107 protein-coding genes, 1 tRNA gene, 1 other RNA gene and 1 riboswitch (1 of these 110 running past the window's edge) are annotated in these 115,343 nt (G+C 53.6%); of the genes, 58 read left to right on the top strand and 51 right to left on the bottom strand.

Annotated features, from left to right (window positions below):
• Both M0P74_05955 and truA read left to right on the top strand, forming a co-directional pair.
• Positions 1-922 carry the 3' portion of an SH3 domain-containing protein gene (locus M0P74_05955; GenBank protein ID MCK9363127.1) on the top strand. The gene continues 485 nt to the left of window position 1, outside the view, so only the last 922 of its 1,407 coding nucleotides appear in the window; its start codon lies off the left edge, out of view; its stop codon occupies positions 920-922.
• A gap of 54 nt (positions 923-976) precedes the next feature.
• On the top strand, positions 977-1,816 hold the full coding sequence (gene truA / locus M0P74_05950) for a tRNA pseudouridine(38-40) synthase TruA (protein MCK9363126.1): 840 nt from the start codon (positions 977-979) through the stop codon (positions 1,814-1,816).
• 72 nt (positions 1,817-1,888) lie between these two features.
• On the opposite strand, the gene M0P74_05945 is transcribed toward truA, so the two are convergent.
• Complete coding sequence (locus tag M0P74_05945) at positions 1,889-2,743, bottom strand: ribonuclease D (protein MCK9363125.1); 855 nt, start codon at positions 2,741-2,743, stop codon at positions 1,889-1,891.
• 237 nt (positions 2,744-2,980) lie between these two features.
• Here M0P74_05945 and M0P74_05940 point away from each other — a divergent pair, with 237 nt between their 5' ends.
• On the top strand, positions 2,981-4,285 hold the full coding sequence (locus tag M0P74_05940) for a pyridoxal phosphate-dependent aminotransferase (GenBank protein ID MCK9363124.1): 1,305 nt from the start codon (positions 2,981-2,983) through the stop codon (positions 4,283-4,285).
• A 57-nt stretch (positions 4,286-4,342) separates the two neighbouring features.
• Here the strand turns inward: M0P74_05940 and M0P74_05935 are convergent, their stop codons facing one another.
• The 4 genes from M0P74_05935 to larA all read right to left on the bottom strand — a co-directional run bounded on the left by M0P74_05935 (position 4,343) and on the right by larA (position 8,062).
• Positions 4,343-4,807: a universal stress protein gene (locus M0P74_05935; GenBank protein ID MCK9363123.1), complete on the bottom strand. Its 465-nt coding sequence runs from the start codon at positions 4,805-4,807 to the stop codon at positions 4,343-4,345.
• A 122-nt stretch (positions 4,808-4,929) separates the two neighbouring features.
• Positions 4,930-5,715 carry an ABC transporter permease gene (locus M0P74_05930; protein ID MCK9363122.1) on the bottom strand — a complete coding sequence of 262 codons (786 nt, stop codon included), beginning with the start codon at positions 5,713-5,715 and terminating at the stop codon, positions 4,930-4,932.
• Positions 5,712-6,623 carry an ATP-binding cassette domain-containing protein gene (locus M0P74_05925; GenBank protein ID MCK9363121.1) on the bottom strand — a complete coding sequence of 304 codons (912 nt, stop codon included), beginning with the start codon at positions 6,621-6,623 and terminating at the stop codon, positions 5,712-5,714. Before M0P74_05925 ends, M0P74_05930 begins: the two co-directional genes overlap by 4 nt.
• Entirely contained in the window at positions 6,620-8,062 is a 1,443-nt protein-coding gene (larA, locus tag M0P74_05920; protein ID MCK9363120.1) for a nickel-dependent lactate racemase, read from the bottom strand. Before larA ends, M0P74_05925 begins: the two co-directional genes overlap by 4 nt.
• A gap of 201 nt (positions 8,063-8,263) precedes the next feature.
• Here larA and M0P74_05915 point away from each other — a divergent pair, with 201 nt between their 5' ends.
• From M0P74_05915 to lptE, 15 genes are all read left to right on the top strand, one after another.
• Positions 8,264-8,794 (top strand): DUF177 domain-containing protein, encoded by a 531-nt coding sequence (locus M0P74_05915; GenBank protein MCK9363119.1) that lies wholly within the window; start codon positions 8,264-8,266, stop codon positions 8,792-8,794.
• 20 nt (positions 8,795-8,814) lie between these two features.
• Positions 8,815-9,000, top strand: coding sequence for a 50S ribosomal protein L32 (gene rpmF / locus M0P74_05910; protein MCK9363118.1), 186 nt, complete (start codon positions 8,815-8,817; stop codon positions 8,998-9,000).
• Between the two features lie 23 nt (positions 9,001-9,023).
• Positions 9,024-9,974, top strand: coding sequence for an ACP S-malonyltransferase (gene fabD, locus M0P74_05905; protein ID MCK9363117.1), 951 nt, complete (start codon positions 9,024-9,026; stop codon positions 9,972-9,974).
• A gap of 88 nt (positions 9,975-10,062) precedes the next feature.
• Positions 10,063-10,308, top strand: a complete 246-nt coding sequence (acpP, locus tag M0P74_05900; GenBank protein MCK9363116.1) for an acyl carrier protein — start codon at positions 10,063-10,065, stop codon at positions 10,306-10,308.
• Between the two features lie 44 nt (positions 10,309-10,352).
• A complete protein-coding gene (fabF, locus tag M0P74_05895; GenBank protein ID MCK9363115.1) occupies positions 10,353-11,594 on the top strand; it encodes a beta-ketoacyl-ACP synthase II in 1,242 nt (413 codons plus the stop codon).
• Positions 11,595-11,596: 2 nt separating this feature from the next.
• A complete protein-coding gene (gene rpiB / locus M0P74_05890) occupies positions 11,597-12,055 on the top strand; it encodes a ribose 5-phosphate isomerase B (protein ID MCK9363114.1) in 459 nt (152 codons plus the stop codon).
• Between the two features lie 75 nt (positions 12,056-12,130).
• The gene (locus M0P74_05885; protein MCK9363113.1) at positions 12,131-13,387 is read left to right on the top strand and encodes a serine hydroxymethyltransferase; all 1,257 of its coding nucleotides are present in this window, start codon (positions 12,131-12,133) and stop codon (positions 13,385-13,387) included.
• Positions 13,388-13,431: 44 nt separating this feature from the next.
• Complete coding sequence (locus M0P74_05880) at positions 13,432-13,890, top strand: cytidine/deoxycytidylate deaminase family protein (GenBank protein MCK9363112.1); 459 nt, start codon at positions 13,432-13,434, stop codon at positions 13,888-13,890.
• Positions 13,887-14,411 carry a transcriptional regulator NrdR gene (nrdR, locus tag M0P74_05875; GenBank protein MCK9363111.1) on the top strand — a complete coding sequence of 175 codons (525 nt, stop codon included), beginning with the start codon at positions 13,887-13,889 and terminating at the stop codon, positions 14,409-14,411. Before M0P74_05880 ends, nrdR begins: the two co-directional genes overlap by 4 nt.
• On the top strand, positions 14,411-15,091 hold the full coding sequence (locus tag M0P74_05870) for a riboflavin synthase (protein MCK9363110.1): 681 nt from the start codon (positions 14,411-14,413) through the stop codon (positions 15,089-15,091). Before nrdR ends, M0P74_05870 begins: the two co-directional genes overlap by 1 nt.
• Positions 15,092-15,167: 76 nt before the next feature.
• The gene (locus tag M0P74_05865; GenBank protein ID MCK9363109.1) at positions 15,168-16,370 is read left to right on the top strand and encodes a bifunctional 3,4-dihydroxy-2-butanone-4-phosphate synthase/GTP cyclohydrolase II; all 1,203 of its coding nucleotides are present in this window, start codon (positions 15,168-15,170) and stop codon (positions 16,368-16,370) included.
• Positions 16,371-16,403: 33 nt separating this feature from the next.
• Complete coding sequence (ribE, locus tag M0P74_05860; GenBank protein MCK9363108.1) at positions 16,404-16,874, top strand: 6,7-dimethyl-8-ribityllumazine synthase; 471 nt, start codon at positions 16,404-16,406, stop codon at positions 16,872-16,874.
• Between the two features lie 49 nt (positions 16,875-16,923).
• The gene (gene nusB / locus M0P74_05855) at positions 16,924-17,379 is read left to right on the top strand and encodes a transcription antitermination factor NusB (GenBank protein ID MCK9363107.1); all 456 of its coding nucleotides are present in this window, start codon (positions 16,924-16,926) and stop codon (positions 17,377-17,379) included.
• Positions 17,380-17,400: 21 nt separating this feature from the next.
• Entirely contained in the window at positions 17,401-19,986 is a 2,586-nt protein-coding gene (gene leuS, locus M0P74_05850; protein ID MCK9363106.1) for a leucine--tRNA ligase, read from the top strand.
• A 12-nt stretch (positions 19,987-19,998) separates the two neighbouring features.
• The gene (lptE, locus tag M0P74_05845; GenBank protein MCK9363105.1) at positions 19,999-20,544 is read left to right on the top strand and encodes an LPS assembly lipoprotein LptE; all 546 of its coding nucleotides are present in this window, start codon (positions 19,999-20,001) and stop codon (positions 20,542-20,544) included.
• A 3-nt stretch (positions 20,545-20,547) separates the two neighbouring features.
• On the opposite strand, the gene rpsT is transcribed toward lptE, so the two are convergent.
• A complete protein-coding gene (gene rpsT / locus M0P74_05840; GenBank protein MCK9363104.1) occupies positions 20,548-20,814 on the bottom strand; it encodes a 30S ribosomal protein S20 in 267 nt (88 codons plus the stop codon).
• Positions 20,815-20,908: 94 nt separating this feature from the next.
• A complete protein-coding gene (locus tag M0P74_05835) occupies positions 20,909-22,252 on the bottom strand; it encodes an SLC13 family permease (protein MCK9363103.1) in 1,344 nt (447 codons plus the stop codon).
• Positions 22,253-22,602: 350 nt separating this feature from the next.
• Here M0P74_05835 and M0P74_05830 point away from each other — a divergent pair.
• The 13 genes from M0P74_05830 (at position 22,603) to thiE (ending at position 33,001) form a co-directional block, all read left to right on the top strand.
• Positions 22,603-22,696 (top strand) — tRNA-Ser (locus M0P74_05830).
• Positions 22,697-22,738: 42 nt separating this feature from the next.
• An RNA gene (gene ffs, locus M0P74_05825) (signal recognition particle sRNA small type) lies at positions 22,739-22,837 on the top strand.
• Between the two features lie 31 nt (positions 22,838-22,868).
• On the top strand, positions 22,869-24,680 hold the full coding sequence (gene dnaX, locus M0P74_05820; protein MCK9363102.1) for a DNA polymerase III subunit gamma/tau: 1,812 nt from the start codon (positions 22,869-22,871) through the stop codon (positions 24,678-24,680).
• A gap of 112 nt (positions 24,681-24,792) precedes the next feature.
• On the top strand, positions 24,793-25,083 hold the full coding sequence (locus tag M0P74_05815; GenBank protein ID MCK9363101.1) for a YbaB/EbfC family nucleoid-associated protein: 291 nt from the start codon (positions 24,793-24,795) through the stop codon (positions 25,081-25,083).
• A gap of 8 nt (positions 25,084-25,091) precedes the next feature.
• Positions 25,092-25,691: a recombination mediator RecR gene (gene recR / locus M0P74_05810; GenBank protein ID MCK9363100.1), complete on the top strand. Its 600-nt coding sequence runs from the start codon at positions 25,092-25,094 to the stop codon at positions 25,689-25,691.
• Positions 25,692-25,774: 83 nt separating this feature from the next.
• Complete coding sequence (locus M0P74_05805) at positions 25,775-26,329, top strand: 2-oxoacid:acceptor oxidoreductase family protein (protein MCK9363099.1); 555 nt, start codon at positions 25,775-25,777, stop codon at positions 26,327-26,329.
• Between the two features lie 22 nt (positions 26,330-26,351).
• The gene (locus M0P74_05800; protein ID MCK9363098.1) at positions 26,352-26,645 is read left to right on the top strand and encodes a 4Fe-4S binding protein; all 294 of its coding nucleotides are present in this window, start codon (positions 26,352-26,354) and stop codon (positions 26,643-26,645) included.
• A gap of 3 nt (positions 26,646-26,648) precedes the next feature.
• The gene (gene porA / locus M0P74_05795) at positions 26,649-27,815 is read left to right on the top strand and encodes a pyruvate ferredoxin oxidoreductase (protein ID MCK9363097.1); all 1,167 of its coding nucleotides are present in this window, start codon (positions 26,649-26,651) and stop codon (positions 27,813-27,815) included.
• The gene (gene porB, locus M0P74_05790; GenBank protein MCK9363096.1) at positions 27,815-28,810 is read left to right on the top strand and encodes a pyruvate synthase subunit PorB; all 996 of its coding nucleotides are present in this window, start codon (positions 27,815-27,817) and stop codon (positions 28,808-28,810) included. The genes porA and porB overlap by 1 nt, the downstream gene beginning before the upstream one ends.
• Before the next feature lie 123 nt (positions 28,811-28,933).
• On the top strand, positions 28,934-29,392 hold the full coding sequence (nuoE, locus tag M0P74_05785; GenBank protein ID MCK9363095.1) for an NADH-quinone oxidoreductase subunit NuoE: 459 nt from the start codon (positions 28,934-28,936) through the stop codon (positions 29,390-29,392).
• A gap of 5 nt (positions 29,393-29,397) precedes the next feature.
• Positions 29,398-31,251, top strand: a complete 1,854-nt coding sequence (locus M0P74_05780) for an NADH-quinone oxidoreductase subunit NuoF (GenBank protein MCK9363094.1) — start codon at positions 29,398-29,400, stop codon at positions 31,249-31,251.
• 11 nt (positions 31,252-31,262) lie between these two features.
• Positions 31,263-31,982 (top strand): 2Fe-2S iron-sulfur cluster-binding protein, encoded by a 720-nt coding sequence (locus M0P74_05775; GenBank protein ID MCK9363093.1) that lies wholly within the window; start codon positions 31,263-31,265, stop codon positions 31,980-31,982.
• A gap of 61 nt (positions 31,983-32,043) precedes the next feature.
• Positions 32,044-32,145: riboswitch (TPP riboswitch) on the top strand.
• 190 nt (positions 32,146-32,335) lie between these two features.
• Entirely contained in the window at positions 32,336-33,001 is a 666-nt protein-coding gene (gene thiE, locus M0P74_05770; GenBank protein ID MCK9363092.1) for a thiamine phosphate synthase, read from the top strand.
• Here thiE and M0P74_05765 read toward each other — a convergent pair.
• A complete protein-coding gene (locus tag M0P74_05765; GenBank protein MCK9363091.1) occupies positions 32,963-33,706 on the bottom strand; it encodes an FCD domain-containing protein in 744 nt (247 codons plus the stop codon). The genes thiE and M0P74_05765 overlap by 39 nt on opposite strands.
• Positions 33,707-34,165: 459 nt before the next feature.
• On the opposite strand from M0P74_05765, the gene M0P74_05760 reads away from it, so the two are divergent.
• Entirely contained in the window at positions 34,166-35,323 is a 1,158-nt protein-coding gene (locus M0P74_05760) for a hypothetical protein (GenBank protein MCK9363090.1), read from the top strand.
• Between the two features lie 137 nt (positions 35,324-35,460).
• On the opposite strand, the gene M0P74_05755 is transcribed toward M0P74_05760, so the two are convergent.
• From M0P74_05755 to M0P74_05720, 8 genes are all read right to left on the bottom strand, one after another.
• Complete coding sequence (locus M0P74_05755) at positions 35,461-37,155, bottom strand: FAD-binding protein (GenBank protein ID MCK9363089.1); 1,695 nt, start codon at positions 37,153-37,155, stop codon at positions 35,461-35,463.
• A 77-nt stretch (positions 37,156-37,232) separates the two neighbouring features.
• A complete protein-coding gene (locus M0P74_05750; GenBank protein ID MCK9363088.1) occupies positions 37,233-37,442 on the bottom strand; it encodes a ferredoxin family protein in 210 nt (69 codons plus the stop codon).
• Positions 37,443-37,555: 113 nt separating this feature from the next.
• On the bottom strand, positions 37,556-39,346 hold the full coding sequence (locus M0P74_05745; GenBank protein ID MCK9363087.1) for an FAD-dependent oxidoreductase: 1,791 nt from the start codon (positions 39,344-39,346) through the stop codon (positions 37,556-37,558).
• Positions 39,347-39,638: 292 nt separating this feature from the next.
• A complete protein-coding gene (locus tag M0P74_05740; protein ID MCK9363086.1) occupies positions 39,639-39,914 on the bottom strand; it encodes a ferredoxin family protein in 276 nt (91 codons plus the stop codon).
• A gap of 66 nt (positions 39,915-39,980) precedes the next feature.
• Positions 39,981-40,751, bottom strand: a complete 771-nt coding sequence (locus M0P74_05735) for a class II aldolase/adducin family protein (GenBank protein MCK9363085.1) — start codon at positions 40,749-40,751, stop codon at positions 39,981-39,983.
• A gap of 56 nt (positions 40,752-40,807) precedes the next feature.
• Positions 40,808-41,800 (bottom strand): hypothetical protein, encoded by a 993-nt coding sequence (locus M0P74_05730; protein ID MCK9363084.1) that lies wholly within the window; start codon positions 41,798-41,800, stop codon positions 40,808-40,810.
• Positions 41,801-41,897: 97 nt separating this feature from the next.
• Positions 41,898-43,937 carry a tripartite tricarboxylate transporter permease gene (locus M0P74_05725; protein ID MCK9363083.1) on the bottom strand — a complete coding sequence of 680 codons (2,040 nt, stop codon included), beginning with the start codon at positions 43,935-43,937 and terminating at the stop codon, positions 41,898-41,900.
• Positions 43,938-44,112: 175 nt separating this feature from the next.
• On the bottom strand, positions 44,113-45,135 hold the full coding sequence (locus M0P74_05720) for a tripartite tricarboxylate transporter substrate-binding protein (GenBank protein ID MCK9363082.1): 1,023 nt from the start codon (positions 45,133-45,135) through the stop codon (positions 44,113-44,115).
• Between the two features lie 721 nt (positions 45,136-45,856).
• Here M0P74_05720 and M0P74_05715 point away from each other — a divergent pair.
• The 4 genes from M0P74_05715 (at position 45,857) to M0P74_05700 (ending at position 50,217) form a co-directional block, all read left to right on the top strand.
• Entirely contained in the window at positions 45,857-47,104 is a 1,248-nt protein-coding gene (locus tag M0P74_05715) for a hypothetical protein (protein MCK9363081.1), read from the top strand.
• A 177-nt stretch (positions 47,105-47,281) separates the two neighbouring features.
• Entirely contained in the window at positions 47,282-48,277 is a 996-nt protein-coding gene (dctP, locus tag M0P74_05710) for a TRAP transporter substrate-binding protein DctP (protein ID MCK9363080.1), read from the top strand.
• Between the two features lie 60 nt (positions 48,278-48,337).
• Entirely contained in the window at positions 48,338-48,907 is a 570-nt protein-coding gene (locus M0P74_05705; protein MCK9363079.1) for a TRAP transporter small permease, read from the top strand.
• 2 nt (positions 48,908-48,909) lie between these two features.
• Positions 48,910-50,217: a TRAP transporter large permease subunit gene (locus M0P74_05700; protein ID MCK9363078.1), complete on the top strand. Its 1,308-nt coding sequence runs from the start codon at positions 48,910-48,912 to the stop codon at positions 50,215-50,217.
• A gap of 146 nt (positions 50,218-50,363) precedes the next feature.
• On the opposite strand, the gene M0P74_05695 is transcribed toward M0P74_05700, so the two are convergent.
• Positions 50,364-51,575 (bottom strand): NADP-dependent isocitrate dehydrogenase, encoded by a 1,212-nt coding sequence (locus M0P74_05695; protein MCK9363077.1) that lies wholly within the window; start codon positions 51,573-51,575, stop codon positions 50,364-50,366.
• Positions 51,576-51,834: 259 nt separating this feature from the next.
• Here M0P74_05695 and M0P74_05690 point away from each other — a divergent pair, with 259 nt between their 5' ends.
• Both M0P74_05690 and M0P74_05685 read left to right on the top strand, forming a co-directional pair.
• A complete protein-coding gene (locus M0P74_05690) occupies positions 51,835-52,614 on the top strand; it encodes an SDR family oxidoreductase (protein ID MCK9363076.1) in 780 nt (259 codons plus the stop codon).
• Positions 52,615-52,652: 38 nt separating this feature from the next.
• Positions 52,653-54,254, top strand: coding sequence for an NAD(P)H-hydrate dehydratase (locus M0P74_05685; GenBank protein MCK9363075.1), 1,602 nt, complete (start codon positions 52,653-52,655; stop codon positions 54,252-54,254).
• Between the two features lie 176 nt (positions 54,255-54,430).
• Here M0P74_05685 and M0P74_05680 read toward each other — a convergent pair whose 3' ends face one another.
• From M0P74_05680 to M0P74_05655, 6 genes are all read right to left on the bottom strand, one after another.
• Positions 54,431-55,402, bottom strand: coding sequence for a hypothetical protein (locus tag M0P74_05680; GenBank protein MCK9363074.1), 972 nt, complete (start codon positions 55,400-55,402; stop codon positions 54,431-54,433).
• 128 nt (positions 55,403-55,530) lie between these two features.
• Positions 55,531-56,694, bottom strand: coding sequence for an RtcB family protein (locus tag M0P74_05675; protein ID MCK9363073.1), 1,164 nt, complete (start codon positions 56,692-56,694; stop codon positions 55,531-55,533).
• A 48-nt stretch (positions 56,695-56,742) separates the two neighbouring features.
• The gene (locus M0P74_05670; protein MCK9363072.1) at positions 56,743-57,240 is read right to left on the bottom strand and encodes a flavodoxin family protein; all 498 of its coding nucleotides are present in this window, start codon (positions 57,238-57,240) and stop codon (positions 56,743-56,745) included.
• Positions 57,241-57,292: 52 nt separating this feature from the next.
• Entirely contained in the window at positions 57,293-57,742 is a 450-nt protein-coding gene (locus M0P74_05665) for a universal stress protein (protein ID MCK9363071.1), read from the bottom strand.
• Positions 57,743-57,884: 142 nt separating this feature from the next.
• A complete protein-coding gene (locus M0P74_05660) occupies positions 57,885-60,740 on the bottom strand; it encodes a cation-translocating P-type ATPase (GenBank protein ID MCK9363070.1) in 2,856 nt (951 codons plus the stop codon).
• A 212-nt stretch (positions 60,741-60,952) separates the two neighbouring features.
• Positions 60,953-61,234 (bottom strand): hypothetical protein, encoded by a 282-nt coding sequence (locus tag M0P74_05655; protein MCK9363069.1) that lies wholly within the window; start codon positions 61,232-61,234, stop codon positions 60,953-60,955.
• A 170-nt stretch (positions 61,235-61,404) separates the two neighbouring features.
• Between M0P74_05655 and M0P74_05650 the strand changes: the two genes are divergently transcribed.
• Complete coding sequence (locus M0P74_05650; protein ID MCK9363068.1) at positions 61,405-63,429, top strand: hydantoinase/oxoprolinase family protein; 2,025 nt, start codon at positions 61,405-61,407, stop codon at positions 63,427-63,429.
• Between the two features lie 164 nt (positions 63,430-63,593).
• Here M0P74_05650 and M0P74_05645 read toward each other — a convergent pair whose 3' ends face one another.
• The 16 genes from M0P74_05645 to M0P74_05570 form a co-directional block, all read right to left on the bottom strand.
• Positions 63,594-64,361 carry an undecaprenyl-diphosphate phosphatase gene (locus tag M0P74_05645; protein MCK9363067.1) on the bottom strand — a complete coding sequence of 256 codons (768 nt, stop codon included), beginning with the start codon at positions 64,359-64,361 and terminating at the stop codon, positions 63,594-63,596.
• A gap of 106 nt (positions 64,362-64,467) precedes the next feature.
• Positions 64,468-65,502 carry a 6-phosphofructokinase gene (locus M0P74_05640; GenBank protein MCK9363066.1) on the bottom strand — a complete coding sequence of 345 codons (1,035 nt, stop codon included), beginning with the start codon at positions 65,500-65,502 and terminating at the stop codon, positions 64,468-64,470.
• A 200-nt stretch (positions 65,503-65,702) separates the two neighbouring features.
• A complete protein-coding gene (locus tag M0P74_05635) occupies positions 65,703-66,110 on the bottom strand; it encodes a phosphate-starvation-inducible PsiE family protein (GenBank protein ID MCK9363065.1) in 408 nt (135 codons plus the stop codon).
• Entirely contained in the window at positions 66,107-66,547 is a 441-nt protein-coding gene (locus M0P74_05630) for an arsenate reductase ArsC (GenBank protein ID MCK9363064.1), read from the bottom strand. The genes M0P74_05635 and M0P74_05630 overlap by 4 nt, the downstream gene beginning before the upstream one ends.
• A gap of 35 nt (positions 66,548-66,582) precedes the next feature.
• Positions 66,583-67,254 carry a phosphate signaling complex protein PhoU gene (phoU, locus tag M0P74_05625; GenBank protein MCK9363063.1) on the bottom strand — a complete coding sequence of 224 codons (672 nt, stop codon included), beginning with the start codon at positions 67,252-67,254 and terminating at the stop codon, positions 66,583-66,585.
• A complete protein-coding gene (gene pstB / locus M0P74_05620) occupies positions 67,254-68,015 on the bottom strand; it encodes a phosphate ABC transporter ATP-binding protein PstB (GenBank protein MCK9363062.1) in 762 nt (253 codons plus the stop codon). The genes phoU and pstB overlap by 1 nt, the downstream gene beginning before the upstream one ends.
• The gene (gene pstA, locus M0P74_05615; protein ID MCK9363061.1) at positions 68,015-68,854 is read right to left on the bottom strand and encodes a phosphate ABC transporter permease PstA; all 840 of its coding nucleotides are present in this window, start codon (positions 68,852-68,854) and stop codon (positions 68,015-68,017) included. Before pstA ends, pstB begins: the two co-directional genes overlap by 1 nt.
• On the bottom strand, positions 68,851-69,792 hold the full coding sequence (gene pstC / locus M0P74_05610; GenBank protein ID MCK9363060.1) for a phosphate ABC transporter permease subunit PstC: 942 nt from the start codon (positions 69,790-69,792) through the stop codon (positions 68,851-68,853). Before pstC ends, pstA begins: the two co-directional genes overlap by 4 nt.
• A gap of 105 nt (positions 69,793-69,897) precedes the next feature.
• Positions 69,898-70,908, bottom strand: coding sequence for a phosphate ABC transporter substrate-binding protein PstS (gene pstS / locus M0P74_05605; protein ID MCK9363059.1), 1,011 nt, complete (start codon positions 70,906-70,908; stop codon positions 69,898-69,900).
• A gap of 148 nt (positions 70,909-71,056) precedes the next feature.
• Positions 71,057-72,907: a GGDEF domain-containing protein gene (locus M0P74_05600; GenBank protein ID MCK9363058.1), complete on the bottom strand. Its 1,851-nt coding sequence runs from the start codon at positions 72,905-72,907 to the stop codon at positions 71,057-71,059.
• 627 nt (positions 72,908-73,534) lie between these two features.
• Positions 73,535-74,302 carry an undecaprenyl-diphosphate phosphatase gene (locus M0P74_05595; protein MCK9363057.1) on the bottom strand — a complete coding sequence of 256 codons (768 nt, stop codon included), beginning with the start codon at positions 74,300-74,302 and terminating at the stop codon, positions 73,535-73,537.
• Between the two features lie 75 nt (positions 74,303-74,377).
• Positions 74,378-75,595 carry an aminopeptidase gene (locus M0P74_05590; protein MCK9363056.1) on the bottom strand — a complete coding sequence of 406 codons (1,218 nt, stop codon included), beginning with the start codon at positions 75,593-75,595 and terminating at the stop codon, positions 74,378-74,380.
• Complete coding sequence (locus tag M0P74_05585) at positions 75,592-76,302, bottom strand: DsbC family protein (GenBank protein MCK9363055.1); 711 nt, start codon at positions 76,300-76,302, stop codon at positions 75,592-75,594. The genes M0P74_05590 and M0P74_05585 overlap by 4 nt, the downstream gene beginning before the upstream one ends.
• A 232-nt stretch (positions 76,303-76,534) precedes the next feature.
• Entirely contained in the window at positions 76,535-77,503 is a 969-nt protein-coding gene (locus M0P74_05580; protein ID MCK9363054.1) for a polyprenyl synthetase family protein, read from the bottom strand.
• 225 nt (positions 77,504-77,728) lie between these two features.
• Entirely contained in the window at positions 77,729-78,103 is a 375-nt protein-coding gene (locus M0P74_05575; GenBank protein MCK9363053.1) for a helix-turn-helix transcriptional regulator, read from the bottom strand.
• On the bottom strand, positions 78,100-78,372 hold the full coding sequence (locus M0P74_05570) for a type II toxin-antitoxin system RelE/ParE family toxin (GenBank protein ID MCK9363052.1): 273 nt from the start codon (positions 78,370-78,372) through the stop codon (positions 78,100-78,102). Before M0P74_05570 ends, M0P74_05575 begins: the two co-directional genes overlap by 4 nt.
• A gap of 327 nt (positions 78,373-78,699) precedes the next feature.
• On the opposite strand from M0P74_05570, the gene M0P74_05565 reads away from it, so the two are divergent.
• The 18 genes from M0P74_05565 (at position 78,700) to M0P74_05480 (ending at position 101,153) form a co-directional block, all read left to right on the top strand.
• The gene (locus M0P74_05565) at positions 78,700-79,464 is read left to right on the top strand and encodes a HesA/MoeB/ThiF family protein (protein MCK9363051.1); all 765 of its coding nucleotides are present in this window, start codon (positions 78,700-78,702) and stop codon (positions 79,462-79,464) included.
• Positions 79,461-79,727 (top strand): MoaD/ThiS family protein, encoded by a 267-nt coding sequence (locus M0P74_05560; GenBank protein ID MCK9363050.1) that lies wholly within the window; start codon positions 79,461-79,463, stop codon positions 79,725-79,727. Before M0P74_05565 ends, M0P74_05560 begins: the two co-directional genes overlap by 4 nt.
• A 235-nt stretch (positions 79,728-79,962) precedes the next feature.
• Positions 79,963-80,649 carry a GntR family transcriptional regulator gene (locus tag M0P74_05555; protein MCK9363049.1) on the top strand — a complete coding sequence of 229 codons (687 nt, stop codon included), beginning with the start codon at positions 79,963-79,965 and terminating at the stop codon, positions 80,647-80,649.
• Between the two features lie 209 nt (positions 80,650-80,858).
• Complete coding sequence (locus tag M0P74_05550) at positions 80,859-82,025, top strand: aminotransferase class V-fold PLP-dependent enzyme (GenBank protein ID MCK9363048.1); 1,167 nt, start codon at positions 80,859-80,861, stop codon at positions 82,023-82,025.
• A 56-nt stretch (positions 82,026-82,081) separates the two neighbouring features.
• On the top strand, positions 82,082-83,101 hold the full coding sequence (locus M0P74_05545) for a tripartite tricarboxylate transporter substrate binding protein (GenBank protein ID MCK9363047.1): 1,020 nt from the start codon (positions 82,082-82,084) through the stop codon (positions 83,099-83,101).
• Between the two features lie 85 nt (positions 83,102-83,186).
• Positions 83,187-83,699, top strand: coding sequence for a tripartite tricarboxylate transporter TctB family protein (locus M0P74_05540; protein MCK9363046.1), 513 nt, complete (start codon positions 83,187-83,189; stop codon positions 83,697-83,699).
• Between the two features lie 40 nt (positions 83,700-83,739).
• Positions 83,740-85,236: a tripartite tricarboxylate transporter permease gene (locus tag M0P74_05535; protein MCK9363045.1), complete on the top strand. Its 1,497-nt coding sequence runs from the start codon at positions 83,740-83,742 to the stop codon at positions 85,234-85,236.
• Positions 85,237-85,423: 187 nt separating this feature from the next.
• Positions 85,424-86,197 (top strand): molybdate ABC transporter substrate-binding protein, encoded by a 774-nt coding sequence (gene modA / locus M0P74_05530; protein MCK9363044.1) that lies wholly within the window; start codon positions 85,424-85,426, stop codon positions 86,195-86,197.
• A gap of 565 nt (positions 86,198-86,762) precedes the next feature.
• Positions 86,763-88,535 carry a formate--tetrahydrofolate ligase gene (locus tag M0P74_05525; GenBank protein MCK9363043.1) on the top strand — a complete coding sequence of 591 codons (1,773 nt, stop codon included), beginning with the start codon at positions 86,763-86,765 and terminating at the stop codon, positions 88,533-88,535.
• A gap of 63 nt (positions 88,536-88,598) precedes the next feature.
• On the top strand, positions 88,599-90,581 hold the full coding sequence (locus tag M0P74_05520) for an ASKHA domain-containing protein (GenBank protein ID MCK9363042.1): 1,983 nt from the start codon (positions 88,599-88,601) through the stop codon (positions 90,579-90,581).
• A 4-nt stretch (positions 90,582-90,585) separates the two neighbouring features.
• Positions 90,586-91,332: an AAA family ATPase gene (locus tag M0P74_05515; protein MCK9363041.1), complete on the top strand. Its 747-nt coding sequence runs from the start codon at positions 90,586-90,588 to the stop codon at positions 91,330-91,332.
• Positions 91,333-91,528: 196 nt separating this feature from the next.
• Positions 91,529-91,690: a hypothetical protein gene (locus tag M0P74_05510; protein ID MCK9363040.1), complete on the top strand. Its 162-nt coding sequence runs from the start codon at positions 91,529-91,531 to the stop codon at positions 91,688-91,690.
• A gap of 92 nt (positions 91,691-91,782) precedes the next feature.
• Positions 91,783-92,721 carry an acetyl-CoA decarbonylase/synthase complex subunit delta gene (locus M0P74_05505; protein ID MCK9363039.1) on the top strand — a complete coding sequence of 313 codons (939 nt, stop codon included), beginning with the start codon at positions 91,783-91,785 and terminating at the stop codon, positions 92,719-92,721.
• A 43-nt stretch (positions 92,722-92,764) separates the two neighbouring features.
• The gene (cooS, locus tag M0P74_05500; GenBank protein ID MCK9363038.1) at positions 92,765-94,720 is read left to right on the top strand and encodes an anaerobic carbon-monoxide dehydrogenase catalytic subunit; all 1,956 of its coding nucleotides are present in this window, start codon (positions 92,765-92,767) and stop codon (positions 94,718-94,720) included.
• A 129-nt stretch (positions 94,721-94,849) separates the two neighbouring features.
• Entirely contained in the window at positions 94,850-97,063 is a 2,214-nt protein-coding gene (gene acsB / locus M0P74_05495; GenBank protein ID MCK9363037.1) for an acetyl-CoA decarbonylase/synthase complex subunit alpha/beta, read from the top strand.
• Between the two features lie 111 nt (positions 97,064-97,174).
• Entirely contained in the window at positions 97,175-98,527 is a 1,353-nt protein-coding gene (gene acsC, locus M0P74_05490) for an acetyl-CoA decarbonylase/synthase complex subunit gamma (protein MCK9363036.1), read from the top strand.
• Positions 98,528-98,580: 53 nt separating this feature from the next.
• On the top strand, positions 98,581-99,483 hold the full coding sequence (locus M0P74_05485) for a dihydropteroate synthase (GenBank protein ID MCK9363035.1): 903 nt from the start codon (positions 98,581-98,583) through the stop codon (positions 99,481-99,483).
• A gap of 110 nt (positions 99,484-99,593) precedes the next feature.
• On the top strand, positions 99,594-101,153 hold the full coding sequence (locus M0P74_05480; protein ID MCK9363034.1) for a methylenetetrahydrofolate reductase C-terminal domain-containing protein: 1,560 nt from the start codon (positions 99,594-99,596) through the stop codon (positions 101,151-101,153).
• Positions 101,154-101,336: 183 nt separating this feature from the next.
• On the opposite strand, the gene M0P74_05475 is transcribed toward M0P74_05480, so the two are convergent.
• From M0P74_05475 to M0P74_05420, 12 genes are all read right to left on the bottom strand, one after another.
• Complete coding sequence (locus M0P74_05475) at positions 101,337-101,921, bottom strand: hypothetical protein (protein MCK9363033.1); 585 nt, start codon at positions 101,919-101,921, stop codon at positions 101,337-101,339.
• Between the two features lie 85 nt (positions 101,922-102,006).
• Complete coding sequence (gene murJ, locus M0P74_05470) at positions 102,007-103,596, bottom strand: murein biosynthesis integral membrane protein MurJ (GenBank protein ID MCK9363032.1); 1,590 nt, start codon at positions 103,594-103,596, stop codon at positions 102,007-102,009.
• Between the two features lie 97 nt (positions 103,597-103,693).
• Positions 103,694-104,002, bottom strand: a complete 309-nt coding sequence (locus tag M0P74_05465) for a DUF167 domain-containing protein (protein ID MCK9363031.1) — start codon at positions 104,000-104,002, stop codon at positions 103,694-103,696.
• Between the two features lie 11 nt (positions 104,003-104,013).
• The gene (locus M0P74_05460) at positions 104,014-104,313 is read right to left on the bottom strand and encodes a YggT family protein (GenBank protein ID MCK9363030.1); all 300 of its coding nucleotides are present in this window, start codon (positions 104,311-104,313) and stop codon (positions 104,014-104,016) included.
• 22 nt (positions 104,314-104,335) lie between these two features.
• Positions 104,336-105,130 carry an alpha/beta hydrolase gene (locus M0P74_05455; protein MCK9363029.1) on the bottom strand — a complete coding sequence of 265 codons (795 nt, stop codon included), beginning with the start codon at positions 105,128-105,130 and terminating at the stop codon, positions 104,336-104,338.
• 23 nt (positions 105,131-105,153) lie between these two features.
• Positions 105,154-106,017, bottom strand: a complete 864-nt coding sequence (gene proC, locus M0P74_05450) for a pyrroline-5-carboxylate reductase (protein ID MCK9363028.1) — start codon at positions 106,015-106,017, stop codon at positions 105,154-105,156.
• Between the two features lie 12 nt (positions 106,018-106,029).
• Complete coding sequence (locus M0P74_05445; GenBank protein ID MCK9363027.1) at positions 106,030-108,096, bottom strand: Rne/Rng family ribonuclease; 2,067 nt, start codon at positions 108,094-108,096, stop codon at positions 106,030-106,032.
• A gap of 84 nt (positions 108,097-108,180) precedes the next feature.
• The gene (locus M0P74_05440; protein ID MCK9363026.1) at positions 108,181-108,792 is read right to left on the bottom strand and encodes an L-threonylcarbamoyladenylate synthase; all 612 of its coding nucleotides are present in this window, start codon (positions 108,790-108,792) and stop codon (positions 108,181-108,183) included.
• A 726-nt stretch (positions 108,793-109,518) separates the two neighbouring features.
• The gene (locus M0P74_05435) at positions 109,519-112,341 is read right to left on the bottom strand and encodes a hypothetical protein (protein MCK9363025.1); all 2,823 of its coding nucleotides are present in this window, start codon (positions 112,339-112,341) and stop codon (positions 109,519-109,521) included.
• A gap of 102 nt (positions 112,342-112,443) precedes the next feature.
• Entirely contained in the window at positions 112,444-112,614 is a 171-nt protein-coding gene (locus M0P74_05430) for a hypothetical protein (GenBank protein ID MCK9363024.1), read from the bottom strand.
• 607 nt (positions 112,615-113,221) lie between these two features.
• Positions 113,222-113,584, bottom strand: coding sequence for a type II toxin-antitoxin system RelE/ParE family toxin (locus tag M0P74_05425; protein ID MCK9363023.1), 363 nt, complete (start codon positions 113,582-113,584; stop codon positions 113,222-113,224).
• 293 nt (positions 113,585-113,877) lie between these two features.
• Positions 113,878-114,576: a site-specific integrase gene (locus tag M0P74_05420; GenBank protein ID MCK9363022.1), complete on the bottom strand. Its 699-nt coding sequence runs from the start codon at positions 114,574-114,576 to the stop codon at positions 113,878-113,880.
• 361 nt (positions 114,577-114,937) lie between these two features.
• Between M0P74_05420 and M0P74_05415 the strand changes: the two genes are divergently transcribed.
• Positions 114,938-115,343, top strand: a 406-nt coding sequence (locus tag M0P74_05415) for a transposase (protein ID MCK9363021.1), incomplete at its 3' end; no start/stop codon positions are given.

Genomic DNA, 115,343 nt, shown 5'->3' with positions numbered 1-115,343 from the left:
TTATTCGACGCCGGGGATAAAAAACTCATTCGACAACTTTCAGCAGTCCTATATCCCGGCGGGGACTCCTGTTTTTATCACGTTAATCAGCCGGGATAAAAAATGGTTTCTTGCGGAGACCGACCACCTTGTCGGCTGGGTTCAGGCCGATGCGATCGCTCCCGTGACGCCCGCTTTTATGACGTCCTGGGAAAATGGAACCTATGTAACCATCGTGCGGGACAAGACGCCGGTTTCAGTCGGCGGGCGCACCCTGTTTTTCGCGCCGCTGGGGGCCGTTTTCCCCAAAGTCGGGGGCAATGGCGAAAACATGCGCATCGGAATTCCGCAAAGAGGCGCCGATGGCATGGCCTCGTTATCCGAAGGAAGCATCCCGGCCGGCGCGGCGACCGAAAAGCCGCTTCCTTTCACCGCCCGTAATGTCGCGCGCCTTGCCGGCGAACTCGTCGGCGGAAAATACGGCTGGGGGGGATTCCAGGGCAGGCGGGACTGTTCCGCAACAACCAGGGACCTGTTCGCCCCTTTCGGCATCCTGCTGCCGCGCAACTCTATTGACCAGGCCGGCGCCGGGAGGTTCGTGTCGCTTCTTGGGCTTGCTCCTGAAAAAAAAGAGGCGCTCATCACCCAGCAAGGCGTCCCTTGGCGGACGTTGCTCTGGACGCCGGGGCATATCATGCTGTATATTGGAACGTACCGGGGAAAACCTATGATATTCCACAATTTCTGGAAAGTAGGAACAAAAGGGGCCAATGGCGTAAAGGGCCGGATTATCGTGGGAAAAACGGTCATTACGACGCTTCACCCCGGCAGGGAACTTCCCGACCGGGACCTGCCCGACGCCGACATCCTGTTTGGCCTGCAGGGGATGATCTTTCTCGGGGAGAAGAATCAGCAACTGTTGCCGGTGCCGCCGCTGAAATAAAAAACACCAGATCAGGCAATGGTTGGCGAACAATTAAGGAAGATGAGGGACAACATGAAAGAGAAAAATGCGTCGCCGCGCCCGAAAAGAACGGGCCAGTCTTTTTGCTGCAAGTACAAGCTTACCCTGGAGTATGACGGAACCGGCTACCGCGGCTGGCAAACGCAGAAAAACGCCCGGAGCGTGCAGGGAACCCTGATCGAGGCAGCGTCGCAACTTTTCGGCCAGGGGGTGGAGATTCAGGGGGCCGGACGCACCGATGCCGGTGTGCACGCGCTGGCCCAGGTTGCCCACCTTGAAGCCCCGCGCCGGATTCCGCCGCAAAAGATGCTTTTCGAACTGAACGAACTGCTCCCCGCCTCGATCAACATTCTCAAGGTCGAGGAGGTCGCGGACAAATTTCACGCCCGGCACACGGCGCAGGCCAGAAGTTATATCTACCTGCTGTCCGGTCGTCGCACCGCCTTTATGAAGCGTTATGTCTGGTGGGTAAAAGATGTGCTGGATATGGGAAAAGTGCAGGCGACAATGGAAAAATTCCACGGATTCCACGATTTTTCCTCATTCGCCGATAAAAGGATCGATAAAAATCTCTCGACGGAGGTGCAGATTGAGCGGCTGGAGTTGAACAGTTGGGGGGACATGATCGTCTTTCGCATCGTAGGTTCCCATTTTTTGTGGAAAATGGTGCGGAGAGTCGTCGGGATTATGGTCGAGGCGGGGCGGGGAAATATCTCCCCCGCTGAAGTGGAGAAGTTGCTGAATAGCCATTCCGATCTCCCGGCGCACTACACAGCGCCGCCCTCCGGTCTTTTCCTGGAAAAGGTGATCTATCCGGGAGACGTGCTTGCGCCTCTGGCGCTGCCTTCTCTTCTGTCCTCTGAAAGCCGGTAGCGCCGCAGCGCACGCTTTGCCAACAGCCGGAGAGGCCGGATGCTATTCCAGGCAGATCTGGCAGAGGTATTTTTACTGAATCAGGATATCAATTATCTCCGAACCGAAGCGTTGCGCACCCGCTGACGAGAGCAGCCCCGGCCCGACTATTTTCGCCGCCGAGACTTCGTCAACGCGGGCCAGGGAGACAAGCTGCTGATCCGACAAAAGCATGAAGCAGGCGCGATCGGTCTTTTGCGCCTTGTCGAAGCGCCAACTGTACAATAACCGGAGCCTCTCCTTCTGGGCGGGGGTAAGCTGCCGATAGCCGGGGAGCTTGCGGTGACCGCTCTGATCGATATCCCTTGGCCTCCAGACGACTTCAGTTACCCCGGCAAAAACCCGTTCCGCCTCTCTTTCCAGCCCTTTTTCGCCCAGTTCCGCCTTCAGTTTGAGATAAAGGGGAGGCAGATAAACCGTATCGAGCGCGGCGTAATTCAATTGATCAATACTCAAGGGCCGTAGATCCCACCGGGAGCGTTGCATTTTTTTTTCAAGAGTAACGCCCAGATAGCTCTCCAGCAGACGGGAAAGGGCAAGCTGACGCACCCCCAGCAGGGAGGCGGCGCGATGGGTGTCAAAAATGTTGCGGAAGGAGAATGAGTAATCGCGTTTGAGAATTCGGATATCGTTATCCCCGGCGTGAAAGATCTTCAAAACGTCCGGATTGTCCAAAACTTTTCCCAGAAATGCCATATCGAGACCGGCCATCTGGTCGATGAGCCAGGTTTCTGCGCCGGTCTGAACCTGAAGCAGGCATAATTTGTCGAAAAAATAGCGGAAGGAGTCATACTCCGTATCGACGGCGACAATGTCGGCGGCAGTAATTTTTTTTTCGGCGATTTTAAGGTTTGCCGGGTTATCTACAAAAGTCCATCTGTTTTCCATTTATTCTTCTTTCTTTTTTCGTATATTTTCAAAGAAGTTGTTCCCGATTTTAACACGGGAGATAAAAAATATTGCGTTCCGGTTAACTCATACTGCTATCAGCACAGATTTTCAACCCTTAATGTCCACAACAAGCAGGAGAAGTAAAACTGCGCTTAAAAAAATTATAGACAGAAACTGTCAATTGTATTAATGAAACGCAAAATCTAACTTACGGGAAGTTAACATGAGGGGATTATGAGATTCGATATTGCCCGGAGCGGGAATGGGCTTGTTTATGAAATCCGCAACATTGTCAATGTAGCCAATCGGCTGAAGCAATCGGGGGTGGAGGTTGTCTGGGAAAATATCGGCGATCCGATCCAGAAGGGGGAAAAGATCCCCGAATGGATGAAGGATGTGCTGACGGATTTGCTGCATGAAGACGCCACTTACGGCTATTCCCCGACTAAAGGGATGGAAGCGACCCGGGAGTTCCTCGCCCAAAGGGTAAACAGCCGCGGCAAGGCGCAGATCACCGCGGACAGCATACTTTTCTTCAATGGTCTGGGGGATGCAATTGCCCGCGCCTACGGGGCCATCCGTGTTGATGCCCGCATCATCATGCCGGAGCCGACCTATTCCACCCATCTGCTGGCCGAGGTGCTGCACGCCTCTTTTCCTCCGAACACCTACCGGATGAACCCTTATTGCGACTGGTCGCCTGATCTCAATGAGCTGGAAAGAAAGGTAAAGAGCCACAGGTCGATTGTCGGCATCCTCGTCATCAATCCCGACAACCCCACCGGCTACGTATATCCGGAGGAGGCCCTTAGGCGCATCGTGGAGATCGCCCGCACCTACGATCTCTTTCTGATCTTCGACGAGACGTACCAGAACATAGTTTACAACGGGAAAAAGACGGCGCCTTTATCGGATATTATCGGCGACGTCCCCGGCATTTCTATGAAGGGAATATCAAAGGAATTTCCGTGGCCCGGCTCACGTTGCGGATGGATGGAATTCTACAATGCCGACAAGGATGAAACCTTCGCCCGCTATATTGACGCAATCCTTACCCAGAAGATGTCGGAGGTCTGCTCGACAACGCTGCCGCAACTGGCTATCCCCAGGGTTATGACCCACCCGGAGTATCAGCCATACCTGAAGGAAAGGGTTGCCAATTATGAAAAGCTCTCCAACATCGCCTATGGAATTCTGAAGGATCTGCCTTATGTAATGGTAAACAGGACCTGCGGCGCCTTTTACATGACGGTTGTTTTCAACGAGGCGATCCTCAACAATAACCAGCGGCTGGCGATCGCCCAGCCAGACGTCCGCACCTACATAGAGGAGCTTGTTGCCGAACCGATCGAGCAGGACAAGCGCTTCGTCTATTATCTGTTGGGGGCGACCGGCATCTGCGTCATTCCGCTCACCTCGTTCTTTACCGATCTGCCGGGATTTCGCATGACGCTCTTGGATCGAGACGAACAGAAGTTCGAGCATGTTGTCAAAACGATTGGAGAAAAGATTGTAGAGTATGTGGAATCGGCCCGCTGAAACTCGCGCGGGCCGATTTTGTGAAAATTATGAGTTACGCCCCTCAGGTTTAGACCCCTATTTTTTACCGGGGACGACGAGGACCGGAACAGGCGACTGCCGGACGATTTTTTCAGCCACGCTTCCCAGAACCGCATGTTTTAGCCCAGTTCTGCCGTGTGTGCCTACAACAACGATGTCAATGCCTTCTTTTTTAGCGAAATCAAGCACTTCCTCATCTTCGCGGCCGATCTTGATCACGGCGTGCACATGCTCCTTGTCTTTTATCTTGCTAAGATACAGATCTTCAAAATTTTGCTCGATTGCCTTCTGGTGGGCATCCTCTACCTTCCTCCACTCCTTGGCGCTCAAATAACCCTCTACATAGTGCGGATAATTATTCGGGTATGTCATCACATGCAGAATGTACAAATCACTCCCATCCCGCCGCGATATTCCGAACGCGTAACTGAATGCCTGGTCTGAATTTTCGGAAAAGTCCGTACAGAAAAGCACCTTTTCGTATCTTGGATATTCAACCATTTTTTGTTCCTCCTCTCATCAGTGAAAAGGGTTTAAACTTCTTTACATAATGGCTATCCCTGCCCAGTATGATAAATCAAAGCATGGACGACAGTCAATGAAAATTTGTGGCGGCGCCCCAATCATTTAATGAGACGGCGCCGCATCAAATAGAGGGCTGTAGGCAGGGTTGCCATGCAGAAAACCGTCAGATAGGCGATTCCAATCAGGGTAGAGGCGTTAAAGGTGCCGGTTGCAAACGAACGGGAAAGGTTGACCAGATGGGTCAGCGGGAGAAAAACAGCCGTTGTCTGCGCCCAGCCCGGCAGATTTGCCAATGGGAAAAAGGTCCCGCCGAAGAGAAACATCGGTGTTATGAACAGAAAAATCGGTAGATTGAACAGTTCAATATTCGGAACCAGGGCCGTGCAGATCATCCCCGCCCCGCCGAAGGCCAGTCCGCCCAGCAGGGCCAGCGGCAGCAGAAGCAGGCCCCCGGGATAGCTGATCAACCCAAAGGCGCTGATCACCGCCATCATGATCGCCGTCACGATAACCGCCTTTGTCGCTCCCCACAGTATCTCGCCGGCGATGATCTCCTGCACGGTAAGCGGCGTTGTCATCATCGCATCAAAGGTTTTCTGATAGTACATCCGGACGAAGGATGCATAACTGGTCTCGAAAAAGGCGTTGTTCATCACCGCAATGGCGATCAGCGCCGGGGCGATAAAACGGGGGTACGAGATGGTCGCTCCATCGTAGGCAACGTTGCTGATAAGTGCGCCCAGACCTGCCCCAAAGGCGGCAAGATAGAAGATTGGTTCGAGGAGCGGCGGCAGGGACCTGACCCTCCAGCTCTGCATATAGACGAGCAGGTTTCTCCGCCAAACCCGCAACAGACGGGAAGAAAGCTTTGTCTTAATGCTCATTCCCTCAGTTCCCTTCCGGTGAGGCGAAGAAAGACATCCTCCAGCGTCGCCATGCGCATGATGCACTCTACCTCGCCGAAACGTTTGCGGATCTTCAGGCAGAGGTCCTCTCCGTCATCTATGCTGACGATGATGCGGTGGCCGAGGTTTTCAAACGACGCCCCCTGTTCCCGCAAAAACGTCTCAATCCCGCCCGCCGGTTCGACGACCTCCAGAACATGGCGGCCAACATGTTGTTGGATCAATTCGGCCGGTTTGCCTTCAACCAGAAGTCGCCCTTTGTCCACGATCAGAAGCCGGTCGCAGAGACGGGCGGCTTCATCCATATAGTGCGTTGTCAGCAGAATGGTAAGTCCTTCCCGCTTGAGATTTTCCAGACGCTCCCACAACTGGTGGCGGGTCTGGGGATCGAGCCCGGTTGTCGGTTCGTCGAGGATAAGCAGTTCCGGACGGTTGAGGAGGGCCCGGGCGATCACGAGGCGTCGGAGCATTCCGCCGGACAGTTCGCCGGGTTTTGATTTCTCCCGGGTTTCCAGCGCCATGAATTTGAGAAGCTCCCGCGACCTCTTTCTGGCCTCCACTGCGGGAATATTGAAATAACTGGCAAAGACCTCAAGATTCTGCAGCACGGTAAGGTCGGGATCGACGGCGTTTTCCTGCTGGCAGACGCCAATTCGGGCCTTCACTTGCCGCGCCTGCCTTGTTATGTCCATGCCAAGCACCGCAAGGGTCCCGCCGCTTGGCGGGGAAAAGGCGTAGATCATCCGGATGGTCGAGGTCTTTCCCGCTCCGTTTGGCCCCAGAATCCCGAAACATTCCCCGGCGGCAACGGTAAAGGAGAGATCATCGATCGCGACGAGATTGCCGAAGGCCTTGCGGAGGTTTCTTGCTTCAATGACCGTTCTCACCGGTTTTCCGCTTGCCCCACCGCCAGGCGGGGGATTGTGTAAGGACCCTCCCGGATCACCGCCACGCTTGGAGTTACACCCTTTCTTTGATAGTCGGCTACGGCGAACCGCAGGGCATTTTCTACCAGCTCCTGCAGGGAAGCCGCCGGCTCTGCTCCGAGCGCGTTTTCCATCAGGTCAAAACAGGAGTTCCCGGGAATGATCGAGTACTGCTCGCGCGGTATCGTATGGGTCAGGTAAAAGAACCGCTTGGCGTCGATCTTGCGAAACACCTTTCCCCACATCTCCGGCTCCCACTGATCCTTGGTAAAGTTCCACCCCGGCGCCTCGATCATCCGGAGGTAATGCTCGGCCCCCTGCATCTTCAGCAGATGGAGGAGACTCCGATATTCCAGCCCGCCGATCGGCTGCGCGTCGCGGTTGTCGGTCGCCATGATCAGGATTCCGCCCTTCCGGACCGCCGGCAGGGCGTTGTACGCGGCTTTCACCGCCTGGTAGTGGTCGCGTCCGACATAGCCGCCGTGGGTAAGAACGATATCGTACTCGTGTTCCAGCGGGACTGATACGTAATGCCGCACCATGCTTGTCGCTGCCTCGTGCGCCGCTTCCAGGTGGCCGGCAAAAACGCCGGTCAGCCGCATGTCCCGGTCAAGCGTCGTATTGACAATGAAATCGATGCCAACCTTGCGGGCGACAGCCAGCGCCTCTTCGTGGCAGGGATTGCCCTGAAGGATCATGTTGTCAGCCAAGGGCGATTCGAGGAAGCCCGGGCCGTGAAATTTCTGGATGGTCCGCTTGTCAACGAGGCCGGGACAAACCCCTTTGCGCCCTCCGGAAAAGCCCACCATGAAGTGACTCTCCACAAGGCCCGTGACGATTTTGATATCCGCCTGGTAGAAAGCGCTGTTGACAAAAACGTCCCCGCCGGTTGCACTTTCGCCGATAAACGACAGCAGGGCTTCATTTTCGCAGTCATGATCCAGTATCCGGTAATGGGCGACGACCTCCTCGCCGTACATTTCAACCCGTTCCCCGGGGCTGCTGGGCCGGTGCATGCCGTTGCCGATCACCAGCACGATGTTCTTCCGGGCTACCCCTTCGGCCTCCAGAAGGGATAGCAGCGGCAACAGGAGGCCGGTTTCCCCCTTGTAGGGAACCGGCCGGGTAATATCGGAAACGGCTATGGCTGCCGTGAGCTGCGCGGGCAGCTTGTCCTTCGCCCTGATTATCTCTCCGAGCGTTGGGCTGCCGAGCGGATGCAAAAGCGCCTCACGGTAGGCGGCCACGGGATCGGCGACAACCGGGATCGGCTTCATGCTGATGAGCTCGCACTCCGGGGGAACGCGGACGGAGAGCTGGTAGCGCCCATACTCCAGCGGTATCTCTTTCCAACTCCCCATATCAACTTCACGGGAACATTCGAGCATCTCGTTTTGCATTCCAGCCTCCTGTCAAGCGCGTTATGTCTAAACGGAAAGAACGGTGTGGACTCTATCCGGAAGATGCCAGCCTGTCAAGAACGAACCGTCCTGATGAAATTATTCTTGACAATTCAAGCTGTTTATAATCTACTTCAGCACTTTATCGGGCGCCCCGAAAAAGGGGAAGGCAGTCTCCGATAGGTAAGAAGGGTGAGTTTTTTGAAGATCAATGTCAACACCATCCCCGAAGAGGGGCTGAACCTGAATTTTGACAGGAACGGCGAATGGTTCCGCCAATTTTTGGCGAAAGATGACGCGGGCGGTTTTTTACTGCAGCGGCTCGACTTTTCCTGTATGGTGCGCAAGATTGGCGAGAATGTCTATGTCGAGGGGACCATCAAGGTGCAAGCGGAGATCCCCTGCGGTCGCTGCCTCGAAATGACGGAGCTGTCGCTGCAGGCGCCCTTCAACTACACCTTTTCCCCGGCGCTGCCTGCACTGGGTGAGGAGGCGGAGCTGAACGTCGCGGATCTCGATTTTCAGTATTATCAGGGGGAGATCATCGATCTCGATGAGATTATTTTTGAGCAGGTCATGCTGCTGATACCCATGAAGCCGCTCTGCATGGAAACATGCCGGGGTTTGTGCCCCCATTGCGGCGCCAATCTCAACAACACAACCTGCGACTGCCGGAGCGAGGCAATCGACGAAAGGCTCGCTGTTTTAAAAAATATTAAGTTGGAACATTAAATTAAAGAGGAGTAATAAAGATGGCAAATCCAGTTAAAAGGCATTCCAAATCAAGAAAAAACATGAGAAGGGCGCACGATTTTTTAAAAACGCCTTCATTATCGACATGTTCGCAGTGTCATGAGCCCAAGCTGCCGCACCATGTCTGTCCGACCTGCGGCTCCTACAAAGGCAGGGAAGTTGTGCCGCTGGAAAAGGCCTCCTGAGTTAACTGAGCGGGTGTTTTCTTATGGGCAGATTTGCGCTTGTTTTTCCGGGACAGGGTTCTCAATATCCTGGAATGGGGGAGGAGCTCTACCGTGAATATCCGGCAGTCCGGGACCTTTTCGCTGAGGCATCGGATGTTTTCGGCACGGATATGGCGCAGCTTTGTTTCAAGGGCCCCCAGGAACTGCTTGATCTTACCGTTAATACTCAGACATCCATTCTTACGGTGGAGATTGCCGCCTGGCGGGTTTTTTCCGGCATGGTTGAGGAAAAGCCTGTTGTTCTGGCAGGCCATAGCCTGGGTGAATATTCGGCGTTGCATGCGGCCGGGGCGGTGGATTTGCGGAGCTGTCTAATGCTTGTCAAGAAACGGGCGCAGCTTCATCAGGAGGCCGTTCCCGTTGGCGAAGGGGCAATGGCGGCAATTATGGGGCTGGAACGGAACGATGTGGAAGAGATATGCCGCGTTACTACCAGCGAAGGCAGTGGCATTGTTGAGGTTTCCATAGAAAACTCCCCCGGGCAGATAGTCATCTCCGGTCATACTGCCGCGATTGCAGCGGCGGTAGCCGCCGCCGGGCAGAAGGAAGGCGCGCGTGCTGTCATTCTGCCGATAAGCGTCCCCTGCCATTGCAGTCTGCTTGCCGGGGCAGCCGAAAAGTTTGCCTCCGCCCTGGCCGAAGTGGAATTCCGGGATTGTTCGCCCCCGGTTATTCCGAATTGCGATCCTTCCGCCTTCCACACCGCCGGGCAGACCGGGGGGCTTCTGGCAAGGCAGATAAGAACCCCCGTTCTCTGGCGGGATACGGTGTTAAAAATGGCCGCAATGGATGTCGATACTATCGTTGAACTGGGGCCCAAAAGGATTCTTTCAGGGCTGATCAGGCGGATCGACAGGCGGTTTCGCCTCCTCAACGGGGAGGACCGGAACTCGCTGGAAGAAACAGCGGCAGCGCTGAACAACAGTCTGTAGTCTTAAGGCTGAACAGCCTAAACAACCTGAAATGGCAGCTGAAATAAGTCCCGGAAGGGAAAAACCTGATTGAAGAAGGAGAATTCCAATGACACTGGATGAGAAAATTATCGATCTTATTGCCGAGCAGTTGAATGTTACAAGGGAGGAGTGCGTTCCCGAGGCGTCTTTCATTGATGATTTGGGGGCAGACTCACTTGATCTGGTCGAACTGATCATGGAAATGGAGGAGACCTTCAACATTCAGATTGCCGACAACGAACTCGAAAAGATCCGTTCCATCAAGGATGTTACGGAATTTCTCCATAGCAAAAACGTTGTCTGGAACGGGTAACCCCGAATTTTTGCAGATCTCAGGACAGTAGAAAAGGGGGACTTTTGAAAAGAAGGATAGTCATTACCGGGATGGGCGCAGTGACGCCGCTGGGCAATAACCTGGCGGAGACATGGCAGGGAATTTGTCAGGGGAAATCCGGCATCGACCGGATAACGATCTTCGATGTCAAGCATGTAGAGACAAAGATTGCCGGCGAACTGAAGGGGTTTAACCCTCTGGAGTATCTCAACAGAAAAGAGGTGCGGCGTTTAGACGGCTTTATAATCTACGCGATCGCCGCCGCAACTATGGCCATGGCCGATTCAGGGCTGATCATTGCGGAAGACAACGCCGAGCGCACCGGGGTCGTTATTGGCTCGGCGATCGGGGGGCTGGCAACGATAGAAAAGGCCAAAGAGGGGATGCTGCTGGGACCGCTCCACAGGCTATCGCCTTTCACCATTCCGGCTGTCCTGTCCAACCTTGCCGCCGGTCATGTTTCGATAAGATTCGGGGCCAAGGGTCCGATCAACTGTCCCGTTGCCGCCTGCTCCGCCGGCACCTGCGCCATCGGCGACGCCGCCCGTCTTATTGCCGACGGATATGCCGACGCGATGATTGCCGGCGGAGCGGAAGCGGCGGTCACCGAGCTTTGCATCGCCGGCTTCAACGCAATGCAGGCGATTTCCACCAGGAACGAAGAACCGCAAAAGGCAAGCCGTCCCTTCGATGTTGATCGGGATGGTTTTGTTGTCAGCGAGGGTTCCGGGGTGGTCGTTCTGGAGGAGCTTTCCCATGCGCTGAAAAGGGGTGCGCGGATTCATGGAGAGCTCGTCGGCTATGGACTGACCAGCGACGCCTACCACATGGCTGCCCCGCCCCCGGGCCACGAAGGCGCGGCCCGCTGCATGAGGGCAGCCCTGGCGGATGCGCAAAGCGACGGCGCGAAAATTGATTACATAAACGCCCACGGAACCTCCACGAATCTGAATGACTCTTATGAGACAGAGGCGATAAAAACCGTCTTTGGCGAGTACGCAAAAGAGATTCCGGTCAGCTCGACAAAATCGATGACCGGCCATATGCTCGGCGCGACCGGCGCTGTGGAGGCGATTCTCTGCCTGAAGGCAATCAACGAGGGGCTTGTCCCGCCGACGATCAACCTCGACAACCCGGACCCCCTCTGTGATCTGGACTATGTCCCCGGCGTGGCGAGAAAAATAAACATTAAAACCGCCATGTCCAACACCTTCGGCTTCGGCGGGGTAAATGCGGTGCTTGTCTTAAGAAAATTCGAGGGGTAGTTATGGCGGCTGACAAGATCATAATTGGAGCGGATCATGCGGGCTTTGTGCTGAAGGAGGCGCTCAAGCCGGTTCTGGAAGGCCGCGGGTTTTCCGTGACCGATGTCGGCACAGACAGTGAAGCAGCGGTGGATTACCCTGATTTCGGTAAAAAGGTTGCAGAGGCTGTTTCAACGGGGCTTTTTACCCGGGGAATTATGATCTGCGGCTCCGGGATCGGGATGTCGATTGTCGCCAACCGCTTTCCCGGCGTCCGGGGCGCGCTTTGTCTTGATCCGGAAACGGCCCGTCTGAGCCGCCTGCACAACGATTCCAACATCCTTGTGCTCGCCGGGAGAAAGACCGATCCGGAGACTGCCGCAAAAATTCTTCAGACATGGCTCGAGACGCCCTTTGAGGGGGGGCGTCATAAACGGCGTTTAGACAAGATAACCCAAGGGGAGCAGAAAACGACTGGTTGATGGTCGTAAATGGGAAAACGGTTCTTGTAACGGGAAAACGTCGTATATTCATTATCGCGGGAGGAAAGAAGACAGATGTCCTATTTGATGCAGGCCGACCCGGAAGTCGCTGACGCTATCAGCCGGGAAACGAGAAGACAGGCCGGGAAGCTGGAGATGATCGCCTCGGAGAATTTTGTCAGCGAGGCGGTGCTGGAGGCCCAGGGAAGCGTTATGACAAACAAGTACGCCGAGGGATATCCAGGGCATCGGTATTACGGCGGGTGCGAATTTGTCGATATCGTGGAGCAGCTTGCGATTGACCGGAGCAAAAAACTCTTCGGCGCCGAACACGCGAATGTCCAGCCGCATGCCGGCGTTCAGGCCAACATGGCCGTCTATTGTACGGTTCTGAAGCCCGGAGATACGATTCTGGGCATGGACCTCTCCCACGGCGGGCATCTGTCGCATGGAAGCCCGGTGAGTTTTTCCGGGAAATTATACAGGAGCTTTTTCTACGGGGTGGACCGGGAAACGGAAACCATCGATTTCGATCAGGTTGCCGCCCTGAACCGGCAGCATCAGCCCAAGATCATCGTGGTCGGCGCCAGCGCCTATCCCCGGATTATCGATTACGAAAAATTCCGGAAGATCGCCGATGAGACCGGGGCGCTGCTTTTGGCCGATATCGCCCACATCGGCGGTCTGGTTGCCGCCGGCCTTCATCCTTCCCCGGTGCCGTGCTGCGAGTTCGTGACCATGACCACCCACAAGACCCTCCGCGGACCCCGCGGTGGTCTTATCCTCTGCAAAAAGCAATACGCGAAGAAATTGGACGAAAGCATCTTCCCCGGCATGCAGGGAGGTCCGCTGATGCATATTATCGCGGCCAAGGCGGTAGCCATGAAAGAGGCCCTGACCGAGGAGTTTCGCCTCTACCAGGGACAGATCTTGAAAAATGCCAAAACCCTTGCCGACGAACTGCTTGCGGATGGCTTTCGCTTAGTGACAGGCGGAACCGATAACCATTTGATGCTTGTAGATTTAACGAGTGTCGGCATCTCAGGAAGCGAGGCGCAGGAAGCCCTTGACCGGGCCGGCATCACCATCAATAAAAACCGCATCCCCTACGACACCAGGGGGGCGCAAACAACAAGCGGAATCCGTATCGGAACCCCCGCCCTGACAACGCGGGGAATGAAAGAAGCGGAGATGAAGCAGATTGCCGGGTTCTTCACCTCCGTGCTGAAGAATATCCACGACGAAAAACGGCTTGCCGAGGTGCGTCAGGAGGTAAGCGTTCTGTGCGAACGCTTCCCCCTCTATCCACAAAGGATAAGGGATAATCGCTGATTGGAATCCCCGTTGATTTCCAATAGACAGGGCAGTGGCCACAGATGGAAAGAGAGCAGCAAAACATACGTCCCCCTTGGGATGATTACTTCCTGGAAACCGCCGGAGTTGTTGCCAAACGCTCGACTTGTCTGCGCCGCCATGTAGGCGCCGTGCTTGTCCGCGACCGGTTTATCCTTTCCACAGGATACAACGGCGCTCCCACAGGGATCCGGCACTGCGGCGAGGTTGGGTGTCTGCGGGAGCAGTGTCAGGTTCCTTCCGGTGAGCGTCATGAACTCTGCCGGGGGCTGCACGCTGAACAAAACGCCGTTATTCAAGCCGCCCTGCATGGGGCCGGCACGAAGGGCGCCACCCTGTACTGCACTAACTACCCGTGCAGCATCTGTGCAAAAATGCTGATTAACGCCGGGGTTGTGCGCGTTGTAGTCAGCAATGACTACCATGATCCTCTGGCGAAAGAGATGTTGGCAGAAGCGGGGATTGAGGTGTCGCTGCGATGAAGTGCCCTTTTTGCGGCTATTATGAAGACCGGGTTACAGACTCCAGAATCAGCCGGGACGGAAACGAAATAAGACGCAGACGGGAGTGTCTCGGTTGCGGCAAGCGTTTTACAACCCACGAATTTGTTGAGGAAATGCTGCCGGTTGTCGTTAAAAAAGATGGCCGCCGGGAGCCCTTCGACCCGCTGAAGATAAGCTCCGGGATTAAAAAGGCCTGTGAGAAACGTCCGATAAGCACGGATTCCATCGAGGCTGTGGTGGAAAATGTCAAGCATGTCTGCCAGGAATTTCCGGGCAAGGAGATTCCCTCTCAGGTGATCGGCGAAACGATCATGCAGGAGCTCCAGCAGCTCGACGGCGTCGCCTATGTCCGTTTCGCCTCGGTTTACCGGGAATTTCGCGATGTAAGCGATTTTTTTGACGAATTGAAGGATATTCTGCGCAAGAAAAAAGCGACGCTTAATGTCCATAAAGCGCAGCTTGGTGTTCATAAAAAGGAGAAGAAGAACAATCCGGGGTGATGATATTGTTCACGGGAATAACTGAGGCGATGGGTTCAGTCCGGCGGATGGCGAGCCGGGGAGAGGACGCCCTGCTGGAAATAGAAACCGCGTTGCCGCTTGACGATGTAAAGGCGGGGGACAGCATTTCTGTAAACGGCGCCTGCCTGACGGTCACCGCCATTTCCGGACGGGCATTCACGGTGGACGTTTCCGCGGAAACGCTGGCCAAAACAACCCTCCGCAATCTGCAACCGGGACGACAGGTAAATCTCGAAAAGGCGCTGCGGTTAAGCGACCGTCTGGGAGGGCACATTGTCCTTGGCCATGTCGATGGGACAGGAAAAATAATCGAGAAAACGCCCCGTTCCGGGTCTCTGCTCTTCGGGTTTGCAATTAGTCCCGAACTGGCCCGGTATGTCGTGGTTAAAGGGTCGATCACCGTGGACGGCATCAGCCTTACCGTCAATCGCTGTGAAAAAGACAGATTTTATGTTAACGTCATCCCGCATACAGCCGCCGGGACAACGCTCGGGATAAAAAAGGGAGGGGATGACGTCAACATTGAAACCGACATCATCGCCAGATACATAGAGAAGCTTGCAAGCGGCAGCAACCGGGGCGATGCGGTTCCGCCGGAAGAGGGAGCAAAAGAGGGAATCAGCCTGGAAATGCTGTCCCGTTCCGGGTTTATAAAATAAAGGGAATGACAGGCAAATCAAGCTTCCGGCCTGATAATTTAACGGGCGGGGCTGAGATAATTTCAGAGGAGATATCATGGGTGTAAGCAGCATCAAAGAGGCAATGGTTGATATCCGCAGCGGCAAGATGGTTATCCTGGTGGATGACGAGGATCGTGAAAACGAGGGCGATCTGTTCATGGCGGCGGAATTTGTCACGGCGGAGGCGATCAACTTCATGGCCCGCTACGGCAGGGGGTTGATCTGTCTGACCCTTACCGAGGAAGCGGCCGATAACCTGCGCCTGCCGGCGATGGTCAGGGATAACCGTTCCCGTTTCAATACCGCCTTTACCGTCTCCATCGAGGCCAAACAGGGGGTGACAACGGGCATCTCGGCGGCGGATCGCGCGACGACAATCCTGGCCGCGGTTGCCGACAATGCGAAGTCGGACGACCTTGTCAGTCCCGGGCATATTTTCCCGATCCGCGCCCGCAAGGGAGGGGTGCTGGTTCGCACCGGCCAGACAGAAGGTTCCGTTGATCTGGCCCGGCTTGCCGGCCTGAAGCCGGCCGGAGTTATTTGCGAGATTATGAAGGATGACGGCACGATGGCAAGGATGCCGGATCTGGAGAACTTTGCCAGGGAGTTCAGCCTCAAGATTGTCACGATCAAGGATCTGATCGACTTCCGGATGCAGCACGAATCCCTTATCCGCCGGGCGGCGACGGCCACGGTTCCGACACGGTACGGAGGTATTTTCAAAGTTATCGTTTATGAGAATGATGTTGACGACATACAGCACGTGGCGCTGGTGAAAGGGGAGATAAAACCCGAGGATGAGGTGCTCGTGCGGGTGCATTCGGAGTGTCTGACCGGCGATGTCTTCGGTTCCGAGCGGTGTGATTGCGGCGACCAACTGCACCGGGCAATGCAGATGATCGATGATGCCGGCAAAGGGGTGATTGTCTATATGCACCAGGAGGGCCGGGGAATTGGCCTGGTCAATAAAATGAAGGCGTACAACCTTCAGGACCAGGGTCTCGACACGGTGGAGGCCAATATCAGCCTTGGCTTTAAAGAGGATCTGCGGGATTATGGAATCGGCGCCCAGATCCTCGCCGATCTGGGGGTGAGGAAGATGCGCCTGATGACCAATAACCCCAAAAAGATCGTCGGTCTTGATGGATACGGACTCACCGTCACCGAACGGGTGCCGATCGAGATAAAGCCGAATGACAATAATATTAAATATCTTCAGACCAAAAAAAACAAGATGGGACATATTCTGGAGTTGTAGAAAGAAACCTTTCCTATGCAAAGGAGAAGAAAGATGCCGGAAATTATTGAGGGAAAGATAGTTGCAAAGGGAATGCGATTTGGAATCGCGGCCAGTCGGTTCAACGATTTTATCAGCGCTCGCCTGATTGATGGGGCGATAGACGCAATTACAAGAGCGGGCGGGGAGGAAAAGGATATAAGGATCGTACGGGTGCCCGGCGCCTTTGAATTGCCGCTTGCCGCAAAAAAGATGGCAAAAAGCGGCAAATACGACGCCGTTATCTGTCTGGGCGCCGTCATCCGGGGCGCCACCCCCCATTTTGAGTACATAAGTTCCGAGGTTGCCAAAGGAATCGCCATGGTCGGTCTGGAGACGGAAGTGCCGATTTCCTTTGGAGTTCTGACCACGGACACCATCGAGCAGGCCATTGAACGAGCCGGCGCCAAGATGGGAAACAAGGGCTGGGATGCAGCCATGTCTGCCATAGAAATGGTTGATCTGTTCAGAAACCTGTCCGTCTGAACCAGTTATACAGATTTCTCGGACCAGACCAGCTAAGTTAGAGGAACGAATGCACAAAAGGCGGAAGTCAAGGGAGATAGCGCTTCAAATTCTTTATGGTTTAGACACCCATGAGGGCGAGCTGGGCGATGCGATTGCCCTTTTTTGGGCCAATTTTGACAATGCCTCCGGAGAAATGTCGGAAGAAATAAGAAGATTTTCCAATGAGCTTGTCGAAGGCGCCTGGAAAAACCGGCTGGAAATCGACAGGCTGATCAGCGGCAATTCCGAGAATTGGTCAATTGGCCGGATGTCGCGCGTCGATAAGAGCATCCTGCGGATGGCCATTTATGAACTGCTGTTTTGCCCCGAGGTCCCGCCGAAGGTGGCGTTGAACGAGGCCATTGATCTCGGCAAGATCTATGGCTCGGAAAATTCGGGGTCGTTCATTAATGGCATTCTGGACGCCCTCTACGAAAAATTGCCCGGCAAAAACGAAGCGGGCGGCAGCGAAGGCGGGAATTGACATATTTATCGGAGCGATTTGATGGAAATAAAATACAATCCCAAGGAAATAGAAGAGAAGTGGCAAAAAAGCTGGGAGGATGAGCAGCTCTTCAAGGTAACGGAAGATCCTGATAAAAAGAAGTACTATCTGCTCGAGATGTTTCCCTATCCCTCCGGGCGGATCCATATCGGCCATGTGCGCAACTACACAATCGGCGATGTCGTGGCCCGGTACAAGCGGATGCGGGGCTACAACGTTCTCCATCCGATGGGGTGGGACGCCTTCGGCCTTCCGGCGGAGAACGCCGCCATCGAACGCAACATCCACCCTTCCGTCTGGACGCACGACAATATAAAAAACATGAAGCGGGAACTGAAGCGAATGGGTTTCAGCTATGATTGGGACCGGGAGCTGGCGACCTGCGAGCCGGAATACTACAAATGGGAGCAGCTCTTCTTCTTGTGGATGTACGAAAAAGGACTTGCCTACCAGAAGGACTCCACCGTGAACTGGTGCCCGCAATGTCAGACGGTGCTTGCCAATGAACAGGTCGAGTCCGGGTGCTGCTGGCGCTGCGGCTCCGAGGTTAATGAGCGGTATCTGAAACAGTGGTTTTTCCGGATTACCAATTATATCGAGGAGCTGCTTGATTACTGCGACAAGCTTCCCGGCTGGCCGGAGCGGGTGATGGCGATGCAGAAAAACTGGATCGGCAAAAGCTACGGTTGCGAGGCCTCTTTCCCGATGGCCGAAGGCGACGGCGAGATCAAGATATTTACTACCCGCCAGGATACCATTTACGGCGCCACGTTCATGCTTGTCGCGGCGGAGAATCCACTGGTTCTTGAGCTGGCCCACGGCAAGCCGAATGAAGCGGCGGTGCTCGCTTTTGTTGAGAAAATAAAGAAGCAGGACAAGAAGATGCGCACCTCTGACTACTACGAAAAAGAGGGCGTTTTTTTGGACAGCCACTGCCTGAACCCCGTCACAGGACGAAAGATGCCGATCTATGCGGCAAACTTTGTTCTGGCCGATTACGGCACCGGCTGCGTTATGGCCGTTCCTACCCACGATCAGCGCGACTTCGAATTTGCCCGAAAATATGACCTGCCGCTGATCGTTGTCATCCAGCCCCCGGATCGCACACTGAACGTTCAAACAATGACGGAGGCCTACGACGGGGACGGCGTGCTGGTGAACTCCGGCCATTTTGACGGAATGGGGAACCGCTCGGCTCTTGAGGCGATTGCCGCTCATCTGGAGGGGCTCGGCCGGGGCAAAAAGACGATCCAGTACCGCCTGCGGGACTGGGGAATCTCCCGCCAGCGTTACTGGGGCGCCCCGATCCCAATGATCAACTGTGCAGATTGCGGGGTTGTGCCGGTGCCAGAGGAGGAGCTACCGGTGGTGCTGCCGATGGATGTGGAATTCAGCGGCGAGGGAGGCTCTCCCCTTGCCAAGCACCAGTCTTTTGTCGAAACGACCTGTCCCCGCTGCGGCAAACCGGCCCGGCGCGAAACCGATACGATGGACACCTTTGTCGAGTCATCCTGGTATTTTGAGCGGTTCTGCAGCGCCGATCATGACGTCAAACCGGGGCTGGACAGAAAAAAAATAGACTACTGGATGCCGGTTGATCAGTACATAGGTGGGATAGAGCACGCGATCCTGCACCTGCTCTACTCACGCTTCTATACGAAGATGCTGAGGGATTTCGGCGTAGTGGGCGTTGACGAACCGTTCACCAACATGCTGACCCAGGGAATGGTCTGCAAGGAGACAATGCGCTGCCCGACGCACGGCTATCTTTTCCCCGAAGAGGTCAAGGAAGGAAAATGCACCCATTGCGGCCAGGATGTGGCAATCGGCAAGACGGAAAAGATGTCGAAGTCGCTGAAGAACGTCGTCGATCCCGATTACCTGATCAACACCTACGGCGCCGATACGGTACGGGTCTTTTGCCTTTTTGCGTCGCCCCCGGAGAAGGATCTCGAATGGAGCGACCAGGGGGTGGAGGGAGGTTTCCGTTTCCTCAACAGGATATGGAGAATCATCGGCGATTATCTCGATGATATCAAGGATGTCAAGCCGTTCGACGGGAAACAGCCGCTTGCAGGGGAGCTCAAGGCGCTGCGCCGCAAGACCCATCAGACGATCCGCAAGGTGACCGCCGATATTGAAGAGCGATTCCATTTCAACACCGCGATCAGCTCCGTAATGGAACTGGTCAATGCCCTGTATCAATTGCCGCGGCCTCCCAAAGATGATCAAACGGGCTTTGCCGTTGTCCGGGAGACGGTGGAGGCGGTCATTACCCTCCTTGCCCCGATTGTCCCCCATGTCACGGAAGAGCTCTGGGCCATGATCGGGGGAAAGGGGCCGCTTTTAGACGCAGCCTGGCCTGAGTTCGATCATGGGGTCGCCTCCGAGGAAAAAATCACGATCGTGCTTCAGATCAACGGCAAGGTGCGCAGCCGGATAACCGTGGCCGCCGATGAGGAGGAAGATGCAATCAAATCGCTTTCCCTTGCCGAGGAGCGGATTGTCGGCCTTACCAGCGGCAAGAAAATCGTCAAGGTGGTTTATGTGCCGAAGAAGTTGGTAAACATCGTAGTCGCAGGGTAGAAAACAGCCGCCATGAGGTTCGCAACAGTGAATATTTTCCCCCGGATTGTTAGAAACAGCTTCCTGATATTCCTGGCCTTGTTGATTTTGGCCGGTTGCGGATACCATTTTCCGGGTGGAGAGGAAGTGAACCTCCCGCATCTGCGGACCTTTTTTGTGGAGGGATTTGTCAATAAAACGAGCGAGGCCTATGCCGGAAACATCGTTCGCAGCGCGTTTATCAATCGCTTTGTGCAGGAGGGCCGTTTTCAACTGACTGAAAGCAGGGACAAAGCAGATGTTATCTGCCGAGGGAGCGTCAACAGCATTCAGATCTCGCCCCTTTCCTACAAGTCATCAAACCTTGCGGCGGAAGAACGGATGACTGTCGGGATGTCAGTTATCTTTGAAGAACGGGCCAGCGGCCGCCTCATCTGGGAAAACCGGGCGGTAACTGGGACAGGCGATTACCTTGTCGCCAACATGGCCTTGACGGAAAAAAACAGAAAAAACGCCCTTCTCAAACTGGCGGGGGACTCAGCCGAGAGGGCGTATCAGATGATGATGTCAAATTTCTAAAAATCAGGCTTTAACGGCGTTTGCGAGTTTGGTCAGGCGGGAAATCTTGCGGGCGGCGTTGTTTTTGTGAATCGTCCCCCGGGCCGCCGCTTTGGCGATAACGGGAATGACTTTTGCCAAAGAAGCCGCAGCCTTTTCGCCGTTACCCGCGCCGATGTTTTCCCTCGCGGCCTTGATCGCGGTTTTAACGCTCGCTTTAACCGCCCTGTTGCGTTCAAGACGTTTAACGTCCTGCCTGTCTCTTTTTTCAGCAGATTTATGTGTAGCCAAAAAAACTTCCTCCTTCATATATTTTGGGATGCAACATCTATATCAGTTGTCTCCTCCTGTCAAGATCAAAATACTATAAAACTTTTCAGAAAGACTATTTGGCAAACGGCAGCACCCAGACGAGCATTGCGGGCACGTAACAGGAAAGGAGGGAAATCAGCACATAAGGCGTAGAGATGCTCAAAAACTCCTTCAAAGTGCTCCGGCGCTGGTCTTCTTTGTCGGCGAGATTTTTTGCGACGAACAAGGCGGGGGCGCCGGCTATCGTCAGGTTGCTTCCCAGCGTGCCCGCCCAAAGCAGCATCCAGTAAAGAGGCCAGGGATTTATCCCCTCGGCGCCGAGGTCGCGAATGACATAAAGCATCGTCAGGATGTAGGCGTCGTGCTCGACCAAACCCACGATGGGCGCCGTGACCCAGTAAACGACAGAGCTGCCTACTACCAGACTCTCTTTGATCATCGGGGTAATCGCCGCCGCGATAACCTTGATCACGCCGGCGTGATCAAGGCCGCCGACCAGCGCAAACAGTGAGACATAAAAGAAAATGGCGCGCCAGTCGAGTTCCTTGAGGATTTCCTCAACATCGGGGATTTCCACTGTGAAGCGATCCTTGAAAATCGTGAAAAACAGGATGCTGGCCAGAGCGCCCCACATGGCGATGAACCCCAGGTGAAAACCAAATTTCTCCCGGAAGGCCATGGCCAGGATGGTCAGAATAAAAATTCCGCAGGAGATTATCGCGAAGGGCTTATCCTTGATGTAATCAAGGGGGTTCTCATTTTCCATGGAAGAGATATCCATTTTGATCGCGGAGAAGTCCTTCTTGAATTTCCAGTAGAAGAAGGCGCAGGTGATGATATAGGCAATCAGCAGGATGAAAAAGGAAGAGGGCCTTCCCATGAACCAGATAAAACCCGAGAACTCAATCTTGGCAACACTGTGGAGCATCTGCGGGGGCAGATCTCCCAGAAGCATCGCTGTTCCCATGAAATTCGCGCAGAGTCCCATGAAAAGAACTGGCCCGAAGGCGGGAAGCTTGAAGCGCCGGCAGGCATGGAAGATGACAGGGGCGAACATCAGGACGACCACAACATTATCAATGAGCATCGAAACGAGGCCTGCCAGGGCGCCGACGCTGACTACAAACAGTGGAACATTACCGCGGGACAGCTTCAACACGACGGCTGACAGGTACGCGGGAACGCCTGATCTTCCGAAAAATCCGGAGATGGTCCAGATGGCAAGCAGGATGGCGATCACGTTCCAATCGACAAACTTGAAGGCGTCGATGTCCGTCATGACCCCGAAACAGATCATGGCCACGACTCCCAGGAGAGCCGCGATCACGCTGTCGAACCAACCCGTGATAACTACTGTAATTGTTGCCAGAAAGATGATTATTGCAATAATTTCCACAGCGCTCATTTGTAATCCCATGCTAATTCTCCCGTCATGTTTTTTAAGGTTTGTTTACCACCATGCCTAACAGGTTCAACGAACGATCAAAACGGATAACGCATATATGCATCTACATCATTTAGATGTGCTTAAAAATATTGTTGTTATTCAGCTTATTTTATATCCAGCAACAATTGTCGGCGGGGGAATATGCCACAAAAGGACAAAAAAGCAAAACCTTTTTTCGGTAAATTGTAAATTGGGGTCAGAGTAATATTTATTCTCACTATGACTACAATTTACAGCACGGCTGCCCGGCAGCGACAAATTTCTTGACAGACAGATTGTTAAGCTCATATAAGGGCAAAATTATTGGCCGGGAAAAACATGGAGAGATGTCCGAGCGGCTGAAGGAGCACGACTGGAAATCGTGTGTGCGCCCACAAAGGTGTACCGCGGGTTCGAATCCCGCTCTCTCCGCCATGATAATCAAGGGGCTTCCAGGCCCCTTCTTGCCAGAAAGATAGCCGGGTCCCGTGCGACGGCGGCCTGTTAACCCCGTCAGGTCCGGAAGGAAGCAGCGGCAGCAGTCACCGGCGTGTGCTGCGGATAAACCCGGCTATCCCTATTCATCCGTTTTTTTACAGGAGCGTTTGTGCAGGAATACCGCGTTCTGGCACGAAAGTGCCGCCCCCAGAAATTTGAAGAGGTAACAGGGCAGGAGCACGTCGTCAGGACGCTGCAAAATGCGGTTTCCCAAAATCGCATTGCCCACGCCTTTCTCTTCAGCGGGCCACGCGGGGTAGGCAAGACGTCGGTTGCCCGGATACTCGCGAAGGCCCTTAACTGCGAAACCGGGCCGACCCCGACGCCCTGCAACGAATGCGTCCATTGCCGGGAAATCACGAACGGAAACGCCATCGATGTCCGGGAAATAGACGGCGCCTCCAACCGGGGGATAGACGAAATTCGCGAACTGCGGGAAAATGTCAAATTCGCCGCCGCTTCCGGCCGCTACAAGATTTACATCATCGACGAGGTGCACATGCTCACCAGGGAGGCGTTTAACGCGCTGCTTAAAACCCTGGAGGAGCCTCCTGCTCATGTTATTTTTATCTTCGCGACCACAGAGACGAACAAGGTGCCGGCCACGATCCGCTCCCGCTGTCAGTGTTTCGACTTCCGAAGGATTTCCCAGAAGCAGATCAAAGAAAATCTCCGATGGATAGCGGCCACGGAAACTATCGACGTCAGCGACAGCGCCCTTGCCTGGATTGCCGAGGCGGGCGATGGCAGTCTGCGCGATTCCCAGAGCATCTTCGATCAGGTTATTTCATACGCGGGCAGCGCGATCAAAGATGAGGCGGTAGAGGAAATTATCGGCCGTTCCGATCGCCGCTTTCTGCTGGCTTTATCCGAGGCGGTGCTGGCCAGGGATGCCGGCCGCTGTCTGAAAATCATCGACGAGGCCTACTATTACGGCCTCGATATGCGTTATTTTTATCAAACCCTGCTGAACCATTTCCGCAACCTGCTGCTCGTGAAAATTGTAAACGACAACGACGCCCTGATCGACATCCCCATGGAAGAGACGGCTCGCCTGCGACAGCAGACCGAGGGGCAGGAAGCGGGAACCCTGCAGCGCCTCCTGGAGCTGCTGATGGCCGAGGAGGAGAATGTGCGCCGGAGTCAGAACCCCCGCCTGAATCTGGAGGCGGTGCTCTGCCGGATGGCATATCTGGAAAAGATCATCCCGCTGGAAGCGCTCATTGAGAGGATGGAAGGGCTGGAAATTCGCCTGGGCGGAGGAACAGAAAAGATTGGCGCCGTTTCTTCCCCGCGCAGGGAGGCCCGCGGGGGAGCCCTTGCAGAAAGATATGGTTCACCCTCGGCGCCGGCCGCAAGGGAGGAGCGCCCTGCCTATGGCGTTGGTGTTGCGGGTGATGAAAGAGAAGGAATTATGCCAAGCCCGAACGCCGGGCAGGCAGGTGGAGGTCTGAATGTGGGGAAGGGATGGGAAGGCTTCAGGGAGTTCCTTAAAGAGCATGAACCTGCCCTTTCCGCAAAGCTCCAGCAGGGTCAATGCCTTTGCTGCGAAGAGGGGATTCTCCGGATCGGTTTTGAAAAAGGGTACCTTTTCTACAACGATGTTGTTAAGCGCAAGGATAAACTGGCCGGTTACTGCCGGCAGTTTTGGCAAAGGGAAACAAAGCTGGAGATAGAAACTGTCATATCGGCAAACGGGGGAAACGCGCCCAAGGGAAATAACCTGGCGGAAAAAAATAATCACAACAGGGAAATCCGGCGTGAGGCGCTCTCTCATCCGCTGGTTCGGAAGATTCTCGATGTCTTTCCCGGCGCGGAGGTAAAGGAAGTGAAAGTGCGCGATAAAGAGGTTGCCGCAGCCCTTTCCGAGATGCCGCCGTTGGATGAGGACCTGGATCAGGATGACCGCTCCGAGCGCTGAAAAGGCGCCCGCTCGAAAAAGAAAACTTGGTCGCTTTGGTGGGGGCTGGTATTTTGAAGAACTTATTTCAGGAGGCAAGGAGGTAAAATCGGTGCAGAATTTTGGGAACATAATGAAACAGGCCAAGAAGATGCAGGAAAACGTCATGAAACTGCAGGAGGAGCTGGCTGAACGGACCGTGGACGCAACAGCGGGCGGCGGGATGGTTTCGGTCACCGTCAACGGCAGGTTCATGATTCTTTCGCTGAAGATCGAAAAAGAGGTCGTAAATCCAGAAGATGTCGAGATGCTTCAGGATTTGATAGTTGCGGCGGTAAACGAAGGGGTTCGCAAGGCGCAGGAGCTCGCTGCAACTGAGATGGGCAAGATAACCGGCGGTCTTCAGATCCCGGGTCTGGCATAGGGTGCTCCATGTCAGGCTATGCACTTCCCATACAGAACCTTATCAAAGAGTTTGCCAAATTTCCCGGAATAGGCGAGAAGACAGCGGCGCGTCTGGCTAACCATGTGCTGCGCTCCTCGGAGGAGGAGGTCCGCTTCTTTGCCGAGAGTCTGCTCGATGTCAAGCGCAAGATCCGTTTCTGCTCCGCCTGTTTCAATCTGGCGGAAGGGGAACTCTGCGGTATCTGCGCCGATCAGCGGCGCGATCAGTCGCTCATCTGCGTTGTTGAGGATCCGGATTCGCTGATTGCGCTGGAGGGGAGCGGCGAGTATCATGGGGTTTATCATGTCCTCCACGGCGCGATCTCTCCGCTTGACGGGATAGGGCCGGACAAGCTGCGCATCGCGGAACTGCTGGAGCGCGTTTCCCGGCAGCCGATCAAAGAGGTTATCCTGGCAACCAATCCCGATACATCCGGAGAGGCGACCGCTCTGCTGATTTCCCGGCTGCTGAGAGACCGGGATATTAAGGTAAGCCGGATAGCCTTTGGCATTCCCATGGGGGGGGACCTTCGCTACACGGACAAGATGACGCTTGCCAAGAGCCTCGAATTCAGGCGAAATACATGAATCGGCTGTTGACAGATTTTGCCAAGTATTATATGGGACAGCCCGATATTTTAAAAAGCCAATTAACACGGGAGATTTGACGAATGTTAGAAATCAGATGGCATGGGAGAGGCGGTCAGGGAGCGGTAACGTCGGTGGAACTGCTGGCGCTGTCGGCCATTGGCGAGGGAAGATTCGCCCAGGGGTTCCCCAGTTTCGGTCCGGAGAGACGCGGGGCGCCGGTCGCCGCCTTTAACCGGGTGGATGAGAAGCAGATAAAAATCCGTTCGGGAATCTACAACCCGGATGTTGTCGTGGTGCTTGACGAAAGCCTGATTGCGATGGTGGATGTCGCGGAAGGGCTGAAGCGATCGGGCGTGTTGATTATCAACACGACCAAAAGTCTTGAAGAACTCCGGGCCAATATCAAATTCGAAGGTAAAATCGCTGTTTGCGATGCCATCGGGATCGCGCGGGAGGAACTGGGCGTTCCCATTACCAATACGACTATGCTTGGCGCCGTAGTCAAAATTACCGGAGTGGTGAAGATGTCCGCGCTCGAAGAGCCCATCAAGAAAAGATTCGGCAGAATAGCGGTAAAAAACCAGACCGCCGCGAAGCGCGCCTACGAAGAGGTCAGGGTTATCAACGAAGGATAAAAATAATTCTTGAGGTATCACGATGTCAGACAAAAAATGGCCTGAAACATGGCAGGAGATCAACCCAGGCTGCATGGTTTTCCGCCCGGGGAGCGCCTCGGAGTATCATACTGGAAGCTGGCGGGCGAAACGCCCGCTTTGGGATAAGGTTAAATGCATAAAGTGTGGTCTTTGTTACATATACTGTCCTGAAGGTTGCATAACCGAAGATGCCGACGGGTTTTTTGAGGCCAATCTGGACTACTGCAAAGGGTGCGGCATCTGTGCGAAAGAGTGCTGGACAGGCGCCATTGCAATGGCGGATGAGGAGGGGTAAGGAATGGGAAAAAGAATAGGAATTGAAGTCGCAATTGCAGCGGCGGAGGCGGCCGCCCTGTGCCGATTTGAGGTGGCAGCCGTATATCCCATCACGCCTCAGTCCCACGTTGCCGAGCATCTTTCCGATATCGTCAACGATGGACGGGTAGATGCCTCTTTTATCACTGTGGAAGGCGAGCATTCCGCCCTCAGCGCCGCTATCGGCGCCTCGGGGACCGGCGCGCGCGTGATCACGGCAACCAGTTCCCAAGGGCTCCTCTACATGAGCGAAATTATGCCGATTGCCTCGGGGATGAGGCTGCCGATCGTCATGATCGTGGCAAACCGGGCAGTTTCCTCCCCTATCAATATCTGGAACGATCACAGCGATATCATGCCGATGCGGGATACCGGCTGGATCACCTTCTTTTCGGAAAACGGCCAGGAAGCGGTGGACATGGTTATTCAGGCCTACAAGGTTGCCGAACACCGCGACGTGATGTTGCCTGTTGATGTAATGATGGACGGCTTTCAGCTCACCCACATGGTCGAGCCGCTCTTTATGCCCGATCAGGAGGAGGTGGATCGTTTTTTGCCGCCTTATGTCCCCTATGCGACCCTGCACCCGGACAAGCCTGTTTCGATGGGAACCCTCGCGATGCCGGAGATCTTCGCGGAAGCGCAGAAGTCAAAGGACGCGGCCCTGGTCAACTCGCTCACGGTTATCAAGGAGGTATGGAAGGAATGGGAAGAGCTGTTCGGCCGCAAATATGAGCCGGTGCAGACTTACCGGACCGAAGATGCCGACGTGGCCATGGTAACGATGGGATCGATGGGGGAAACCGCGGAGGTTGCGGTTGACGAGCTGCGCCAGCAGGGAATAAAGGCTGGTCTTGTAAAGATCAAACTGTGGCGCCCCTTTCCTTTTGAAGACCTTAAAAAGGCGGTAAAGGGAATTCGGGTGGTTGCCGTTATGGACAGGGCGGTATCTTTCGGCGGGCCGGGAGGGCCGGTTTTTTCCGAAATCCGCTCCGCTCTTTATGATGAGCCTGCTCGCCCCGCTGTAGTGAATTTCATCATCGGGCTGGGCGGCCGGGATATACAGGTTATTGATTTTGTTGATATGGTAAAGAGGGCGGCCGCGGGGAAGCTTTCCGAACCTTATGAATTTTATGGAGTGAGGGGATAATGAATAAAGCAGCGAACAGCCCTTTGATTATAGAAAACTTTGATCTCTATGCCCCGAAGCTGGTAAGCAAGGAGGAGTTCTTCAGTGCCGGTCATCGCGCCTGTCAAGGCTGCGCCGAGGCGCTGGCTATTCGCCTGATGTGCAAGGCTTTGGGCAGGGATACCGTCATCACCAATGCGACCGGTTGCATGGAGGTTATCTCCAGCCTCTATCCCACGACAGCCTGGCGGCTCCCCTGGATACACGTGGCGTTTCCGTGCGCCGCGGCGGTTGGCTCCGGCGTGGAGGCAGGCTTGACGGCTCTGCGCCGCAAGGGAAAGATTCCGGACAAAAGGGTAAAATCCGTTGCGATCGGCGGCGACGGCGGGACGATGGACATCGGTTTTCAGGCGTTGTCCGGGGCGATGGAGCGGGGTCACGATATGCTCTATGTCTGCTTCGACAACGAGGCGTATATGAATACGGGCATCCAGCGTTCCAGCGGGACGCCGTTTATGGCCTCGACAACGACATCGCCGGCGGGCAAGAAAATCCCCGGCAATCAGGTCTGGAAGAAAAACGTCACGGAAATCATGGTGGCGCACAATATTCCCTATGTGGCGACGGCTTCGCCGGCCTACCCGATCGATTTCATGAACAAGGTAAAAAAAGCCCGTGAGGTTAAGGGTCCCGCGTACATCCACTGTCTGGTTACCTGCCCGACAGGATGGCGCTCGCCGTCGGAAACGAGCATCCAACTTGGCCGCCTTGCCTATGAGACAGGGGTTTTTCCCATTTACGAGGTTGAGGACGGAAAGTACCGTTTCACCATGCCGGTGCCGGAAAAACGGCGGCCGGTGGCGGATTACATGAAGACTCAGGGACGATTCCGACATGTAACCCCGGATCAGATAAAGGTCATTCAGGAAAGAATCGATATCGAGTGGGAGATGCTCAAGATCAAGATAGAGAGCTCCAAGTCCCACGCTGAGATCAGGGAACAGGTGAAATCGTAGATTAATGTTCATAAAGCGTAGCTTAATGTTCATAAAAATAGCGGCCGCGGGGAGGGGACTTCTTCCCGAAGCCCGCAGCAAGCGGAACGTGTCTTCGGAAATAATAGACGAGGTAGAAGGATAATGGAAGAAAAGGTAAAGGAGATCGTGCAAGGTTACGGCGGGGACCGAAGTTACCTGGTTCCCATCATGCAGGACGTCCAGAAGGAATTCGGTTATCTTGCCAAGGATGCCCTGCTGGCAATTAGCGCTAATCTTGGCGTTCCGGTAAGCCGGGTGTACGAAGTCGCGACGTTTTACAAGGCTTTCAGCCTGAAGCCGAAGGGCCGCCATCATATCAGTCTCTGCATGGGCACCGCCTGTCATGTGCGCGGCGCCGAGTTTATCGCCAGCAACATCACCACCCTGCTGGGGATCAAGGATGGCGAAACGACCGAGGACCAAGAGTTCTCTTTCGAGACGGTTGGTTGTCTCGGGGCTTGCGCCCTGGGGCCGATTGTTGTGGTGGATGGCGAGTATCACGGGGAAATGAACATCGCCAAATCGACAAAGCTCCTCAAGAAAATAGGGAAGAAGGTATAAATACAATGACGAGCAAAATTAAATCCTTCGGTGAATTGAAAGAGTTACAGGAGAAAATCAAAGCCGCCCGTGATTCCCAACAGCAGCGCATTACGATCTGTGTGGGCACGGGATGTCTTGCTCATGGGGCAATGAGCGTGGCCGATGCCTTTCGCGAGGAGCTTGACCGCCGCGGGCTCTCCGTAAAAATCGACTTTCGGAAGACCGGCTGCCACGGCTTCTGCGAGCGGGGGCCGATGGTGATACTTGCCCCGGAGAATATTTTCTACCAGCACGTGGGCGTTAGCGACGTGGGCGATATCATTGAAAAAACGCTCCTGAAGGGGGAGATAATTGATAATCTGCTGTATGCCAATCCCCAGACCGGCGAGAAGTATGTCCACGAGGATGAGGTCCCGTTCTACAAGCGGCAGACCAGAACTGTCTTCGGCATGAACAGCAAGGTCGATCCGAAAAAAATGGAGGATTATCTTGCTGTTGACGGTTACAGCGCCCTTGCCAAGGCACTTAAGATGAAGCCCGGGGAGATCATCCGGGAGGTCGTAACGGCGAACCTGCGAGGGCGGGGCGGCGGAGGATTCCCGGCAGGCCGAAAATGGGAAGAGACCAGCAAGGCGGCAGGGACTCCCAAGTATGTGATCTGCAACGCCGATGAAGGAGACCCCGGCGCCTATATGGATCGCAGCCTGCTCGAAGGCAACCCCCACCTTGTTCTGGAAGGGATGATCATCGGCGCCTATGCGATCGGGTCGAACGAGGGATATGTCTACGTCCGCAACGAATATCCGCTCGCCGTTGAGAATATCAATATTGCGATCAAGCAGGCGCGGGAGGCTGGCCTCCTCGGCGAGAACATTCTGGGCAGTGGTTTTTCCTTCGACCTGAAGGTGAATCGCGGCGGCGGCGCTTTTGTCTGCGGCGAGTCGTCGGCGTTGTTTGCCTCTTTGGAGGGCAGGGCGGGCGAGCCGCGCGCCAAGTATGTCCACGCCACCGAAAAGGGGCTCTACGACAAGCCGACAAACCTCAACAACGTGGAAACATGGGCGAATGTCCCGTTTATCATCAACAACGGCGGCGACTGGTACGCCGGGATCGGCACCGACCACAGCAAGGGGACGAAGATATTCTCGCTGGTTGGCAAGATCAACAATACCGGCCTCGTCGAGGTGCCGATGGGAACGAAGCTGCGCGAGATAGTCTTCGATATTGGCGGCGGTATTCTCAATAACCGGAAATTCAAGGCGATTCAGACCGGCGGGCCATCCGGCGGCTGCATCCCAGAGGCTTATCTCGATATGCCGGTTGACTATGACGAACTTACCAAAGTCGGTTCCATGATGGGCTCCGGCGGCATGATCGTCATGGATGAAGGCACCTGTATGGTTGATCTGGCCCGCTACTTTACGAACTTTCTGGCCAATGAATCCTGCGGCAAGTGCGTTCCCTGCCGGGAAGGCGTGCAGCGGATGAAAGAAATCCTGGTGGATATCACCGAAGGGAAGGGCAGGGAAGGCGATATCGAGCTGCTCGAGTCGCTTGCGGCCAGCATCAAGGACGGCGCCCTGTGCGCCCTCGGCACCAGCGCCCCGAACCCGGTACTCAGCACGATCCGTTACTTCCGTGACGAGTACGAGGCGCATATCAAGGAAAAACGCTGTCCCGCGGGTGTCTGCAAGTCGCTCATCACGTACAGCGTTGACCCAAAAAAGTGTACCGGCTGCACCCTGTGCGCGAAGGTATGTCCCGTGGGGGCCGCGACCGGCGAAAAGAAGCAGGCCCACAAAATCGATCCTGATAAATGCACGAGATGCGGCGCCTGCAAGGAAAGCTGCCAATTTGATGCGATCATCGTGAGGTAAAGGTAGAAAAAATGGTTAATCTGACGATAGACAACAAAAAGATTCAAGCGGAGGAAGGGCAGACCCTTTTGGATGTTGCCCGACAAAATGGCATAGTTATCCCGACATTGTGCCACCATGAATCTCTGGAGCCGTCGGGGGCGTGCCGTCTTTGCAGCGTGGAAATAGGGGAGGGGAGCAGAACGAAGGTTGTCACCTCCTGCCTCTACCCGGTTGCCGAGGGACTGGTTGTCAACACTGCAAGCGAGCGGGTGATGAATGTTCGGCGCACGGTGATCCAGCTCCTTCTTGCCCGCGCCCCGGAATCGGAGCAGCTTGCAAAGATGGCGGAGAATATGGGGATCAGCCCCGAGCCGCGGTTTAAAGCGAGCGAGGACGGAAATAAATGCGTGCTCTGCCGCTTATGCGTCCGGACATGCGAGAAGATCGTCGGAGTGAGCGCGATCGGGTTTTCCTCCCGCGGCCCGCAAAAGAATGTCTGCACGCCGTTTCACGAGCCTTCCAATGTCTGCATCGGCTGCGGCGCCTGCTCCTATGTCTGCCCGACGGGGGAAATAGAGATGCTTACCTCCCCTGCCGGGGATGTCCGCACGATCTGGGGGCGGGACTTCAAGATGGCGGTCTGCAAGGTCTGCGGCCGTTACTTTGCCCCCGAGGATCAGCTTCAGTACATAAGCGGGCGGACCGGCGTGCCAGTAGAAGAGCTGATGGTCTGCTCCAGCTGCCGGTAACGGTATCGTTTTTTGACAAAATTTCTTCAGCGCGGACAATGTACCGCGCTGATTAAACATTTTTGCTCGTTAGGGGTGTCCATAAGGACTGAGATACCGGGCTTCCGGCAACCCTTGACCTGATCAGGGTAATGCCTGCGGAGGGAAATGAGCCGGACGTTCTATTGAAAAAAGGCCGCTTCCCTTCTGGGGGCGGCCTTTTTATTGCATAGAGAGTAAAGCCACCATGACGCTGTTGGAGTCCGCACGGCAGGGAAAGATAACCGGGGAGAGGAAGCCGGCGGCTGAAAATGACGGGGCTCCGATAAACATCATCCCCGATTCCTCAAAGGGGGGCATTTAAGGGGGCAGACATGAAAACAAAAAAAATCGATTATTCACTGTATCTGGTGACCGATCGCCGCTGGCTTGGGGAAAAAAGTCTCGAGGACGCCGTCGAAGAGGCGATTCAGGGCGGGGCGACCGCTGTGCAGCTTCGCGAAAAGTATATTTCGTCGCGGGAATATTTGGAAATTGCGAAGAGGGTAAAAGATGTTACGGACAGATGCGGAATTCCGTTTATCATCAACGACCGGATAGACATCGCCTTTGCCTGTGATGCTGACGGGGTGCATCTCGGTTCTGACGATTTGTCCATTCCGATTGCCCACGCGATTCTGGGGCGGGAAAAGATCGTCGGCGCCTCCGCCTGTACGCTTGCAGAGGCGCTGGCGCTGGAGGCGCAGGGGGCCGATTATCTGGGGGTCGGCGCGGTTTTCCCAACCGGTACGAAAACAGACGCCGACCAGGTAGCGCTTACAGAATTGGCAAAAATCAAAGCAAACGTCAGGATCCCGGTTGTGGCGATCGGCGGGATTGGCTTGGGCAACATTGAGGCGGCGCTGAAAACCGGGATTGACGGCGTCGCCGTTGTTTCTGCAATAATGGCGCAGCGCGATATCGCCGGCGCGGCGAAAACCCTGGCGAATATACTCAAAGCCTTACTCTTGCGAGAGATTCCCGTTAAAGAGCGGAGATGATTTTGCAATATAAACCAGCCGCTTGCCTGCCTCCCGGACGTGCTCTTCGATTACCTCTGATAACAGGCTGAAATCACCGCCCTTCATGACATCCACAATGCGCCTGTGAATTTCTGCAGCATTCTGAGCATGCTCCAAGGGGGCATGGAGGACCAGCAGGCTGTCCAAAAGAAGGCCCATCATCGAGTTATATGCCGTAAAGAGAATGGGGTTGCGGGCGGTTTCTGCAAAGCGTCGGTGAAAAGATATATGTTCTTCATGGGCGGGGACGCCGGCTTCGATCTTTTGATAAGCTTCTCCGATCAAACCTTCCAGGCGCGCATAATCGTTTTTGTCGGCGCGCTTTATGGCCAATCTGGCAATGTCCAGTTCAAGCAGGAGGCGCGCTTCCGTCCATTGTTCCAGGGTGAGGCCCTGAAAACGGAATAGATCGCCCACGCTCTGGATAATAGAGCTTCTGTTCGGCGTGCGGATAAATGCTCCTCCTTCATTGCCTCTGCGGATTTCCACCATTCCGAATAATTCAAGGGAACGATAGGCTTCCCGCACCGAGAGACGGCTTACTCTGAGCTTCTCAGCCAGGTCTCGCTCTACAGGCAAACGGTCGCCTGAGTGAAACTCGCCCGAAAAAATCTTCTGTTTCAGCACGTCAACGATTTTCTCAAAGTTCTTTTTCTCGTTCAGTGGTTTAAATTGAACTGTCATTTTTTGTTGACATTCTTCCCGTTTATGTGCAATGGTTTAATATAAAGGTTTGCCTTAATACGCGCGCATTTAATTTGCTTTTATTCTAAATCGTTAAGAATCGACGCATGATTTATCGTCTTGCACCCAAGCTGGCGCGGCCTGCTTCTTAACCAGAGGTTAGTGAACGACATGTCTGCTCAAGTCATTAAACCCGCTTCACGATATTTCCGCTGTTCTGCCAAAATTTTCTCGCCCAAGGCGCTGCAGATTGTTGGCCAGCGACTCCCTGGTAATAATGTCGTGAGCGTGTTGACCCCGTTACTTGTTAATAAATAAATACTGTAGAACAGAATAATATGTCAACAAAAATGTTTGGTAAACAGCAGATAAATTTTCGATATAGAAAAGAAATTTCCTTATGATCATTTTGCTGATGATAAAAAATTTTGATTTTTTTAATGCGGGAGGGTGCATGTTATGAGTGCCTTGGGGATTACAAGGGGCGCGGCTGTGGCTATCGATGATATGCTCGATAATTGCGCCAAAATAAAGGCAGGCCAAGAGGTTGTCGTCCTGGCGCATATCGATGGACTCCATGGAGGGGATAATCTCGTTGACGAAACGGCTATCTCCTGGATTCAGGCTGCCGTCCAGCACCGGGGCGCCAACACATCGGTGCTCTGGATTGATGAGCCTGCCAAACCGCATGCCTGGCGCATTCCTCCTGTCGTCAAGGCCGCCATGGGGGCCTGCGATGTGTTGATTAACAACTCTTTCGACATCGTTTTTGAAGAGCTCGTTGAACTCAAACAATACCAATGGGAAACAAAGGTAGTCCTTGTGCGCAATTTTGCGGTGACTGCTCCGCTGCTCTGCACTGCCTGGGCGCAGACACCCTACGAACTTGTCAACGAGATACGCTACCAGGCATCTATCCCTTTTCAAGAAGGGCTGGCATGGCAAATTACAGACGATAACGGTACGCACCTGGAAGGATTTATTAATCCCGCTTTACACCCTAACCACCCCTGGTTTCCCAGCTATTCAATACGGCGTGAGGAATCTAATTCATATCGCCCCTGGCCGGAGTGGGTTCATCCGCCTATCCGGTTAAGGGATGTGAACGGCATCTTCATTTTCGACAGGATGCTAAGCTGGTGGTCGCGTTATATAGGAATCTCGCCCTATTTCAGTAAGGCTATCAGGATCACCGTTGAGAATTCAAGGATTACCGGAATAGAAGGCGGTGATGAGGCAGAGGCTCTGAAGCGGTTTCTCGTCTCCATGCACGAGCGTCTCGGCGATGAGGTTTACGGTTTCAATTGCCTCCATTTCGGCGTCCATCCACAGGCAAATGTGAGCCTGCAGCAGTGCCCCAGCATCCTTTACCACCGCCTGATAGAGCATTCGCACAGCTCCAACATTCATGTCCATATCGGGGCGCCGCCGCCCACAGATGCTTACCCCTACTGGATGCACTGCACAGGCGACATCATGAATGCAACCTTTCGGGTGGGGGACACGCTGGTCCATGACCGGGGACATCTCATGGCACTGGATCACCCGGCTGTAATTGATATTGCAGCAAAATATCCCGGGCGTCCAGGACTTGAGCCCGTAGTCCGAAGCTATTGATCTTTCGGAGGGGATAGATGCTTCTTCTGCACCAGCATCAAGGGACTATCCCCGGCAATAGCGAAGGAAGGGAAAGAAGCCCTGGAAAAGACCATTAAAGACCTCAAAACCATAGAGCTGATCGGCAAGCTTGAATATCATTCTGGCCCCTCTGGTTGAAATCTGTACCTTTCTATGGGGACAGCCTCCGTGGTGAAGAGCATCTCACCCGGTGCTGCCTTTTCCACAAAAATCCATTTCAGCCATTTAGCGTTGTCTGGCCGGGGGTAATCCTCCCGGTAAAAGATGCTCTCTCTGGTTTCCTGCCTCATTAAGGCAGCCCGGAGAGTCATCTCCGCGGAAATGCACATTGTCTGAGTTTCCCTGGCCTTGATCAAACCCCGCACATCCGATGCCTGCAAAGAGGGCAGTCGTTCCTCCTTGAGCCTGATTACACGGTCCAATGCTTCCTGAAGTTTCGGCTCACTCATGATGATGAGAACATCGGCGGGGAAAAGGATTTTCTGAAGCTCGTGAACCAGCCGGTCCGGGTCATGGCCTTTTCCCACGGCAAAGGGTTGGAAAAATCTTTTTTTGGCTTCTATCAAGGACTTGAAATCCAACTGTTTAAGGGAGACGCTTTTCGCAGCCATAGCGGCGCTTTCGCCAGCCCTGTAGCCGGACCACGTGCAGGAAGTGATAGACCAGCCGGTGAAGGGATTGACTCCGAGAGTTCTCGCCATGCCGGCGGCGAAAAGACCCTTCAGTGAGGTTCTGCAGTCCACGTCGGCCCGGATTCCCAGTTTGTTGCATTCATACGCAGGTTGCCATTCGATGTTGTCTCGCAAGGGGTCATACCCCTCTTCGCTTTCGCATTTCCGGAAAAGGAGGGGCATCCATCCATGGCTTACTTGAAGAATACGGAATTTTTCCCTTTCCTCTTCGGTCATCCCCTCCACGTCGATACAGATAGGAGCATTGCCCTTGAGGGCCTCTTTGGCGGCAGATATGACGATCTTGAAAACGGGTGCCCTATCCTCCAGGAGCGGGTCATAGTTTTTCATGAAATGCTGATTCTTGGCGTTTTTCCACCTGGCCCCTATGGCCGGCAGGATTCCCGATCCCTCAATTTCATGCTTAGCGGGGCGGATATTGATATAATGGAATTCCGGGTTCTTGATCTGTGCCCCCGCCTCAAAGGCCATAAAAGGCCCCGTACCCTGAAGTTCGCAGGCGAGATGATGGCCCCGATAGCTCCCGGTATTGGTTGCCAGGATCACACTTTTTGCCGTAATTAAATAGTTCTTTTGGTCCTTTACCCCGATTCCGGCAACCCCGCAGACCCGGCCTTCGCTTTCTTTGAGCAGGTCATAGACATAGAGATGATTGATGATCTTCACACCCCTCGCCAGGGCGACCTTGCGGAGTACCAGTACTTCGTCGGCAGCAGAGGCATTTTGCGGCCAGAGGTTCTTGATATGCTGGGCGCCCCTGGCCCTGGTCCAAACGTATTCCTCCCCGCGCTTTCGGAAAGGGATACCGAATGATTCAAGGTCTTTGAGTCTCGCGTAGGAACCATCCAGGACTGCGGTTACCATTTCCTGATCAACAAGCCACTCGTTGCCCAGTGTGATGTCATAGAGATATTGGTCGGGATCGTCCCCGGGGAGAAGGACCACCATGGCTCCCCCGGCGAGAAAGGAATGCCCTGACTTGCCTGCGAATGATTTATCCACGAGCGTGACAGAGGTCCCCAATTCCGCAGCCCTCAGGGCGGCCCAGAGCCCGCCAAAACCGCCTCCCACTATGAGGACTTCTGTATCAACGACTTCCCATGATTGCGATTTATCCATGGTGTTCCTTCCCAGATAAAGGTGCGTGTAAATCCGTGCAATTCATTGTTTTGACTAATGACGGAGTAACCGTTTTCCTACCATGCCATGGGCCTCGGTCTGCGGAAGGGATGGACGTCGATCGCCTTGACCGGGCAAGCCATCTCGCAACTAAAGCATGTCCAGCAGTCCTCCGGGTATTTGGCCCGGGCTTTCCCGCTCTTGTCCATGACGATCACATCCCCCGGACAGAGCATTGCACACAGGGCACAACCCACGCATGCTTTTTCGTCGATCTTGCGGATCATCCTTTTTCTCCCAAGGGGTATCCCCAGCAGTCCCCTTCGCTTTTGAGCCCATTTACCTTGATTTTTGCCGTTTCCCAGTTTCCCCAATGTTTCTATCCCGGGTATCGCTCAATTTATGCATTCGCAGAAACCGCTTCCTGTGGGCCAAGGGGAATCCTGGAGATCCGCCATTCGTCATTTACCCTCTGGATGGTGGATAAGGCATACCAATTGGCATCATCCTGCTGCGGGAAGTCTGACCTGTAAAAGCCGAAGGGTTTTCCCCTGCTCTCCTTCCGGGCCAGGGAGGTTCTGAAAATCATTTCCGCGTTATCCAAGAGCGATTTTACCTCGAGACACCGGGTCAGGTCATGAGGGTTTGAGGCCTGGAGCGGAGCGTCCTTCAGTTCCAAAAGCCGTGATAAACCTCTTGCCAGCATGGTCTCCGTCTTCACATCGGCACAATAGGCGTCCATGATGTTTTGCAGGCTATCCTCAACTTCCCTCCAACTGTAACCCCTCCGGTCACTCATGATCTCTGTGCACAGGTCTTGCAGCCGGCTAAGCGCCTCCTCCCCGGTATGGAGCGGAGATTTCCGGGTGCGGGCGAATTGTCCGGCCATGTCTCCCGCATGCCAGCCGGTGGTGAAAGCGGCAGACGAGGCTCCGAAGGGAATTCCCCCCACCTCGTCCCCAGCGGCAAATAGACCCTGCATGGTCGTCTCCATATTGCCATCCACGATGAGACCGGCGGCGGCCAAATTTCCCAACTCCCGACTCCCCAGGCCGAGCTCGATTCTGTCCTTCCTTATGTCGATGCCCTCCTCCTGCAGATATTTGAGAAGCTGCCTGCACTTTCCCTCGTTCTGAAGTGCCCATTCCACATAACGGATCTCCTCCTCCGAGGCGCCCGTGCAATCCACATAGTACGGTCCCTTCTCAAGCAGGTCTATTCGCGATGGCATTCCCAGAGGGGTGATGGCGCCTTGCGCAAGCCACTGCCTTCTGGTTGCGGCGGCATCTATCTGATATCCTTTTTCCAAATCCCCCCACTCATAAAAGGTGGTTTTAGGAACGACGATTTTTCCTTGCGCATCGACGATGGCCGCCGCGGGTTGCCACGAGTTCCTGGGGGGCCTCCCGGCGGTCTCGTAGTTGGCCAGTCCGTAACGTCTTGCCCCGAGAAATTCCATGTTCATGATCGCCAGACCAGCGCGGAAGGCCAAGGACTTGCCGTCAGCGCTGAGAGACCCCGGCAGGTGCAGGTTAAACCTGACGCAGCCGGTGGATTCCCGGCCCAGCCTCCCCGTTTTTCCTCCCGCGGCAAGGATGACGCTCTTGGCGGCGATTCGATAGACTTTGCCGTCACGGGCGCCTACAGCCAAGGCGCCCGTGACCTTTCCGTTTTCGGAGAGCAGATCCGTCACCATCACCCGGTTGAGAATCTCGACTCCCCTTCGCTTCGCCTCCCTGGTGAGACTTTTCTTGAGGAAATATCCGTCGATATTCAACGAGGTGGGTACGCTGTGAAACTGGTACACCAAGCGAAATCCGCCAGGCAGGGAACTGTCCTGATACCTGATCTTGATGCCGAAAGTCTCCAGGTCGAGCAGGCGCGGATAAATCTCCCGAGACACGAAGCGGATGAGGTCTCTCCGACCAAAGCCATGGGCCACCCCCTGCATATGGTCTTCCACGAGATCCTCGATGGTCCAACCCATCTTTTCGTGTACCGGCGGGATATATCCCCAAACGTGGTCAATGCCTGAGCCTGCCTGCCCGCTGGCGATGGTGTGACTCTTCTCCAGGATGAGCGCCTTCACCTCGTGCTCTCTTCCTTTGATGGCGGCCATGCACCCAGCGAGGCCTCCCCCAATCACAAGGAGGTCGGTTTCAAGAGTGATTAAATCCTTTCTAAAGACCATGTGATCCCCTCCCGCATTCCCCCGAGGCAATTGCAAAACCATTTGTCATTCCCGAAAGCGAAGCTTAATGTTCATAATGTCTATATCGGGAAAGCGAAGCTTAATGTTCATAATATGGTTTTTCAAGCAGTTAGAACCAGATTATGAACATTAAACTTCGTTTTATGAACATTAAGCTCCGCTTTCCCGCTCAGAATCGTTGCGGGAATGACAAGAATGGGGAGTTTTGCAATTACCTCCCCTGTTCAATGTTTTAAACCGGTTCAGTTTGAGCCCTGATAATCGTCTGATTTCAGCGCTGCTGATCGCTGGTTTCCTTAGCTCCCTTCCATACGGATACCCGCATGGGGAGGGGGATAATCACGCGGATGGCCTCCTTCAGCTTCTGGGGACACAGCTCCGTGCAGCAGCCGCAAAACCAGCACTCCTCAGGGTAGGCAACGATGGGGGGCAGCCCCTTTTTCGCGTTCGGAGCCAGGACATCCATGGGGCAGATATCGACACATATATTGCAGCCGGTGCATGCCGCTGGATCAATTGCAATTACCTTGAAACGTTCAGTAAACATCTGTTGCCTCATCACTTGGTGGTTGGCCCCTCATGCTTTTGCCAAGTTCCTGACTGTCTTTGATGATTATTTCATTTCCGGCATGGCCTTTTTTACCCGGGCAGTCCAGTACCCCCACATCCGGTCCAGGGGGAAAGAGGCGAAAAGCGCTTTTTCCATGGCCTGTTTCGCCTCTTTTGCCGAGAGGTATTTAATTTTTTTGCCCAGCATGAGGGACTGCAACTGGACGGCGGCATTGTCGCGCAAATAGATGGAGGAAGCCACCAGGGCCGGCATGCTTTCAGCAACGATATTGCAGCCATGTCCGCGGAGCAGATGAACCCTGTTTTTCCCGAGGTGTTCAGCAATGCGTGCGCCTTCCTGTGCGGTTGAGATCAGCATGCCGCAATCAGGTTCATAATCATCATAAACAGGCACCCCCTGGTAGAGAAAGCTCCCCACATGGGTTACTGGTTGGATGGGGACCCCGGTAACGGAGAAGGGAATAACCGCAGCTATGTGGCCGTGGAAAACGGCGTTCATCTCCGGGCGCGCCTTCAGGATTGCCGCGTGGATCACGCGCTCTCCGTATGGTCTCATTGTGGTATCCGTCAGCACGTTCCCCTCAAGGTCCAACTCAAGAACATCATCCTTGGTTACCTCCAAAGGCGACAGGGAACGGGCCTGAAAGAAGGTTTTGGGGTTTTCCGGATTTCTTAGACTCACGTGCCCCAAGGCATCGAGGATGCCTTCGTTTGCCAGTATTCTGTTGGCCAAAACTACCTGGGCGATGGCCGCTTGTGATGTCTGCGGCACGTTCTTCGACTGCGCATCGGGCTGCCCTGCTTTTTTTCTCACCTTTCCCCTCCTCAAAGTTAGTTATTGAACATCGCTGCCCATTAAGTAATATTTATTCAAACCTTGAACTCATCGAACGTTTCCGGTGCAAAGAGTTCCTCTATCGTCATTCGGCGCGCCGACAATCCCTGTTCAAAAGAATACTGGCAGATAGCCTCGATGGTCTCCCGGTTTTTGTCTATCCCGTAGGGCCACCAGTCGTCTCCGAGAATTTTCTTTGTCTCCTCGACGTGGGCGACAAGCCAGGGCAGCATGGCGTGCAGGGCATTGGTCTTATGCAGGTTTTCCAAGGTCATGTTTTTTGATGTTACGAGCGCCTTGTATAGGGACATCGCTACCCAGGGATTCTCTTCATAGAGAGCCCTCTTTAGGACTACTGTATGCATGATGGGGAATATCTTCGTTTTCAGGTAATAGGCCTTTTCCACTTCCACGTAATCCTCAAAGAGTCTCCTTACATTGGGAGATCCGTTGGTGAAACAGGAAGGCGCCCGGGCGGTAAAGAGCGCGTCAATATCGCCGGCATCGAGCATTTCGGAGAGAGTCCTGTCCGGAGGGATTGCCTGGTAGTCAATTTCAGCCGGCAGTTGAAGTTTCACCTTTTCCACACGCCCCGGAGTCTCCTCCCCTCCGCTTCGCCAATGGACATCTGTGTGACTCACGCCGTATTCGTGCCAGAAAATTCCCCGGATCCATAAGGCGGCGGTCATCTGATATTCAGGCACGCCGATTATTTTCCCCTTTAAATCCGAGGGATTTTCTATGCCTTTGTGCGCATTGATATAGACGCACGAATGGCGAAAGAAGCGAGATGTAAAGACCGGAATTGCAATAAAGCGGTCATCTCCGGCGGCGCGGGCCATTGTATAGGAGGACATGGACATTTCCGAAGCGTCAAATTCCTGATGCCTCAACTGGCGCCAGAAAGTCTCCTCAACCTCCAAAGGAATAAAATTGAAATCCAGCCCCTCCGGAACCACTTTTCCGTTCAGCAATGGCTGCAAGCGGTCATAAGGCGAGCAGGCAAACGTAACCCTTAGTCTTTCCATAGTCCTCTTTCCTCCTCCTGTTGATATTAATGTCCCGGATCTCAGAAGTCTCCGGTAAAACTTTAAACTACTGTGCCTTTGCCTGCGGGTGATTAAATTATTCAACCCAGCCGAGCCATTCAAATGCCTGGCCAGGCGGGAAGGGAACATGGAGCAAGCGTTCAAATAAAAGGTAAATGAAGGCCCACAGGCCGATAGTGAGGATTATGGTAATAGGCCACTTCTCTTTTGAGGCAAATTTGAGTTGCAGAAAACTGCACAGGGCGCCGCCGAAGGCGAAACCGAGAAGCCAGATAGCCAGGAAATAGGCGAAAATCCAGCCGAACATTGCCGCAGTCCGGCGGGTTACAACCTCCTCAGGTATCGCATCTGCCTCCTCCGCTTCATTTGCCTGGGCACGACGTCCGCCTTTTCCCAGGAGTTCTTTTATCAGCAGTGTTAAAGAAAGGAGCAACAACGGGAACCCTATTACCCAGGGGAAAAGCCCGGCCCGAACGTTAAAGTTCCTACTCTGCCAAAGGGCCAGGGCGAGAGCTATGACAAGAACCCCTGAGAAAAGCACCTGCCATTTGTCAACAGTGGCTTTCGTCTCAACTTTTACCTCCAAAACGTCAGAAGCAGTTTTACCTGTATATTTCTCAATCTTTTTCTTTTCCAGCCATCTCTTTATAAGGGGGTAGAAGGCCCCGAGGAGGGTGAGAACTATAAGTCCCAACACTAGGGGTCGCCAGAGCCAGCTTATGCCGTAGTTGTTCACGGAAAGAAACAGCCGACTTTCCGCCAGCTTCCCCAGAACAAGGCCGAGAATCAAAGGCGGCCGCGGAAACTTGAGCTTCTCCAAGACCCATCCTAAGATACCGAAAAAGATTACAAGCACCATGTCCGGGAAAGCATTCTTCTCGGCGTAAGCGCCCAGGTAAATAAGGATCAGGATAAAGGGAATCAGCAGAGAGCCCCGTACTTGCGTTATCCTGACGAGTTGCTTCAATAAAAGAAAAATCATGCCTACGGTGATAATGTTTGACAGCACCACAATCCAGACGAACGAATAGGTAAGTCCGAGGTGGCCTCCCTTGGATTCCGGGACCAGCATCTCCGGGCCGGGCACAACCCCGTGCATAATGAAGGCGCCCATTAGGATTGCCATAAAGACGCTCGCGGGGATGCCAAAGGCCACGGTTGTGATCAGGCTGCCGCCGAGGGTTGAGTTATTGGATGCGCCGGGGGCTAAAACCCCTTCAATTGCCCCTTTGCCGAAACGCTCTTTGTCGGGAGAGCTCTGCACGGCATGCGCATAGGAGAGCCACTGGGTTGTCGCTCCCCCCATCCCCGGGATGATGGCGGCGAAGGTTCCGATGGCGGCGCAGCGCAGTACGAGCCACATGTGTTTAAATACGTCGCGGACGCCCTCCATCACCCCGCCCAGGTTTCCTGTCTTGCCGCCGGAGATGCTCGAACCGGATACGGCAAGATCGATGAGCTCCGGGAAGGCGAAAAATCCTATTGTGATTGGCACTAGCCCGATGCCGTCCCAGAGGAACAATTGGCCGAAGGTGAAGCGCTCAATTCCGGAGACGGGATCGAGGCCGACCGTGGCAACAAAAAAACCTAATCCCCCCGACAACAGACCCTTGATGACGTTGTTTCCGCTCAAGGATGCCACAAAAGTGATGCCGAGAATAGCGAGCATGAAAAACTCAGGCGAGCCCAAGGAACGCACGATAGGACGAACTATCGGAACGGCCAGGGCGAGCATAAAGGCGCCAAAAATGGAGCCGAACAGAGCTGCCGTAAGAATGGCCCCGAGCGCGCGGCCGGCTTGCCCTTTTTTCGCCATGGGATGGCCGTCCACCACGGCCGCGGCGGTTGTCGGCTCACCCGGGATGCCGAAGAGGACGGAGGTAATATCTCCCGTCGTGTTTACAACACAAGCCATGCCGAGTAGAAACGCGAAGGCCTCGACCGGGGTCATCTTTACGGCAAATGGCAGCATCAGCGCCATTGCCGTTGGTCCACCCATCCCGGGAAGGATTCCCACAGCAAAACCTATGACCACGCCGAGAAGCATCAGTCCGAAGGTTTTAACGGTAAGGATTTGGATTAAACCAGCAAAAAAACATTGCAGAGTCTCTAACATTAACAGTCTCCCGTACCGCATATGCTATGCGGCCTGATTTTGTTGAAATCCACACCCCTCCAGGGGCGCTAATCCCTGGAGACCCAAACATCAGCAACGCAGGCTAAAATTCCCCACGTTGCTGATGTTTTCTATTATTTAAATTTCTGTTTACAGTTCCGGGACCGGCGATGCCCTACTTGAAGAGGATGTCTTTAAGTTTTGCTTTTGTGGCCGTGTCGATCTTTGCAGAATTGACAACTGCAGTTGTCAGCTCGTCGGCGGTTGTCGGGTCGAGAGTCAGCTTCATCTTCTCTATTTCAAACAGGAACTCTTTATCCTTCATCGTCTCCTCAAAGGCCTTGCGCATTATCTCAACGCGTTCCTTGGGCGTTCCGGGAGGCAGCGCAAAGGGCCGCGAGTAATCGTTCGGGTAATGAATGGCCACTTCTACCAACTTTTTCTGCTCATCCGTTTTGGCGTAATCGATCATTCTGGGAACATTGGGGAGCTCTTTGAGATGTTTGGCGGTACCCTGAAGCACAACAATCAGCTCACCCGTATCGAAGGCGTTTTTTCGTTTTGACTTCACGCCATCCCAGGACAGGGGGCCGCCGGCCAATTCACCGCTTTCCACTGCCAGTAAGCTATCATTAGTGCCTTTGTAGCCGGTCACGGTCTTTGTGGGGAATTGCAGAACGTATTGTGAGACCCGGCACAGGTTGTCAATGGTGTTCCCCGGTACAAGGCCGCCGAGCGTGACAGGCGTGGGAGATGTTTTCCATTTTTCGGCCGTGTCAATGCCGCTTTTCTTGCCAAAAATAATGACGGGATTCTCCTTATTGGCGGCGCCGATGTAAATGAACTTCTGACTGTCGAAATTGTATCCCGGCTGACCCAGCATCTGCCCCAGGATAAGCCCTCCGTTGATGTGGCCTATGGTAAGGCCGTCAGGTTTGGTGGCCTTGAAGAGCTGATTCGTCTGGATGAGGCCGCCGGCGCCGGTGACGTTTTCCACTACTACCGTTGGATTTCCCGGTATATGTTTGCCAATGTGACGGGCAATAAGCCTGGCCCAGAGGTCGAAGCCGCCGCCGGCAGAAAAACCGACTGTAATTCTCACGGTTTTTCCCTGATAAAACGGGGCGGCAATAATCTCTCCTGTGGCAAAGGCAAATAAGCATACCGCCGCGATTGTTGCCAATAAAATTCGTTTCATGTTACTCCTCCTCGCATTTAATTTTTTGTTTACCAGCCCGCTTGTTTCTGTTTTATCGTTTTTCATAGCACTCTCTCCTTTATTGGGTTCCCTTTAATTTTTACCACCGCACAGAAGCCACAACAACAATACTATCTGCCGGGCCATAAAAGCAGCTTCGAATCAAGCCCGCCTTGATGTCTGGAACATACTAATATAATTATTTGCTGTTGTCGGGCATTTACGATATCCTTTTAAAGCGGACAATACATTCAATATTTAATATTGCGGATTAAAGTAAACCTTGATATTAAACCATTACGATTAAATAAAAAATAGCAACAAAAAATGACTATAAAATGAACCACTTAATGATAAAAATAACGCATATGAAATTTTTCGTTTATACAATAGAAGAGGAATTGTGCCACGGTTTCTGCTCTATATTAACGTCTTTCCATTGTCAAGATAAAAAACTGATTCCTGCCGACAGGGGCAATTATACCATATGAATCAATCAGATGGCGAGAATTAAAACATTTTGCAGCAGGAACTTGCAGGCGATTCCCCGGTTTTTTGTGTTATAAGGGCCGGCCGCAGTCAAGAGCAGTTCAGGTCTTGCCTTTTTTATGTCTGGGTGGCAAATAGATGGGGTAAGCATCTATTACGGGGGCCGATGCCTTCGGTTTCAGCGTTGCGGGAGCTGAGAAATTAAGCAAGCAACGGGCAGGAGGGAGTAATAATGGAGAAATCGCCGGAAGAGCTGTACCGGGAGAGGGAAAAAAGAACGCAGGATGCCATTCAGCTCAAGGTTCCGGATCGGGTGCCGGTGATGAGCGTCTTTGGTTTTTTCCCGGCGCGCTGGGCTGGAATAACCTTTGAAGAGGCTATGTATGATTACGATAAAATGATGGAATCCTGGACAGCGACGATGACGGATTTACAACCAGATATGTACGAAAACCCTTTTGCCATTCGTTTTCTGGGTTCAATCCTGCTGGCTTTGGATTTTAAGCAGTTGCGATGGCCGGGACATGGGGTTGATCCCATGTCCACCTACCAGTTTGTAGAAAAGGAATACATGAAGCGAGAGGAATATGATGATTTTCTCTTCGATATCTCTGATTTCATGGTTCGCAAGTATTGGCCCCGCATCTTCGGTGTTTTGGAACCGCTAAAAAACCTTCCTCCCCTGAACAGCATCATCACTTATTATTTCGGGCTGACCGATTTTTCGGCCTTTGACAGTCCAGAGCTCGAAAAAGCCATAGCCGCCATTAAGGAAGCGGCAATTCAAGCCAGGAGAATTCTTGCCGGTTCTGCCGAATATGCAGCCAAAATGAAAACCCTCGGATTTCCGCCCCAATTCGGGTCTATGACCCAGGCCCCCTTTGACACCCTTTCCGATTTTTTCCGGGGCACTAAAGGAACAGCGATGGATATGTTCAGGTGTCCGGACAAGCTCATAGAGGCGACGGAAAGATTGCTTCCCGTGATGATCCGTTTCGGGATGGCTGCAAAGGAGAGAGGCGTCAAGGGTGTGTTTATCCCGCTGCATAAAGGACTTGACGGGTTTATGTCTCCGTCGCAGTTCAAAACCTTCTATTGGCCGACGCTTCGCAGATTGATTATGGCGCTCATCGAACAGGATTTGACGCCTGTATTGCTTTGGGAAGGGGACTGTACCCCCAGGCTTGAGTTAATAGGCGACGTTCCGCCCGGCAAGGTTGTTTACTGGTTTGAGAGAACGGATATCTTTAAGGCTAAGGATGTTTTGGGCAAAGTAGCCTGTCTCCGGGGCAATGTTCCTCTTTCAATTATGTGTACGGGAACACCCGATGATGTAAGAGCTTATTGTAAGAAACTAATTGATTATGTGGGAAAAGATGGAGGATTCATCATGGATTGCTCATCGAACCTCGATGATGCGAAGACGCAAAACGTGAGGGCGATGATAGATTTTACAAAAGAGTACGGCATCTACAGATAAACTCTCTGCCTTGATTTCCGGCTCATCCTCAAGGCCTTAATGCAAGCGGAAGCCTCTTAATCAGGAAGCTGTTATCTTGACATAAGAATAAGTTTCGGCTTATAAGTGGGCCGGCGTGAGGATGAAGGAACGTTTCTCTACTGTTGACCTAAAACAATAAATAAGGAGGACATAATTATGAACCGTGTATATCGTAAACTCTTAGGAGTGTTTGTGGCCGTTGCCTTGGTGTTGTCTATGACGGGCATGGGCCAGGCAGCCACCAAGATTACCATTAAGGCCGTTACCGCATGGCCCAAGACAGTGTGGGAAGTCGGCAATTTCAATAAGTTTCTGGAAATGGTCAAAGAAAACGTTGCCAATAAATATCCCGGCGAGCTGGAGATTCAGTATATCGGCGGGCCAGAGGTAATCCCCTTCAACGAACAGGTGGAAGCCGCCCGGATGGGCGTGGTGGATATGGTTTTCACCACGGATGGCTATTACACTTCTGCGGTGCCGGAGGTGAATGCGCTGAGCGTGTCTCCGCTGGACGGCTGGGAAGAGCGGGCCACCGGGGTCAACGACTTTTTGAGCAAGATCCACCAGGAAAAGATCAATTGCATCTACCTGGGACGTCTGGGCCACAACCTGCCATTCACTGTCTATCTGGCCAAGTCCGTAAAAAATGCGGATCTAACGGGTTTGAAAATTCGCTGCTCGCCTACGCTTATTGGTTTTCTCAAGAAATACAAGGCTAATCCTGTGGTCCTTCCCCCCACGGATGTCTATACGGCCCTTGAGCGCGGGGTAGTGGACGGGTTTATGTGGCCTGCCGGTCTGATCAGGGACTGGGGATGGGATAAGGTTACCAAGACTGTGATTACCCCGGGGGTTTACAATGGGGCCAATGTAGTGCTGGTTAACAAGAAGAAATGGGATTCGCTGCCTGCCCATCTCCAGAAGCTGCTGATCGATACAGAGGATGAGGCTGCCCGCTTTGCCAAAAAGCGCAGCGTGGAGCTGGTCAAAAATGAAAGAGAAGCCTTGGAGAAAAAGGGGGTAAAGTATATCGACCTGTCACCCGCCGAGGCCAAAAAATTTACCGAGGCGGCCAACTCTTCCCTGTGGGATATTATTATTGAAAAATCCCCCGTGAACGGACCCAAATTGAAACAAATGCTGACCAAGTAAGACAACTATCGCTGCAGAAGGCAATTAGATAAAAAGTTGCATTTGACAGGAGGAGCAGATTTGCTGGAGAGAATTCTCAGGGGAATATTGTCGGGGATGGCATTATTGGCAGGTCTTCTCCTCCTTTTCGTCACCTTTTCCATTAGCTACAATATAGCTACTCGCGCCCTGGGTTATCAAAGCCCGCTCTGGACGGTCCAGTTCAATGAGTATTCCCTGCTCTGGATTACCTTTCTGGGATCGGCGTGGGTGCTTAGTAGAAGAAAACATGTTTCCATGGATGTTGTAATCGGGCATTTCAAGCCCCGGGCAAAGAGAATCGCCGAGACGGTTCACAGCATCATGGGTATAGTGGTATGCGGGGTACTTTGCTGGTACAGCGCCATTATGACGTTCAGCCTCTTCCAGCGGGGGGTGATTGATGTGCAGGCCGTGGATGTTCCCAAATACCTGGTCATTGTGGTCATTCCCATCGGTTTTATTGCCCTGACTATTCAGTTTGTGCGAAATCTGATCTTATCCCTCAGGAAAACCCAGTCGGCGGCAGGGGGCATTGCGCCTGTTGCCGACCCTGGAGAAGCAGCGAAATCGGGGTTGAAGGGTTCTATTGCCAAGGGGAGGGTTAACTGATCGTGGATTGGTGGGTTGTATTAGCTTTTTTCGTTTTTGGATTGATGATCGTTCTGGCGTCTGGATTTCCCATTGCCTTTGGATTTTTCGTGATCAATCTTCTGGCAAGTCTTTTTTTCATCGGACCCATGGGACTCCAGCAGATGACGCTGCAGATTTTTTCCTCCCTTGCCACGTTCACGCTGACGCCCATCCCCCTCTTTATCCTGATGGGCGAGTTGATGTTCCATTCGGGAATCGCCAACAACTCCATCGATGTTATGGACAAGTGGCTGGGCAGGCTTCCGGGGAGGTTGAGCCTGCTTGCCGCTGGTGCAGGCGTTCTCTTTGCCGCTCTGAGCGGCTCCACCGTTGCTAACACCGCCATGCTGGGAACCGTGCTGCTTCCCGACATGAAGCGGCGGGGCTACAAGACGGCCATGACGGTCGGCCCCATTATCGGGGTAGGCGGCCTGGCCATGCTCATACCGCCATCATCGCTGGCGGTCGTGCTGGCCAGTATCGGGCACATCTCCGTAAGCAAGATTCTGATCGGCGGGGTGCTGCCTGGTCTGCTTCTGGGGACGTTGATTGCGGTTTATATCGTGGTGCGCTGCTGGCTGGATCCCTCCCTCGCTCCCCGCTACGACGTGGAACGCGCAAGCTTTTGGGAAAAGATCGCAGGAACAGTGAAGTACGTGCTTCCCCTTGGGTTCATTATTTTTATGGTGCTCGGGTTAATGCTGCTCGGGATTGCCACCCCTACCGAAGCGGCTTCTACGGGCGCCATTGGCACATTACTTGTGACCTTGCTGTACGGCCGTCTCAACTGGAAGATGGTCAAATCCTCAATAATCGGGACCCTGGAGATCACGGTCATGGTGTTCATGATACTGGCGGCCTCCAGCACCTTCAGCAGCCTTCTGGCCTTCACCGGGGCCACCCGGGGCCTTATAGGCGTTGTTGAGAATCTCCATGTTTCGCCGCTGATCATTTTACTCGCCATGCAACTCGTAGTTTTCATAATGGGATGCTTCATGGAAACCATTTCCATCATGATGATCTGCATGCCCATTTTCATGCCTATTGTGAAACTGCTGGGTTTTGATCCCGTCTGGTTCGGGGTGCTTATGCTAATCAATTTTGAGACCGGCTTCATCACGCCTCCTTTCGGGATGCTGCTGTTTGTGATGAAGGGGGTGGCCCCCGATTTGTCCCTCAAAGAGATTGTTTATTCCGCGGCTCCTTTCATCGTGATCGAAATTTTCGCCATGATGCTTATCATTATATGGCCGGAGATCGTCCTCTGGCTGCCGAGCTTCGTGAACTGATTCAAGATCATCTGAATCTGCCAGAAGGGCACAACCTGAATATCAGGGGCTCTTTGCCGTTGCTCAGGGAGCCTTTTTGCTGCTGCTATGAAGAATATCTGCCCAATGAGTAATGCCTATGGTGTGTCGGGCTATTGATTGGGCGATCATATCCGCTGTCTCAACTCGCCATCTATTGTATCGAGGAACTGATCTGTTGTTTGCCACTTCTGGCCGCTGCCGACTCGGAGCGCCAGATCCTTAGTCATATGGCCGGCTTCGACTGCCTGGACGCAGACTTCCTCCAGAGTGTTTGCAAATTTTACCACTTCAGGCGAGCTGTCGAGTTCGCCGCGGCGGATAAGGCCGCGCGTCCAGGCGAAGATTGAGGCTATTGGATTGGTGGAGGTCTCCTTGCCTGCCTGATAATCGCGAAAGTGACGGGTAATGGTGCCGTGCGCCGCCTCCGCCTCGAACGCGCTTCCGTCCGGGCTCATCAGGATGGAGGTCATAAGCCCCAGAGAACCGTAACCCTGGGCGACAAGATCGGACATTACGTCGCCATCGTAGTTCTTGCAGGCCCAGAGGTAGCCGCCGCTCCATTTCATGGTGGAGGCAACCATGTCGTCGATCAGGCGGTGTTCGTATGTAAGGCCGATATCCTTGAACTTCTTTGAGAATTCCTCATCAAATATCTTCCTGAAAATGTTTTTAAAGCGGCCGTCGTAGATCTTGAGGATCGTATTTTTGGTGGACAGATAGACCGGATATCGGCGGGCCAACCCGTAGTTTAAGCAGGCGCGGGCGAAGCCGGCGATTGACTCATCGGTGTTGTAGGTTGCCATTGCGACGCCGTCGCCGGTTGATTTGAAGCACTCTTTCGCGATGCTTGGACTACCGTCTTCCGGAACAAAGATGAGGCGCAGGGACCCCTTGCCCTTGAATTGGAATTCGCCTGCCTTATACTGGTCGCCAAAGGCGTGGCGGGCGATGATGATCGGCTTGTCCCAGTGGGGAACCAGGCGGGGGATGTTTTTGCAGATGATCGGTTCGCGGAAGATGGTTCCGTCGAGGATGTTCCGGATTGTGCCGTTTGGGGAGCGCAGCAGGGCAGGTGAACCAAACTCCTTCATCCGCGCCTCGTCGTGGGTAATCGTGGCGCATTTGACGGCAACCCCGTATTGAAGAGTTGCTTCGGCGGCGTCGATTGTCACCTGATCGCCGGTTGCGTCGCGGTTCAGGATGCTGAGATCGTAGTATTTCAGGTCGATGTCGAGCCAGGGACAAATAAGTTTTTCCTTGATCTTTGCCCAGATGACCCTGGTCATTTCATCCCCATCCATCTCCACTATCGGGTTAACTACCTTTATTTTTGCCATTCCGTCCACCTCTGTCTATGATATTTTGCCGCCGCGGTTGTCTATTGCTGCAGGCGAGGTCCAGCGCAGTAATGTTTATCCGCACTGCCCTTTTCCTGCCGTTTCTATAACCGATTGCCGCGCGGTTTTCCACTCTTTTCCCGTCCTGATCTGTCTTGTCCAAGCTAAAAACTTTTTCTTGCGATGCCGGAGGAGTTTACGTAGAGTACCCCTTGCTGTGTGGTTATCTGGGGACTGAATCTGAAAAAAAGGGGGATGTATGGAGTTGGGGATTGAAGGCAGAAAGGCCATAATCGGCGGGGCGAGTGCGGGGCTGGGCAAGGCGTGTGCGCTGGCGCTTGCCAAGGAGGGGGTTGATGTGACGATTGTCGCCCGCACCCGGGAGAGGATCGAGGCGGCGGGAGCGGAAATAGCTGCCGCAACGGGCGTAAATGTTCAGGCCATCGCCGTTGACATCAACACCGACGAGGGCCGGAAGGAGGTTCTTGCTGCCTGTCCGTCGCCGGACATAATCGTCAATAATTCCGGTGGGCCGCCTCCCGGCGATTTCCGTGACTGGGGTAGAGATGCATGGCTTGCGGCCTTGAACAACAACATGCTTGGGGCGATCTTTATGATCAAAGATACGCTTGACGGGATGATCGCCCGCAGGTTCGGACGGATTGTGAATATAACCTCAAGCGCGGTAAAAGCGCCGATCCCCATCCTGGGACTTTCCAACGGGGCGCGTTCCGGTCTCACCGGTTTCGTTGCGGGAATTGCCCGCGAGACAGCGATCCACAACGTCACGATCAACAACCTGCTGCCCGGCGATTTTGGAACCGAGCGTCAGCGATCCTACACGCAGGCGCTGGCGGAAACCGAGAATCGATCTTATGAAGAGATGCGAAAAATACGGGTTTCCGCAAATCCAACGGGGCGGTTCGGCAGGCCCGAGGAATTCGGCGCTTACTGCGTCTTTTTATGCAGCGTTCACGGGGGATTTATCACCGGGCAGAACCTGCTGATTGACGGCGGCAAGTATCCCGGCACTTTTTAAAAGCTGTTTCGCAGACAGTTGTTATGGGGAGGTAAATTATGAAAATCAGCAATGTTGCCCAGATGCAGGCTATGGACAGGGATGCTGTCGAAAAGTTTGGAATTTCCGACCAGGTTTTGATGGAGAACGCCGGCCTTGCCTCCTTCGGGGCGCTTTCCCGTGAAGGGGGGGTAAAGGGGAAGCGGTATGCCATTTTCTGCGGCGCCGGCAATAATGGTGGCGACGGACTGGTCGTAGCCCGCCATATCCTCTCGGACGGGGGGACGCCCCATATCTTTTTTGTCGGCGACCCGGAACGTCTGCAAGGGGCGGCGAAAAATAATTACGAGATTGTCTCAAAGCTGCCGATCGCGACGGAACGGGTAACGGCTGCGGCAGAAATAGAGGCGGCTGTTCTCGGGATGGACTGCATTGTCGATGCACTCTTCGGGACCGGCCTTGCCCGCGCGGTGGAAGGCGTTTACCGGGAGATTGTAGAGCTGATCAACCGCAGCGGCAAGCCGGTTCTCAGCCTTGACATACCCTCCGGCATCAGCGGCGATACGGGGGCTGTTCTTGGGACGGCCGTGCGCGCCCACCAGACGGTGACCTTTGGTCTGCCAAAGATCGGAAACGTGCTTTATCCCGGTTTCGAGCATTGCGGAAGGCTTAGTGTGGCGCATATCTCGTTTCCCCCCTCCCTGTACGAGGATGAAGCGCTCATGGTGGAAACGAACAGCGATCTGCCCCTTCCTGAAAGGGCAGCCACCGCCCACAAGGGCTCTCTCGGGGATGTGCTGTTTGTCGCCGGCGCCGCGGGCTATTACGGGGCGCCGTATTTCAGCGCAATGTCATTTCTGAAGGCTGGGGGAGGATACGCCCGTCTGGCCACTCCCCGATCGATCGCGCCCTTCATCGCCATGAACGGCAGCGAGATCGTGTTTGTTCCGCAGGCGGAAACAGACACGGGCAGCATCGCTTTTGAAAACATGGATTTCCTGCTTGCACTGGCGGAAAAGGTTGATATGGTTGTAATCGGTCCCGGCCTTTCTGTTGCCGAAGAAACCGCGGGGCTTGTCCGGGGGCTTGTCTCGGCAGTGGGGAAACCGCTTCTGCTCGACGGCGACGGGATAACGGCCGTTTGCGGCCGTTCGGAGCTTATCAGCGGGCGTTCGGGGCCGACGGTTTTGACCCCTCATCCGGGAGAGATGGCGCGACTGACCGGAAAATCGGTTGCGGAAATAGAGAAGAACAGAATCGTTATTCTGCAGGAGACCTGCACGAATCTGCACGCATATATTGTCCTGAAGGGCGCCCACTCACTGATCGGCACGCCGGAGGGGCGTGTTTTTGTCAACATGAACGGCAATCCGGGGATGGCGACTGCCGGAGTCGGCGATGTGCTGACCGGGAGCATCGCCGCGATGTTCGGTCAAGGTCTCCCGTTTGCGGATGCGGTGCGCAAGGGGGTGTTTCTCCACGGGTTTTCCGGCGATCTGGCCGCCGCCGACAAGGGGCAGGAGGGGTTGACCGCGCGGGATGTTTTAAACTATCTGCCCGAGGCGCTCAAACAGGAAAGCGCCCGGGAAAGCTATCCTTCCGGCGCAGGCGGGAAAACGAAGGCTAAATTTCATAATCAGGAGGTTATGGAACTAATTTAAAATGCCGGCGGCCGGCGCTCCCTCTTTTTTGCATGCGTCCGGGGAGGTGAACCTTGCCGTGATTTCCGGAGAGCCGGCTAATACTCTGTTGATATTTTGATGCTGCAACGGAAACGTGTGAAGGCGATCTTCGACACTTCCTGAAAGTTGGCAGAATGAGACGCCTGATCAGGCACTTACTGCCGCGTTACTTCAGGATTGAATATGCCTCTAAAAAAAACGACAACTTCCGGCGAGACTTCCAACAATCTCATTCTCTTGCTCTCCCAGTCCTTGTCTATCCACTGAGCTGTCTTGATATATGTTTCAGAACTACTACCGCTGGCGAGTATTTCTTCTCCGATATAGGCAAATTCCTCCACTCCCTTTTCCACCGACCGATACCTTTGTACATATTGCATATTCTTCCAACTCTCATCCCGGGGCGCATCGCTTAACCTTCGATAATTGTACAACTGATGCCATACAACATATTTCATCCTATTGATCGCGACTGTATCCGGCCTTCTGTATTTCGTCGCGCCCGCTTGGTACATGCCGTTTGGAGAAGGTATGCCATACCGCGGGTCTTTATACCAGTGCGCCACTGCCTCGTAATACAAGCGAACATCAATTCCCTGGCGGGCCTGGAGCAGGTGCAAAAATTCGTGTATCAACAAATCTGTTTTGAAGCGAGGCATGAATACGGGGTCCCCGGGCTTCATCCCCCTCTGCTCATAAATTGCCCGGTAATGTGATTGAAGCACCGTATTGTCCCAGTCGGGACTGACGCCGATGTAGCCCTTCTTCCGATACGCCTTCGCGGTATCCGCTGAAGGATCAAAAACTATCGGCACTGATGTCAGAAAGGATCTCAATGATGGGTCGAATACCTCGATCACACTTTTCAATACCCGGGCGTTGCGTTCTTGCGAGATGGACACGGCTTGTCTATTTAGAAACCGTGTGGGCAAAGACTCAAAGATAGGAATCTTTACAAGCCTCCCGCTAAGTCCGTCAGAGCCAGACCCCATGACAAGACTATTTTGGTCGCTGTATAAGTTTTCATTGATGTACATGTAGGCAAGCGTTCCGCCGACAAGCAGGAGAAACGCAGCCAAGGCTGCATTTCTCAGCGCATGAGGTTTACTGGCGCTCTTGTCTGTCATTCCGATAAATTGCCTTCCATAACCTGCCGGGTGGCACTCGCAGCAATCTCGAAAGTAATCAATTATCCAAGAGATTGCCACGACGCTACGCTCCTCGCAATGACGAGTAGCGACTTTTTACGAGGTCGTCAGCCTTTGATTACCGCCAAGGGTTCCAGCCGGACGACGATATCCACAAGATCCTGCTGTTCTGCCATCACCACATCAATATCCTTATAGGCGCCGGCCGCTTCTTCGAGGTCCTGCTTGCCGCGGAGGGCATGGAGAATCCCCTTATTTTCGAGGATCTTTTTTTCCTTCTCAAGATCGAGGGTCTTGATGGCCGCCCGTCTTCCCATTTTACGGCCGGCGCCGTGAGAGCAGCTCATGAAACTCTCGGGGTTTCCTTTTCCTCTTACAATATAGCTGGCCGTTCCCTGGGAACCGGGGATGATGCCCATCTCTCCAAGACGTGCCGAGGTTGCGCCTTTGCGGTGAACGATGACGTTTTTGCCGAAATGATCCTCGAAGGCCGCATAATTATGGTGAATGTTAATGGGTTCCGCAAATTCCACATCCGGTATTTCCGCACTGATGGCTGCCCGCACCCGGTCGGCCATCAGTTTGCGATTGGCCAGGGCAAATTCCAGACAGTAACGCATCTCTCGCAAGTATGTATTTGCCTCCTCCGTTTCAATGGGCAGAAAGGCCAGCTCCCATTTCTTCGGGACAGCGGAATGCCATTGTTCGTTTAACGCAATGGCCGTCTGGTTATAGCGGCCAGCTATCTTGAGGCCGATATTCCGGCTTCCCGAATGGATCATGAACCAGATGCGGGCGTCCGACCCTTTCTGGATTTCGATGAAGTGGTTGCCGCCGCCCAGGGTTCCGAGCTGTTTGCACGCGGAGCGGTATTGGCGGTTCACCTCCGGATACAGGTCCGGATCTTCCATCTGCGGCATCAGACTTTCGTCCTGGGCTTTTTCCTGGTGTTCGAAGCCGACGGGAACAGTTTCCCTGATTTTGCCAAGGATTTTTTTGAGCGCCGGCAAAGAAATTTTTGTCAGGTTCGTTGCGGTCGCGAGCATCCCGCAGCCGATATCGACGCCGACGGCATTGGGGATCACAAAACCATTCGTGGCAATGACGCCGCCGATGGGCATCCCGTAGCCTTCGTGGGTGTCGGGCATGAGACAGACCTGCCTGAAGATGAACGGCAGGTTTGCCAGATTCTTCGCCTGGGCAAGGGCGTTGGCTTCCGGGTTGTTGCACCAGCTCTTGATGATAACGCCTTCCGTATCTATGTATTTCATCTTAAAGCTTTGGGTTGCGGGCGTCAGCCCGGGTTAGGTATTTACAGGTTACTTATTTGCGGAAAAGGCGAGCATCTGTAAAACGAATTTTTTTGCATCTGCGAGATCATGTTGATCAGGATGTCCTTGGGCGCTCATGGCCTCTTCCACCCACGCCCCGTGTTCCGGCTTCTGTCTCAGTGAGTCCAGCAATTTGGCAGACACTTCTCCACGGCATCCAAAATGACCCAAGACTTTTATTTTTGATGATAGACTAATGGCATGTTCGAATGCTTGTTTCGGCAAGTGACCATCCCGGAGGGAACCGTGGGTTGAAAAAAATGCTACTTTCTGTCCTTGCGGCAGTTTCTTGATGAGCCCCTGAGCTTTTCCTGGAACGCTGTGGGCAATGACGGGAAAACCGTAAAATATAATATTATATCCATCAGTGTCTGTTAAATCCTGGATGGGTTTAATTTGCTTGTCTATGCTAATAGCCTCGTAGATTGCACGGGCAAGTTTTTCGGTGTTACCGGTTTCAGAATAGTAAGTGACCAAAGCCTTCATACATTCTCCCTCTCAAATTATTTGTGGTTAATTTAAGCAGCTGTTCCATTACTCAAGGTTTGACGACAATGACTGGACATTTTGAGCCTTTGACAACTTTGTCTGCAACGCTTCCCATCAGATTCTTGAGAATGCCGGTCTCCCCATGAGATGCAATAACAATCAAATCAATCTTTTTTGCCTTTTGTTCATTTAAGATAACCTCTTGAGGCACCCCTTCCCTGACGACAATAGATATTTCGACACCCCTTTCCTTGGCAATGGTGTCTGCTTCCCTTTTCAACTTATCTTTGGCGCCCTTGATACTTTGCTTTTCGAGTTGCTTGACTAGTTGAAGATCGAGGCAATAGTTGGCCATGCACCGCTTAATTTGTTCAGTAATAACGTGGAGGAGATAGATATTCGCCTTGTACTGAGTCGCGATATCCACCGCCTTGTCCAGTGCCGCAGAAGAATACTTTGAAAAATCTGTCGGGACCAAAATATTTTTCGGTGCGAACATAATCAACCCTCCGATATTTATTTGCGATGATTATACATCTATTTTACTTTTTTAAAACTATTTTTTAACTCGTCAATTTTCAAGGGCAAGAAAGAAGATTAATCTAACGTTTCGGCAGAACCTGGGAGCTGGCCTGGTGACATTAGACCTCTTTTTGTGAGAGCTTCGTCTTGGCTATGCCGCCGTTTGCGCTAAGCATCGTGGTTCTCTTGTGCCGAATGTAGATCTTGATGAGTTCCATCGCGATTGGCGAGGCGAAGAAGAACGGCAGCATGAAAAGCCAGTCATCCGGCGTCAGGGTGACCGTGTTAAAAAAGGGTTGCAGGAATGGAACGTAAACGACGGTCAACACAAAGAGGAACGAAACGGCCGTGGCGCCGACCATCCAGCGGTTTGAAAAAACACCGATCTTGAAAACGCTCAGGTATTCGGAACGGGCGGTGAAGGCCCTTACGAGCTCCGATAAGCTCAAGGTAACAAAGGCCATGGTCTGGGCGGCCTCGATCTGACCGGGATAACGTCCCATCCCGAGATAGAAAACCAGGAGGATGGCAATTGCATCCGTAACCGCGACCACAGAAATGCCGATCGTCATATCCACATTGACCAGCGGTTCCGCAGGCCGTCTGGGCGGTTGGGTCATCGTGTCGGGTTCGCCCTTTTCCATTCCGAGTGCCAGAGCCGGGGCGCCATCCGAGATGAGGTTCAGCCACAACAGATGTATCGGCCTGAGCGGAATGGGGAGCCCGATCAGCATGGCGCCAAAAACGATCATGATTTCCCCCACGTTGCAGGCCAAGAGAAAATAGACGAACTTCCGAATGTTGGAATAGATAATCCGGCCCTGTTCGACGGCGGAGACGATACTGGAAAAGTTGTCATCCGTCAGGACCATGTCCGCAGCCTCCTTGGAGACATCCGTTCCGGTGATGCCCATGGCGATGCCGATGTCCGCCCGTTTGAGAGCGGGAGCGTCGTTCACGCCGTCGCCGGTCATCGCCACGATGTGTCCCCGCGCCTTCATGGCATCGACGATCCTCATCTTGTGCGCCGGGGAAACGCGACAGCAGACCTCCAGTCTGTTCGCCTCTTCGGTGAGCCGCTCGTCGCTCATCTGGTCGAGTTCGGTTCCGGTCAGGACCAGACCGCTGGATGTCTTCAGGCCGACCTCCCGGGCCACGGCTTCGGCTGTGTCCCGGTAGTCGCCGGTCACCATGACGGTCTTCAAACCGGCCCCTTGCGCCAACCTTATTGCTGCAATCACCTCGGGCCGCGGTGGATCGATCATGCCGAGCAGGCCGATGAACGTCAGATCCTTTTCAACCTGATCGGGGTCGGGGTTTTCGGGAACGGCATCCAGGGGGCGGTATGTCACGGCAAGCACCCGGAGGGCGTCGCCGGCCATTTCCCGGTTTCGTTCGATAACCCCCTGCCGCTTCTCTTCCGTCAGGGGAATGACTTGCCCGTCTTGAAGAACACGGCTGCAGAGATCAAGAACGAAGTCCGGCGCCCCCTTGACGAAGGCGACTACGGGCGGATAAGAGAATCCCCCCGGCGTCCCCGTCCGGGCGGCGGTGGGGTCAAGCCGGTGGATCGTGGTCATCCGTTTTCTGTCCGAATCAAAGGGGATCTCAGCAACCCTTGGCAGAACCTTAACCATATCCGCGCGTCGAACACCTGCCTTCGCCGCGGCTACTACCAGAGCGCCTTCCGTGGGATCACCGATGATTCCCCAGGAGGTCTCTTTCCCCCCTTCCACGAGATCGGCGTCATTGCACAGCAGGCCGCCCCGGAGGAGCGCGGCGACATCGGCATCCCCCTGGGGAGCAAATTCCTGCCCGTCCCGCGTGAACAGCCCGGCCGGGGCATATCCCTCCCCCGTCACGTGGAATCCCTTTCCCCCGGTCCAGCCCTGCAGTACGGTCATCTGGTTCTGCGTCAGGGTTCCCGTTTTGTCGGTGCAGATCACCGTGGTGCTGCCGAGCGTCTCCACGGCGGCTAACTTGCGGATCAGGGCGTGGCGCTTGATCATCTGCTGCATCCCGAGGGCAAGACAGATGGTCACAATCGCCGGAAGTCCCTCCGGGACGGCGGCGATGGCGAGACTGACGGCGATCATGAACAAACCGACGATGACCTTCTGTTCGGCCAGGAGGTAGTTGATGAACCCGTCATGAAAGACGCTTGCGAGATTTGTATCTCGAAGAAGGCCGAAGATGAAGACGAATCCGCAGATGGCAAGGCAGGCAGTCCCGAGCACCTTCCCCAGGTGGGCCAGTTTCTGCTGGAGGGGTGTATCCTCTTCCACGTAAGACTGGATCATCTCGGCAATGAGGCCGATCTGCGTGTCCATTCCCGTTCCCGTAACAATTCCCCTGCCGCGCCCGTAGGTGATCAGGGTGCTCATGAAGACGGCATTTTTCCGGTCTCCCAGGGGGATCTCCTTGCCCAACACAACCTTTGCGTTCTTCTCGGCCGGCAGCGACTCCCCCGTCAGAGAGGCTTCTTCGACTTTGAGATTGACGCTCTCCACGAGGCGCATGTCGGCGGGGACGAAATTGCCGGCCTCCAAAAGGACGATATCACCGACCACCAGTTCCCTGCCGGGAATCGATGCCTGCCGCCCGTCACGAATCACCTGGGCATGAGGGGCGGCCATCTTCTTGAGGGCGGCGATTGCCTGCTCGGCTTTCGACTCCTGAAACACCCCCAAGACGGCATTGAGAACGATGATGACCGTGATGGCGATCGCGTCGATATATTCGCCGAGAAGAACCGTCACGACCGCTGCGACTATCAGGATGATCACGAGAAAGTTGTTGAATTGGTTTAGAAGCAGGGCGAAGAACCCGGGACGCGGTCGTTCCCTGAGCTCGTTGGGCCCGTACTTCCGGAGGCGAACCTGCGCCTCGACCTCATTCAGTCCCTTGGCGAGGTCTGTATGAAGCCCGCGGACTACCTCATCAATCGACTTTTCGTAAGTTTCCGTCTCTATCATTTAATGCCTCCCGGTTTTTCGTCATCTGTTTTTCATCGATCCAATAGATCAAGCCAATCCCTTCTCTTCCAATTCGATGAGAGTCTTCCTGCTGGCATGACGAAATGCCTTGCCATACCGGCGGACCAGCGGATGGTCATGGCCGAATGCAAATGGAATATACCATCAGTCGAGGAGAATGACAATTCATGATCAGGCTCGCAAGGGGCTTTTCAGATGAAAGAGACGACCGCCTTGCTGATGAATAAGGAGTAGAAGATAAGAAACAGCAGCCCTTCCGAAGGGGAAATCTTTTTGTCCTGGGTCAGGAGGTAGAACAGGACGGAGGCGACGACTGCGGTGGTCGCAAGGGGGTGTTTCTCCATGGGTTTTCCGGCGATCTGGCCGCCGCCGACAAGGGGCAGGAGGGTGTCACCGCCCGGGATGTATTGCACCGCCTGCCCTCTGCGCTCAACAATGGCGCCTGCCAATGCAGCCCAAATATCCCTTGACAAGCAAAAATCGCATCCCTATACTCCCGCCGCGAAAGCGGAACGGGAGATTTTTATCGATCAATTCAATCGGGCGCTTGATTGCGCGGTTTCTGCAGCATATCTGCCGGGCCGTCGAATACCCAACAGTGAAGTTGCTCTAAGGCATTGCCTGGCAACGGGAGAAAAAGCAGATGAAGATTGCACTAGGCATTGACACGGGCGGCACTTACACCGATGCCGTCCTATTAAATCATGATACGGGAAGTGTGTTGGCTGGCGCCAAGGCTCTGACCACGCGGCGCAATCTGGCCGTCGGCATTCGCGGCGCGATGGCGGCCGTATTCGCCAACAGTCCTTGGACCTCCGCGGACGTGACCTTGGTGGGGTTGTCCACCACGCTGGCGACCAACACCTTGGCCGAGGGCCAGCGACGCGTCGTGCCGTTGTTCCTGATCGGCTATGACCGCAGCCTCATGACGCAGTGTGGCCTCGAGGCTGCGCTTCCGACTGCGGACGTGGTCTATGTGCGCGGCGGGCATGACGGACAGGGGGAAGAGGTTGCCCCTCTGGACGAAGATACGCTGACCGCGGCCATCCTGGCCCGCCGGGATACCGCCGAGGCGTTCGCGGTCTCCGGCTATTTCGCGGTGAGCAACCCAACCCACGAGTTGCGCGCCCGCACATTGATCGAGGCGTTGACAGGCCGGCCGGTGACCTGCGGACACGAATTGACCAGCAAGCTGAACGCTGTACGGCGCGCGACGACCGTGGCTTTCAATGCCCAGTTGATTGCGCCGCTGACCGAGTTGATCGGCTCAGTTAAACAGGCGTTGGCCGAACAAGAGATCGTTGCACCGCTGATGGTGGTGAAGGGCGACGGCTCCTTGGTGCGCGCCGAGTGGGCAATGCATCGGCCGGTGGAGACGATCCTGTCGGGACCGGCGGCTAGCGTTGTCGGTGCCTGGCATCTCGCGGGCCGGCGTGACGGGTGGGTAGTGGATGTTGGCGGAACCACGACCGACATCGGCGCACTGCACGACGGGTGGCCCATCCTCAACGACGAGGGGGCGATGGTCAGCGGTTGGTCCACGATGGTGGAGGCGGTGGACGTCCACACTGCCGGTCTGGGAGGGGACAGCCATGTGCGGTTTGGCGCTGAAGGGCAGTTGTTGATAGGCCCGCGTCGTGCCGTGCCGCTGTGCCTGTTGGCGAGCGAGCACCCGGAGGTTGTGGCCGAGTTGCGCAAACAGGCCGCTGAGCCGCCGCGGCCCTTCGGCTACGGTCGCAGCAGTTGTCTTGACCTGGGGGCAACCGAATTCATGATCTTGGGCCAGCGGGCGAACGGCCAGCTCCCACAGGCGTACGAAACGCTGTTGTCTGACTTGGAGCGTGGTCCTCTGGCGTTGTTCCAAATGGGCAAACAAAGGCGTGTGTGCGAGCTACTGCGCCAGCAACTCGAGACGCTGGAAACTTGGGGGCTGGCGCGCCGGGCTGCGTTTACCCCTACTGATGCATTACACGTTCTGGGCCGATTCACGCGTTGGAACTCCGATGCCGCGCGTTTGGCAGCCACGATGCTGGCCGGTCAGGCCGGCTTGACGGTCGAGGCCTTCTGCGAGCAGGTGGTGGCAGGTGTGGCGCAACGGGTGGCGAAGGAGATAGTAAGCAAGGTTTGCGAAGATGCCGGCATGCGCCCCGATTGGTCGGGTCAGCCGCTCGCCGATTTGCTGTTGCGACAGGCGCTGGGCGACCGGGGCGTTGTGGGATTGCAGTGCGCCATTAGCCTGCCGTGGCCGGTGATCGCTATCGGCGCGCCGGTGGAGGCTTACCTTCCCCAGGTAGCGGCCCACCTGCACACGGAACTGCTCATCCCGACCCACGCCGAGGTCGCCAACGCGGTCGGCGCAGTGGCGGGAGGCATTATTCAACGCCGTCAGACGTTCATCAGCCCGCTGGGAGAGGAACATGCGTATGGTGTGCGCCTCCACTTGCCGGACGGAATCCATGATTTCGGGCAGCTCGAGGTGGCCGTGCAGCATGCGCAGACCGTGATGCTGCCGCTGGTCGAGGCGCAGGCGGTCCGGGCGGGCGCTGATCAGGTAGTGACGCAGATGACGCGGTACGATCAGATCGCGCACGATACACTTGGCAAGGAGATCTACATAGGCACGGAACTGTCCTTCGTCGCGACAGGCCGGCCGCGCGTGTCCCGATGACTTTAGATTCTAAACGGGGCTGTGCGGTCGCGGCTGTCAGTACGCAACAAATTTTCATTTTTGTTCTTACCCGGGCTTGCTGGCGATCTTGCCGATGTCAGGGCAGGGGAAACGCCGCAACGGATATTTTAAGCTGTCTGCCTTAGGCGCTCAAACAAGTCCGGTCAAAAGAGCGCAAACCAGACGAGGACAAGGGCGATACGGTAAATGCCGAAGAGGATGAACGTGTGGTTCTGTACGAAACGGATCAGAAATTTGATGCTCGCCAAAGCGACGATGAAGGAGGTTAAAAACCCGACTGCCAGATAATTGAGCTGCAAGACGGAGAAGATGGCGCCGTTTTTATACAGGTCGTAAACCGTTGCGGCGAGCATCGTCGGAACGGCCAGCAGAAAGGAAAATTCGACAATTATTGTCCTTTTCATGCCGAGGATCAGCCCCCCGACGATCGTCGCCGCGGAACGGGATACCCCGGGGATGACGGCAAGCGACTGAAAAACGCCGATCAGAAACGACTGCATGTATGTAATTTCGGAGAGAGATTTTGTCGCGTCGTCTTTTTCGCGATGAAGCATCTCGAAGACGATAAGGATGATTCCCCCGATAAGGAGCGACCAGAGGACGACGGCCGTTGAGCCGAGGAGGATGTTTTTGATGATTTTGTAGAGGACAAAGCCGATTACGCCGGTCGGCAGAAAGGCGACGGCCACTTTTTTGATCGTTTCCCAATTGACAAGCAGCTCTCGCCAATACAGAACGACAACGGAGAGTATCGCCCCCAACTGGATGGCGATGTCAAAACTCTTTACGAAATCGCTTTCCGCAAGTCCAAGCAGTTTCCCGGCGAGGATCAGGTGGCCGGTGGACGAAATCGGCAGAAACTCCGAAAATCCCTCGACGATGCCAAGAATGAGCGCTGTTGTTATCTCCACTTCAGCCCCCCTAGAAACATCCGTTTTCGTAGATCAGAATCTTTTCGCCGGTTTTGAGATGGGCAGTGACCATTTTTGGTTCCGTGTTCACCATGTCCCAGTGCAGTCAGGCATCGCCAAAGCAGGTGTCCAAGTTTCGTGCCTTCTTGATCAGAGAATGGCCCGGGTCCACCAGTTTCAATTTACCGGCGATTTCAGCAAGCGGTACAGAAGTAATTTCTTCATTTCTTAAAGAAACCATCTTCCCGAATTCTCGTTTGGCGATGAGTTCGGTAGCGTAGGCGCCATATCTGGTGGCGAGAATCCTGTCCATCGCCGTAGGCGTGCCCCCACGCTGGAGGTATCCCAGAACCGTTTCGCGGGTTTCCAGACCCGTATGTTTGGTGACCATTTTTGCTATGTAACTTCCTGCCGATTTATCATTGTTTGTTTTGATACCTTCGGCAACGACGACAATCGAATAGCCTTTGTCTTTCGCAATCCGCTTTTCCAGATATTTCTCAATGACATTGATATCGTAGGCGATCTCCGGGATGAGAATAATATCGCCTCCGCCTGCGATACCGGAATACAAGGCCAGCCAACCAGCCTGGTGTCCCATGACCTCAATCACCATGATGCGTTTGTGGGAATTGGCGGTAGTATGCAGCCGGTCGATCGCCTCGGTGGCAATACTCACTGCCGAATCAAATCCAAAGGTAAAATCGGTCCCCCACACATCGTTATCAATCGTTTTCGGTATTCCCACAATATTAAGACCCTCCTGGGAGAGTTTATAAGCCGTTTTCATCGTGCCGTTACCACCGATACAAACCAGGCAATCCAGCTCCATCTTCTTATAATTATCGACGATTACCTGCGGTTTATCGATTGCTTTGCGGTAGCTCTCTCCCTCCTTAAACGGTTTTTCACGAGAAGTCCCTAAAATGGTACCCCCGAGAGTAAGAATGCCCGATACATCTGATTCATCCAGCTTAGTATATTCACGCTCAATGAGTCCAACGAAACCCGAGGAAATGCCATAAACCTTCATATCGTGACTGACAATGGCGGTCTTGGCCACGCCTCGTATCGCTGCATTGATTCCCGGGCAGTCGCCACCGGCAGTGAGAATCCCTATTTTCATTCCTTTTGTCGTCATCTGCGGCAATACCAATTCCTCAGTTATTTTTTGCTGCAAACATCGCCTTTTGACTACAAAGGTGCGGGAGCAGCATATCACTTTTTTAAATTATTTTCACCGCCAATGGAGAACCATAAAACAGACTCCGATAACCAGGGCTACGATGATAACTATTTCTTCTATTCTTTCCAAAATTTTTTTTCCATATCTAATAAACCTCATGCTTCCTTCGCCTTCTCCGGCGAAAATATGATTGCCAAAGTTCGTATGCTCCCGATAATCAAAATGAGCACGGCCAGGGCAATGATTTCCCTATATTCCAGCGAGTGTTTGTACAATCCGATCATAATCTCCCGCAGGACAAAAACAATGGCGGCATCAATAATAAACGTTATCTTGAGGCGGTGGACTTCAAAGTACTCGATGATACTCCGCAGCAATTCGATGACCACGAACATGGACAGGATATTGGTGACCATCAGGTCAAATCCTGCCGCGATCGTAGGGCTGCTATACACCAACCGGAGGTCAAGGATGATGCGCGCAATGCCCATCATGAGGGCAAGGATTACGAGGGGGATCATCAGCTTGATGACAATGTCGACAACTTTTCTGAAATGCTTCATACCGCTGTTTTATTGACGAAGGTCAGCACGGCTTGGCGGATTTCATCTCTGATGCGGCGGGCTGCCTCGAGTTTTTCCTCTCGACTGTCCGGCAGCGCGGCGGGATCGGCAAAGCTCCAGTGAAGCCGCTTTGTGATGCCGGGGAAAATCGGACAGCGTTCAGCACTGGCCTCATCGCACACTGTGATGACATAGTTAAAAATGGCCCCTCGCTTATAGAAATCGAAAACGCCTTTCGTCTGCTTGGCGGAGATATCGAGGCCTGACTCGCGCATGACTTCTATCGCCAGCGGGTTCAACACGCCCGGCTCCAAACCGGCGCTTTGGGCCTCAAAGCGATCTCCGGCCAGCTGATTCAGAAAGGCCTCCGCCATCTGGCTACGGGCGCTGTTATGTATGCAGACAAAGAGCACCTTGATTTTCTTTCTGGTTGTCATAGAACACTCTCCTTCCTCAGTTATATTGCGTTAAGTCACTCTTTATTCTCCGGCTTAAGGTCCGCATGTTTGACGATCCTTCCTTGAACGAGGTATATTAACATTTCGGCGATATTGGTCGCGTGGTCGGCGATGCGCTCCAGATAATGAGCTACAAAGCTGATCTTCATCGCCCGGTTTGCCATGCTTGGGTCCTGGGCCGTTAATAAGGAAAGTTCCCTGAGAACTTCAACCTTGAGATCGTCGATTTCGTCATCCCTGGCGATCACATCGGCTGCCAATTGCGCGTCTCTGCTTACAAACGCATTAAGTACGTCTCGCGTCATGCCTCGGGCTATTTCGCCCATTTTCGGTATGTCAATATAAGGTTTAAGCTCCGACTCTTCATTGAGCTCGGTGGCCCTATTGGCGATATTAACCGCCAGATCACCCATTCGTTCCAGTTCGGACGTTACCTTCATGGCTGTTGTGATAAACCTGAGATCGATGGCTTTGGGTTGACGCAAGGCGATTAGCCGAATACACGCCTCATCTATTTCCACATCAAGAGCATCGACCAATGGTTCGTCGTCGATTACCTTCCGTGCCAAGGCACTGTTTCTGTCCTTGAGCGCATGGACGGCATTCCTGATGGCCTCCGCTACCAGGAATCCCATCCGGAGAATTTTCACGTTCAGATGCTGCAGTTCTTCGTCAAAAATGGTCATCAGCCAAACCTCCCGGTTATGTAGTCTTCAGTGAGCTTCACCGCTGGTGCGGTAAATATCTTGTCCGTTGTATCAAACTCGATCAATTCCCCAAGCATCACAAAACCTGTCCAGTCGGACATCCTGGCCGCCTGCTGCATATTATGAGTGACGATAATGATTGTTATCTCTTTTTTCAGTGTTTCCAACAGTTCTTCAATCTTGGCGGTGGAAAGCGGATCAAGGGCCGATGTCGGTTCGTCAAAGAGCAGGACATCGGGATTGACGGCCAGTGCCCTGGCAATAACAAGTCGCTGCTGCTGACCGCCGGACAGTTCATAGGCGCTGTCATGGAGTTTGTCCTTCACCTCCGCCCATAAATGCGCATCCTTAAGTGCCTTTTCCACCCGTTCGGGGTGCTCGGCCTTTTTAATGCCCTTTAACTTAAGTCCATAGGTGATATTGTCACAGATGCTCATGGGGAAGGGAGTCGGTTTTTGGAAAACCATGCCGATGCGGCTTCTAAGATTAATGAGATCAATCGTATCCTTGAGGATGTTCTCGTTCCTCAAGAGTATTTCCCCTTCATACCGATGTTTCGGATAGAGGTCATGCATCCTGTTAAAACAGCGCAAAAGGGTCGTTTTGCCACAACCAGAAGGACCAATTAAAGCGGTTACAGCATTCTTATACACAGGCAGATTGATTTTCTTCAGGACTTGCACGCCGCCGGAATAACAAAAAGACAGGTCTTTCGCTTCTATCTCAATCGTTTCAGCCACTATTTGTATCTCCACTTGATGATAAGTCTTCCCAATATGGTAAGAACGAGGATAAAAACCGTAATAACTAATGATGCGGCCCAGGCTTGAGTATGCCAGATGGCATAGGGACCCATGGCGTATTGAAAGATGGTAGCAGTCAGAGAAGAAATGGGGTGGTTCATGTCTAAAGAGAAGTAAGAGTTGTTAAACGATGTGAACAGGAGCGGCGCCGTCTCTCCTGCTACTCTGGCAATGGAAAGCAGGATGCCCGTGAGGATACCCGTGGCGGCGCCGCGATAAACCACCTGGATGATCACCTTATAATAGGGCGCTCCCAGGGCAAAGGCCGCCTCTCTCAGTTCCCATGGTACAAGGGCCAACATATCTTCCGTGGTCCTGAGGACGACGGGGATCATTATTATGGCAAGGGCGCCGGCGCCGGCCCATCCACTGAAGTGACCGAAGGGTCTTACCAGAATCGCATAGATGAATGTCCCGATGACTATGGAGGGCACACTGACCATGATATCGGAGAGGATGCTGATTATCCTGGCTATAGTTCTGCCCCGCGCATATTCGGCCAGGAAAGTCCCACCAAGCACCCCGATAGGCACTCCAATCAAGGTGGCAAATAATGTTATCATCAACTGGCCGACAAAGGCATTCCGCAGGCCTCCCCCGGCGACGCCCACCGGCGCCGGATCGTTGACAAAGAGGGAGAGATTCAGGGCTGCAATTCCGTGCACCAACACGTCGCCCAGGATAAAAACGAGCCAAAATAATCCCAAAAAGGCGGAAAAAGTGCTGATCGAGAGGGCTATAAAACTTTTAATTTTTCTTACCTGTTCTTTCTTCACCGGGAATACCTCCGCTCAGCCTTCAGGAGAAAGAATTTGGCGATGGCCAGGAAAATGAAACTCATCGTAAAGAGTACCAGGGCCAGATAGAAAAGCGAAGAAAGGTAAATATCTTTGTCTGCCTCGGTAAACTCGTTGGCCAGTGTCACGGTTATGGTCGCAGCGCTATCGAAGAAGGATGTGAACATCTTGTGGTTGTTGCCCAGGACGAAAGCGACCGCCATGGTCTCGCCGATCGCGCGCCCCAGGGAAAAGAGGATACCGCCGAAAACACCCAGCTTCGAATACGGGATGACGATATCTTTCACGACTTCCCATTGTGTTGCCCCTAGGGCGTAAGCTGATTCTTTCACGATTGAAGGGGTCAGATTAAATGCATCTCGAGCTATACTGGCCGTAAAAGGTATGATCATGATACTGAGGATAATGCTGGCGGTCAAGATATCAATGCCCATCGGCGTACCTTGGAAGAGGTTGTTTACCAGAGGGATGCCGGCGGTAGCTTTTTGCAGGAATGGCTCAATGTAATTTCTCATGAGCGGGGAAAGGGTAAACAATCCCCACATGCCGTATATGATACTCGGAATTGCTGCTAATAGTTCGATGGCAATGCCGATAGGACCCTTCAGAAAGTTAGGCGCTATTTCCGTGACAAATATGGCGATGCCCAGGGCCACCGGGATGGCCATGACAAGCGACAGAACCGTCGTCACAAAGGTTCCGTAAATGGTTGTCAATGCGCCGAAGTTTTCTGTTACCGGGTTCCATGCTGTTGTGATAAGAAATTGTACAATACCGAACTTTTCTCTGGCCAGGGAAGATTCTTTAATAAGGACAAAAAGAATGCCAATAATAAAGAAGACAACCATGCAGGCGGCAATGGCGGTAATGAAAGAGAAGATGATATCCCCGGGATTTTTTTTAAACGTTACGGCCATTCACATGGTTCCCTTTGTTATTCATTGAAACATTGACAAAAGACAGCAAGGCGGATGATAGAATAAATATTACATCGCTTGCCTTGCTGTCATATACTTGCCTTCCTATTGCAGGCCGTTTGCCTTCCAGTAGGCCCTGATTTTATCCTTTAAGGATTTCGGTAAGGGGACATAGATCAGTTCTTTAGCCTTACTGTCGCCGTTCTTGAAGGACCAGTCGTAGAAGTTGATTACCTTTTTGTTGGAATCCGGCTTTTCCTGTGCCAAGAGGATAAAGGTTGCGCCGGCGATGGGCCAGGAATTTTTACCCGGTGCATTTACTAACCAGAGATAAAAATGATTCTTTGCATCAAAAGTGGCCGTATCGGCAGCGTCCTCAAAAGCATCGAAACTGGGTGTTACAAAGGTGCCGGCGCCGTTTTTTAGCAGAGCGTAGGTCATCTTGTTCTGTTCGGCATAGGCAAATTCCACATAGCCAATCGAGTTTGGCGTCGATCGCGTATATTGCGCCACTCCCTCATTTCCTTTGCCTCCGATACCGACCGGCCACTGTACTGACGTACCTGCGCCTACTTTCTTTTTCCAGTCGGGGGAGACTCCGTTCAGATATTCTGTAAATACGGCCGTCGTCCCTGAGCCATCTGATCTGTGGACAACCGTAATTTCACTATGAGCAAGATTCAGTTTGGTATTCAAGGACTTGATCTTGTTATCGTCCCAGTATTTGATTTCTCCCAGAAATATCTTGGCCAAGGTGTCGGAATCAAACCTGATGTCACCTGAATTTACCCCGGCAATGTTTACTACCGGCACCACGCCGCCGATCACAGCGGGGAATTGCAGCAGCTTGGCTTTGGCAAGCTGCTCCGTTTTCAGGGGTGCGTCAGTGGCGCCGAAATCAACAGTTCTTTCCGTGATTTGCCTGATGCCGCCGCCTGAACCGATGGATTGGTAATTAAGCTTGACACCAGTTGCCTTGTTGTAATCAAAGGCCCAGGCCGAGTAAATAGGGAAAGGAAACGAGGCCCCGGCGCCGTTAATCGTATCTGCTGCCCACACCTGTGTAAATGACAATAATAATGTCAAGACCATTACCGTTTGGAAAATCTTTTTCATTGTTCCTCCTTTGCTAATGCCGTTTCTGTTGATAAAACAATCTTCATTGTTTCTCCTCGCCGTTTGGAAATTTTTTTTCATTGTTTCTCCTCAATATTTAACTACTGTTAATATACAGGCTAATTATTGTGGCAGTATTAAAAATTGATTAAATATTTGTTACAGACTGCCGCTGCTCATAGGCAAAGCCGCTCTTTCCCGTTGAGCTTGTCAGACGCTTGACCTTTTTTTTCAGCGAGGCGGCACATTCGGAAAAGAGGGCCGGATGAGGATTGGTCCATATACTGGCGCTGTCGATGATGGCCAGACTCAAGGTCACGAGCGGCATTCTTATCATCGTACCATTACGATCATTGGCCTCAATGTACCCTCGTTCGATGTCCGAGTGTTTGAACAGATCGAGCTTGGCATGATCAAACATGCGGCACAACGCCTCCATGAGCTCTTCCGGGATTAAACCGCGGCTGACAATCACAAAATCATCGCCGCCGATATGTCCCAGACGGCTACCTTCCGGCAGGCGATCGCACCATTCCGTAAGCACGCGCGCCGTCAACATCAGCATCTCATCGCCCATGAGAAATCCGTAGACATCATTGAAACCCTTGAATTGATCCAGATCGGCATAGACAACGGAATACTCCGGCCACGTCAAAACCTCATGAATCCAGCGGTGAATGATGTTGTTGCCCGGCAGGTTGGTCAGGGGATTAACACCCATCGCGGAGCGCACCTCCAGTTCCACGGCCTTGGTCATGACTTGTTTCATCGTCACGGTTCCCAAAAACTTGTTCTGAGCGTCAAGAATAATCACCGGATCGTACAGATCTTCCGGCAAGCGGTCCATGGCCAGATTCGCCATAGTCGTCACGGTAATTTTCTCTTCCACTATTAACGGACGCTGTTTGCAGATAAATTCAATCGGTTTTTTGTGAAAAAGCTCGTACCCAAAGGCCCCCCCGGTCCGGGCATAGAACGATTGACGGGTAACCATGCCCGTTATGTCCCCCCCATCGATGATTACCACATGATCCAGATGGGTCGCCTTTGTGAAAATTTGCCCCAGTACCTGACAGGTCATCGTTCCTTTGGCGATCGTCATCGGGAGGATGACCAGGGAACCAATCCGTTCATCAATATCAACCTTGGCTAAGTCGTATTTGGCGACCAGGTTTGTTATAGTGTTTTTCCATACATCTGGCAGGGCATAGGGCTCGCTTGCGGGCATACCGAGGAGAAAGCCCTGAACATACCGGACGCCATAGCGGATTAACACTTCCAGCTCCTCGACGGTTTCCACGCCTTCGGCAATCACCCGGGCATTCACGCTGGAGGCAAAGGCGATAATGGCCTTGACCAGTTTCTGCTTGTATTCATGCTTTTGGATATCATGCACCAGTGCTATATCGAGTTTCAAGTAATGGGGCGTGGAAGCGATCAGGGTAATCAGGCCGGAATAGCCCGAACCGAAATCATCAAGGGCGATTTTGAACCCTTGATTAGCATAATGGGAGACCAATTTTTCAAATTGCATAAAATCGGCAACTGACTTCTCTTCCGTAATTTCAATGACAATCCGATTTTGATCGATGCCGAATTCTTTAAGCTGCGTTTGGGTGAATCGTTCCACGAAACGCGGATCGCTGAAAATATCGGGGCTCACGTTGATAAAAAACAGAGCTGATTGAAATGTTTCGGGCAGTGATGAAATCTTCCGTAAGGCGGCGCTGCGGCACGCTGTTTCCAGCTCCCAGGTCATTCCTAAGCGTTTGGCTTCCGCAAACATCTGTTTTGGCATTGCCAAGGGAGGAGCGCCCCGGGAGAGGATTTCAAATCCCAGCACCGAGGTAGTCATCAGATCGATTACCGGTTGAAAATGGGGAAGTATCTGCTGCGTTTCGATCAATTCAGTTAAAATCCTTTTACTGCTTGCCTCTTGTCGAGAGGATAGGACCACCACCGGCTGATTATTATGTGCCATCTGTGCATTGAACATCATAGATATCTCCTTTATGTATTTGCGGCTTAGTCATATAGTATCAATATTACAATTTGGTGACTGTCTTATGAAATTTTGGTTAATCTGTAATAATTTAGTTGATTTCTGGTAAGTGATCACAGGGCACCCTAAGAGAGTTGAATTACTTCGTCGGGTTTTTTGGGGGGGGCTTCCGGAAGACACCCATAATGCTGCTGATACTATTGAATAATTAGCGACCAGAAAAAATTTTGCCCTCCGGAAAAACGCTGCTGGAACCCTTCAGCGACGTCCGGGTGAAAAAAACAATGCCGGTCAGCCGTCATTCTAAAGGCCACGATATAATTAGCGAATACACTACACTCCAAAAATTTTGCCCTCCGAAAATTATGTGAAAAATCGGGACTCCGCGGTGTAGATTATCCAGTTTTCTTTTTAACCGTTCAGCACTTACAAAAGAATGTCATCCCCGGTAGAAGCGCTCGGGGATGACAGCGTTATTGATGGTTATGCTGAATAGTTACTTTTCTTTTTAAAAATTCAGGATTCAGTTGCTATCGGATGTAAATATATAAAGGACGTCCGCCTCTTCTCTTGGACAGAAGATGGGGCTTTCAGACTTTTGACAAGTGCATCAAATATGTTCGGTTAAAAGAGCGCAAACCAGACGAGGACAAGGGCGATACGGTAAATGCCGAAGAGGATGAACGTGTGGTTCTGTACGAAACGGATCAGAAATTTGATGCTCGCCAAAGCGACGATGAAGGAGGTTAAAAACCCGACTGCCAGATAATTGAGCTGCAAGACGGAGAAGATGGCGCCGTTTTTATACAGGTCGTAAACCGTTGCGGCGAGCATCGTCGGAACGGCCAGCAGAAAGGAAAATTCGACAATTATTGTCCTTTTCATGCCGAGGATCAGCCCCCCGACGATCGTCGCCGCGGAACGGGATACCCCGGGGATGACGGCAAGCGACTGAAAAACGCCGATCAGAAACGACTGCATGTATGTAATTTCGGAGAGAGATTTTGTCGCGTCGTCTTTTTCGCGATGAAGCATCTCGAAGACGATAAGGATGATTCCCCCGATAAGGAGCGACCAGAGGACGACAGCCGTTGAGCCGAGGAGGATGTTTTTGATGATTTTGTAGAGGACAAAGCCGATTACGCCGGTCGGCAGAAAGGCGACGGCCACCTTTTTGATCGTTTCCCAATTGACAAGCAGCTCTCGCCAATACAGGACGACTACGGAGAGTATCGCCCCCAACTGGATGGCTATGTCAAAACTCTTTACGAAATCGCTCTCCGCAAGTCCGAGCAGCTTCCCGGCGAGGATCAGGTGGCCGGTGGACGAAATCGGCAGAAACTCCGAAAAACCTTCGACGATGCCAAGAATGAGTGCTGTTGCTATCTCCACTTTATCTCCAGTTCATCTAAAACGAAGCCACCCTTACCCTTGAGGCGGAAAAGGGTGAGGGTAGGATGCCGGTGCTCAGTGCTTAAAACAGCCGTTTTCGTAGATCAGAAGCTTCTCGCCCGTCTTCAGATGGGCCGTGACCGTTTTGGGCTCCGTGTTTACCATGTCCCAGTGCAGGGCCGAGTCGTTGAAGCCCAGCTTTTTCTTCAAGGCCGGGGTCATCGAGGTTTGGTCTCCGGAGAATGTGTCTGTATAAGATGCGCCGACGGCGATATGGCAGTTTCCATGGGCGCCGCCGAAATTCTCGTCGAAAAGGGTGTCGGCCATGAACATGTCGATGTGGGAGAAACGACGATCGGTCAGCGAAAACTCGCCGAGCCGTCTGGCGCCTTTGTCCATGGCGAGCTGGCGAATGGTGAAATCCTCGCCTTTCTGAGCGCTGATTGCCACTGCCTCACCCTTTTCAAAGGTGAGTTTTACCCCCCCCACATAGTTGCCGCTGCGATAAGAAGGCAGATTTGCGTAGTATGTGCCCTTTGTCCCCCGCCAGTCCGGGGAGATAAAAAGCTCGAAACTCGGGATATTGTGTCCGGAGACTCCCAGCCACTGCCGCTGTTCCCCGGGAGATATCCATAGGTCGCAGCCGGCTGATTCTATGTGAAACCAGGCCGTACGCAAACTCCCCAGCCATTTTTTGATGGCTGCCGCGTTACGCCTGATTTCCTTCCACTTTTCTACCGGATTGTTTTGATCCAGGTAGCAGGCCCTGATTATCTGGTCGGTATATGCGGCTGTAGTCGTCCGGGCTTGCCGGGCGAGTTCCTCGGTCGGGAAGGTGCAGAGTGTCCAGCCGTAATCGCCCTGCTGTTCGCGCGTCTCGATAATGTCGCGGAGCTGCTTGCGGGCTACCAGCGCCTTGCCGATTTTCGCTGAATCAACGTCTTTTAGGTGGGTCAACGATTCGGGAGCGTGCAGGTAGATACGGCCATGGAGATTTCTGTAGAGTTCCTTTTCTCCCGGCGGCAGAAAAACGAGCTGACCGGCCCCCGATTTTTCAAAAAAGGAAAGCTCCATAGCCGGGGACAGGCTGCTCCGCTGCACGGGGTGCATCCCCCGGGAGATTATCTTTTCATAGAGCAGCTCCGCCAGGCGCAGGGCCGCCCGGTCGTACTGAATCAGGATGATGTTTCCCTTGCGATAGCGGCCTTTCCGGGCCGTTTCCAGTCCCCAGACCAGGACGTCGGCGTATCTTTTCAGGTATTCCTCGCTCAGGATATCCGTTGTTTTTTTCATTTCGCGTTCAGGATTTTTTCAATGCGCGCCATATCCGCCCCCAGGACAACCTGTCCGTCGATAAGAAAGAGCGGCGTTCCGGTCACGCCCACCTGCCTGCCGATTTCCTGGTGCGCCTTCAGGAGTTCCTCCGCCGCAGCCGGCGCTTTGCAGGGGGATAACTTCATGTCGTCCAGTTTGCCGGCCATTGCCTCCTCATAGGCCTTTGCTGGATCAGCGGCGCAGAAGACCTGAAGCGTTTTTGCCTTCGCGTCCTTGTGCGAAGCTGCCGGTAGCAGAAAAACGTAGCGGGTCAAATCCTTTCTGCCGGCAAGGTAAGTTGACGCTTTTCGGCAGTAGGGGCAGTCAATATCGGTGATCTCGACGATCTGATGTTTTCCGTTCCCGATTCGGATGGCCTTGTCGAGGGGAGCGGCTTTTATTTTTATGCCGATGAGCTCGGCGGATCTCTTTTCGGTGAGGTTTTCCCCCTTGCTTGTTACAATCGGCCCATAGATCAGGTATTCCTGTCCCGGGGCGTAATAGACAATTTGGCTCCCCACCGTAACTTCATACAGGCCGGCGACCGGGGTAGGCTTGATGCTATCCGCGTGGATTGCGGGGAAGCTCTTGCGAAAAGACTCTTCCGGTGTTGCCGCGACGGCTGTTACTGTGGGCAGCAACGCCAGCAGTAACGAGATGTACAATATTGCAAATGTCTTTTTCATGCGAAAATCTCCTTTAATAATTTAACCGAGGTAATTGCAAAACTCCCCATTCTTGTCATTCCCGCAACGATTCTGAGCGGGAATCTGGTCCTAACTGCTTGAAAAACCATATTATGAACATTAAGCTTCGCTTTCCCGATAGAGACATTATGAACATTAAGCTTCGCTTTCGGGAATGACAAATGGTTTTGCAATTGCCTCAACCGAATAGATTTAAGGGTAGGCCCCAGTTTTAGACACGCCGTCCGACAACGTAGTCTGCGACGGTAAAGAGCGCTGTTTTGGCGTCCGAATCAGCAAATTTAGCAAGAAACCCCTTTGCCTCTGCAACGTATTTTTTGGCTTTTTGCAGCGAGTAGGGGATGCCGTCATAGCGGTTTATCAGCTTCATGATCGCAGCCGCCGAATCCTCATCCCTGTTTTTAACCCCGTTCTGCACGAGGGTTTTTTCCTCCTGAGTGCATTTTTTGAGGGTGCGAATAAGCGGCATGGTCAGTTTCCCGTCGCGGATATCCTGGCCGATCGCCTTGCCGAATTCCTCTTCTTTGCCGACATAATCGAGGGCGTCGTCGGTGATTTGAAAGGCGGTTCCCAACCCCATGCCGAAGCGGGTGAGGGCAGCGACCTGTTCCTCCTTTGCGTCGGCGATAATTCCGCCGATGGCGCACGCGGCGGAGATGAGGATAGCCGTTTTTTTCTCGACAATCGCCAGGTACTCCTCTTCGGTGGTATTGACGTCCCCCGCCTTCATCAATTGAAAAACCTCTCCTTCCGACATCATGTTTGTCGTCTGCGAGATAAGCTTGAGGATGGCAAGGTTTCCGTCTTCGATCATCAGCTTGAAAGATTTTGAGTACAGGAAATCGCCAATCAGCACACTGGCCTCGTTGCCCCAGATGCGGTTTGCGGAGATCCTCCCGCGCCTTGTTTCCGCATGGTCAACGACGTCGTCATGAAAGAGCGTGGCGGTGTGGATGAACTCGATCACCGCGGAAAGCGGGTAGCGGCGCTCGCCCCGGTAGCCGCAGAGCTCCGCCGCTGCCAAGAGCAACAGGGGGCGGAAACGCTTTCCCCCGCCGCCAATCAGGTGATGGACGATCTCCGGGATCAGCTTTACCTCCGACTCGAGGTAGGTTTCCATATATTCCCCGGCCCGTTTCAGATCGTTGCCGAAATAATGAAAGACATCCTGCATCTGCATTTCTTTCTCCTTCATGTTACCGCGACGCATCCGTAAGAGCGCCGCCCCCGGAAATGTCGAGACAGGGCTTTATAGATGATGCCGGCAGAAATGTCAAACAAGCCGGAACTCGAAATCTAATGCCAGATTTTGTATGAATCTCCTTTTAATACACAGAAGGCAGGAGCAAGAATATAAACAATGGGGCCGAAAGCTCCTTGTTGACTTTATGAAAATTGAGACATTTCAGTCAATGAGCACATCCGGCGGCACGTCGAGGGTGCGGGCAATCGCTTTCAGTGTTTCGACAGTTCCCTGCCGCTTGCCCGTTTCGATCTGGGACAGGTAAGGCTTACTTATCCCTGCCCGTCCGGCGAGTTCCTGCTGGGTCAGTTTGCGCTGCATGCGCCAGAGTTTCACCGGCGATTCGCCAGCAAGTTCCCGGCGTAGGATATCCTCGGGAACCAGAAAGGCTCTCCCCGCGGCATAGTCTGTGTGGAATTCGGCAATGGCGCGCGCGTCGGCCTCATCCTCGATCAATTCAAGAAAATGTTCATAATCAACGTAGGGGATCACCGCGAATTCGGGGCGACCGTCTTTTTCGATGATCTGTGCTTTCATTGGTATGCCTCTCCTCTGGGCGCGATTCGCACCACGGCAATCAGCAGCGCCCGTTCGTAAATCAGGTACGCAATCCGCCAGTCTCCTACCCGTAACCGATAGCCCGGATGGCTGGTCAGTTTCCGGACTTTGTTGTTGGAAGAAAACGGATCAGCCGCCAGCGTCCCGATCTTTTCGACAATAAATTCAGCCACATTGCGCGGCATGGCTTTCAACGCCTTGCGGGCTGATTTCGAGTATTCGACCTTGAACATGGTTCTGGTTAGCATATCGCAAACAAAAAAGCAAACAAATTCATAATGGCCGTCAGGATGTTTCCCCGCATCCCCGCTTGGGTGCAAGTTTGTCCATCATTTCCGGAAGAGCGCCTGATTCATTGGTTTTCAGCTCCTCCTCCAGACCGACATTGGTGACCCAACAACCACCGCCCGGGCCGTATCAATCGGATCAATATCCGCACGCTGGATGTTTTCCGTAAGTTGCAGGGCCGGAATCTCGTCAATGTTTTTTTCGCCTGTCGGCGCCCGCTGCCAGCGGCAAATTATTGGCGTTGTAAAGAGGATTTGTATAGGATATAAAAAAACAGGAGGCAAGATATGGAAAAAGGGGAAATAACACTGGATGACCAGGAGTTGACGAGATATTCGCGCCAAATTATGTATCCCGACTTCGGGGAAACCGGGCAGCGCTGTTTGAAAAGGTCCCATGTGCTGATCGCCGGCTTGGGCGGTCTGGGTTCTCCCAATGCTACGAATCTGATTTATGCGGGCATCGGGAAGCTGACGCTTATTGACTGCGACGTTGTCGATCTTTCCAACCTCAATCGCCAGACACTGCACTGGGAAAAGGATGTCGGCGCGCTGAAAGTAGTTTCCGGTTCGGTAAAACTGGCTGCAATGAATTCAAAAACAGAGATAAGGCCTTTGAATGTGAGGATAACGGCGGACAATGCCGGGGAATTGCTCGCAGGGGTTGATCTGGTCGTGGATTGCATGGATAATATGGAGACGCGATTTGTCCTGAATGAAAGTTGCGTGAAAAAAGGCGTGCCCTTCATCCACGGTGGCGTCACGGGCTTGGACGGGCAGCTTACCACAATCATTCCCGGGAAAACCCCTTGCCTCGAGTGTATTTATCCGCGGGGCATCGGTGGAGGAAAAAGGGCTCCTTTCCCGATTTTTGGCGCTACTGCGGCCCTTGTTGCCTCATTGCAGACCATGGAAGCCATAAAACTGCTGACCGGATTCGGCGATCTGCTCGCCGGGAAAATGCTCTTTGTCAGCGGGGAGGGCATGGAGTTTACCACTATTGAAATTGAAAGAAAGAAAGACTGTCCAATTTGCGGGGGAGGCAATAGATGAGCATCAAAACAATGATCCACCCTTTTCTTAATGACGGCAAGGAACTTCAACTCGAGATTGACGGAAATACTGTGGGGGAATGCCTGCGGTCGATATTGCAGCAGTATCCGGCCATGGAAAAGAAGATGTTCGACAAAAAAGGCAGGATAAAAGGCTATATTGAGGTTCTCGTAAATGACCATGGGATTGGCACGGATGAACTGGCATATGCAGTTAAGGATGGCGACTCCATGACTATTATAGTTTTTCTGTCCGGGGGCTGAAGTTGGAACATTTCTTTTCACTGCATAATTTCTTCATTACTCAATCATAATTGTATCCAATATAGCCTGGTAACTATTAAGCAGCATATCACTGCGATTTTTCATAATTAAATAGTTTTTGCTATATCAGTTTAATATAAAACGCTATTTATTTTAAAAAAATAATTGACAGTGATCTTGAAATGTATTATCGGTACAAGAAATTTTTGTTTTGCCTATAATTTTGGATACATTTATGGAAAAGGTCCTGCTAAATAAACCCCCTGCACAACGACGATTATCCGTTCGGGAAAATACCTATCAAAAACTGAAGGAGGCAATTTTTTCCAATAGATTCATTCCGGGCGAGCGGTTGGCGGAAGAGCAGATCGCCGCGGAGCTGGGGGTGAGCCGAACGCCGGTGCGGGAAGCTCTCCATCGGCTCGAACAGGATGGATTCATCGAACCTCTTGAAAAAAGGGGATTTTGCATCCCGGATAATTCTCCCGAAGAGATTAGAGACATCTTCGCCTTGCGGGCGGCCTTGGAGGGGCATGCCCTCCGGCTGATCTGCAGGCGGATTACCGATGAGCAGATCGGGCTGCTTCAGGAAATTGTAAATAAGGCGGAAATCGCCATTCTGCAAAAAAAGGTTGATGATCTTTCCAGAGCCAATCTGGCGTTCCACGATGCCCTGATGGAAATGATCGCGTACAAGTGCCACTTTTATAATTTTATTGTCAATATGAGACAATATGTTCTGAGATATCGGAAAGGCACCCTGCCGAACTTTGGGGTGGGGGAAAGGTGTGTGGATGGCCATCGCATGATCCTGCTGGCATTGAAGCTCCGGGATGAGGAACTGTGCGAAAAGGTGATGAAGAGGCACATTCAGACTTCCGGGGAAGATGCGCTTCGGCTCAGCCTCGAGAAACTGCAATAACGTAAGAGGTAATTGCAAAACTCCCCATTCTTGTCATTCCCGCAACGATTCTGAGCGGGAATCTGGTTCTAACTGCTTGAAAAACCATATTCCCGATAGAGACATTCGGGAATGACAAATGGTTTTGCAATTGCCCCGTAAGTTTTAGTTTCATCGATTTAAAGATTAAAACTACTAACTAATAACCGGCAGAAGGAGGAACAAACAGCATGTCGTATTACAGTGGTCGTCATTTTTTACAGATTCCGGGGCCAACCAATGTTCCCGAGCAGGTGCTCAGGGCCATGGCCAAACCGACCATCGATCACCGCGGGCCGGAGTTCAAGGCGCTGGGGATGGAGGTTTTGGCCGGGCTGAAACCTGTTTTCAAGACAACCGAACCGGTCATTATTTTTGCGTCGTCAGGGACCGGCGCCTGGGAGGCGGGGCTCGTCAACACCCTTTCGCCCGGCGACAAGGTGCTGATGTTTGAAACCGGGCACTTTGCAACCCTTTGGAAAAACATGGCCATAGGCCTGGGGTTGGAGGTTGACTTTGTCCCGGGCGACTGGCGGCATGGGGTGGATCCAGCCGTGGTCGAGGCCAAACTTTCCGAGGATCGCAATCATCAGATAAAGTCCGTCAATGTAGTCCACAACGAGACCTCCACGGGAGTGCTGAGCCGGATTGGGGAAATTCGCAAGGCCATCGATCGTGCCGGTCACCCCGCCCTGTTCATGGTTGATACGATCTCTTCGCTGGGGTCTGCCGATTACCGCCATGACGAATGGGGCGTAGATGTGACAGTCGGCTGTTCCCAGAAGGGGCTGATGCTTCCTCCTGGTCTCGGCTTCAACGCCGTCAGCGCCAAAGCCCTTGCCGCCGCAAAGGATTCGCGGCTTCCGAAGTCTTACTGGTCGTGGGAGGCGATGCTTGGCGTCAACAAGGATGGTTTCTTCCCCACTTCTCCTTCGACCAACCTGCTCTATGGCCTCCGGGAATCTCTTTATCTGCTTAATGAGGAGGGGTTGGAAAACGTCTTCGCGCGTCATATCCGCCATGGCGAAGCGACAAGGCGGGCGCTTAAAACTTGGGGAATTGAGAATCTCTGCCTCAATCCGGAAGAGTACAGCCCGGTGCTGACGACGGTGCTGATGCCGGAGGAGAAAGGGGCCGACGCCTTTCGGGGGGCGGTGCTGGAGAAGTTCAACATGTCTTTGGGCAGCGGTTTGGGCAAGCTCAAGGATCGGGTCTTTCGCATCGGCCATTTGGGGGATCTGAATGACCTGATGCTGATAGGAACGCTCGGCGGCGTGGAGATGGGATTCACCCTGGCGGGTGTGGCTCATCAGAAGGGCGGTGTAATGGCGGCGATGGAGTATCTGACTGCCTGTTGAAGCACAGCCTTAGTGTTACATAACCTTTATTGGATTAGAGAATTGAGGAGGAAAGTATGAAACAGCGGATCAAAAGTTTAGCGTATGGAACTATGCTTGTCGTCGCAGCAGCCCTGACAACAGTTGTGACCGTAACCCCTGCCGCCGCCTGGGAACCCACCAAGCCGGTGGAAGTCATCGTGCCGGCCGGGGCCGGGGGGGCGTCCGACCAGATGGCGCGCACCATGCAGGGCATTATCGTGAAGTACAAGTTGATGAAGCAGCCCATTATGATCCTGAACAAGGGCGGCGCCAGCGGCGCCGAGGGCGCCATGGATACCAAGGGCTCCAAAGGCAATGCCCATAAGCTCATGGTGGCATTCTCCCTGATTTACACTCTGCCGGTCTCCACGAACCTGCCGTTCACCTGGCACGATCTCAATCCGGTGGCCATGGTGGCGATGGATGAGTTTCTGTTGTGGGTCAATCCCTCGAAGTCGTACAAGACGGTGAAGGAGTTCCTCGCTGCCGTGAAGGCCGCGCCTGCCGGAACATTCAAGATGGGCGGCACCGGCTCGAAGCGTGAAGACCACATCATTACCGTCGCTATCGATAAGTTCGCAGGAACTAAATTCACCTACATTCCCTACAAGAGCGGCGGCGAGGTAGCTGTGCAACTGGCGGGAGGCCATATCGATTCCAACGTCAACAATCCCAGTGAAAATGTCGCCCAGTGGCGGGGCGGCCAGGCCCTTCCCCTGTGCGTATTCTCGGACGAGCGCATGCTCTCTGACAAAAAAATCACCAACGGCAAGTCATGGGCGGATATCCCCACCTGCAAGGAGGCCGGTCTCGACGTTCAGTACCAGATGCTGCGGGCTTTCTTCCTGCCGCCCGGCACCACTCCGGAGCAGGTTGCCTTTTACGCGGACCTGTTGAAGAAGGTTGTTGCCACGCAGGAATGGAAGGATTACACGGAGAAGACCTCCCTCAAGAACAAGTATCTGACCGGTGCGGACTTCGTCAAGTTTCTGGAAAAGGATGAGGCTTTCCACAACAAGTTGATGCTGGAAGCAGGATTTGGCGCCAAGAAATAACTTCGCTGCTGGCCGGCGACTCGGGGTATTTTACCCGGCTCGCCGGCCGGTGTGATGTCTGTCGTTCGTTGAATGGAGGCAGTTCATGGAGCAGAAACAAAGGGAGGATCGTCTGCAGCGGGGCTTGTCGTACAACGCCGTGGAGGCGATCACGGCGGTCGTCGTCTTCTGCATAGGCGCCGTGATGATGTTCGATACTTACAGGCTTGGCGCAGGATGGGCATTTGATGGCCCTGAGTCCGGATACTTTCCGTTCCGTATAGGGGCCATTGCCAGTCTTGCGAGCGTTGTGATTTTTCTGCGGACGCTGTTTGCTAAAAAACGCAATTTTGAGGTTTTTGTTTCAGGGGATAAATTAAAACTTGTGTTGAAGGTACTTGTGCCAGCCATTATCTATGTGCTTGCCACTCAACTGGTGGGAATTTATGTCGCTTCCACCCTCTTCATTGGCGGGTTCATGCGCATGACGGACAAGTCCCATTGGCTGAAAGTCTTTTTAGTAAGTATCCTTACGAGTGTGATACTTTTCTGGATGTTTGAGATTCAATTTATGGTGCCGCTGCCCAAAGGGCCGTTGGAAGCCCTGTTCGGATACTGAGATGGTATAACTGAAGCGTCAAGTTTAGGAGGATTGTCAAGTGGAAGATTTTTTAAGTCTGCTCCACGGTTTTTCAGTGATATTTTCCTGGTACAACCTCGGGATGATGTCGCTCGGCCTTGTTTTGGGTGTAATTGTCGGGGTTCTTCCCGGCCTGGGGGGGCCAAACGGGGTGGCCATTCTGCTGCCGCTCACCTTCACCATGCCGCCCACCTCGGCCATTGTCATGCTCTCCTGCATCTATTGGGGGTCGTTGTTTGCCGGCGCCATCACCTCGGTGCTGTTTAATATCCCCGGAGAGTCTCACTCGGTCGCTACAACCTTCGACGGTTACCCACTCGCTCAGCAGGGGCGGGCCGGAGAGGCTCTCACCATGTGCTTTACCGGATCATTCGTCGGCGCCCTGTTCTCCGTGCTGCTGATCACCTTTCTGGCGCCGCTCGTGGCTAAATTCGCGCTGAAGTTTGGGCCTCCCGAATTTTTTGCCGTCTATCTGCTCACCTTCAGCAGCTTTATCGGTACCGGCAAGGACACCGCCAAGACGGTTATCGCCCTGATGCTTGGTTTTGGTTTGGCGGCGATCGGCATGGACACCGTCAGCGGCCAACTGCGCCTGACCTTCGGCTGGACGCAAATGCTGACTGGCGTAGATTTTCTGATCGTTGTCATCGGCCTGTTCGGCGTCGGCGAGATTCTGATCAGCATGGAAGAAGGGCTAAATTTTGAGGGTAAAAGCGCCAAGCTCAACCCGAAGGTAGTTTGGGAAACATGGAAAAAACTGCCCAAGTACTGGGCGACGCTCGTCCGCAGTTCGCTGATCGGCGCCTGGATGGGAATCACGCCGGGCGGCGCCACATCCGCCTCCTTCATGGGCTATGGCATTGCCAAGCGCTTCTCGAAGAATGGCGACAAGTTCGGCACGGGCGAGCCGGAAGGCGTGCTCGCACCCGAGACAGCCGCCCATGGCGCCGGATGTGCGGCGCTGTTGCCGATGATGGCGTTGGGAATCCCCGGCTCGGCTACTGCCGCGGTGCTGTTGGGGGGCCTCATGATCTGGGGGTTGCAGCCGGGGCCGCTTTTGTTTATCGAGCAGAAGGACTTCGTCTGGGGACTGATCGCCAGCATGTACCTGTCCAACGTTGTCGGTCTGATCATTGTTTTGTCCACGGTGCCGCTCTTTGCGGCGATCCTGCGCATCCCGTTTGCGATCATCGCCCCGATCATCATCGTTGTCTGCGCGATCGGCGCCTTCTCGGTGCACACCGCTATGTTCGATATCTGGCTTATGCTGCTCTTCGGCGTGATCGGCTATGTGATGAAAAAACTGGATTATCCCCTCGCGCCGCTGGTATTGGCCGTGGTGCTTGGCGACCGGGCCGAAATCTCCTTCCGCCAGTCCATGATGGGCTCGCAGGGGGCGCTGGGCGTTTTCTTTTCCAACTGGCTGGTCAGCTCGATTACCGTATTGGCGCTGATTATGCTCTTCTGGCCGGCCTTTTCGTTTATTCAGGACAAGTTCCGCAAGGCCTTGGCATAAGCAATCCGGGGCAGGAATGCCACCGTAAGGCTGATGCCGCATCCGCAGGGAGGCGGCTTCTTATAAACCCCCATGCCCGTGTCGGGCACAACGAAGCATGAAAATCCCCCCTTACCCCCCTTTGGTAAAGGGGGGATGGGGGGATTTTCATATAAAGCGGGTGGAGTGAAAAACAGGGGAGGATGCAATGGTTATCGAGGTCTGGCACGCCGATTCGCTGGCGGGTCCGTTGCGCGAACTCAAAAAGGCGTTTGAAGAAAAAAACACCGGGGCAACTGTGAACACTACCTCGGGACGCTCCCGGGAGCTGGCCGAGCGCATTATCGGCGGGGAGATCTGCGACGTCTTTGCGTCCTCCGATCCGGTCGTTGTCCAGGAGATGTTCAAAAAGAAAATCGGCAACCGGGCCGCCGCGTCCTGGTATGTCGTCTTTTCCGCGAATGAGCTGGTGGTGATTACCCCCAAAGGCAATCCTTGTGGGTTGATGAAAATGACAGATTTGGCCCGGGGAGGAATTGCGCTGGCGCGAGTGACGGGCGAAAAAGACATGGCCACCAGCCGGACCATTGAATTTATCAAGAGGGCGTTGAGATTCGAAGGCAATCCGGATCTGTCGCAAAAGATCATAGAGGGGGCCGTGCCGGAAGATACGATTCCCGATGTTTTGCAGGCGGTAAAATGCGGCAGGGTCGATTCCGGCATTGTGTATCTGTCTGCCGCAGTCATGATTGCCGGGAGTGTGGAGATTATTTCTTTCCCGGCAGAGGTAAACCTTAGTGAAAAGATCAGGAATGCGGTTTCAATCCCTGGTACGGCCGGCAATGAGACGGCAGCGCTCAGCTTCGTCCGGTTCATGCTGTCCGCCGAGGGAGGCCGGATATTGCTTGCGACCGGTCAGCCGCCGCTCATCCCGCCCCTCAAGGAGGGCAATATTCCCCGCGAAATTGAGCTTTCGCTCTGATTTTGGGCTGCGGATCAAGGAATTAATTGTAAGGACGCCTTTCCATCCGCTATATGCTTTTCCGTAAGCAGTACTTCCCAATAACCGTTTAAAATAATAAAGGGCAATTGCCGTAATCCACACCTCATAAAATCCCTGATGGGGATAAATGCAGTGGGTGAAGGGTGATGCCGACAATACAGGAGTCGTTCAAAACAGGGAGGCAAAAATATTCCTTGACAGGAATTTACCTAATTGATATGAGCCACCGGGGATAGGGTTATATATAGATACTTAACAATATCGGACACTTTTACACAATGCAAGGAGACGGTCTTAGAAGTTTGATTATTTTTTCATTTTCCGGAGAGGTTCTTAAGATAGTCAGGCAGAAGGACATCTCTGAAATACTCCTGTTTTTCAAATCCTTACGTTTTTACATCCTTTACTTGTGCAATTCCCTTATTCATCAAGGTTATGCGGCGGCGTGTTTTTATCGAGTAAATATCGGTAAAGCGGTACGACATTAACGGATATATGAGAGCTATGAAGTCGGTGTATTTTTAATAAAGAGAGGAGATAATTTATGTCCAGGTTAGACGCTTTAGATCCAAGAGAGTATGCAGATTGGCAGATTGCCGAGGAGGCGGAGAAGGATATGCCGACCCCCGACCATTGGCGGGAAAAGATGGGACTCCAGAAGGATGAAGTTATTCCGATGGGGAAGTTGTGCAAGCTTGACTACATGAAAATCCTGAACCGCATGAAGGACAAGGAAGACGGAAAGTACATTGAGGTTACGGCGATCACCCCGACCCCCTTGGGCGAAGGTAAGACCACTACGGTTCTGGGTTTGATGGAAGGGCTTGGCAAAAGAGGCCAGAATGTTGGCGGCTGTCTGCGTCAGCCCTCCGGCGGCCCGACGATGAACGTCAAGGGCACGGCCGCAGGCGGAGGAAAGGCGCTCCTCATCCCGATGACGGAATTTTCCCTTGGCCTTACCGGCGACATCAATGACATCGCCAATGCCCACAACCTGGGTATGGTAGCCCTGAATGCCCGCATGCAGCACGAAAGAAATTATGACGATGCGGAACTTGCCAAAAGAAACCTGAAGCGTCTCGACATCGATCCCAATAATGTTCAGATGGGCTGGGTTATCGATTTTTGCGCCCAGGGTCTGCGGAATATCATCATGGGGCTGGGCGGCAAGATGGACGGCTATCTTATGCAGTCCCGCTTCGGCATTACCGTAAGTTCCGAGCTTATGGCCATCCTCGCCATTGCCCGCGATCTCAAGGATCTCCGGGAGAGGATCGGCAATATGATCGTTGCCTATGACAAAAAGGGCAATCCCGTTACCGCCGAGCAGTTAGAAGTCGCCGGTGCGATGACCGCGTGGATGCGCAACACCCTCAACCCCACGTTGATGAGCACGGTAGAATTCCAGCCCTGTATGGTTCACGCCGGCCCGTTTGCCAATATCGCCGTCGGTCAGTCTTCGGTGATCGGCGACCGCATCGGTCTGAAGATGTTCGATTACCATGTGACCGAAAGCGGCTTTGCCGCCGATATCGGTTTCGAGAAGTTCTGGAATGTGAAATGCCGGGCCAGCGGACTTGTCCCCAATGTGTCGGTATTGACAGCCACGGTCCGGGCACTGAAGATGCATGGTGGCGGACCCACCGTCGTTGCCGGTCGGCCGCTTCCCGAGGAGTACACGAAGGAAAATCTCGGTCTTCTGGAAAAAGGTCTCGAGAACATGACGCACCTGATCGGGGTTATCAAGAAATCGGGAATCAATCCGGTGGTCTGCATAAATTCATTCCATACAGATACCAAGGAGGAGGTTGCGTTGGTGCGCAAGTACGCGGAGAAGGCCGGCGCCCGCTGCGCCCTTTCCGAGCACTGGCTCAAAGGCGGGGACGGCGCGCTGGAACTGGCCGACGCGGTGATGGATGCCTGCAAGGACAAGGTCGATTTCAAATACCTCTATCCGCTGGAAATGCCGCTCCGTCAGAGGGTCGAGGTTATCGCGAAAGAGGTTTACGGGGCCGACGGGGTTTCCTGGGCGCCGGAGGCCGAGGCGAAGGCGAAGAAGTTTGAGGCCGATCCTGCGCTTAAGGATTACAGCACGATGATGGTAAAAACCCATCTGAGCCTTACGCATGATCCGACCAAAAAGGGCGTGCCGAAGGGCTGGACGCTGCCGATCCGCGACGTCCTGATCTTCGCCGGCGCCAAGTTCCTCTGCCCGATGGCCGGCACGATCAGCCTGATGCCGGGTACCAGCTCCGATCCTGCCTACCGGCGAGTCGATGTCGATGTAGAGACAGGGAAGGTCAAGGGGTTGTTCTAATTGAGATAGCGGGGCGCAAGAGATTGCGTCCCGCTTATTGTTTAGTATGAGAAAGCATAAGTGATGGAGAAGCACAGCGTTACATTCAGCCCCAGCGATGCCAGACTAAAGGTTGACGATGGAGAAAACCTGCTCCAGGCGGCGATGGAGGCCGGCATCCATATCAACGCCTCCTGCGGCGGCAACGGGACTTGCGGAAAATGCCGGGTCAAAATCATCAACGGCAAGGTTGACTCCCCGTTGAGTTCCATGCTCCCCCAAGAAGATTACAATGCCGGTTATCGCCTTGCCTGCCTCACCACAATCCGCGAGGACGTCGAGGTCGAAATCCCGCTCGACTCCCAGGTTGATAAATCGGTTCTGCTGAAGGAAGGACAGAAATTTGATCATCCCTATCTTTTGTCGCCCAAGGATCTTTTTCAGCTTGTTCAGGGCTGGGAGGTTGAACCGACCGTTTTCAAACGCTATGTGACAATGGAGCCCCCGACTAAGAACGATAATGCCAGCGACCTGACACGCCTGATCAACGCTATAAAACAACAGCATAATATTAAAGGCGTATCCACAGATTTTCGACTAATTATGAAGCTCAGCCAGTTGCTGCGCGATGCCAACTGGAAGGTTACCGTGACCCTTGTGCAGACCCGCAAGGGATATAAATTGATCAACGCCGAGCAGGGAGACCGCACCCAGCAGAATTATTCAATAGTCGTCGATATTGGCACAACGACGATCTTCGGTCAGCTTCTCGATCTCAATCAGGATGTCAAGACGGCGTGCGCCGAAGGCGCCTGCGACGGGGCGAAGCTTTTTGCGCTGGCGGAGGGGTCCGACTACAATCCGCAGATAAGCTATGGAGAGGATGTGATAACCCGCATCGTCTATTCCCAGAAACCGGGCGGGCTCAAGAAGCTGCAGGAGGTGGTGGTTGAATCGATAAACAATATTATCGAAGAGTTATTGACAACAAGCGGCGTGGATGTATCGCTGGTCTCCCACCTTGTTATTGCCGGTAACACCACCATGACGCAGCTTTTTCTCGGGCTGGACCCTAAGTACCTTCGCCTTGCGCCCTACGTGCCGACGGCGAATCTTATCCCGCCCATGCGGGCCGTGCATCTGGGCATAAAGCTTGGGGATCACGTGCATGTTTATATTTTCCCCTGTGTCGCCAGCTACGTCGGCGGCGACATCGTAGCCGGGGTGCTTGGCTCCGGCATTTTCCAGCGGGAAGACCTGACCCTTTATATGGATATCGGCACAAACGGCGAGATTGTGGTCGGCAACAAGGACTGGCTAGCCAGCGATTCCTGTTCAGCCGGGCCCGCCTTTGAGGGCGGGGGCATAAAGTTCGGCATGAGGGCCACGCGCGGCGCCATTGAAGAGGTGAGCATCAACCCCGCCACTTATGAACCGATGATTCTTACGATCGGCCGGGTCAAGCCGATCGGAATCTGCGGATCAGGGTTAATCGATGCGGTAGCCCAGCTTATTCAGGCGGGTGTGATCGATCAGGCGGGGAAGTTCTACCAGGACCTTAAAACGGAACGGGTGCGAAAAGGGCCGGATGGGTACGAATATGTGCTGGCCTTTCAGAAGGACACCCGTCTGAACGATGATATCGTGGTTACGGAGATAGATGTTGAGAACCTGATCCGGACGAAGGGATCGATCTACGCCGGCTGCAAGGTGCTTCTGCAGAGCGTGGGTCTTGGTTTCAAGGATCTTGACCGGGTCATTATCGCCGGCGGATTCGGTCGCCATCTGAATCTGGAGAAGGCTATTTTCATCGGTCTGCTGCCGGAAATGGAAATGGACAAGTTTACCTTTGTCGGGAACGGTTCTCTGCTGGGCGCCCGGCTGCTTTCCTTTTCCCAGGAGCTGCTGAAGGAGACCGAGCGGATAGCCCTGATGATGACCAATATAGAGTTGAGCAATTATCCCAGCTATATGGATGAATTTGTAGCCGCCTTGTTTCTGCCGCACACGGATGTCAATGCCTTTCCGAATGTTATGAAACGTCTGCCGGCAAGAAGGGGGAAGTAAGTAAATGAGTTTCACGATTGCGGTTTCCGGCAAGGGGGGGACGGGCAAGACTACATTTGCCGGAATGATCCTGAGATATATTCTCGAAAACAAAAAAGGAGCTGTTTTGGCGGTGGATGCGGATGCCAACACCAACCTTAATGAGGTACTGGGCGTTGATGTCCAGACGACGATCGGCGACATGCGCGAAATGATGAGAACGGATGTCCCCGTTGGAATGACGAAGGACGTCTGGTTCGAATATCAGATTCAGAAGTCCCTGACTGAAGCCAAAGGTTTTGACCTGCTCGCGATGGGGCGTCCGGAGGGCTCCGGCTGCTATTGCGCTGCGAACAGCGTTGCGAGGATGTGCGTTGATGTGCTGACGAAAAACTACGCCTATATCGTTATCGACAACGAAGCCGGCATGGAGCATTTCAGCCGCCTGGCGACGCGGGATGTAGATCTGCTGTTTATTCTTTCCGATTCAAGCCGGCGGGGTATATTGACGGCTGCCCGAATTCTGGAAATCATCAGGGAACTCAAACTCACCATAAAAAAGTCAGTCCTTGTTTTGAGTCGTGTTGAAGGGCCGCTCGGCGAGGATGCAAAGGCGGAGATTGAGAAAAATAAGCTTGATCTGGCAGGAATTCTTCCGATGGACGAGGAGATCTATCGGTTCGACCACAGCGGAAAACCTACCTTTCAGCTTCCCGCCGAAAACCCGGCGCTACAGGCGGCCTGGCGTATTTTTGAACGTTACATAAAGTGAAAAGAGCGTAAACGAAGACAGGGTAAGATAAGTTTTTGACTTCTGTTTTTTCTTGCAAAAAGGGCGATATGCGGGTATGTCCAGACCTGCTGAAAGCTTGTTAAATACCATTAAGGCAGCAAAGGTTGCTGCGGGAATAAACGATCAATAGTCAGGTAAATAAACGATTAGAATTCTTTAGAAAGGAGGAGATTGAATGTCTCAACAACTGGAGGAGAAGATTTCTTTCGACGGCAGCAAGGTAAAGGTTCTGGGAGCTGATTACGAACCCGGCAAGCCGGAGAAGAAGTACGATTGGCGGGCGGAGCTGAAGAACAGGGAAGAGATGTTGGCTTATCTCAGGGTGGGAGTTCGTTGACGGTTTTTAAAATTCCTGCTGTTATATCTCAAAGCATTATATCCGGTCTGTCCTAATTATTAAGGGACAACCGATAAAGGAGGAAGGATAACATGGCATTTGCAATACCCAAAATAAATTATTCCGGGAAGATCAAGGAAATTACCCTGGGAAAAGGGCCCAAAGCGGTTAAGGTTGGGCAGGAGGAGGCATATCCCTTTCATCTTTTTGAAGGGGCGATGCCCAATGTTCCCAAAATCGCGATTGAGGTGTACGACGCCGCGCCGGAAGAGTGGGCCGAGGCTGCCCTCGAACCCTACAAGGATGTTGTCAGCGATCCGGTTGCCTGGGCAAAGAAGGCGATCGCTGTATATGGCGCCGATATGATCGCCCTGCAGCTTGCGAGCACCGACCCCAACGGCCTTAATGCGACGGCTGAAGAGGGGGCCGCGACGGCCAAAAAAGTTGCAGCCGCCATCGATGTCCCCGTTATTGTTTACGGGAGCGGCAACATGGAAAAAGACGCGGAGGTGCTGCGCAAGGTCTCTGAAACCTGCGACGGGATGAATCTTATTCTCGGCCCGGTTCAGGATCAGAATTACAAGCAGATCGGCGCCGGCGCGATTGCCTATCATCATACCGTAGCCGCCAACACGCCGATTGACATCAATCTTGCCAAACAGCTCAATATTCTCTTGGGCAATCTCGGCGTGCAGGATCAGCAGCTCATTATCGATCCGACCACCGGCGGGCTCGGTTACGGCATTGAATACTCGTATTCCGTGATCGAACGCATCCGCATTGCGGCCCTGTCCCAGCAGGATGAAAGATTGCAGTTCCCAATGATCTGCAATCTGGGCAAGGAAGTATGGAAGACCAAGGAAGCCAAGACAGCGGATTCCGATTTGATGGGCAAGAGTTCCAAGCGGGGGATTATAATGGAGGCTGTCACCGCCATGCTTCTCGCTTTGGCTGGCGCCGACGTATTGATTATGAGGCACCCCGAGGCCATCCGGGTTGTCCGAGAGATGATTGCCGATTTAACAACATAAAAAGAATGCTGTCCTGAAGGGTGGCGTACGTTAGGAGGAAAAAATGACAGAGGTATTCCAGAAGAGTATCGAACCGGCATCGCTGAAGATGATCGATAAGGCGTTTGCCGATAAGGTTAATACAATTTTTGACCGGGCGGCCGCTCTGAAGCCCTGCCCGATAGGTTCAGAAGGCGACTGCTGCAAGATGTGCGCGATGGGGCCGTGCCGTGTTCCGGCGCCTAAGGACAAGACTAAACCGAGACCTACGGGACTGTGCGGCGCGACCGCCGAGACGATTTCCGCGCGCAATTTTGCCCGCATGGTGGCCGGCGGCGCGGCTGCCCATTCTGACCATGGCCGGGGCGAGGCGGAGATGTTTCTCATGGCTGCCAAGGGCGAGGTTTCCGAATTCAAGATAAAAGACGAGCAGAAGCTCTATCAGGTTGCGATGGATCTTGGGGTTGAGATCGGCGAGCGTACTATTAAGGAGATCGCCATTGAGGTTGGCGAGAAGGCGGTTGCCGAGTTTGGGCGTCAGCATGGCGAGGGCGCATTTGCCCAGAGGGCCCCGGAGAAGAGAAAAGAGCTGTGGAGAAAATTGGGCATCGTGCCGAGGGGAATTGATCGCGAGATCGTGGAGACCATGCATCGGACAACCATGGGCGTCGATCAGGACTACAAGCACATCATGCTGCAGGCGGCCCGCACCGCCCTTGGCGATGGCTGGGGCGGTTCGATGATCGGCACGGAGCTTCAGGATATCATGCTGGGCGACCCGACGCCGATTGCCGGCGAGATCAACCTCGGCGTTTTGAAACAGGATTATGTGAACGTTATCGTTCACGGCCATGAGCCTCTTCTGCCGGAGGTGATGGTTGTTCTTGCCAAAGACCCGGAGATTCAGAAGGCGGCGGAGGCTGTCGGCGCCAAGGGTGTGAACCTGGCCGGAATCTGCTGTACCGCCAACGAGATTCTTATGCGCCACGGCGTTCCGATTGCCGGGAATTTTCTGCAGCAGGAACTGGCGATTGTAACCGGGGCCGTCGAATTGATGACGGTGGACGTACAGTGCATTATGCAGGCGCTGGTGCCGGTTGCGGCCCATTACCATACGAAGCTTGTGACAACTTCCCCCAAGGCGAAGATCGCAGGCGCTCTGCATATGGAGTTTGATGACCATAACGCCTCGCAGGTCGCAAGGGAAATGTTGATGATGGCGATCGATAATTACAAGAACAGAAAGCCGGAACATGTTGACATTCCCTCAGAAAAAAGCGACCAGGTTGTAGGTTTCACGCATGAGACGATCAATTACCTACTGGGCGGCATGTTCCGCGCTTCCTACCATCCGCTGAACGAAAATATAATCAATGGCCTGATCCGCGGCGTTGCGGGGGTGGTGGGGTGCAGCAATGCCCGTGCTACCCATAACAAAGCCAATCTGGAGCTGATCAAGGAGTTGATCAAAAACGACGTGCTCGTTCTGGTGACTGGCTGCGCGGCCCATGTTGCCGGCGAGGCTGGTCTGCTCAGGCCCGAGGCGGCGAAAGAATTTGCCGGCGCGGGACTTGCTTCTGTATGCGAGGCGGTAGGCATTCCTCCGGTTCTGCATATGGGTTCCTGCGTTGACAACAGCAGAATTCTGGTGGCGGCGACGGCGATGGTCAAGGCCGGCGGTCTCGGCAATGACATCAGCGATCTTCCGGCGGCTGGCGCGGCGCTGGAGTGGATGAGTGAAAAGGCCATTTCGATCGGCGAGTATTTTGTCGCTTCCGGCGTTTACACGGTATTCGGGGTTACCTGGCCGACAAGCGGTTCCGAGGAGTTTACCAAATTCCTCTTTGAAGATTACGAAGATATATTGAAGGCTACGTGGGGCTTTGAACCAGATCCGCTCAAAGCGGCCCAGTTGATGATTGCGCATATAGACAAAAAGAGGGCAGCCCTCGGCATCGACAAGGCGAGAGAGCGGGTACTCTTCGATATGGCAAAACGCCGCGATATTGAAGCTGCATAAATTTTGAGTGGCTTCTAAGAAGGGGGCAAGGCTTAAGGGAAGATGAATATTGAATTAGACTGACCTTGATTTTCCCAGGGCCTTTTAAAAGATTTTGAAAAATCTTACGATTTGGAAGGAGGATTTAACGTGTCTAAAATAATTGCAGCCGCAGCCATACGAGGGGCTCATAAAATAGTGGAGAGAGCGGAGAAGGACTATCAGATGGCGCTCGAAAAATGGGGGCCTGATCATGAGGTTGGCTTTCCTGATACCGCCTATTACCTGCCGACAATTTATGCCATTCTCGGCATTCCCGTCAAGACGATGGTGGATATAAAACCGGTACTGGACCGCTGCCGCGCCTTGCTGCCGCCATTGGTCAAGGAGAAAAACCCGCTGCCGTACCTTGCGCCGGCCCTGGACGCCGGGATGGCGACATTCTTCGCCGAGGAAATTATCGAAGCGATCCGCTACCTGGAGGCGCCCGATTTTTACACCAAGCAGGAGGATGTGCTTCCCGACAACATCTGGCTCGGGGCAGCCAACGATGTCATCTTCCGCAAGCGGGGCGTCGAGTTCGTTGATGGAACCGCCCCCGGTTTTGCCGCCATTGTAGGGGCGGCGCCCACGCCGGAGATCGCGGCGAAAATCGCCATCGAGCTGCAGGAGAAAAACCTGTATATCTTTATGGCGGCCGAAAACAACGGCGTGCGCTTTTCGGAGCAGCTCGTCGAGGCCGGCGTTCAGATCGGCTGGCCGACCCGTCTGGTATCCTACGGGCCGGACATTACCGCGGCCGTTTTCGCGATCGGTTTTGCCTGCCGCGTCGCCATGTCGTTCGGCGGCGTCAAGCCGGGTGATTTCCGTAAAAACCTTTTGTACAACAAAGACCGTACCTTTGCCTTTGTCATGCCGATGGGCTTTGTCACAGACGAATGGTATGCCAATGCCGCCGGGGCGGTGAATTTCGGATTCCCGACCATTGCCGATACGCCGATCCCGGAGATTTTGCCGACAGGCGTATGCACTTATGAACACGTCGTCTCTAATATCCCCCATGAGCAGATCGTCCAGAAGGCGATCGAGGTCAGAGGCCTCAAGGTCAATGTGACGTCGGTGCCGATTCCCCTCTCCTATGGGCCGGCTTTCGAGGGAGAGCGGGTGCGCGGCGAGGACATCTTCCTGGAGATGGGCGGCGGTCGCACCCATGCCGTTGAGTTTGTCACTTCCAAGCGGCTTGACGAAGTTGAGGACGGCAAGGTAGAGGTTATCGGTCCTGATGTTGACTCTATCAAGGAGACGCCGGGAAGGCTGCCGCTGGCCATGATAGTGGAGGTGGCAGGTCGGAAGATGCAGGATGACTTCGAGCCGATCCTGGAGCGGCAGGTTCATCACCTGATCAACTACGCCCAGGGGATCATGCACATCGGCCAGCGCGACATCGCCTGGGTGCGCATCGGGAAGAGCGCCATTCAGAAGGGGTTCACGCTCGCCGATCTGGGCAAGATTCTGCATGCGAAATTTCATCAGGATTTCGGCGCCATCTTCGACAAGGCCCAGGTGAAGATCATAACCGACAGCAAGATGGTCGAGGAAATGATGGTTCTGGCAAGAGAAACTTATGCGAAGAGGGATAAAAGGATCGAGGGGATGACCGATGAAACGACCGATCCCTTTTACTCCTGCACCCTTTGCCAGTCTTTTGCCCCCAACCATGTCTGCATTGTTTCTCCCGAGCGGACCGGTCTTTGCGGCGCCTATAACTGGATGGACTGCAAGGCGTCCAATGAGATCAACCCGACAGGCCCCAACCAGCCGGTGCCGAAGGGCGAAATTATCAATGAGAAGCTTGGGCAATGGGTAGGCACCAACGACTTTGCCGTCAAATCATCGCATGGCAATTACGACAAGGTTAGCATGTACAGCATGATGCAGGATCCGATGACGACCTGCGGCTGCTGCGAGTGCCTTGCCGCCGTGCTTCCCTCCTGCAACGGCTTTATGACGGTTAACCGCGACTACATGGGCATGACTCCCTGCGGAATGAAGTTTTCGACGCTGGCCGGATCGGCTGGTGGCGGAACGCAGACGCCGGGATTCTTGGGCCACAGCAAATACAATATCATTCAGAGGAAATTCCTCTCGGCGGACGGCGGGCTGGCCCGGATGGTCTGGATGCCGAAGATCTATAAAGATGAGTTTTATGACCGCCTGAAGGCGCGCGGCGAAGAGATGGGAATACCCAATTTTGTTGATATGATCGCCGATGAGACGGTTGGCACTACGGAAGAGGAGATTTTGCCGTTCCTTGAGGAAAAGGGTCACCCGGCGCTGTCAATGCCGTCGGTATTGGAACTCTAATGGGTAAAAACGGGGAAGGGCGGGCAGAAATCCTCAGGATTTTTGTCCCGCTCGCCGCATATCGGTGATAGATAGCACTAAATAACGAGCGAAAAGAGAGGAGTAAGAATTATGGCTCTTACAGGGATTCAGATATTCAAATTGCTGCCGAAAACAAATTGCAAGGAGTGTGGCGTTCCCACCTGCCTGGCGTTTGCCATGAACCTGGCGGCCGGAAAGGCGGAGCTGGGCGCGTGCCCCTACATCTCCGATGAAGCGAGGGCGCAGTTGTCCGAGGCGTCCGCGCCTCCCATCCGTCCCATTACGATGGGCGAAGGGGAAAACAAGCTGACGGTCGGCGGAGAGACCGTGCTGTTCCGCCATGAAAAAACCTTTGTGAACAAAACAGGTCTGGGCGTGCTGATCACCGACGCCATGGCCGAAGCCGATGTGGCATCCAGGATCAAACAGTTTAATTCACTTAAATATGAGTGGATAGGTCTGATCCTCCGCGCTGAAATGATCGCGATCAAGAATGTGTCGGGCGACGCGGCCAAGTTCGCAACCCTGGTAAAACGGGTGATGGACGAGACGGATGCCATTCCGGTGCTGATGAGCGACAGCGTAGATGCCTTGAAGGCGGCATTGGCGGTTTCCTCCCAGCGTCGGCCGATCATTTACGCAGCGACCGCACAGAATTTCGCGGAGATGGCCGCTCTTGCCAAGGAGTTCAAGTGCCCGCTGACTGCCAAATCCGACAACCTCAACAGCCTGTCGGAATTGACGGATAAGATAGTAGCGGCGGATGTGAAGGACCTCGTGCTGGACAGCGGCGCCCGGACCGTAAGGAAGGTTTTCGAAGATATGGTTTTTCTGCGCAGAGCCGCGCTCGTCCAGAAGAACCGTTCCCTCGGTTTTTCGCCGATCGTTTTTCCCGGCGAGATGACGGATGATCCTCTTAAGGAGACGGTTATTGCAGCGATGCTGGTTGCCAAGTATGCCGGGATGGTAATCCTTTCCGACTTCCAGGGCGAGAGCCTCTTCCCGCTTTTGGTCGAACGGCTCAATCTCTATACCGATCCGCAGCGTCCGATGATGATGAAGCAGGGCATCTATCCCATCGGCAACCCGACCGAGGATTCCCCGGTCACCATCACCACCAATTTTGCCCTTACCTACTTTATCGTTTCCGGCGAGATCGAGGCCAGCCGCGTTCCGACCTGGCTTCTGGTTATGGATACAGAGGGTCTCTCGGTGCTTACCGCCTGGGCTGCCGGGAAGTTTGTCGGCGATGCGATGGGGGTGTTTATCAAGAAAAGCGGTATTCTGGACAAGATTAAACATAAAAAGATCATTATCCCCGGTTATGTCGCTTCCGTAAGCGGCGATCTGGAAGAGGAGCTGGGACCGGATTGGGATGTAAAGATTGGTCCGCGCGAGGCCGCGCACCTGTCCGCCTTCTTGAAGCTGGAAATCGCCGGTTAATGAAAAGGGCAACCATAAAAGCATTTATTTGAAGATAAAAGGAGGAGTAATTTATGATTCGCATTGGTGAGAATCTCAATATTATAGGTAAGGTAACAGGCACGGCAATGAAGGAGCGCGATCCCGAGCCGATTCGCAAGATGGCGATCGACGAGGAGAAGGCCGGAGTCGATTATATCGACATCAACCTTGGACCTGCAAGAAAAGACCCAGCGGGGATGGCGGAATGGATCGTGAAAACGGTTCAGGAAGTGACCGACCTTCCCCTGTACATTGACACCATCAATCCCGAGGCGATCGAAGCGGGACTCAAGGCATATCAAAACAAAAAAGGCAAGGCCGTCATCAATTCGGTCATGGCCCGTCCGGAAAGTTACGATGTCAAAATGCCGCTGGCGAAGAAATATGACGCCGGGATAGTCGCCCTGCTCTGGGGCCCCGCGGGAATGCCCCGGGATGCGGAGGAGCGCGGCGCACTGGCGGCGGAGCTGATGCAGAAGGCGGAGCAGTACGGGCTTGCCAATGAGGATGTCTGGATCGATCCGATTGTTACCCCCTGCAATACCCCCATCAGCAATGTGCAGGTGCCGGCGGTCGTGGAGTTTATGAAGATGTTTCTGGACCTTCAGGAAATGGCCCCCGGTTTGCGATCAACCTGCGGCGTTTCCAACGTTTCGAACGGGGCGCCCAACCATCTGCGGCCGATCCTGAATCAGACCTACATTGCCATGTTAAGGCGCTATGGGATGTCCAGCGCCATCCTGGATGCGTTTGACGAGGGGATGAAGAATTTTGCCGCGGGCAGCCGTCCGGACCTCGAAGCGATCATTTTCAAGACGATGGACAAGGAGCCCCTCGATCGGGCCTCCCTTACCAAAGAACAACTCGATTATGTAAAAACAACAGAAGTTCTTTGCGCCTACAAGCTCTACTCGGATGATTGGCTGGACCTGTAATATTGGTTGCGAAGTTTTAAGAATACCAGGGGATTATAAACAGGTACGGGCGAATCTTGGGTTCGCCCGTCCTCTTTAATAAAGAATCCTAAATTTTGTTTGGGGGAACAATGGAAAACAAGTTCAAGGAAGCCCTGCTCGACAAGTCAGTATTTTCAGTTACCTGGGAGCTTGTCCCGGGCAGAGGGGCCAAAGAGAAGGCTCAGGAGACGATTTTTGCCAACGCCGCCGCGGCGGCAAAAAATGAGAAGATTCACGGTTTGACGATTACCGACAATCCCGGGGGCAACCCCGCGATCTCCGCTGAATTTCTGGGCGCCGAGATCATCCGTATGGGGATCGAGCCGTTGGTGCACTTTACCTGCAAGGACAAAAACCGCAACCAGATGGAGGGACTTCTGCACGGTCTGACCCGCGCCGGGGTGCGCAATCTGCTGATCATGACCGGCGATTATCCGGTCAGCGGTTTTGAGGGACGTCCGAAACCGGTATTCGATCTCGATCCGGTGCAGTCACTTCGCCTGGTTGGCGATTTGAATGCCGGGCTGGAGGTCGGCACAGCCGCCAAGCCGGCCCAGCTTCAGAAAACAGAGTTCTTTAAGGGCTGCGCTGTGTCACCGTTTAAACGCGACGAGGCGGAGCAGGTGATTCAGTATTATAAACTGAAGAAAAAAGTAGAGGCTGGCGCTGATTTTATCGTTCCCCAACTGGGGTACGACATGCGCAAGTTTCACGAACTCATCCAGTTTGTCAGGCAGCAGGGGTGGGATGTGCCGGTCATGGGCAATATCTACATCCTTCCCTTTGGCGCGGGCCGGGCGATGAGCCAGAACTTCGTGCCGGGGTGCGTTGTCACGAAGGAATTGCTCGCTCAGCTTGAAAAAGAAAAGGACGCCGCTGACAAGGGCAAGGGCGCCCGTCTGGAGCGGGCGGCAAAGATGTTCGCCTGTTTCAAGGGTATGGGCTATGATGGCGTTCACATCGGCGGGCATGGCATTCCGATTGGCGATGTCGAGTTCATTATCGGCAGAGGGGAGGAGCTTGCTCCCAACTGGCATGATCTCGTCAGGGAATTTGATGTTCCCCAGCCAGGGGGCTTTTACTATTATGAAAAAGATGAGAAAACGGGGCTAAACACGTCCAAGCCGACAGTCCGCGAGAACCGTCCTCTTGATGCGGAGATCCCCTTCAGTTACAGCTTCAGCAGGACGATGCATAAAACGATGTTTGAGCCGGGCAAGGGGTTGTTCGGAACGATGCGGTCTCTTATGAAAGCTGTAGATGGCACAGGTTTTGAACATTTCTTCTCTAAACTCGAGCATTTGATCAAGGTCGGGATTTTTGACTGCGAAAACTGCGGCGACTGCGCCCTTATGGATACTGCGTACCTCTGCCCGATGAGCCAGTGTCCTAAAAAACAGCGCAACGGGGCATGCGGAGGGTCTTTCGAAGGGTGGTGCGAGGTTTACCCCAACGAAAGAAAGTGTGTCTGGGTTCAGGCCTATGCACGCCTTAAAAAGCACGGCGAGGAGCAGAGTATCAAGGATACGTCTGTTCCGCCCTGCAACTGGGATTTCTACCAGACGTCGTCGTGGCTGAATTTCTATCTTGGACGCGACCATGTGGGGAAACGGCTTAAGGTGCCTTTCGTTCCGAAGAAAAAGAAATAAAACAAGGCAGATAGTGAAAGCAGAAAAGGCCCGTCAGTGACGGGCCTTTTCTGCTTATTAACCTTACGCAGGCGATGCTCTGTAAAGTCCCGCGTTTTGCAAAACAAGAAGATGGACATAAAAAAGGCGTTCCAAACTGGAAGAATTTCGGAACGCCTTTCCCTTGATCAGTTGATCAGCTTGTTATTTCTTAACGGGAGCGGTCGCAGCATCCTTGAGAGAGGCCGCCCATTTCTCGACCAGACCTTTCAATTCTTCCGCTTTTGCCTTGGCGCCGAGGGCGTCGGTGGCGACCATATCCTTGGCGGCCTTCAGGTTGTCCCCGAATGCCTTGGTATCAGCCGCCAGGGCCGCTTTTTGCGCCTTCAGTTTCTTCCCGAGTTTGGCGGCCTCGGCTTCGACGGCCTTCCACCCCTCTTCAACGGCCGTCAATGCGGCATTGGCGTCGGCAACAGCGGCCGCGGCAGCGGCGGCCTTGCCGGCTTCAACGGCGCCAGCAGCCTTTTCAAAAGCGGCTTTCGCGTCTATGTAGGCCTGTTTGGCCTCCTTGTACTTTTTCTCCTTCACCTGGGCGTCTGCGGTTTCCTTCAGCTTGTTTGCCTCGCCTAACTCGGCAACGGCGTACTTGTCTGCCCCGGCGGCGACGGCGGCTTCCATGGCCGTCTGGGCGGCTTTCTGCTCCGCCTCCGGTGGTTTTGCGCAGCCGCTGAATAAAAAGAGCAGTGCAACAACAATTAATAATGATGCCGTGTTTCTGAAATTCTTCATATCTTCCTCCATTAAAATATAATTATCGTTCCCTTCGGAACCCGCATCCTTATGATAAAATTTTACAGAACTGTCAAGTCTCTTTTTATTTTTTCCTTGCCGGAAGACGTCGCCGGATAACTGTCACTGCCGCGGCAATTTCCTGGCTGCGAAAGAAGAAGGCGGAGATGAAAAAGGCGGCGCCGCCGGTCACGACGCACAGGGAGAGATAAATCAGCCTTGTGTTAAAGGGATTGGCCGTGTTCCAGGGATAGATGAAATCAATCGAAAGTATCACCGCCAGCATGACGAGCGTGGATAGCCCTGTACTGGCAATGGAGCTGTAGAATTCACGATCCAGAAACTCGCCAATGCGGATTCTCAGAATGAACCAGAGCATCGCCACATTCACCACCGAGGCGATTGACGTGGCCAGGGCAAGCCCCGCGTGCTTCAGCGGGAACATCAGGGCGAGGCTCAAAAGCGCGTTGACGATTAAGGCGACGATGGCGGCCTTCATCGGCGATTTTGTGTCCTGGAGGGAGTAGTGGGCCGCGACGATAATGCGAATAACGGAGAAGGCGGGGAGGCCGATACTGTAGCAGAGCAGTGCCCGTGAGGTCTGGATGGTCGAATTGAGATTGAATTCGCCTCTTTCAAAAAGCACCGAGATGATTGGAATGCGCAGGGCGATCAGCGCGATGGTTGCGGGGATCGTGATAAAAAGCAGCAGCCGGAGCGAAAAGGAAAGCGTCTTTTTGAGCTCAGTGAATTGTCCCCGGGAGACCTGTTCCGAGAAACTGGGCAATGTTGCCGTGCCGACGGCGATCGCGAAGACCCCGAGCGGGAGTTCGACAATCCTGTCTGCATAGTAAAGAAAAGAGACGCTTCCCGTGGGCAGCAGCGACGCGAGAATCGTCCCGATGAAGATGTTTATCTGGTAGATGGCCGCGCCGAAGAAGGCGGGGAGCATCAGCAGGGCTACCCTTTTCAGTCCCGGATGGCGGAAGTGAAAATCAGTCTTCAGGTTTACCCCCATGCGCAAAAGAAAAGGGATCTGCAATGCCAGTTGCAGGACGCCGCCGATCACAACGCCTGCGGCCAGCGCAACTATCGGGGGATGGAAAAGATTGCGAAGAAACAAGGCTGACAGAATGATCGAGATGTTCAAAAGCACCGGGGCGATAGCCGGCGCTACGAAATGGCGGAGGGAATTGAGAATCCCCATACAAAGCGCGACGAGGGAGATGAAAAAGATATACGGGAACATGAGTCTGGTGAGGTAAACCGTCAGCTCGTAACGGGGCGGCGATTTGACAAAGCCAGGCGCCATTGCCGTTACAATCAGCGGGGAAAAGATGATCCCGGCAAGCGAAACTACAACCAGCAGGATGGACAGGGCGGTGAAAGCGACGTTGGCGAGCCTCATCGCCTCTTCCCGGTTTTTCTTCTTCAGATAGTCAGTGAAAACAGGGACAAACGATACAGTAAGCGACCCCTCGGCGAGGAGCCGCCGCAGCAGATTCGGGATCCTGAAGGCGACAAAAAAGGCATCCGTGGCCAGGCCGGCGCCGAATAGACCGGCGACTATCATATCCCGAAGAAATCCGAAAAGGCGGGAAAGCAGCGTCGCCATTCCCACAACGCCCGCCGCCCGGACAACCAGAGAATTTTCGGAATATTTTTTATCAGACATCGAATAAATTCCTAAAATAGTTGTCGCTATGGATATTGCCTGCCGACAAAGAAGATCTTAAGTTCATGTGCCTGATATTCCTTTGCAAAAAGCAGGATCACTTCTCGTTACCGGAGGGCAGTTTCACCAAGCGAGCGGCTATTTCCCCGCTGCTCTTTCCTGCTATGGCGATCGTCTTTGTGCGGGAGGCATGGCCGCTGATAATCGTCACCTGTCGTTTTTTCACGCCGAAAAAATCTGCAAGCACCCGGATGCATTCTTCATTTGCCTTACCATCTACAGGGGGCGCCGTTATCCTGAGCTTGAGGGCATCTTCCTGAACGCCTGCAAGCTCCGAACGGGATGCCCGCGGCACGACCCGGACATGGAAAATAACGCCGTCTTCGGTTTGACTTAAGGGGATCATGCGGGGCTTCGTCAGCGCAAATAGTTGGAAAGCTGCAGCAGGCTCGATACCAGGAAACTCTGCAGAAAGACGATTGCCAGCAGGATAACAAGCGGGGAAAAGTCCATTCCGCCTCCCCGCAGGGGAATCCGACGGCGGATCGGCGCCATCACCGGCTCTGTCAACTGATGGATAAGGCGGACGAGCGGATTGTAGGGATCGGGATTTACCCACGACAAGACCGCGCGGATAATTATAATCCACATATAGATATTGAGAAGAATATCCAAGATGCGGGCAATGGCCGCGATAAAATTACCCAGTATAAACATGTGGATGCTCCTTAAAAATATTTCAAGATTCAACTGACTGTTTCGGCAGCGAATTTACGAAATCAGTCAGCGTAATATTGAATTCATTCGGGTTTTCCAGCATTGCAAAATGCCCTGCTGCCGGAATCAAGGCAAGCCTTGCCCCGGGAATGTTATCCCGCAGATACTCGGACAGGGCCGGGGGGGTCATCTTGTCTTCTGCCCCGCAGACAACCAGCGTCGGAATCCTTATTCCTTTAATGGCAGAGGTTAGCTCAAGTCTGTTGCAGGCGGTGAAATCGCCATGAATCGTTTCACTCTTCGTTCTGGAAATAGCGTCCGCAAGTTGCGCAGCGAATCTTTCCCTGTTGGCCTTGGTGATAGAGAATTTGGCGATGGCGGCGATAGTCTCGGTGGGGTTATTCTTCAGGCCGTCAAGAATGAGCGGATTGACCGGCATTCGGACGCCTCCGCCGACCGGGACAATGGCGGCGGCTTCGTCGCCGTATTTGATCGCAAAGCTCAGGCAGATTGCCGCGCCCAGCGAATGGCCGATCAGAACCGGCTGGACGATGCCGGCATTTTTTAGGAATTTCTCGACAAACGCGACGTAGGCAAATACATCCTGTTCCCCCGGTCCCTCCGATTTTCCGTGACCAGGAAGATCCAAAGCGGCGATATTAAAGTCATTTGGCAAGGCGACAAGCTGCTCATTCCAATCCTCGTGAGTGCCGCCTGAGCCGTGGATGAAAACAAGGGTTCGCCGCTGCGGGTAGAGACCCCCATCGTTGCCCCAGAAGGTGATTTTTCGTCCTTCAACATTTGCCTCGTTCAGCATAAGCATTCCCTTATGAAATCAAGTCAATCAGGTTTAAGAAGATGATCCGGGGCAGTTGTGGGCGGCGTGTATTGCCGGCCCCCCAACTCGGCTGATCTCTTCGTCGCCTCTTCAACGACCGCGGCGATCATCTCCTTGAGTTTTCCGTCCTCCATAACCTTCAGGCCGGCAAGCGTGGTGCCGCCGGGGGTGGCGACCATCTTTCTGAACTCAGCGGGGGTCTTCTCCCCCTTCAGGCAGAGCTTTGCCGAGCCGATCAGGCTTTGGGCGATCAGCTTCAGCGAGACATCCCGGTCAAATCCCATCCGGACTCCCGCTTCGGCGAAGGCTTCAATAATGAAAAAGGCGTAGCCCGGGCCGCTGCCGCTGAGCGCCGTGACTGCATCCATCAGCTCTTCTTTGACCTCTACGGTTATGCCGACGGCATCAAAAATTCCCCTTGCCAACTGCATATCGTAAGCGGTGGCGAAAGCGCCTCGGCAGAGAGCCGCCGCCCCTTCGCCGATCAATGCGGGCATGTTCGGCATAACGCGAATGACCCGTACCCCTTGTCCGAGGCGCTCCTCGATAAAGGAGGTCGCAATCCCCGCCGCGATCGTGATGCAGGTCATCCCGGGCGCCAGTGAGGCGTCAAGCCCGGCGAGAACCTCCCCCATTTTCTGGGGCTTGACGGCCAGTAAAAGCACGTCGGCGCCGCGCAGCGCTTCACGATTGTCGGTTGTAACCGACACCTTTAGTCTGCCGGCAAGCTCTTTCAGCCGAACCTCATCGGTATCTGCAACGGTCAAAGAGTGAGGATTTACGGCGCTCAGGGAAATTATTCCCTGCACCAGAGCCCCGCCCATTACCCCGCCGCCGATTACGGCGATTTTCTTTCCCTTTAACATCTTTTCCCCTTTTTAGTCGTTATCTTCGAATTCCTCAAAGACCTTCTTCAGTTTATGGAGAGGATCTTCAAGGATGGCCTTCTCTTTTCTTTCAGTCGGTTTATTTTTGGGCAGGGGGTTTTTGGCCGCCGGCGGATTGGCAATTCTGTTTTTGGCCGCCGGCGGAGGCGGCTTAATTGCTGACATCTCCTGCCTTTTCTCTTCGGAGGGGGCAGCGGCCGCAATCGTTGTTGCAGCGGCGGCGGATGAGCCGTCCGTGGGGGCCTTGCGGCGGCGGCGAGGGCGCCGGTGGGATTTCTTTTTTACCGGTTCGGCTGCCTGTTCCCCGTTTTCCGCCGGCGCCGGAGGATTTTTTGCAGGTTGAATCTCCTGCTGTTTGGGCGGGGTTTGCGCTGCCTTGTTTCCTGAGCCGTTTTCGCTCAGCTTGACAATGTTCTGCCGGCCATTATTGGGAACGGATTCCTTTTGTTTTTTCTCTACACCCCTGACGCTGGGCGATTTCTTCGGCTCCGGTTCTTCCCGCTGCTCTGTTTCCAATGGCTCGTCTTCTTCCGACTCTTTCTCGTTTGCCTCCGTATTCCTTGGTTGAGTTATTTCGGCCGGGGGCGGCAGCTCCCGTTTTGTTGCCTCAAGTTTGCACTCCTCCCATGCCATTTCGTGGCTGCCGTAGATATGGATCGACATCCCGTAATCAGTTTCGAGGCGGCTGATTTCTGCCCGTTTCTGGTTCTGCAGATAATCGGCTATCTCATTGTGCACGTTAACCTTTATCTCGGAGGCGAGTCCCTTTACGGCCTGTGTTTCCACCTTGCGATAGGCGTTGAGCGCGATATATTCAAGGGAAGGACGCATCCCCCGGCCATGGCAGTAAGGACACGCCGTGTAGCTTATCTCCTGGATTGTGGATTGCTTTTTCTGCCTGGAGAGTTCAAGTATGCCGAACTTGGAGATGTGGGCAAGCTGGATGCGCGACCGATCCATCGTCAAGGCCTTTTTGAAGGCCTTTTCCACCTCGGCGTTGTGTTTCTGATCCATCATGTCGATAAAGTCGATCGCGATCAATCCGCCCAGGTCGCGCAGGCGGAGCTGACGGGCAATCTCCTCCGCCGCTTCCAGATTGGTCTGGTAGGCGGTTTCCTCGACGTTGCGTTTATGGGAGCCCCGCCCGGAGTTGACGTCGATGGTGATCATCGCCTCGGTGGGGTTGATGATCAGATAGCCGCCTGATTTTAGATCGGCCCGTTCCTGGTAGATGACGCGAATCTGCTCTTCTAACTGGTGTTTGTCGAAAAGAGGCGTTTTTTCCTTGTCTAATTTTATTATCTTCAGATTGCGGGGCGCAACCGCCTTGCAGTAGGTTTTCATCTGGCGGAACGTTTCTGCGTCATCAACAAGAATTTCATCTATGTCGGTTGTGAAGTAGTCCCTGAGCGAACGAACTCCGAAGGCGCTCTCCTGATATATCAAGGCCGGGGCGGCGAGTTCGGCGGCCTTTTTTTTGATTTCCGTCCACAGCCGGAAGAGGTGCTGATAATCGCGGGAAAGCTCCTGCTTGGTACGGTTCATCCCGGCGGTTCTGACTATGAACCCCATTCCCTCTTCGGTTTTGATCTGTTCAATCAGCTCCTTAAGCCGCTTGCGATCCTCCTCGTCTTCGATCTTGCGGGAGATGCCGCTGCTTTCCTTGTTGGGAAGCATCACCAGATATCGTCCCGGCAGCGATATATATGATGTCAGAAGGGCGCCCTTGCGTTCGCTGACCTCCCGGAGCACCTGCACCAGTATTTCCTGCCCCGGCTTGAGCGTCTGGCGCGCGCCGTCATGAGAGCCGTTCGTTTCCGAGTAGTTATTGGCGCTTACGTCCCGCAGCGGCAGGAATCCGTCCTTCTTGCCGCCGTAATTTACGAAAGCCGCCTGCAGTCCCCGTTCCACCTTCATCACTATCCCTTTGTAAATATTCCCCGTTATCGGGTCCCGGACGGCCATCTGGATGTTGAATTCGACCAGTTTGCCGTCCTCCACGACCGCCATGCGCTTCTGCTCGGTGTGGACGGCGTTGATCAGCATTTTTTTACTCATACATGTCCTTTTCCTTAAGAGATTATTTTTTGCGGCGGTCTGTGCCCGGAGCGCATCTTCGTGCGTCGTCCTCAAACCGCCTGTTTATTGTAGAAAGGCCGATACGTCGCCTTTTCCTTCTCGGAGCACCTCCGGCCCTTCCTCCAGAATGCTGATGACACTCGAAGGCTTGGCGACGATGATGCCGCCGTCGATGATCATATCTACCCGTCTGCCGAAGAGTTCTTCGATGATGCGCGGGTCGCTCAGCAGCTCCCCGTCCTCATCCTTGACGCTGGCGCTGATGATGGGCGAACCCAGTTCGGCGACGAGGGCCTGGCAGATGCGGTTGTCGGGTACGCGGATGCCCGTTGTCTGCCTTTTGGGAAGGATGGTTTTGGGGACTATCCGGGAGGCTTCGAGGACGAACGTGTAGGGCCCCGGAAGCAGACGGCGCATGATTTTATAAGCCTCGTCGGTAACCCTTGCATAATGGCTGATGTCCTTGAGATCTGCGCAGACAAAGCTGAGCGGCTTTTTCCGGTCGCGCCGCTGGATTTCATAAATCCGGTCAATGCCCTTTTTGTTGAACAGATCGCACCCCATTCCATAGACCGTGTCGGTGGGATAGATGACGATCCCGCCGTCGCGAAAGGCCTCCACCGCCCGGCGCACAAGTCGCAACTGGGGGTTCTGATTGTTGATGGCGATCAGCATACTTTCAGTCCATTCGGAGAAATATCCCGATAATAATGGGGTAATCTATCAGAAACAAAGGCGATGAGCAACCAGAATTCATCGATTATCCGAACAGCCTTCATTGCTGCCCCCTGAAAGGATGATTCAATAACCTATCGAATCGATAGAATGTGAGAAAAGTTGGATATCTTTCATCCCCGTATTCGTATTTACGATAAATCGCCCAGATCACCAAATCGACAACCGGTCAGCGCATCACATAATAGCTGGCTCTGGCCTGACCTTCGCGTTTGACAATTTCCAAATCAACCAGCTTGCCGATTTGTGAACATTGAGCTCCGCTTTCCTTGAGCGCCGCAGATTATTTAAGGTTCATCCGGTATGCGTACTTTCGTGAAAAAAGAAGAGATCAGATCCCGATAGCAAGCAATTTCATTGTCACCTGATCGGCGAAATCGAATAATCAGGTGCTTGTCGATATTTTATTGTAGTCAGTAAGGGAGGTCGGTTCGATTTTGTAGCAGAGTTACGACCCGTAATGCTTATCAAAAAAACATGCATTTTTTGTTGTCTCCGCCTACGAGTCCACGGCATCAATTACTTGATTGGGCTGACGATTAACGATTGTTATCAACTAATTTTGTCTCGTCCCTGCCACCTTCTGCAGAATATTAATGACTTCGGCCAAGCCGATCTTCCCGTCGCCATTCACGTCGGCCAATTTGCTTGAGGAGGCAACCGGAGTTACACCCGAGACCACCTGGAGGGCCAAGATGGCATCCGCGAGGGTGACTGAGTTTGAATCCTGCGGCGCGATGGTGAGATGAAAGGTCTGTTGAATAGGCTGGCCTGGAGGCCCTGGAGGGCCCGGCAGGCTCTGCTTGCTGGCCGTGACCGAAATATCTCCCAAGCACCGGCGGCGGTGGGGGTGCCTTCCAGCGTTCCCGTTGTGCCAGGCATAAACGTAAGTCCTGGCGGGAGGGTCGTCGTTTGGGGGTTGACACTGATCATGCCGGCGGAGGAGGTAGTAAACGTCCAGTTGAACGGGACGCCGACCTGAGCGGAGGCCGAGGCGGCGCTGGTAAAGCCAAAGTCCGAAGATCCTCCGGAAACCTCGATACGCGCGGGATCGCTGCCGACGGTGCCGCCCGGGTTCCTGATCACGACGCGAAACCAGCGGGTCGCGGAGAGAACCGGCGTGGTCAGCGTGCTGGATGTGGCGCCCACGATGTCCGAATACATGCCGCCGGAATCCGCCGACATGGACCACTGGTAAGTCAGCAAATCGCTTGTGGCTGTGACGAAGAGCTGCGCCGTAGTGCCTGCCGGGATTACGCTGCTGGCCGGCTGGTCGACGATCGTCGGTGCCGGGTGGGCCGCATAGTAGGCGCTTTGGAGCGGGGCAAGCTCGCCTCTGAGCGCCTCGACGACCGCCTGGCTGCCGTCGTCCGCTTGGAAGGCCTCGCTATCCATGATCCAAAGCGCAGCCATCGTATCGTTGAATTGGGCGTTGAAGGCATCCTCAGCAAGAGGGAGCCAAGTCGGCCCGTCTTCGATGATAACGGCCTTCATTGCGGCGATGCGGTGCGGGAGGTAACTGGCGGGGTCGTCAAGACCGGGATCGGGCAGTTGATGCATATTCGGAAGTCCCATCCAAGAGAGAATTTCAGCATTATTCTCTCCACCAATGAGTGCGCCGCCTGTAAGACTGGTATATAATGACCAATTACTCGTGTTGTAGAGCGCGTGGTAGCGCGCGGCCTGGTTCGTCACGGCCGAGGCATCGACCGGGTGTGCGGTAGAGGTGTAGGCTGCCGCCTGGGTCCAGTCATCATACACGGGGAAACCGGGCGCTCCCTCCTCCCCGGCATAGGCTTGAACGCCTGCGAACGCAGACTGATAGCTCTGCCAAGCGGCATCGTAGGCATCCTTGATGGCCGGGTTGGCGGCGACCAGAGCGTCGTATTTGGCCCGCAGTCCGCGGGCGGTGGCGAGCCCCTCAGAGCCCGGCGTGACGAGTAGAGCGGCGAGCAACGAAGCCTTGTACGTCGCCATATCGAAGGCATGCCCCAAAACGAGAGTAAAGTCGTCGGGGTTTTCGGAAAAATAACCGAGGCGTCGGTACGTTTCGGTGATGAGTGGGTCAAGGGGATCGAGCACGAGGCCCGGAGACGCTGCCAACGCATTCTCCCATGCGGCGCCCTGGGCGATCAGCGCGGTCAAGGCGGTCTCGGCTGCAACGAGATTTTCGTCGAGGTCGGTGCGAACTGAGCCGATGCCGCTGCTCCAGGCATCGGTGGCGGCGGCGAGCTTGTCGCTCAGGGAGCGAGCGTTGGCAAGTGCCAAGGGGAGCAGATTGAGATGCTGGGTGAGAACGACCGCCAAGTCCTCGGCGGGTGCCTGCCCCATGCCGGGGATGGTGACCCATGCAGGGTAATATTGATTTTCCCCACCACTCGCATTGCAATCGGCGAGCAGATCAACGAGCGAGAGAACCTGGTTTTGCAGGTTGAAGAGCGTGTTGTAGAGGTCGGTGAGTGCCTCAACTTTTGTAATGATCCCCGGCAGCGCCGGTCCAACGGGGGTCACGTCAGTGATCCGTTGTTCGATGGCAGCGTATGAGCTGACCGAGTCCTTATAGGAGGCCGTCGTGTTGGCATCGAGTGCGTCGCCCCCGCCGTAGGCGGAGATAAAGTCGGCAACCCTGGGCACGGTGATGGAGGTGGACACGGCCGCGTTGATTTCACTTTGCGCCGCTTCGATCTGGGCCTGGCAGTCGCTGATCGAAGAGTTCAGGGGCGGTGTCTCGTCATTCCATTTCGCTATGGCGGCATCACGAATGGCTAAAGCCCTGCGGTATTGGTAATCCGCTTCCGTCTCGCCGTCGACGGGAGTCACCGAGACCGTCGGGATACGCTGAGGGACCGGCGGCGTGACCGCTGCCTCGTTGGCGGTGAGCCGGGCTTCTTCCTCTTCCTGGCGCTGCTGGGCCTTCAATTCTTCCAGCGCGGCGGTGAGCGCGGCGAGATCGGCGGTGAGTTCATCCACCACGGCCTGTGCTAAGGGCAGGTTGGTGTCGGCGTCGGTCTTGGCCTCGGCCGTCTTGGTGCCGAGGGCGCCGAGGGTGTCGAGGGCGGCGGCAATCTCGGTGCGCACCATGATGTTCTTGCGGAGGGTCGCACCCACGTAGCCGGGATCTTTGCTTTCATCGCCGCCATTCTCCGCGATGACCATACCCCTCACCGCCTCGAGGCGCATTTTCAGCGTCTTCTGCACGTTGGCTAGGACGGGATAGGTGGCGCGCGCCGCGTCGGAGACAGCCTTGATTTTAACGACGCGCGGCTTACTGAGAGTTGCGTCATCGAGGCCGAGCGCAGCCAGGACTTCTTCCTGCCGGTCACCGGTGAGTTTTTCCTGGACGACGTTGTTGAGGGTGCTCCTGATGCCGCTGGTGATGAGTTCGTTGGCGGCGGCCTTGCCGGAGTTGATGGTGTTGGCGACCGTGGTGCAGGTCAAGATGGCCAACTTGATTGCGGACTTGATGAGGTTCTTCTTCTGGATGTCCAAGAGCACGGCGTCTGAGTCCCTGAGTTGCTGGCAGGCGCTGGCGAGATTCCCGGTTTTGGTGTCGTAGTCGCCCAGAAACTGGCTGAGGATATCCAGTTCGCGCTACGCGGCCAGCAGTTCGGCCTGTTTCGCCTGGATCTCGCTCAGCTTGGCTGTGATTGCTCCCTCGTAGTCCGAGGCGCTCGCCATTGGCACAATTCCGCCAGTCAACAGCGTTAATGCGACCAGAATTGCCGAAAAGATTCGGTACCCAGGGAAATAGTTACTTCTCATTATTTGTACTCCTTTCATAATTACAGAGGAGGAGAACATCAATGATTACATTTTAAAGTCGAGTATTTTCGTCGAGGTTAACATTTATATATTCAAGGAAGTTGCCCCTTAATCCCCGCACCCACCTTCTCCATAAAACATATTATGCTTCAGGTGAAAATAAAAAACCAATGTTCCCATCTTTTTTCGTGATCTCTAAGTAATTGGTCTCATTTATTTCTGTTTGTAGTCAAGCAATTTCTTCAAGGGTGACGTTTTACTGGGTACAGGAAGAAAGGCATCCTCTATGCGCTTACATGTGCGATTTTCAGTATAGGGTTTATTGCCTGCCAATCAGTCGTCTCATTCGCCGTATGCCAGAGATCGTAATTTCTCTGAAGATTCAACCATAACTCAGGAGTAGTATCAAACGCTCTGGACAACCGCAAGGCAACATCCGTTGTCACGGCGCCGCGTTCGTTCAGTATTTTGGATACTGTTTTTCTCGACAATCTCAACTCCCTCGCTAGATCAGTAACACTGATCTCTGACGGGTCTAGGTAATGAAGCTTGAGAATCGATCCCGGATGAGACGGCGGTCGTTTTCGTGTTCGCATAACAGTCCCTTTCAATGATAGTCTTCGACGTCTACGTTCAGTGCTTCTCCATTCTTGAATTCAAACGTCAAACGCCAGTTACCGGAGACCTTTATCGACCAGCGCCCCTTCGTTTTGGGAAGCAGTAGATGAAGGCCGGAGCCGGGGTAGTTCATATCCTTGATTTCATTTGCCGCATCAAGCCTATCCAATATCGCCACTAGTTTGGAAGCATGCTTGGCTTGTATGCCTTTACGAGTTCCATCGTAGAAAAAATCTTCCAGGCCTTTGTGGATAAAAGACTTTATCATGGTTGGTACTGTAACCAAGAGGGTTACGCTTGTCAAGAGAAAATCACGGGTAAGCAAAGGTTTCTTGAGTCTGATGAATGGCATTTGAACTCATCAGGTATTCTCTGAAAACATGTCCAATGTTTTCTGGTTGAAACCTGCAGTTATTGACATAAAGATAATGCCTTACGGACGATCTGATCACGATGTATGAACCCCAAAGACCTCAACGTTCCAATTGGTTATGTTGGACGGTCCTATTTTCCGTGAAGATTGTCCATCCAGCGGATCGCTTCAGAATCGCTGATCTTGCCGAGATAGATCTGGGTGGTCTTCAGGTCCTGGTGCCTCAGGATTACTTTTGATACTACTTCCAGAGGAACACCGTTTCTGCTGGCCTAAGTCGCTGAATATCTCCGAAGGTCATGAGGTGACACGTGGACGTTCAGTTTGGCTCCCAATCCACGGACAAGAGATCTTGCTGTCGAATAGCAGATGGGAAATACCCTCGCCTCTTCTTGAAGGGATTTCTCCGTGATGTATTCCGCCAGTTTTCTGGACACGTTCTCCGGCATGTAGGCTCTTTCCGTATCCTTGCCTGATTTTGGTTCCCGGAGTGTGATGGTTCTGTCAGAGACATCCGACGCCTTGATCTTCAGCAATTCACCAATCCTCAACCCACAGCGCGCCTGTAGCTCTAATATCAGCCGATCCCGCTGCTTTGTTGTGTTGTAGATCATTTCGTCCACGGTTTCCCGTTCTATGATCTTGTGCGGGACTTGTTTCGGGGCTTTGAATGACTTGCTCAGCAATGAGACATTACAGGGATTTCTCATGTTCAGGGAGCAACGATCAATGATAAAATTGTAGAAGGCTTTCAACTGTGCATACCGGAGCCTCCTGGTTGATTTGGCCAGATTCCTTGTCAGGTCTTCCAGAAAATGGAAAATCTCATCGGGGGTGGTGTCCTTCAAGAGCTTCTCAGCATGAATCGTATTGAACCGGTCAAGCAGAAGGGTGTAACTCTCAATGGTTCTCGTTTTATGGTTCGACAGAAGATAATATTTGAACAGGGTTATCGCTTCTTTCGTAGTCATGGCACACCTCCATATTTTTGGCTTGTGAGGTCCTTGGGGAAGAAGCGATTATAACCCGTAAAATGGAATGGAATACGAGAATTTCCTGTCACTTGCCGAAACGTGGAAAGCACCTTGTGTTCTCATGGGGCCAAGAATGTTGTAAACTACCCTGGGACGTCGGGGTAGAATGGGAGGAGAGAATCTGTGTTACACCTGATGCCAGAGAGCATGGCTCGTAGAGTAGATCCTCTTCCCACTGCTTTGTTCATAACTCGTACGGTATCATAAACCTTCATAGATGGGAATGAGTTTGCACTTGCAAGGTTGATTCGAACGAAGCTTTTTTATCAAGGGTGATATTTTTAGAGGGGGTATTTCTATGTCAGTATCGGTTCTTGGGATAGATATTGCGAAACAGAAGTTCGATGCCGCGCTTCTTACAGAGGGTAAGACAAAACATAAGACCTGTAAGAATTCGGCAGAAGGTTTTGAGGTGTTACGGCTCTGGCTTGAGAAACAGGGAATGAACGAGATTCATGCCTGTATGGAAGCCACGGGCAACTATGGAGAGGAGCTGGCAATCTATCTTCATGAGGCCGGCCACATGGTTAGCGTTGTCAACCCCGCCAGGATCAAAGGATTTGCTCAGAGCGAACTGCTGCGCACCAAGACAGATAAACTTGATGCCGCCTTGATTGCCCGATTCTGTCTGACTATGAAACCAGGTGCATGGATTCCGCCTTCACCGGAGATCAGATCTCTGAGAGCTTTGGTCAGGCGGGTAG

It is taken from the genome of Syntrophales bacterium (genome assembly GCA_023229765.1).
Lineage (GTDB): Bacteria > Desulfobacterota > Syntrophia > Syntrophales > UBA5619 > DYTH01.
This window is presented reverse-complemented; position numbering and strand designations above follow the sequence as displayed.

Excerpts from the sequence above, each read along its gene's own strand:
- truA (MCK9363126.1), top strand. The coding sequence starts at position 977 with ATGAAAGAGAAAAATGCGTCGCCGCGCCCGAAAAGAACGGGCCAGTCT.
- M0P74_05945 (MCK9363125.1), bottom strand. The coding sequence starts at position 2,743 with ATGGAAAACAGATGGACTTTTGTAGATAACCCGGCAAACCTTAAAATC.
- M0P74_05940 (MCK9363124.1), top strand. The coding sequence starts at position 2,981 with ATGAGATTCGATATTGCCCGGAGCGGGAATGGGCTTGTTTATGAAATC.
- M0P74_05935 (MCK9363123.1), bottom strand. The coding sequence starts at position 4,807 with ATGGTTGAATATCCAAGATACGAAAAGGTGCTTTTCTGTACGGACTTT.
- M0P74_05930 (MCK9363122.1), bottom strand. The coding sequence starts at position 5,715 with ATGAGCATTAAGACAAAGCTTTCTTCCCGTCTGTTGCGGGTTTGGCGG.
- larA (MCK9363120.1), bottom strand. The coding sequence starts at position 8,062 with ATGCAAAACGAGATGCTCGAATGTTCCCGTGAAGTTGATATGGGGAGT.
- rpmF (MCK9363118.1), top strand. The coding sequence starts at position 8,815 with ATGGCAAATCCAGTTAAAAGGCATTCCAAATCAAGAAAAAACATGAGA.
- fabD (MCK9363117.1), top strand. The coding sequence starts at position 9,024 with ATGGGCAGATTTGCGCTTGTTTTTCCGGGACAGGGTTCTCAATATCCT.
- acpP (MCK9363116.1), top strand. The coding sequence starts at position 10,063 with ATGACACTGGATGAGAAAATTATCGATCTTATTGCCGAGCAGTTGAAT.
- rpiB (MCK9363114.1), top strand. The coding sequence starts at position 11,597 with ATGGCGGCTGACAAGATCATAATTGGAGCGGATCATGCGGGCTTTGTG.
- M0P74_05885 (MCK9363113.1), top strand. The coding sequence starts at position 12,131 with ATGTCCTATTTGATGCAGGCCGACCCGGAAGTCGCTGACGCTATCAGC.
- M0P74_05880 (MCK9363112.1), top strand. The coding sequence starts at position 13,432 with ATGGAAAGAGAGCAGCAAAACATACGTCCCCCTTGGGATGATTACTTC.
- nrdR (MCK9363111.1), top strand. The coding sequence starts at position 13,887 with ATGAAGTGCCCTTTTTGCGGCTATTATGAAGACCGGGTTACAGACTCC.
- M0P74_05870 (MCK9363110.1), top strand. The coding sequence starts at position 14,411 with ATGATATTGTTCACGGGAATAACTGAGGCGATGGGTTCAGTCCGGCGG.
- M0P74_05865 (MCK9363109.1), top strand. The coding sequence starts at position 15,168 with ATGGGTGTAAGCAGCATCAAAGAGGCAATGGTTGATATCCGCAGCGGC.
- ribE (MCK9363108.1), top strand. The coding sequence starts at position 16,404 with ATGCCGGAAATTATTGAGGGAAAGATAGTTGCAAAGGGAATGCGATTT.
- nusB (MCK9363107.1), top strand. The coding sequence starts at position 16,924 with ATGCACAAAAGGCGGAAGTCAAGGGAGATAGCGCTTCAAATTCTTTAT.
- leuS (MCK9363106.1), top strand. The coding sequence starts at position 17,401 with ATGGAAATAAAATACAATCCCAAGGAAATAGAAGAGAAGTGGCAAAAA.
- lptE (MCK9363105.1), top strand. The coding sequence starts at position 19,999 with ATGAGGTTCGCAACAGTGAATATTTTCCCCCGGATTGTTAGAAACAGC.
- M0P74_05835 (MCK9363103.1), bottom strand. The coding sequence starts at position 22,252 with ATGGGATTACAAATGAGCGCTGTGGAAATTATTGCAATAATCATCTTT.
- M0P74_05815 (MCK9363101.1), top strand. The coding sequence starts at position 24,793 with ATGAAACAGGCCAAGAAGATGCAGGAAAACGTCATGAAACTGCAGGAG.
- recR (MCK9363100.1), top strand. The coding sequence starts at position 25,092 with ATGTCAGGCTATGCACTTCCCATACAGAACCTTATCAAAGAGTTTGCC.
- M0P74_05805 (MCK9363099.1), top strand. The coding sequence starts at position 25,775 with ATGTTAGAAATCAGATGGCATGGGAGAGGCGGTCAGGGAGCGGTAACG.
- M0P74_05800 (MCK9363098.1), top strand. The coding sequence starts at position 26,352 with ATGTCAGACAAAAAATGGCCTGAAACATGGCAGGAGATCAACCCAGGC.
- porA (MCK9363097.1), top strand. The coding sequence starts at position 26,649 with ATGGGAAAAAGAATAGGAATTGAAGTCGCAATTGCAGCGGCGGAGGCG.
- porB (MCK9363096.1), top strand. The coding sequence starts at position 27,815 with ATGAATAAAGCAGCGAACAGCCCTTTGATTATAGAAAACTTTGATCTC.
- nuoE (MCK9363095.1), top strand. The coding sequence starts at position 28,934 with ATGGAAGAAAAGGTAAAGGAGATCGTGCAAGGTTACGGCGGGGACCGA.
- M0P74_05780 (MCK9363094.1), top strand. The coding sequence starts at position 29,398 with ATGACGAGCAAAATTAAATCCTTCGGTGAATTGAAAGAGTTACAGGAG.
- M0P74_05775 (MCK9363093.1), top strand. The coding sequence starts at position 31,263 with ATGGTTAATCTGACGATAGACAACAAAAAGATTCAAGCGGAGGAAGGG.
- thiE (MCK9363092.1), top strand. The coding sequence starts at position 32,336 with ATGAAAACAAAAAAAATCGATTATTCACTGTATCTGGTGACCGATCGC.
- M0P74_05765 (MCK9363091.1), bottom strand. The coding sequence starts at position 33,706 with ATGACAGTTCAATTTAAACCACTGAACGAGAAAAAGAACTTTGAGAAA.
- M0P74_05760 (MCK9363090.1), top strand. The coding sequence starts at position 34,166 with ATGAGTGCCTTGGGGATTACAAGGGGCGCGGCTGTGGCTATCGATGAT.
- M0P74_05755 (MCK9363089.1), bottom strand. The coding sequence starts at position 37,155 with ATGGATAAATCGCAATCATGGGAAGTCGTTGATACAGAAGTCCTCATA.
- M0P74_05750 (MCK9363088.1), bottom strand. The coding sequence starts at position 37,442 with ATGATCCGCAAGATCGACGAAAAAGCATGCGTGGGTTGTGCCCTGTGT.
- M0P74_05745 (MCK9363087.1), bottom strand. The coding sequence starts at position 39,346 with ATGGTCTTTAGAAAGGATTTAATCACTCTTGAAACCGACCTCCTTGTG.
- M0P74_05740 (MCK9363086.1), bottom strand. The coding sequence starts at position 39,914 with ATGTTTACTGAACGTTTCAAGGTAATTGCAATTGATCCAGCGGCATGC.
- M0P74_05730 (MCK9363084.1), bottom strand. The coding sequence starts at position 41,800 with ATGGAAAGACTAAGGGTTACGTTTGCCTGCTCGCCTTATGACCGCTTG.
- M0P74_05725 (MCK9363083.1), bottom strand. The coding sequence starts at position 43,937 with ATGTTAGAGACTCTGCAATGTTTTTTTGCTGGTTTAATCCAAATCCTT.
- M0P74_05720 (MCK9363082.1), bottom strand. The coding sequence starts at position 45,135 with ATGAAACGAATTTTATTGGCAACAATCGCGGCGGTATGCTTATTTGCC.
- M0P74_05715 (MCK9363081.1), top strand. The coding sequence starts at position 45,857 with ATGGAGAAATCGCCGGAAGAGCTGTACCGGGAGAGGGAAAAAAGAACG.
- dctP (MCK9363080.1), top strand. The coding sequence starts at position 47,282 with ATGAACCGTGTATATCGTAAACTCTTAGGAGTGTTTGTGGCCGTTGCC.
- M0P74_05695 (MCK9363077.1), bottom strand. The coding sequence starts at position 51,575 with ATGGCAAAAATAAAGGTAGTTAACCCGATAGTGGAGATGGATGGGGAT.
- M0P74_05690 (MCK9363076.1), top strand. The coding sequence starts at position 51,835 with ATGGAGTTGGGGATTGAAGGCAGAAAGGCCATAATCGGCGGGGCGAGT.
- M0P74_05685 (MCK9363075.1), top strand. The coding sequence starts at position 52,653 with ATGAAAATCAGCAATGTTGCCCAGATGCAGGCTATGGACAGGGATGCT.
- M0P74_05680 (MCK9363074.1), bottom strand. The coding sequence starts at position 55,402 with ATGACAGACAAGAGCGCCAGTAAACCTCATGCGCTGAGAAATGCAGCC.
- M0P74_05675 (MCK9363073.1), bottom strand. The coding sequence starts at position 56,694 with ATGAAATACATAGATACGGAAGGCGTTATCATCAAGAGCTGGTGCAAC.
- M0P74_05670 (MCK9363072.1), bottom strand. The coding sequence starts at position 57,240 with ATGAAGGCTTTGGTCACTTACTATTCTGAAACCGGTAACACCGAAAAA.
- M0P74_05665 (MCK9363071.1), bottom strand. The coding sequence starts at position 57,742 with ATGTTCGCACCGAAAAATATTTTGGTCCCGACAGATTTTTCAAAGTAT.
- M0P74_05660 (MCK9363070.1), bottom strand. The coding sequence starts at position 60,740 with ATGATAGAGACGGAAACTTACGAAAAGTCGATTGATGAGGTAGTCCGC.
- M0P74_05650 (MCK9363068.1), top strand. The coding sequence starts at position 61,405 with ATGAAGATTGCACTAGGCATTGACACGGGCGGCACTTACACCGATGCC.
- M0P74_05640 (MCK9363066.1), bottom strand. The coding sequence starts at position 65,502 with ATGACGACAAAAGGAATGAAAATAGGGATTCTCACTGCCGGTGGCGAC.
- M0P74_05635 (MCK9363065.1), bottom strand. The coding sequence starts at position 66,110 with ATGAAGCATTTCAGAAAAGTTGTCGACATTGTCATCAAGCTGATGATC.
- M0P74_05630 (MCK9363064.1), bottom strand. The coding sequence starts at position 66,547 with ATGACAACCAGAAAGAAAATCAAGGTGCTCTTTGTCTGCATACATAAC.
- phoU (MCK9363063.1), bottom strand. The coding sequence starts at position 67,254 with ATGACCATTTTTGACGAAGAACTGCAGCATCTGAACGTGAAAATTCTC.
- pstC (MCK9363060.1), bottom strand. The coding sequence starts at position 69,792 with ATGGCCGTAACGTTTAAAAAAAATCCCGGGGATATCATCTTCTCTTTC.
- pstS (MCK9363059.1), bottom strand. The coding sequence starts at position 70,908 with ATGAAAAAGATTTTCCAAACGGTAATGGTCTTGACATTATTATTGTCA.
- M0P74_05600 (MCK9363058.1), bottom strand. The coding sequence starts at position 72,907 with ATGATGTTCAATGCACAGATGGCACATAATAATCAGCCGGTGGTGGTC.
- M0P74_05590 (MCK9363056.1), bottom strand. The coding sequence starts at position 75,595 with ATGAAAAAAACAACGGATATCCTGAGCGAGGAATACCTGAAAAGATAC.
- M0P74_05585 (MCK9363055.1), bottom strand. The coding sequence starts at position 76,302 with ATGAAAAAGACATTTGCAATATTGTACATCTCGTTACTGCTGGCGTTG.
- M0P74_05580 (MCK9363054.1), bottom strand. The coding sequence starts at position 77,503 with ATGCAGATGCAGGATGTCTTTCATTATTTCGGCAACGATCTGAAACGG.
- M0P74_05575 (MCK9363053.1), bottom strand. The coding sequence starts at position 78,103 with ATGAAAGCACAGATCATCGAAAAAGACGGTCGCCCCGAATTCGCGGTG.
- M0P74_05570 (MCK9363052.1), bottom strand. The coding sequence starts at position 78,372 with ATGCTAACCAGAACCATGTTCAAGGTCGAATACTCGAAATCAGCCCGC.
- M0P74_05565 (MCK9363051.1), top strand. The coding sequence starts at position 78,700 with ATGGAAAAAGGGGAAATAACACTGGATGACCAGGAGTTGACGAGATAT.
- M0P74_05560 (MCK9363050.1), top strand. The coding sequence starts at position 79,461 with ATGAGCATCAAAACAATGATCCACCCTTTTCTTAATGACGGCAAGGAA.
- M0P74_05555 (MCK9363049.1), top strand. The coding sequence starts at position 79,963 with ATGGAAAAGGTCCTGCTAAATAAACCCCCTGCACAACGACGATTATCC.
- M0P74_05550 (MCK9363048.1), top strand. The coding sequence starts at position 80,859 with ATGTCGTATTACAGTGGTCGTCATTTTTTACAGATTCCGGGGCCAACC.
- M0P74_05545 (MCK9363047.1), top strand. The coding sequence starts at position 82,082 with ATGAAACAGCGGATCAAAAGTTTAGCGTATGGAACTATGCTTGTCGTC.
- M0P74_05540 (MCK9363046.1), top strand. The coding sequence starts at position 83,187 with ATGGAGCAGAAACAAAGGGAGGATCGTCTGCAGCGGGGCTTGTCGTAC.
- modA (MCK9363044.1), top strand. The coding sequence starts at position 85,424 with ATGGTTATCGAGGTCTGGCACGCCGATTCGCTGGCGGGTCCGTTGCGC.
- M0P74_05525 (MCK9363043.1), top strand. The coding sequence starts at position 86,763 with ATGTCCAGGTTAGACGCTTTAGATCCAAGAGAGTATGCAGATTGGCAG.
- M0P74_05520 (MCK9363042.1), top strand. The coding sequence starts at position 88,599 with ATGGAGAAGCACAGCGTTACATTCAGCCCCAGCGATGCCAGACTAAAG.
- M0P74_05515 (MCK9363041.1), top strand. The coding sequence starts at position 90,586 with ATGAGTTTCACGATTGCGGTTTCCGGCAAGGGGGGGACGGGCAAGACT.
- M0P74_05510 (MCK9363040.1), top strand. The coding sequence starts at position 91,529 with ATGTCTCAACAACTGGAGGAGAAGATTTCTTTCGACGGCAGCAAGGTA.
- M0P74_05505 (MCK9363039.1), top strand. The coding sequence starts at position 91,783 with ATGGCATTTGCAATACCCAAAATAAATTATTCCGGGAAGATCAAGGAA.
- cooS (MCK9363038.1), top strand. The coding sequence starts at position 92,765 with ATGACAGAGGTATTCCAGAAGAGTATCGAACCGGCATCGCTGAAGATG.
- acsC (MCK9363036.1), top strand. The coding sequence starts at position 97,175 with ATGGCTCTTACAGGGATTCAGATATTCAAATTGCTGCCGAAAACAAAT.
- M0P74_05485 (MCK9363035.1), top strand. The coding sequence starts at position 98,581 with ATGATTCGCATTGGTGAGAATCTCAATATTATAGGTAAGGTAACAGGC.
- M0P74_05480 (MCK9363034.1), top strand. The coding sequence starts at position 99,594 with ATGGAAAACAAGTTCAAGGAAGCCCTGCTCGACAAGTCAGTATTTTCA.
- M0P74_05475 (MCK9363033.1), bottom strand. The coding sequence starts at position 101,921 with ATGAAGAATTTCAGAAACACGGCATCATTATTAATTGTTGTTGCACTG.
- murJ (MCK9363032.1), bottom strand. The coding sequence starts at position 103,596 with ATGTCTGATAAAAAATATTCCGAAAATTCTCTGGTTGTCCGGGCGGCG.
- M0P74_05465 (MCK9363031.1), bottom strand. The coding sequence starts at position 104,002 with ATGATCCCCTTAAGTCAAACCGAAGACGGCGTTATTTTCCATGTCCGG.
- M0P74_05460 (MCK9363030.1), bottom strand. The coding sequence starts at position 104,313 with ATGTTTATACTGGGTAATTTTATCGCGGCCATTGCCCGCATCTTGGAT.
- M0P74_05455 (MCK9363029.1), bottom strand. The coding sequence starts at position 105,130 with ATGCTGAACGAGGCAAATGTTGAAGGACGAAAAATCACCTTCTGGGGC.
- proC (MCK9363028.1), bottom strand. The coding sequence starts at position 106,017 with ATGTTAAAGGGAAAGAAAATCGCCGTAATCGGCGGCGGGGTAATGGGC.
- M0P74_05445 (MCK9363027.1), bottom strand. The coding sequence starts at position 108,096 with ATGAGTAAAAAAATGCTGATCAACGCCGTCCACACCGAGCAGAAGCGC.
- M0P74_05440 (MCK9363026.1), bottom strand. The coding sequence starts at position 108,792 with ATGCTGATCGCCATCAACAATCAGAACCCCCAGTTGCGACTTGTGCGC.
- M0P74_05430 (MCK9363024.1), bottom strand. The coding sequence starts at position 112,614 with ATGAGAAGTAACTATTTCCCTGGGTACCGAATCTTTTCGGCAATTCTG.
- M0P74_05425 (MCK9363023.1), bottom strand. The coding sequence starts at position 113,584 with ATGCCATTCATCAGACTCAAGAAACCTTTGCTTACCCGTGATTTTCTC.
- M0P74_05420 (MCK9363022.1), bottom strand. The coding sequence starts at position 114,576 with ATGACTACGAAAGAAGCGATAACCCTGTTCAAATATTATCTTCTGTCG.